41 protein-coding genes, 1 rRNA gene and 1 pseudogene (2 of these 43 running past the window's edge) are annotated in these 115,343 nt (G+C 25.8%); 22 read left to right on the top strand and 21 right to left on the bottom strand.

The window, feature by feature from the left end; genetic code table 11:
* The 8 genes from hisD to crp form a co-directional block, all read left to right on the top strand.
* On the top strand, positions 1–574 hold the final stretch of the coding sequence (hisD, locus tag GFV14_RS02370) for a histidinol dehydrogenase (protein WP_457914078.1). It extends 731 nt beyond the left edge of the window; only the last 574 of its 1,305 coding nucleotides appear in the window; its start codon lies beyond the left edge, outside the window; it ends in the stop codon at positions 572–574.
* Between the two features lie 16 nt (positions 575–590).
* Positions 591–1,661 carry a histidinol-phosphate transaminase gene (gene hisC / locus GFV14_RS02365; RefSeq protein ID WP_457914077.1) on the top strand — a complete coding sequence of 357 codons (1,071 nt, stop codon included), beginning with the start codon at positions 591–593 and terminating at the stop codon, positions 1,659–1,661.
* A 21-nt stretch (positions 1,662–1,682) separates the two neighbouring features.
* Positions 1,683–2,750: a bifunctional histidinol-phosphatase/imidazoleglycerol-phosphate dehydratase HisB gene (gene hisB / locus GFV14_RS02360; protein ID WP_457914076.1), complete on the top strand. Its 1,068-nt coding sequence runs from the start codon at positions 1,683–1,685 to the stop codon at positions 2,748–2,750.
* On the top strand, positions 2,750–3,343 hold the full coding sequence (gene hisH, locus GFV14_RS02355; protein WP_457914075.1) for an imidazole glycerol phosphate synthase subunit HisH: 594 nt from the start codon (positions 2,750–2,752) through the stop codon (positions 3,341–3,343). Before hisB ends, hisH begins: the two co-directional genes overlap by 1 nt.
* A 5-nt stretch (positions 3,344–3,348) precedes the next feature.
* A complete protein-coding gene (gene hisA / locus GFV14_RS02350) occupies positions 3,349–4,086 on the top strand; it encodes a 1-(5-phosphoribosyl)-5-[(5-phosphoribosylamino)methylideneamino]imidazole-4-carboxamide isomerase (protein ID WP_457914074.1) in 738 nt (245 codons plus the stop codon).
* The gene (gene hisF, locus GFV14_RS02345; RefSeq protein WP_457914073.1) at positions 4,068–4,844 is read left to right on the top strand and encodes an imidazole glycerol phosphate synthase subunit HisF; all 777 of its coding nucleotides are present in this window, start codon (positions 4,068–4,070) and stop codon (positions 4,842–4,844) included. Before hisA ends, hisF begins: the two co-directional genes overlap by 19 nt.
* A complete protein-coding gene (hisIE, locus tag GFV14_RS02340; protein ID WP_457914072.1) occupies positions 4,838–5,449 on the top strand; it encodes a bifunctional phosphoribosyl-AMP cyclohydrolase/phosphoribosyl-ATP diphosphatase HisIE in 612 nt (203 codons plus the stop codon). The genes hisF and hisIE overlap by 7 nt, the downstream gene beginning before the upstream one ends.
* A 1,911-nt stretch (positions 5,450–7,360) precedes the next feature.
* Positions 7,361–7,993 (top strand): cAMP-activated global transcriptional regulator CRP, encoded by a 633-nt coding sequence (crp, locus tag GFV14_RS02335; RefSeq protein WP_457914071.1) that lies wholly within the window; start codon positions 7,361–7,363, stop codon positions 7,991–7,993.
* A 1,843-nt stretch (positions 7,994–9,836) separates the two neighbouring features.
* On the opposite strand, the gene GFV14_RS02330 is transcribed toward crp, so the two are convergent.
* Positions 9,837–10,853, bottom strand: a complete 1,017-nt coding sequence (locus tag GFV14_RS02330) for a hydrolase (protein ID WP_457914682.1) — start codon at positions 10,851–10,853, stop codon at positions 9,837–9,839.
* 6,340 nt (positions 10,854–17,193) lie between these two features.
* Positions 17,194–17,721, bottom strand: a complete 528-nt coding sequence (gene fldA, locus GFV14_RS02325; protein WP_457914070.1) for a flavodoxin FldA — start codon at positions 17,719–17,721, stop codon at positions 17,194–17,196.
* 4,436 nt (positions 17,722–22,157) lie between these two features.
* On the opposite strand from fldA, the gene GFV14_RS02320 reads away from it, so the two are divergent.
* On the top strand, positions 22,158–23,366 hold the full coding sequence (locus GFV14_RS02320) for a serine hydrolase (protein ID WP_457914069.1): 1,209 nt from the start codon (positions 22,158–22,160) through the stop codon (positions 23,364–23,366).
* 3,231 nt (positions 23,367–26,597) lie between these two features.
* Here GFV14_RS02320 and smrB read toward each other — a convergent pair.
* The 5 genes from smrB to GFV14_RS02295 all read right to left on the bottom strand — a co-directional run bounded on the left by smrB (position 26,598) and on the right by GFV14_RS02295 (position 36,803).
* Positions 26,598–27,158, bottom strand: a complete 561-nt coding sequence (smrB, locus tag GFV14_RS02315) for an endonuclease SmrB (RefSeq protein ID WP_457914068.1) — start codon at positions 27,156–27,158, stop codon at positions 26,598–26,600.
* A 1,728-nt stretch (positions 27,159–28,886) separates the two neighbouring features.
* Positions 28,887–30,427 (bottom strand): 16S ribosomal RNA (locus GFV14_RS02310).
* Positions 30,428–30,903: 476 nt separating this feature from the next.
* Positions 30,904–31,437: a menaquinone-dependent protoporphyrinogen IX dehydrogenase gene (gene hemG / locus GFV14_RS02305; protein ID WP_457914067.1), complete on the bottom strand. Its 534-nt coding sequence runs from the start codon at positions 31,435–31,437 to the stop codon at positions 30,904–30,906.
* Positions 31,438–31,453: 16 nt separating this feature from the next.
* Positions 31,454–32,905 carry a Trk system potassium transporter TrkH gene (gene trkH / locus GFV14_RS02300; protein WP_457914066.1) on the bottom strand — a complete coding sequence of 484 codons (1,452 nt, stop codon included), beginning with the start codon at positions 32,903–32,905 and terminating at the stop codon, positions 31,454–31,456.
* 2,857 nt (positions 32,906–35,762) lie between these two features.
* A complete protein-coding gene (locus GFV14_RS02295) occupies positions 35,763–36,803 on the bottom strand; it encodes a tRNA/rRNA methyltransferase (protein ID WP_457914065.1) in 1,041 nt (346 codons plus the stop codon).
* A 1,091-nt stretch (positions 36,804–37,894) separates the two neighbouring features.
* Between GFV14_RS02295 and lpcA the strand changes: the two genes are divergently transcribed.
* Both lpcA and queD read left to right on the top strand, forming a co-directional pair.
* Positions 37,895–38,506 (top strand): D-sedoheptulose 7-phosphate isomerase, encoded by a 612-nt coding sequence (lpcA, locus tag GFV14_RS02290; RefSeq protein WP_457914064.1) that lies wholly within the window; start codon positions 37,895–37,897, stop codon positions 38,504–38,506.
* Positions 38,507–46,287: 7,781 nt separating this feature from the next.
* Positions 46,288–46,650, top strand: coding sequence for a 6-carboxytetrahydropterin synthase QueD (gene queD / locus GFV14_RS02285; protein WP_457914063.1), 363 nt, complete (start codon positions 46,288–46,290; stop codon positions 46,648–46,650).
* Between the two features lie 36 nt (positions 46,651–46,686).
* Here the strand turns inward: queD and queE are convergent, their stop codons facing one another.
* The 3 genes from queE to gmhB all read right to left on the bottom strand — a co-directional run bounded on the left by queE (position 46,687) and on the right by gmhB (position 51,970).
* Positions 46,687–47,358 carry a 7-carboxy-7-deazaguanine synthase QueE gene (gene queE, locus GFV14_RS02280; RefSeq protein WP_457914062.1) on the bottom strand — a complete coding sequence of 224 codons (672 nt, stop codon included), beginning with the start codon at positions 47,356–47,358 and terminating at the stop codon, positions 46,687–46,689.
* A 2,071-nt stretch (positions 47,359–49,429) separates the two neighbouring features.
* Positions 49,430–49,789, bottom strand: coding sequence for a dihydroneopterin aldolase (gene folB / locus GFV14_RS02275; RefSeq protein WP_457914061.1), 360 nt, complete (start codon positions 49,787–49,789; stop codon positions 49,430–49,432).
* A 1,602-nt stretch (positions 49,790–51,391) separates the two neighbouring features.
* Positions 51,392–51,970, bottom strand: a complete 579-nt coding sequence (gene gmhB / locus GFV14_RS02270; RefSeq protein ID WP_457914060.1) for a D-glycero-beta-D-manno-heptose 1,7-bisphosphate 7-phosphatase — start codon at positions 51,968–51,970, stop codon at positions 51,392–51,394.
* A gap of 7,684 nt (positions 51,971–59,654) precedes the next feature.
* On the opposite strand from gmhB, the gene bssS reads away from it, so the two are divergent.
* Entirely contained in the window at positions 59,655–59,909 is a 255-nt protein-coding gene (gene bssS, locus GFV14_RS02265; protein ID WP_457914059.1) for a biofilm formation regulator BssS, read from the top strand.
* Between the two features lie 2,114 nt (positions 59,910–62,023).
* On the opposite strand, the gene trhO is transcribed toward bssS, so the two are convergent.
* Positions 62,024–63,082, bottom strand: a complete 1,059-nt coding sequence (gene trhO / locus GFV14_RS02260) for an oxygen-dependent tRNA uridine(34) hydroxylase TrhO (RefSeq protein ID WP_457914058.1) — start codon at positions 63,080–63,082, stop codon at positions 62,024–62,026.
* A gap of 1,850 nt (positions 63,083–64,932) precedes the next feature.
* Between trhO and zwf the strand changes: the two genes are divergently transcribed.
* The 3 genes from zwf (at position 64,933) to GFV14_RS02245 (ending at position 80,075) form a co-directional block, all read left to right on the top strand.
* Positions 64,933–66,408 carry a glucose-6-phosphate dehydrogenase gene (gene zwf / locus GFV14_RS02255; RefSeq protein WP_457914057.1) on the top strand — a complete coding sequence of 492 codons (1,476 nt, stop codon included), beginning with the start codon at positions 64,933–64,935 and terminating at the stop codon, positions 66,406–66,408.
* Positions 66,409–79,153: 12,745 nt separating this feature from the next.
* The gene (gene rluB, locus GFV14_RS02250; protein ID WP_457914056.1) at positions 79,154–79,879 is read left to right on the top strand and encodes a 23S rRNA pseudouridine(2605) synthase RluB; all 726 of its coding nucleotides are present in this window, start codon (positions 79,154–79,156) and stop codon (positions 79,877–79,879) included.
* Entirely contained in the window at positions 79,851–80,075 is a 225-nt protein-coding gene (locus GFV14_RS02245; protein ID WP_457914055.1) for a hypothetical protein, read from the top strand. The genes rluB and GFV14_RS02245 overlap by 29 nt, the downstream gene beginning before the upstream one ends.
* A gap of 1,425 nt (positions 80,076–81,500) precedes the next feature.
* Here GFV14_RS02245 and GFV14_RS02240 read toward each other — a convergent pair.
* On the bottom strand, positions 81,501–82,262 hold the full coding sequence (locus GFV14_RS02240) for a YciK family oxidoreductase (protein WP_457914681.1): 762 nt from the start codon (positions 82,260–82,262) through the stop codon (positions 81,501–81,503).
* Positions 82,263–82,441: 179 nt separating this feature from the next.
* On the opposite strand from GFV14_RS02240, the gene sohB reads away from it, so the two are divergent.
* Entirely contained in the window at positions 82,442–83,458 is a 1,017-nt protein-coding gene (gene sohB / locus GFV14_RS02235) for a protease SohB (RefSeq protein WP_457914054.1), read from the top strand.
* A 647-nt stretch (positions 83,459–84,105) separates the two neighbouring features.
* The gene (gene topA, locus GFV14_RS02230) at positions 84,106–86,700 is read left to right on the top strand and encodes a type I DNA topoisomerase (RefSeq protein ID WP_457914053.1); all 2,595 of its coding nucleotides are present in this window, start codon (positions 84,106–84,108) and stop codon (positions 86,698–86,700) included.
* 4,541 nt (positions 86,701–91,241) lie between these two features.
* On the opposite strand, the gene hemB is transcribed toward topA, so the two are convergent.
* Both hemB and ribA read right to left on the bottom strand, forming a co-directional pair.
* A complete protein-coding gene (hemB, locus tag GFV14_RS02225) occupies positions 91,242–92,228 on the bottom strand; it encodes a porphobilinogen synthase (RefSeq protein WP_457914052.1) in 987 nt (328 codons plus the stop codon).
* Between the two features lie 191 nt (positions 92,229–92,419).
* A complete protein-coding gene (gene ribA / locus GFV14_RS02220) occupies positions 92,420–93,019 on the bottom strand; it encodes a GTP cyclohydrolase II (protein ID WP_457914680.1) in 600 nt (199 codons plus the stop codon).
* A gap of 197 nt (positions 93,020–93,216) precedes the next feature.
* Here ribA and pgpB point away from each other — a divergent pair, with 197 nt between their 5' ends.
* Positions 93,217–93,960 (top strand): phosphatidylglycerophosphatase B, encoded by a 744-nt coding sequence (pgpB, locus tag GFV14_RS02215; RefSeq protein ID WP_457914051.1) that lies wholly within the window; start codon positions 93,217–93,219, stop codon positions 93,958–93,960.
* A gap of 449 nt (positions 93,961–94,409) precedes the next feature.
* A complete protein-coding gene (gene lapB, locus GFV14_RS02210) occupies positions 94,410–95,579 on the top strand; it encodes a lipopolysaccharide assembly protein LapB (RefSeq protein WP_457914050.1) in 1,170 nt (389 codons plus the stop codon).
* A gap of 6,436 nt (positions 95,580–102,015) precedes the next feature.
* Here lapB and nth read toward each other — a convergent pair.
* The 7 genes and pseudogenes from nth to rsxA form a co-directional block, all read right to left on the bottom strand.
* Positions 102,016–102,657 carry an endonuclease III gene (gene nth / locus GFV14_RS02205; protein ID WP_457914049.1) on the bottom strand — a complete coding sequence of 214 codons (642 nt, stop codon included), beginning with the start codon at positions 102,655–102,657 and terminating at the stop codon, positions 102,016–102,018.
* A gap of 44 nt (positions 102,658–102,701) precedes the next feature.
* Positions 102,702–103,361 (bottom strand): electron transport complex subunit RsxE, encoded by a 660-nt coding sequence (gene rsxE, locus GFV14_RS02200; protein WP_457914048.1) that lies wholly within the window; start codon positions 103,359–103,361, stop codon positions 102,702–102,704.
* Positions 103,354–103,881 (bottom strand): electron transport complex subunit RsxG, encoded by a 528-nt coding sequence (gene rsxG / locus GFV14_RS02195; RefSeq protein WP_457914047.1) that lies wholly within the window; start codon positions 103,879–103,881, stop codon positions 103,354–103,356. Before rsxG ends, rsxE begins: the two co-directional genes overlap by 8 nt.
* Positions 103,882–104,008: 127 nt before the next feature.
* Entirely contained in the window at positions 104,009–105,091 is a 1,083-nt protein-coding gene (gene rsxD / locus GFV14_RS02190) for an electron transport complex subunit RsxD (protein WP_457914046.1), read from the bottom strand.
* Positions 105,092–105,183: 92 nt separating this feature from the next.
* Complete coding sequence (gene rsxC, locus GFV14_RS02185) at positions 105,184–106,947, bottom strand: electron transport complex subunit RsxC (protein WP_457914045.1); 1,764 nt, start codon at positions 106,945–106,947, stop codon at positions 105,184–105,186.
* A 119-nt stretch (positions 106,948–107,066) separates the two neighbouring features.
* Positions 107,067–107,570 (bottom strand): annotated as a pseudogene (rsxB, locus tag GFV14_RS02180) (electron transport complex subunit RsxB); the annotation flags it as partial.
* Positions 107,570–108,151 (bottom strand): electron transport complex subunit RsxA, encoded by a 582-nt coding sequence (gene rsxA, locus GFV14_RS02175; protein WP_457914044.1) that lies wholly within the window; start codon positions 108,149–108,151, stop codon positions 107,570–107,572. The pseudogene rsxB and the gene rsxA, both read right to left, overlap by 1 nt.
* 1,709 nt (positions 108,152–109,860) lie before the next feature.
* Between rsxA and guaB the strand changes: the two genes are divergently transcribed.
* From guaB to speG, 3 genes are all read left to right on the top strand, one after another.
* On the top strand, positions 109,861–111,348 hold the full coding sequence (guaB, locus tag GFV14_RS02170; protein WP_457914043.1) for an IMP dehydrogenase: 1,488 nt from the start codon (positions 109,861–109,863) through the stop codon (positions 111,346–111,348).
* A 196-nt stretch (positions 111,349–111,544) separates the two neighbouring features.
* Positions 111,545–113,122: a glutamine-hydrolyzing GMP synthase gene (gene guaA, locus GFV14_RS02165; protein WP_457914042.1), complete on the top strand. Its 1,578-nt coding sequence runs from the start codon at positions 111,545–111,547 to the stop codon at positions 113,120–113,122.
* A 1,963-nt stretch (positions 113,123–115,085) separates the two neighbouring features.
* Positions 115,086–115,343: the start of a spermidine N1-acetyltransferase gene (gene speG / locus GFV14_RS02160; RefSeq protein WP_457914041.1), read on the top strand. 321 nt of this gene lie beyond the right edge of the window; only the first 258 of its 579 coding nucleotides appear in the window; it begins with the start codon at positions 115,086–115,088; the stop codon falls past the right edge of the window.

The following is a 115,343-nucleotide window of genomic DNA, read 5'->3' as shown; positions in this document are numbered from 1 at the left end:
AGCTGATCGCTTAGCAAATCCAGTATTTGTGGCTGCTGATTTATTATCGCAAGCTGAACATGGTTCTGATTCGCAAGTTATTTTACTAACAGATGATCAAGAATTTGCGCAACGAGTAATTAATGAAACAGCTATACAGATCATAGAGTTATCTCGTGCTGATATCGTAAAAAAAGCTCTGCATTCAAGCCGAATAATAATTGCAGAATCTATTAATCAATGTGTGAAAATTAGTAATCGTTATGGTCCTGAACATTTGCTTTTGCAAACACGTGATGCAGATGAGCTCATTGATAATATTACGAATGCTGGCTCTGTTTTTATTGGTGATTGGTCACCAGAGTCAGCTGGGGATTACGCATCTGGCACTAATCATGTATTACCAACTTATGGTTACACTTCAACATATTCAAGTCTTAGTCTGATAGATTTTATGAAGCGCATGACTATCCAGAAACTTTCTAAAGAAGGTTTGCTTGAACTCGCAACAACTATTGAAACATTAGCAGAAGCTGAAAGTTTAACAGCTCACAAAAATGCCGTTACATTACGTGTCACTGAAATAAAAAAATAAATTTAGGAGTGAGCCCATGAGCCAAGCTTTTAATGTTGTTAGTCTTGCACGTAAAAATGTTAAAAAAATGACTCCATATATGTCTGCTCGTCGATTAGGAGGGGAAGGTGATGTTTGGCTTAATGCTAATGAATATCCGATCGCTCCTGAATATCAGTTTAACGAACATAATCTGAATCGTTATCCAGACTGTCAACCAACTAATGTTGTTCTTAATTATGCAGCTTATGCTAAACTATTGCCCGAACAAGTTTTGACGTGCCGTGGTGCTGATGAATCTATTGAGCTACTGATTCGTGCATTTTGTGAGCCTGGTAAAGATGCTATAATGTTTTTCCCACCGACTTATGGTATGTACAGCGTCAGTGCTGAAACCTTTGGTGTTGAACAGAAAAAAATTACACTATTTTCTGATTGGTCTTTAGATGTAAAAGCAATTCGTAAAAATCTATCAAACACTAAACTCATTTATATTTGTAATCCAAACAATCCAACTGGCAATGTTTTTAATACAAAAGATCTTACCGAAATTTTAGAAATGACAACTAATTCTGCGTTAGTTGTTATTGATGAAGCATATATTGAATTTTGTCCTGAATATAGTGTAACTAGCTGGTTGAAAAATTATCCTAATCTTGTTGTATTGAGAACTTTATCTAAAGCATTTGCACTTGCAGGATTGCGCTGTGGCTTTACGTTAGCTTCCACAGATGTTATCGATCTTTTATTAAAGGTGATTGCTCCGTATCCATTATCAACACCTGTTGCAAAAATTGCTTCTCAAGCATTAAATCTGGATGGTATTACAATTATGAAAAGTCGCATTGCTACTATTACTAAGAATCGTACTTTACTATCAAGAGCATTAAGTAAGTTATCTATTATAGAAAAAATTTTTCCAAGTGAAACTAACTATATTTTAGTACGTTTTTTTAATAGCAGAAAAGTATTTACAACTCTTTGGGATCAAGGAATTATTCTTCGTGATCAACATAAGCAAGTGGGGCTAAGTCATTGCTTACGTATTACTATCGGTACTGAAACAGAAAATCTTCGTGTTATTGAAGCTATTAAAGCACTTTGTTAAACCTGAGCATAGGAAACATTCATGAGCCAAAAAATACTTTTTATTGACCGTGATGGTACAGTAATTACTGAGTCACCTAAAGATTTTCAGATTGATAGTTTAAACAAATTATTTTTTGAAAAAGATGTTATTCCAAGCTTATTAGCATTACAAAAAGCTCATTATCATTTAGTTATGGTGACTAATCAAGATGGGTTAGGAACAGAAAGTTTCCCAAAATCTAGTTTTGAACAGCCGCATAATTTCATGATGCAGATATTTAAGTCACAAGGCGTGCACTTTGATAGGGTGTTAATTTGCCCTCATAAACCTTCAGATAACTGCGATTGTCGTAAACCTAAATTAGCACTTGTTCAACATTATCTTAAAGAGGGTCAATTAGACAAAGTTAATAGTTACGTCATTGGTGATCGAGTCACGGACCTTCAATTTGCTGAAAATATGGGTATTAAAGGGTTACACTATAGTTCTGAATTATTAAATTGGAATGCTCTTACTAAAAAATTGATTAAACGTGATCGACATGCACTGGTTGAACGCATTACCAAAGAAACTAATATTCAAGTAGAAGTTTGGTTGGACAGAGAAGGTAATAGTAAAATTAATACCGGAATTGGCTTCTTTGATCATATGCTGGATCAAATTGCGATACATGGTGGGTTATGTTTCCACATCGAAGTTAAAGGAGATTTATTTATTGATGATCATCATTCAGTAGAAGATACAGCCTTAGCACTTGGGAAAGCGTTACAAATCGCTCTTGGCGATAAACGTGGCATTTCGCGTTTTGGATTTGTGCTACCTATGGATGATTGCCAAGCATCTTGCGTATTAGATATTTCGGGTAGACCTTATCTTGAATATAAAGCTGCATTTAAATATCAAACTGTTGGAAATCTCAGTACTGAAATGATTGAGCATTTTTTTAGTTCTTTCTCTTATGCTATGGGTTGCACTCTACACCTTAAAACTAAGGGAAAAAATGATCATCATAAAATAGAAAGTTTATTCAAGGTGTTTGGTCGTACGTTACGTCAAGCTATTAGAGTTGAAGGGGATATGCTCCCAAGTTCAAAAGGAATTTTATAATGAATATAGTAATTCTTGATACGGGTTGTGCAAATTTAGCCTCTGTTGCTTATGCTATAAAACGTTTATGCTATACTCCAGAAATTAGCCGTAACATAAAAACTATTTTGCAAGCAGATAAAGTTTTTTTGCCGGGTGTTGGTACTGCTAGCGCAGCTATGAAAAAACTTCATGAACGTGAACTCGTGTCTTTAATTAAGATATTGAAACAGCCTGTTTTAGGAATATGTTTGGGTATGCAATTAATGGGCAGTTTTAGTGAAGAAGGAAACATACCTGTCCCTTTACTTGGATTAATTGATAGTCCAGTACAAAAAATAGAAACTAAAGGTTTACCTATTCCACATAGTGGATGGAATCAGGTACAATTTCTAGCAGATAATCCTCTATTTAAAGATATTCGTGATGGTACTTATTTTTATTTTGTGCATAGTTACTCAATGCCTATTTCAGTTAATACGATTGCTAAAACACAATATGGTAATGTATTAAGCAGTGCTGTAAATCAAAAAAACTTCTATGGTGTTCAATTTCATCCTGAACGTTCAGGTGCTGCTGGTTCTCGTCTGATTCAGAATTTTTTGGAGATGTAAATAATATGATTATTCCTGCATTAGATTTAATTGATGGTAACGTTGTTCGCTTATATCAAGGGAATTACGCTAAAAAGATAGCTTATGAAAATAATCCTTTAAGTTGTTTGCAACAATATGAACAACAAGGTGCAAAATTATTACATCTTATTGATTTAGCGGGTGCAAAAGATCCAAAAAAACGACAAATTCTCCTACTTGAAAAATTATTATCGAGCGTTTCTATTCCAATTCAAGTCGGTGGAGGCATTCGAACTGAAGAGGACATTAAAACGCTTTTACAATCAAATGCTGCTCGTGTGGTAATCAGTTCTATTGCGATCAAACAACCTGAACTAGTAAAATCTTGGTTTAAGCGTTATGGTAGTGATGTTATTGTGTTAGCGCTAGATGTACATATCAATAAACAAAATATTAAAGAAATTGCAATTAGTGGATGGCAAGAAAATTCTAATTTATCATTGGAGCAAGTTATTGATATGTACCAGCCTTATGGGTTAAAACATGTAGTGTGCACAGATATTTCAAGGGATGCAACTTTATCTGGTGCAAATATTAATTTATATCAAGAAATTAGCCAAAAATACCCTACAATAGAATTTCAAGCATCTGGCGGTATTGGTTCGTTAAATGATATAGTAGCTATTTCTTCCTCTGGAGCTGTAGGAGTTATTGTAGGGCGAGCTTTACTTGAAAGTAAATTTACTGTTGTGGAGGCGGTTAAATGTTGGCAAAACGTATAATACCTTGTTTAGATGTTCGTGATGGGAAAGTGGTAAAAGGCATACAATTTCGCAATCATGAAATTGTTGGTGATATTGTTCCACTCGCTCGACGTTATGCTAAAGAAGGAGCTGATGAGCTGGTTTTTTATGATATTAATGCTTCATCTGATGGTCGTTTAGTTGATAAAAGTTGGGTCTCTAAAGTTGCTGAAGTTATTGATATTCCTTTCTGTGTTGCAGGTGGTATTCAAAGCATTACAGAAGCCGCGCAAATCTTATCATTTGGTGCTGACAAAATATCCATTAACTCACCAGCACTTGTAGATCCAACATTAATTAGCCGTCTTGCAGAGCGTTTTGGTGTGCAATGTATCGTAGTTGGTATCGATAGTTGGTTTGATAAATTAACAAAAAACTATTTGGTTTATCAATTCACCGGTGACGAAAAACGCATCACCCAAACTCAGTGGAAAACTTTAGATTGGGTAAAAGTAGTACAAAAACTAGGTACTGGTGAAATTGTTTTAAATATGATGAATCAAGATGGTGTACGTCAAGGGTATGATTTAGTACAACTAAAAGAAATACGGGAAGTTTGTCAAGTTCCTTTAATCGCTTCTGGTGGTGCTGGTGAACGGGTGCATTTCCTTGATGCATTTACTGAGACCAATGTTGATGGCGCATTAGCAGCTTCTGTATTTCATAAGAAAGTAATCAATATTTATAAATTAAAACAATATCTTGAAAAGAATGGAGTTCAAATTAGAGTATGTTAACAATAGAACAATTTAACCAACTCACATGGCAAAAAGTTAATGAACTTATGCCTGTTATTGTGCAACATGCTACTTCTGGTGATGTGTTGATGCTAGGCTATATGAATCAAGAAGCTTTAAAAGTAACTTTAGAAAGTCGAAAAGTCACTTTTTATTCTAGAACTAAACAACGTTTATGGACAAAAGGAGAGATGTCAGGAAATTTTCTTAATCTTGTTGACATTTATCCTGACTGTGATAATGACACTTTATTAGCATTAGTTCAACCTGTTGGTTTAACTTGTCATAATGGCACAGCAAGCTGTTTTTCTCCGGCTCAAAGTCATTGGGGTTTTTTATTTGAACTTGAAACTTTACTCAAGTCACGTAAAATGGCAGATACTACAAATTCTTATACTGCGCGTCTTTATGCAAGTGGAACTAAACGCATTGCACAAAAAGTCGGTGAAGAAGGTGTTGAGACTGCATTAGCTGCTACTGTTAATGATCGAGAAGAGTTAACTAATGAAGCCGCTGATTTGGTTTATCATTTACTGGTATTATTACAAGATCAACAGTTAGATTTAAGTAAAATTATTCAACGTCTCAAAATTCGTCATCAATAATATTTTAGCTGCTTCTATGATAACAAAAGGCTAAAGATGATAAGTCAGTTGAAATACATATGATCAAACATTATGCTTCAACTGCTCACTTAGCTTAAAAAAATTTGAAGTATAACAACAGGTATAGGCATCTGTATTTTTTATAAGTATAAGATTATATCTATATTCTTAGATGTTTATTTGTTTTAGATTTGATTTGACAAATATCTGCATATACATATTTGTCAGATCAAGTCTGGGTTAATTTTTAAAAATAATCTCTGTGTCTATTTAATAATATCTTTATTAGTATTGATTAGTAGTATAATTTTTGCACATCTGTAAAAGATGATGAAAAATCTTTTTGTAAATCTTACTATTTTATATATCTTCTCAGTGCTAGAAATGTCTACAGTGGTTACATTAGACAAGAAATATTCCAATAGATGGAATAATTATTTTGTTTGTGAGACGTAACGTATGTGTTATTAAAAAGTCTATATACAAAGCTGTGCATGTAGCTATATATTTATAAAGTTAGTTTTGATATAATAATATTCGTAGTAATTTTTTGCTAAAAGACAATGCATACTACTTTGAGTAAACTTTTAAAATAGAAAATTTTTTAGAAAAATTTATTTTTATTAGTAAAAGTGTTAAAATATAGTTAATGATAACTACTGAGTTCTACGTAAAAATAGCTAAAATAGTTAACATAAATTTTTCTTCGTTGTGAATGAAGAAAATATTATGAATATCGATTTCTTGTTTTAAAATACGATCAGGTAAGAACAAGATTTCCGGTATGAAATAATATTATCTTAGTAGATACTTAAGATTAATTTCATGTAACGACAGTGACTATAGCTAATAATATCGCAGATAAAAGAGTACTTAAATATCTTTATCTTGAACAAAGATTACTGTCATTATGGTATAGATTTACTAATTAGTCGATAATTATCGATATATAGCTAAAAATTTATAGATAATCTATATGATATACTAAGTGCCATTATTAGCAGCGCTATAATAACATGAAGTTTATATTTTAAATAATATTAATAATTACTTAGTCGTTAAATATATTTTTCGTTAATTAAAAAAAATTTTAAAACATCTTGAAAAATTATATGACGTATTTTGAATATCGTGTTCAGTTTGTGAATATTATATTCATTATCTAAAGAATTTTAAAAAATATTTAAGATGCTTTATTCTAGAAATTAAAGTAATAATATTGTAATTTTCTACAGCTATTATATAAATTTCATTAAGACTTGCACTTGATCTCTAAAATGACTCTTTCTTTTTACTTCAAAATTTTCATTTGACTCTTTTAAAAGAGTTCTTTAACAGATTTAATTATTTTATATATTTTATTATCGCATGAAAAATAATTTATTTTAAAATCTCGCGTTATTTATAAATAATAAATACAAATTTTCAAAAAATATTTTTATTTGGTTTAGAGAACACAGTTATTATTCTGTAACTATGTTATTTTTTTTTAAAATATATTAGATTGTATGATAGTCTAATATTCAGACTATACCAAAACACTATCTTAATTACGGACACTGATAAATAAAAGTAATATTTTAAATTGTCTTATGTTAGAAACAAATTCTATTTAATCAATGATAATATCAATACTCTAGCTGTCAATTGATTATTATATTATAATGTTTATATTTACTTACTCTGTATCAAAAATCACTTTTTGTTAGATATAAACTAAACTAAAATAAAATAATTAAGTTTATATAGATAAACCATATCAGCTAAAAACAAGGTCCGATTAATGTCTATACAATTTAAAGTACACTTAATGTATAATGCAGATGCATATGCTAAGTTTATAATTTTTATAAATAGACTTGTAATTATCAAAAACCGAAAGATTACACTAATACATAGAGGATAATGCTAATGGTTCTCGGCAAGCCACAAACAGACCCTACTCTTGAATGGTTTTTGTCACACTGCCATATTCATAAATATCCATCTAAAAGTACACTGATTCATCAGGGTGAAAAATCAGAAACTCTTTATTATATAGTTAAAGGCTCTGTAGCTGTCTTCATTAAAGATCAAGAAGGAAAAGAGATAATTCTTTCCTATTTAAATCAGGGTGACTTTATTGGTGAACTGGGGTTGTTTGAAGAGGGGCAAGAGCGTTCAGCGTGGGTTAGAGCAAAAAGTTCCTGCGAAGTTGCTGAGATTTTTTATAAAAAATTCCGTCAACTTATTGAAATTAAATCTGATATTCTTATGCGACTTTCTGCGCAAATGGCTAATCGGTTGCAAATGACATCAGAAAAAGTTGCTAATTTTGCCTTCCTTGATGTGACAGGACGTATTGCACAAACGCTGCTTAATTTAGCAAAACAACCCGATGCAATAACACATCCTGATGGTATGCAAATCAAAATTACTCGCCAAGAAATTGGACAAATCGTTGGTTGTTCACGTGAAACAGTAGGGCGTATTTTAAAAATGTTAGAAGATCAAAAGTTAATTTCCGCACATGGTAAAACTATTGTAGTATATGGCACTCGCTAATCTAATATATTCAATTAAGATTTTTAGTTTTTTCAGGGTTATAATTGGTTTCAATAAATATGTTTTAATTAATAATATAGTTTTTGTATTGGTAATTTAGTCAAACAGTTTTTTATTGACACATAAAATATTTTAATTAAAACCATAACGTCAATTTTTGTAGAATTTTTATGTGTATATTAATTAGTTTAATATATTATCTTATTGTACAAAACAGTCTAGTCAAAGAGTATTGTTTGATATTGAAGATTCTTAATAAGAAATTTTTTCTTTAAAATTTTGAAGAATATTTTTGATATACAATTAATTTTTTAATATTTTTATCGAAATGATTAGAGTTTACAATAATGACATGAGTGAAAGAATATTGAAATGTTTTTAAGTTTTTTTGTTCAAAAGTTAAAATAACTAGCGTCAGTAGGAATTTAATATGTATTAAATCTTTTATGTTTCACTGTTGTATATTAAACAATAAATGAATCATCTAAAATGAATTCTGTTTATGTTTCCGGCGAAATTATAGTTAATGACTATTTAAAATTCTTTTCAACAAATACTATTCGTCACAAGAAAACAATTTTAAAAAAATAAGAAAGGGATTGTTAAGATTGTTATTGGCAGTCGTCAAAATTCTAACACTCTTTTCGTGATGATGGATGCCAGAGAAGTGAAAAATACGGATATGCATTATTAAAAGTTATAATTCTGGATTATGTAGATACGTATATATATTAGATGTAATTTTAGTAAAAATATTTTATTTCATAGATAAACGCGATATCTATTATGGCTTTAAGTCTGTAGAAAAACATCACTTGTATTATTGAGGACTTTATTATAGTAGATAATTTGAATATGATTTCAATATTTTGTATAAGATTTATGATGTGTTTGAAGAAATTTTTAAAATAATGAAATATTATACATACTATATTTTTAATAGAACCTCAAACATTTAGGACTCGAAAATCACGTTGGTTAACTGTAAAAGCAGTATCGGATATAACAGAATTAGAATAGGTATTAACATACTTAAAGCCTTAATTAAGCTTATTAGTATTTATTATCTTATTGTTTAACAGAAATACTGAATAGGCTCTTAATTGTTTTTAAATGCATCATTACAAAAATGCCAAGTGATAAATTTATACGTACTGTTCTATGATAATTATTGAGCAGTACGTTAAATAAGTAATGAGTTTTTTAAATATATAGGAATGCAAAAATACTTTATATATATCTATTTTTTGTTAATTGAAATGTTTTACTTACTAAGTAACAAAGTATTAGTTTGTTAAAATATTTCTCGACTCATATTATTTTTTCCCATCTTTATAATCTTGATAAGATAAACATAATTATTACGTTTAGAAAAATTTTTAATGAACTTGAATAATGACACATTATTATTTTTAGACAAAAAAGCGGATAATTTAAAATTTAATATTTTTATAAATAGTGAGATATATTTATCTCTAATATAATGTCTTTTTTTAGCGGATGAATGAATATACCAGTAATAAAAATGTTAAAAATCTCTAATTGATTGAGGTATATACAAACTAGAAAAGTTAATCACTTCAATTGTTAAATATTTATCAAAATAAAGTACTTTTTATATTTTCTATTTATTGTCATTAAAAAATAACTAGTAAACAAATGTATCAGTGTAATGATTTTTAGATGTAAAATCAAGAGATTCATAAAATTCTAAAGAGAATAATATAGTTTTTTAGTAAAACGAATTAGTATTGTAATTTCTTAACTTTTTCTTAAAAATTTTTATATATTTTATCGTTGATTTTTTAGTTTAAATACACATCTCTATCAAACTTTTAACCTCTTAAGTATCAAGTGTTTTCACAGAATAAGCATGAGTTTTTTTATCTAAATAAGTGGTTAGCCATTCTGGGATACGTTGTTCTAACCACATTACAGGATTTCTAAATGATCCGCTAACAAAGCCGACATGTCCACCATGTTCAGTTATTTGATATTCAATATTCGGAGGTAAATGTGTGACATCAGGTACAACTTCAGGTGTCATAAAAGGATCATCTTTAGCGTGAATAATTAACGTAGGTTTAGTAATGCGAGGTAATCTTGGTAAAGCACTACATTTTTGGTAATAATCTATCGCATTTTCAAAGCCATAAATTCTAGAAGTAATAACATCATCAAATTCACGAATGTGCTTTACTTGTTTGAGTTGTAATAAAGTAAGTGGTAGTGAGCCAGGATATCGTATTAATTTTCGAGTTGCATTTCGCTTTAATTTATTAAGTAAATAACGTTGATAAAATTGTGAAAATCCCTTATCAATACGCATTGAACAAGGTTCAAGCATTAATGGTGCTGATACAATAACTCCAGCATCGATATATGCATCCTTACCACTTTCAGCTAAATAGCAGGCTAACATATTTCCACCAAGAGAATATCCAACAGCAGCGGTTGGATTATTTCCTAATTTTTGTTTTAGCCAATGGAAAAAATAGCGTGCATCACTGGTTTCACCTGAATGATAGATACGTTTTTGGCGATTTGGTTCACCACTGCATCCTCTAAAGTGCATAATTACACCTAGCCACCCATTTTGTTGAGCACTTTTAAGCATACCGTGTGCATAGGGGCTTTGAAAGCCTCCCTCTAACCCGTGAAAAATCACTAAACGTGACTTATCGAAAGCCTGTTCTTTTTCAGGATTTTCACTCCACGCAAGATCAATAAAGTCGCCGTCAGGCAACTCGAGTCGTTGCCAAATAGGTTTTATTGTCGGTGTCCGTCGAAAAATTCTTGGCAATAATGTTTGAAGGTGTGGATTTTTAGCCCAATGAATTGGATAAAAATTTTTTGACATAGCATTATTTAATTTAGTCATGTCTTATATAGCATAGAACATACTGTAATTATTTTGTTAGCCAAGCAAACATATTAAGGTTTATTGACTTTTAAAACTGATTTTTTACAGCAGTTTTAGTAAAAATAGAGTGTTTTTAGCTATATTACCAAGTATAATACTAAATATTATTTGCGTTAGAAATGAAATTATTTGTCTGTTCTTATTTGTATTTATAGTTATTTTTATTGAGATTCTGAAGCAGTATACTTCTTAGTTTGATGAAAATCTCTGATCTTAAATAAGAATGACCGTGATAAAATTCATAAAATCAATAGAAAATTAATCTAGATTTTTATTTTATACCTTTATGTATTCGTTTTGTTCTTTTTTTAATAACAATATTTTTTACGTTTAGTATTGAAAATTTAGGATTTGTTGTAGCATTTCGTTATTATTGAGTATTACTTTGTAAGATTTTCACTTGTGTTCTTATGTTTTATACTTTATATGGTAAAAGCAATAATAATATAAGTAGAAAAATATGTATTGTAGTTAAATAAAACAGATACAGTAATCAATTTTCCATAAAAATAGAATCATATTTCTGTTAAGGAATATAAAATTATAAAAATAGTTTTTGAATGTTTTTAGTTTAAATTATTAATGATCTGGATAAAAGATGTATAAAGTTAAACTGTATTTATGCAATATTAATGTACTTAATTAGTGTGACAAATATTATAAATATTTTCGTGAATTTATATACAGTATTTATTTAGATAATCTAAGGATTTTTGATTAGTTATTTTCTTTATTCTTTTTACATAATTTATTTCTAACTTATTAATAGGATTATTAACATTTTTGTGTGTCGCTTATTTATTTAGAGTTAGTAAAAAAATTTTACTGAATCTAAAGCAGGCATAATTACAAAGGAGATTTTATTTTTATGTAGTATTTATTTCACTATATTCAACATTGTAATCGCATGTTTCTTTTTATTGAATTTAAATAAAATAGTGTATATATATAATATATTTTCAAGCAGTAATAACAAGTGAGATTAAATGAAGACTGTCTAAATTTTAATCATGTTATTACGTTATTTTCACAATTTTACTATGATACTAAATTTTAAAAAAATTAGAAAAGATTATGCTTTTAATGCCTAATCTAGATAAATATTTATTACTAAAGTAGACATTGATCATCATACTAAAATATAGTTTTTAAGAACACTTTTACCATATAAACAATATTTTTTATAAATATTCTTCAATAAAATATATATCAGTGAATATAAATTAAATTAAATAAATTCAAATATAGATATAATCTAACAACTGATTTTATATGTATATATTCAAACTAATTAAAAATTTTCTCGAAAATTGATCTAAATAAATTTTTACAAATGTTCATGAGTAGTAATATGACAGAATCAATTAAAACTTATATTAAAATAGGACTAATTGCCTTGTAGGTTTTTTTATGTAAAAATTTTATATACTGACATATAGAGTTATAGTGTGAACTATTGAATCTGTGTTTTTGATTATAAAGTTTTCCAATAAAGATAACGTTAATCTTTAGTATTGATTAGTCAATATAGGTACATGCAAATAATTTTATAAATACTAAAATATTAAAGCAATTAAGAATGACTCAGTAGTTATTTTTTTCGTACTATCTGAATAATTAATGTAAGAATTGGAAATTAAAGACGTATTTATATGATCATCATAAATTTTTAATTATTATCATCTTTTTTTATAAAAATATACGTTAAACAATTTCTTTCTTGAGGAAAGGGTTGTAAATTGTAAATACTAAGTGTATAGTATTTTATGATCTTATAAATTGCGTATAATACATTATATGTTTATTCATAAGAAGTTAATTGTATGATCGTATCATGTTCTAAAATAATTTTACGTACATTATTGATTATTCTGTAGAATACAAGTTATCAATACGTTTTTATCTAATTTTTATTATTACGATTCATTAGATAAAAAGTAAAGATTTACCACAATGTGTTTTTTATTTTAAAATCTTTTTAAGGAAATCATATTTTAATCAGATATATCGATACTTTTAAGGTTTTAATGTATGAATGATCATAAAAGTGTTTAAATATTTTTATTATTATTAATAGGATTATTAAAAAATACTTTTTAAAATGCCTACTGCATTAGGCTTATCTTTGTGTTTGACGGTTGTAAAGCTATAAAATAGTAATATATTATAAATCTCTTTTGAAAAAAGAGAGAGGAAAATTAGTTGTTAACAACTACTCTCTATTGTGGATAAATATATATTATATTTTATAAGGTGATATATATTGAATAGTGAGCAATAATGCATTAATTTTTTTTAAAATAGTTATAAACTGATCATGCTAATATAAATTTTCTCATTTCTATAAGAAATATAATATTTTTAAAAAAAATCTGAATATATTTTTAAGAAATAAGACGTTATTTAATAGTACTAATTTATGTAGTATTATTTTATTCCGTTTTTGGTTTTAGTTAAGCTTAAGTATAGATAAAACATGAACTATATTGCTGAGTCATGATTAGCTACTTTGGTACATGTATTCAACAATTATACTAATTTTCGAAATAATTTATTGAAAAAATATATCTAGATCTTTCTGATGTTTTCTTACTTTTTTCTCATTAAGAAAAACGTTATTAACTTAGTATTAAAATTGCATAAAGATTTATCTATATTGTTAATGAGTACAGTGATGATAATTCTTGTTGTATTTTTATTGATGACATAATGATAAATAAAATATTTTAAATAAACAAAAGTGATATATGTAAGCACTACATTCACTTCACTTAGTTATCAAGATTTTCTCCAGGTTGTAGTATTACTTTTACTTAGCAGTACAATGCATGATCCCTCATAAAATAGCTATATCAAAATATTTTTTATAACACTAATATAGTGTATTAACAGTAACCGTTTTTAAAAGTATATTATAGTCAATAATTTATAATCATCATAAGAAAAGCTAAACGAAGTAAAATATTCCAGAGTAAAATAACAGTTCGTCGTTAGATAGCAAAATTGTTAAATTAAATTAATTTTAACAATTTTCTGTTGAGTGGCTTTCAGATTTTTCGTAATGACAACTGAAATATCTGAAGGAAATCTGATCTTAATATTTGATTTAAGTATTTAGCTTATTTTTACTTATAGTAATATATGAAATTTATTAATTATTTTTATTTATTGTCTATAATATCTTACAAATAATTTCATTAAGTTAAGTATCAGTAATCTTTTCACATTGTCTTGACGATACAATAACACCACTCTTTAAATACCACACGTTTTAGAACTACTATCACATATTTTAAAAAGAATACTGTAAATAGTATTTATTTAATAAAATTAATGCTATTGATGTCATTTTATCTTAACTTAATGAGCTATTATAAAATTTAATATTGAGTATCATATAACTTATTAGTGTGTAAATTAGCAAGAGCATGATACTTGATACTAACTTGTATTTTTTGTTCTGAATGACTTTCGTTATTAGATGATCGGTATAATATTAAAGGGCAAGATAAATACTAACATATATTCTTATGTTATGCTGGATAGTGAATAAAATATTATTAGCGTTTTATTAAAAATAATTTATTCAAGAAGATTTTTGAGATTTTAACAGCAGAGATAATAATGTTAAAAAGAATATTAATTTTTACTGAAGTATGTAATTTTAGCACAACTAAGAAATTTTTTCGAATATTAATTAGTCCAAAAGATGTTTTTTAAAAATTACAATGTTTATCTAAAATCTCTGATTGAAAGTAACAGAAGTCAAAATATTTCTTTGATATTTCCTTGAATATACATTTCATATAAATATACTCTATGTGATTCGATACGATTATGTTATCGTTATGAACGACAATAATACGAAAAAAAATTTAGAAAAGTTAAAATGATATTTAGATAATTTAGTATGAAATATTACTGTATATATTATAATATATGTTTTTGTTACAGTCACTATATAGAACTTTGCAAAAAATCTTCACAGAATTTAAATAGTTATGTATAATCGTTAAAAATTTTAGCCGCTTAGATTTTTTTCCTATGATTACTAAAAACATTTAGATGTATTGTCACTCTATCGCTAAGTATCAATACTAACTATAACAATATTCAATGCAGTCTTTAATATATTGCCTGAATACTTGTGTGCAGTTATCTAATGAATTAGAATTTATTGTAAAGTAATAATACTTTTAATTAACGGAAATTCTTATCTAAAAATAACATTATTCTAAAATCAATACAATTAATGAATAACTAAGTAATAAAAACATAAGTAAGTTCTATGTATGAAGTATGTCGTAGAGGTATATTAACAGTTCATCTTATTATTGTTTATTATGATCCTGTTAAAATATACAGATCGTTATATGTTTCTAGTATTAAAGTGATTAAAATTATTTATTTAATAATACTGTATGGTTTAATAACACTTTTAGATATATTACTCAGGCTAGATAATAAACAGATGTCGGTCTAAAATTTATCGCAGTCTAATACATATCAGAAAAAATATGTAGTAAGCATAGAAAATTTTTAAGTTATATGAAGATATTGAACCATATCAAGTAAAACAATATGGAATTAAAGTGTAATATATTGATAACAGATACGAAAATGAAAATCTAAGTTCTTGTCCAATTAGTATATATTAATATCTACTCAAAATTAGGTCGATGATATTATTAGTAAGCTCTTTGAATAAGAGTGGTCAAATTGTATTCTTAACTAAAATTTAAATACTGAACTATATCAGTGGTGATTAATTGAGTGTCAGAAAGAGTTTTAACAAATGAGATGTTTACTAGTTTGTTGAACTATAAAATTATATTTTTCCATATTGTCTTAGATTGTTATCGAAGCATATATTTATTAATTATGATCTTACTGATTAACTATGCTAGAATGTGAAATCAGATTAAGCTCCATTAAACACCAATGAATAATTAATTTCTGACTGTTCTATTAAATAAAATTTCAAAATTAGTAAGATATACTTACATGCTGAAATTAATGCATGCTCTTGAAGCTGCTGTATATAGTTTTTAACTGCTCATAAAGCTGATGATGCTAGCATTGTTGTCATTACTTATACTAATAATAGTTTTATTATAATATTTACATTGAATATATTAGATTCTTATAAAAATCTAATGGTAATCTAAATATTGAGCATCAGCTATTTTATGTGTTATTCTATCTTTCATCATTAATAATGATAGGTATATGTTGGCGATAAATTTATTATAGAGAATGTGGACTAATGCTGCTAAATATTTAAAACATATCTTAAGTTACAGGGAGAAATTGTATTAAGATGTCAGTTACCTCTCTAAAAATCTTTCAGATTAATTCATATCTCCACTAAATAAGTGTAAAATTAAACAGCTTATTATTATTGAGCCTATTTTTGACTAAATGTAATATATTTTACATTGAATATGCACAATGTTAAAGTTATATTGATTTTATGATAAAGATTGTAGTAAATTTAATCTTTTCCCACGCAAAAAATAAAAAAATTATAGTCAAAACTTTTTTGATAAATGTGCTATTTTTATAGAAATCTATAAGTAATTTTTGGTATAAATCGTCAAAACTCATTGAGTTTGTTTTTAGAGATTAGTTTTTTGGAGCTATTAATAGTAATTCATGTTATTTTTTAGTCATATGTGTATTAATTTGTACTAGAGTAGCTATTTTAATCATGATCATCACATATAAGCTATGATTAAATAGTTAAACACTCTGGCCGTATTGAAATATTTTCCTAACATGTTTTAATGAATTTATCAGTATATTTAATAATTTTCTATCAGTTAAAAAATTAAATGATTATGATAATTTTATTGAGTAAGATCAAAGACAGATTTTTACTTTGAATCAGTCATTGTGAGTTTAGTATTTGTAATTTTTATTTATTATACGTATTCATATTATATTTCAAATCATAAATTTAACACAAATAAAATATTTTTAAGAGACATTAAATTATTTTTTAGACTAATTTATAATGATAGGCATAGAAATAAAACATAGAGGTTCATTATTTTCTTATTATAAGAGTGACTATAGTGTAAACCTTAAAAGAAGTTTGTTAATATTTTAAGGTTGTTGTTATTAGTATTAAATATATGTTAATTAAAATAAAACGTGAACATATCATAAAAAAGTAAAAGAGTTTCGAACCAAATTCAAATAGTAATTTTTGTGTAACTGTAAGTGACTGTAAAAGTATAATGAATAAATTATTAATGATCTATACGCTTGTTAATTAACTGAGAATATTATTTAGAAGATTTTCTTTTTTCAGTTGTTGTATCCAAGTATTCACTCGTTCTTCTGTTAGTTCTGGCTGGCGATCTTCATCAATAGCGAGTCCGATAAAGTGATCATGATTAGCCATGCTTTTAGATATTTCAAAATAGTAACCGTCAGTAGGCCAATGGCCAATAATTACCGCACCTCTTGGTTCAATAATATCTCGAATAGCACCCATAGCATCACAAAAGTACTCTGCGTAATCTTCTTGATCACCACATCCAAATAAAGCAACAATTTTTCCTAGAAAATTGATCTCTGCGAGGGTTGGGAAAAAATCATCCCAATCACATTGAGCTTCACCATAATACCACGTTGGTATACCCATAATTAAAATATCAAAAGCGTCAATGTCTTTTTTACTACATTTTGCTATATCATGAACTTTAGCATTATCTTTACCTAATTTTTCTTGAATGATTTTCGCAATACGTTCTGTGTTTCCAGTATCACTACCGAAAAAAATACCTATGACTGCCATATAGTTCACGACCTCTTCAAATTTGTAATAGAATATAAAATGTAATGTAACTTAGTTTCTTAATTTTATTTTAATTGTATTAGTTAATTTTATTGATTATTAATAGTTCATCATAAAAAAGTGGTCTGATTTTAAGTTGATCAATCTATTTATTCCTCAGTGAATAAATTCCGTATAACAAAATTAGTTTTTCTTTAAACTAGATATTTTAATATGAAATAGCATATACAATAACATATTTAATATGTAAAATCTTCTTACAGACTTGTTTGATTATTATAGTTTTTTGTCAAGTGAAAATAATTAATAGTTAAATTGATCTAAAACGATCAGTATTTTATTAATGTATTTGTTTTTTTACAAATTTATGCATGCTCCGTATTATTAAAGAAAATATGTATTTATAATTATTGACTTTGATAAATTTGATTTCAATCTTCTGAGAGTCCATTCAAGATTTTTTTACAACACTGAGATAATAAATATTACATCAATAAGTTGAATATGAGTATTGAAATACTTCTCATAGCTTTCTATATTCCAGGGAATGTTCGGCTAATTTATTGTTAGTTTAATAATTTAACACTTCAGGATCAGCGCATCAGTCTAGATGCATTACATTGAGAAACCTAAATAAATACATATAGTATATGATATATATCATGCAGAAATATTTTATTTATATTACTAAATATAATAAGAAAATTCATTCTACTGATTTAGATGGTATTCATTTATTTTACTTTGAAAGTATTATAATATTTAATAAAAAGATTTTATAGTAATAATTAACTCTAAAAATATCAATCTGAAGTATATATCTTTACGTAAAATCAATAAAGTGGTGAATGGTATTTATTTTTTTTAAAACTATATTATAGTTAGTAAATATCTGATAATCATATAAAAATCAATATTTTTATTTTTATATAGTTAATCTGTGATCTGCATTATATTTAGACTCTACATATCCTCTTTAGTTGTTGTAAATTTTTTAATATAAAATTACACAAACTCAACAGTACTGTATATTTTTATGTGTTAATTCACAGCTCTAGACGATTGATCGTATTTTTACCTATATAATAAAGTTAAAATGTATTTATTATTTTTCTTTAATAATTTTAGATATATTTGATGAAAATTTATTTAGTAAAATTTAATTTCTCTTTGAGAATCAAATGAATGTTACAATAATAGTAAATTGTTTAATATAATAATAATTTTTAGTTTTATTATCGCACAAGATGTAGCAACAGATGAATCAGTGACACTAGTTGACAACTCAGTTATTCATATTATTGTTTTACTTGTATGACTTATTTTAATATTGCACATTGAGCATAAACAAGTACATCGTGATTTTAAAAGTACTAAACATTTAACGGTTAATGATAATGCTTTCTTTTGATTTTTATGATCTTTTTCATATTATCATCATATGAATGATATGAAATATAATGATAAAGTTTCTCATAATATCGCATACCTAAACAATAGTATAATAGATTTATAAAAAATTCTTTTATAATAAAGATCTAACACTTAGATAAAGATATAATTTTAATAAAAATGAATCATAGAATTTTATGAAAAATTAAATTTTAGTACGTTGAAGCATGTTTGAGCTAAGTAAAGAAGTTTTAAAATTTTTCTTTAATAAAAATAGCTGACTAGATATTGTAATTCAGAAAAACTAAAATGTTATAAATTTTACTAAATTGTCTTACATTTAATGTATAAGTATATACTGTAATGAGAATGATTGTAATCAGGACTTCTAATAAATTTAAAAAATATTTTATACAATCTGTATAATATATTATGAGTGTAAAATCCGTATGTCTTTCGCATGAAGATATTATGCTTAATGAAATAATACTTACAGGATGTAAACCTCTAATTATATTTTAAAAACGTCTAAGCTATTGTATAAAATCTTGTTTCTGTAGTGATTTCAGGACATATTATAAACATAATACTGTGCTTTTTAAGTTGATATGCTAAAGTAGTATTATAAATGCTTAGCTATAAGGAGTATATTAACTTACTGATGTGTATAACTAGGAAAGAAAGTCATAGAGATTATTGTAGAATAAATAAAAATTTTTGACTTGCAGTAACTTTTATCTGTATATATAAAATACATAAGCAATAAATAAGTGAGAGTAAAAATATAAATTAGTTTTTTATATATCTGTATCGCAATCGTGAGTGTCAAGTTAATTCTATTGAATCTACGGATTGTGAAGTAAAATTGTTAGTCGTTATATTGATTTATATTTAAATAATATGCAAGGTTGTTTATTTATATATAGCCAACATTAAATAGATTGATAATACCTGAATATATTTGTTTTTATTAGATATATAGTACATAAATATATCTAAGTTAGAGATTGATTGAAACCTAAAAATCCAAATTGAAGACAAAATAACATGCAAGGAACAATCGAGTGAGACGGAAAAAATAAGAGAATGTTAATTTAGAAGGTTGATAACTATTATTGTAAAATAATTTAACGATGATGTAAAATTTATATTAATCACTACTCGAAACTAAACTATTAGTATTAAAATTCTAGAAAAATATATTTGATAAAATTTTTAATTATTTTATTGATTTATGTATGATATTATTGATTATTATTAATAATAATTAACTTAGTATCAACAAAAAATACATGAAGTGTGTAAGGTCATCTTATTACTTATAAATTTATAATAAATGACTCAATTTTATTACAGAGCTATGCAAATTTCTAGTCTTTATATTTTGATAAAGATCTGCTATGCATATGAAGCAGAACTTCTATAACGACTTTTAAGATGCTATATTCAATTTAGTGTAGTTGTATTTAAATAAATAATTCAGCACTTATTAAGTGAAATATTGAAATATTTTAAAATAAAATAAATTATTTTAATAAAAGTTAATAATATTTAAATAGATTGATAATCTGAGAGATATCTCCTGAAGCGGAAGCAGACAGTTTTTAGAAAATTGGTATATAACTTAAAACACATTAAATGTAGTTGCGTATTTGTTTAGATATGATATTTAAAGACTCAATATTAACTTTTAATAACAATTAATATAATGTTACTATGTCTAGTTTAATATGAATAGAATTTCTTGTGTTGACAATATATCGTAGATATACAAAAAGATTATATCAAGTAAGAAATCTTACAAATAGAAAGAATTCTTTTTATTATTGTTTTTTATATTTAATATTGATATTGTTATTTATCTAAGAAATTGATTAAATAGCTAAGGACTGAAAACACATAAATAACTTACTTCAAAACATCACAGCAGTACATATTGCTAACATTAATACTCTAAGTGAAAAATGAATTTTCTGAAAGGATAATTATTTGGAAAAATATTTCTGTGAATTTTTTTTACATTATGATAGTCTAATCTAATGTATAGATTTCTGCTAAATAGATTAAAAATAATATAATGCGAAAGTAACTATTAAACTTAACCCAATCGCTAAATTGAGTTATTCTTTCATTAGTGTATTTATATCACTTGTAGGATAATAAATATTAGAGAAAATATTAATCAGAGTTTATACGGCATATTTTAAATTGAATTATTTCATATGTTCTATTGCAATGACATTATCATATAATAGTGAGATGATTTCAAATCAGTTTTGATAAAGTAAATTTTTTAGTTATTGTCAGGCAATAGACATGTTACGAAAAAGTAGATGTGTATAATATATTTTCTATATTTTCATATTGTTAAAAATATTTTTTAATAATATATACACCTTATTACTGTTTTAAGGAAATAGTACCATATATTATTCTTTTAAACTTCAAGAAGAAAAAAATGCAAAAATATCGCTCAATATTCACTTAGAAAAAAATGTAAAAATGTGTTTGCGCAATTTTTACTCATAGTAATCGAACATTAACAGAGTTTTTTTAATTGTTTATGCGAATAGCTTAAAAGCATGTAACTTCTAAAAAGGCAATAAATCTAGATAAATTTGTCTAGAATCTGAGAATACATCAGGGTAGATACTTTAAGGTTGTTCTATATAATTTATTAGAGTCATATTAAGCTATATTATAGAAAAAAAATTTTATCATAACTTTAATTTAAATACAATTAATTATATATATAAAGAATGTATTAATTGATGACGCTATATTAATAAAATTTATTTAATAATATATCGTATATATTCAAAAAAATTATTAAGATAAGGAAATATAATGCACTCCATATTTCATATTTGATATCTCAACATTATATTCTGGAATGTATGTAAATTTATTTTGGAAAATGTTGGAGAATGTAGAAGAACTATAAAAGAGGTGTTTGAACGCTTGTGTGTAGTTTGTTAAAATGATATTTATCGTCTTGTTGCTATGCAATAAAATAATGTTGAATAGGTTCTTATAATACAACTATGAATAATTTTTTCCCATTATACAATAATCGTTATATTTCATTTGGTATAGTACTGCTTTTCACTCTTGTAAATATTGTACATGCAAATGAATCTTTTCCAAATATTTTTCTTTCATCTTCGCCGGAAATTGATACAGAAGCTTATATTTTACTTGATTATCACTCAGGTAAAGTTTTGCTTGAAAAAAACGCAGATCAACGATATGATCCTGCAAGTTTAACAAAAATAATGACTAGTTATGTTATTGGTCAAGCTATCAAGTCTGGTAATATTACTTCTAAAGATATAGTCACTGTTAACGAAGATGCGTGGGCAACAGGTAATCCAGTATTTAAAGGCTCTTCTCTCATGTTTTTAAAGCCCGGTGATCGTGTACTTGTTTCTCAGTTAACGCGTGGGATTAATCTTCAATCAGGAAATGATGCGTGTGTTGCAATGGCAGATTATATTGCTGGCGATCAAGTTAATTTCGTACGCTTGATGAATGATTATGTTAATAAACTTGGATTAAAGAATACTCATTTCAAAAATGTTCATGGTTTAGATGCTTATGGTCAATATAGTTCAGCACGTGATATGGCGTTAATAGCCCAATCTATGATTCGTGATATACCTGATGAGTATGCCATATATAAAGAAAAAGAATTTACGTTTAATAATATTCGTCAGTTTAACCGCAATAAACTGCTTTGGGATAAAAGTTTGTCTGTTGATGGTATAAAAACTGGGTATACTGTTTCTTCTGGATTTAATTTAGTAACATCTGCCACTGAAAATAAAATGCGTCTTATTTCTGTTGTATTGGGTGCAAAAAACATAAAAGTACGTGATTCAGAAACTAAAAAACTCTTAACCTATGGTTTTCGTTATTATGAAACGGTTAAACCATTAAAAGCAGGCGTTGAATTTATCTCTTGTCCTGTTTGGTTTGCCGATAAAAAACATGTTAAGCTCGGGGTTACTGAAGATTTAGTATTGTCTATCCCACGTGGGCGTCTGAAAGATCTGAAAGCTAGTTATAATATTTTGACTAAAGAGCTAAAAGCTCCTCTTATAAAAGGACAGAAAGTTGGTATCATTGACTTACAGTTCGATAATCAGACCCTTCAACTGCCATTAGTAGTACTAAAAGATATTGAAGAAGGTAGTTGTTTTAGTCGTGTTATTGATTATATTAAATTACTATTCTATCGCTGGTGGAGATAGCTTGTAATCGATGATATACTGTATGCATGTAGTATATTTTAAAATATTATAACACGAATATCTATTAGAAAATATTCATTAAACTACTAAAGTTTTCATACTGATATGCTTATTACACACTGATATACTTATGAAATGATAAGAAAAGTATAGTATATTTGTTTAATAAAATTATTGAAATGATTACATATCATAAAATGAAAAAATATTTTCGAGATGCTAAATCTTGAGTCACTAAAGTAATTACTATTTATTTTAATTTTTATTTATTATATGCATATTAAAATTTTTACATCTTCTATATAGAATAGAATTTTATAAAAGGATAAAAAAATCATTATGTAGAATATTAATTATAAAAACGCATTTGTTTCAGTTATTTATATAAATTATATGACTATATTATCTCATTCTTTAACACTCATGTAATCTTTTTTTAGAGAATTAAGATATAATATTCATTTTCAGTATTAACGATATTAAAAAATGACTCTTAAATAACTTAATGTTTTTTTATTCAGCTTTTAAAGATATATTGTATATTAAATAATTAATGTTAATAAATATTAAAGATATTACATGTGAATATTTCAAAAAGTCAATTAATATTATTGGTAATAAGTTTTTTTGATTAAAATTATGAATTTGAAGAGCTATATTTGTTGTATAGTTTGTTTATTAATATTAATATGTATTTGAAATTTTATAATTGTTTTATGCGCATATAAATATACAATATAAAATAATAAAGATGTAAAATGTGTATTCTTAAGTGATATTCTTTGATAAATAAATTATATTACTGTGTTGATTTAAATATATAATGATATTAGAAGATTAGTAGAAGAAATATAATTATCAGACAGTAAATTCAGATAAAAACAGAGTTAAACATTGTATCATTGATCAAATAACGCTGAGTTTTATCAAAACTATTTTTATCGATAAGTAAGGAAGAATGGAAAATATTTAAGAGAGTAAAATTATAATGTATAAATAGTATTCATTTGATTTATGAAAGCAATATTTACCTGCATTTATCTAAATATTAGCATAATAGTACAGAGTATGCATGATCTTCAAGAGGGTATACTCATGTTATTCTTTCTATAAATTTTTTCTATAACTTCTATAATAAATCATATATTAGCACATTCATACAACTTATGTACATTATTAAAAATATTATTTTTGTATTATATAGTGATTACTTCAATTTACTAAAATAATTTATTTTATAGTCTAGATAAATATTTTACCGATTATATTCATACAATCTCTGAAAAGTCTAAAGAATTAAATTTAAAAAACATTATTTATTTTATACAGTATAAAAATCGCGTATTAAATATGCTTACTTCAACATGTTAAAATGCATCATTTAATTGTTAAAAAAGTATTTTTGTGTGTTATTAGTTTTTGAATCCACATGTAAAGTACAATAATTATTATAATTATTTAAAAATTTTAAAAATTGTACTTAAGCGTTTTGACAAAGTTGACGTTTTCAGGAAAATTAGGGTAAAATTAGTAGATAAATAAATCATGCGTTATTGATGCCGTTCTTTTCTAATAATGTTTATTATAAGTGTATATCTAAAATAAATTACTATCATCTTTTTATGAAAAGCATTAGATCACCTTTTTGAAGTTTGATGAAACTAAAGAAATATCTTTCATAATAAACTTTATTTAAAATACTGATGAGTTTTAGCTTTCCGTTTTTATGACTCATATTTAATCTTTAAATTTAATAAGTAAAACTCACATTATTTACTAAGTAATAAACATATTAGTTTGTAGTGTTTACGACTGTTTTGTTAATCATTATGTAGGAGTTAATATCATTAGATATAATATATCTAAGTGATTCTTCGTGTTGTAGTAAGTGAATTTTTTTGATGAATATTGTTTTGAAATAATGATAGTAATTAAATGCAGAGACAGCAGAATAGCATTATATTCGGTGTACGATATTAGTAAGAAGTATTGCATGTCATGATTTTATACAATGAGAAGAGAAATTATTAGATAAAAATTTAAATTTTTTCTTGAGATAATATTAAAAAATAACTTATATTTCAATATATTATCAATGGTAAAATAAAAATTAGTTTTCTAATTCTTTATTCGGTGAACTGTTAGGAATATCAATATGATTTTTAAAAAGCTATAATGAATATTTAAGAAATATACCTCAGCAAACAATAGAAATTATATATTACATTTATTCAGTAATGAAAATTAATATAATAAATAAAATAACCATCTAAACTTTTTACTCTACATAAAAATCATTTTATAAATGATTCATGTGTAATTAAATCATACTCACATATCTCAAAATGGCGTATCAATACTTTAAAGATTTATTCTTAAACGTTAAGTTATTGAAATTCTATCTTCTAATTTGAAGAAGGTTAGTCAATTTGTAAGGATTCGAAATAATATTTTAATACTTATGTTGGATTGTTACTCTGATATTTATTATTTTATATTGCACAGAAAAAATTTTACATAGAGTCTTCATAATATATATTTTCAAGTCTATAAAACTTTAATCTAAAAATGATAAAATATTGTTTATACTGTGTAAAATTTACTACAGAGATTTTACATTTATTTTAAATGTCAAATGGTTTATTTTTAAAAATTAAACAGGTTAAGCTTAACGAATAAAGTATTTTGCTTTTTCTATAGTGAGGTTATTATAGCTTCTGCGTCATGTTATTGTATATTTATCTTTATGATGACTGAATATTTTTTGACTATTTTTGATATCATAAATATTTATAGAAAAATAATTCAATATTGACGAATAATAGTTAAATTAATATGACTAATACATTAGTCATGTATACATTATTTTGAATTAATATGCTGCATTAATCTTAGCGGTCATTTGTAGTACACTGTATATTTTAAAGGGAGTGAAAATAAATATATTAATACATAAGTAATATTATAAAGTTTTCTGTTGCAGATATATGAGATTACAATATTTTCAGGTAATAAAATATTAGTTGTACTATAATGATTAGTTAATTATTATTCTCTGAATTTTAATTAGATAAGATTGTTTTTAATTTTTAATACATTCTTAATTTTATTAGTGAAATGTTATTTTTATAATAATTAATTATTTTAATTAAACGCTAGTTTTTCAAATACTGACAATTAAATAAGTAATCTTTAAAAGATTAGATTTTATTTTAAAGTGTGTGAAACTCTTTAAATTAATAAACTGTTTGAGCGTCTTGCGCTTTCTGATGTTTCAATTAATATTAATAATGAGGCGTTACCACCCCATTCTTTAGGAGCTTGATGAAAAGCAATAATGTCAGGATGTTGAGCTAACCATAGTGGTGTTTGTTGTTTTAAAATATGCTTTCCATGGCCGTGCATCATGCAAGCACAAACAACATCTTCTCTGTTACAAGCAGCAATTAATGCTCCAATTTCTTGTTTAGCTTCCATTTGTGTCAAACCATGTAAATCAAGAAATAATTCAGGAATATAATCACCACGACGTAATTTTCTTAATTCATAAGGATTAGAATTCGCTTTTAAATAACGCATTGGTCCTTCATTTTTTAATTTTGGTTGGTATTCATCTGAAAAATAAAATAACATATCAATTTGTTTTTGTTTTATTTTTTCATTTAATATCGGGGTGTATTTAGTGCGTATAGGTGTGTGTAAGATCTGATCTTGGTGAATTTTTTTTGTTCCACGCACTGCTTGTTTAAAGAGACTAATATCATTTTCTTTTAATTTAAATTTCTTGTTCATTTTTTAATAATCTTTTTATGATAAATTTTATTTATGTTAGTGTAATATATGGTGTGATATGATTATTATCATTTTAAGTATAAGAGACTATAAAAATCTTTTTTTAAATTTTATTCTCTCATCGTTATTATTAAAGTAGTTATATAAGTTTAAAATAGTTTGCTCTATTAGATTTATTTTCTCTTCGAGAAAGTGCATATACACGACTTTAACAGTACATATGTAAAAAGTTTTTTTGTATTTTTTATATACCAAAAACAAGTGAATTTCATGAAATATAATTTCATAATTTTTTATAAAAGCATTGAATATCATTATTTTAGATTTTAGAAAAAACTACATTAATTGGATTCGGTATCTACAAATAATTGTTAATAGTTTGTAAAGTTTTCATTAAAAATTATTATACTATTTTGTCATTATGGACACTGAAAATACAAATACTGAAAAGTGAACAATACAATATGCAGTTTTTGAAAAAAAACTACAATACATCTAAAATTTTCCTCTTCAAATAAACACATATCTAGATAGATATTTAAGGCTTTTGTTATAACATTGTAATTACTATAAGTCATTTTTGGTTTAATAATTTTAAGAATACACAAATATCACTAACATACTCTTCAAATATTTTAGAGGATAACAGAAAGATGCATAAAATTTTTTCGAATGATCTACAATAATTATACTCAATGGAATGTATTGAGATAATAAAACAAAATGCACTTTGTATTGCTAGATTATTTTCATAGTATTGAGTCTTTGAATATCACTTTATTTATATAGTGACGTTTTGTTATGTTTTTATAATGTTTTTGATATTGAATATGAAAACACTACATAGTTTTTTAAAACATGTTGATTTCTTTTTATGTACAATTTGTGTAATTTAATCAATAATAGGTGTAAAGATTTTTTGTTTTAAATACAGTGTGATACGATAAAGATATAGAATAAATTGTCTTATTTTTGTAAGATGAATTATCTGTTCAGTAGTAATAATAATTAATAGTTTTACCAAGAGTTATATATTATTATAAATTATAATATCAGTTTTAATCTATTGTATAAGTAATGAAATGTTTTGATGATGCAGATAGTATGTTTAAAGGATTATAATAACTTCAAGTTAAAATATTAATTATGTTATGATAAATTCTTCATATTATATGATCGAGAATATATGCTAATTAACTTAGGTCTATAATGATTATGTTATCTACCGCTAACTTTAAATAAATTTTTATAAAGTCATTTTTATATATTTTTTGGATTGAGAGAAATTCTATTATAATGAGTGTTAAATTTTTTTATTTTATCTTTTATCAGCTATTAATATTAGTAGTTTATATTAAAACTAATTTTTATAATTTTATAATAATATAAAATGTGTATCTTCTTTTTAGTTAATTTTTATCAGTGTCAATATTATTTTTTTTGAGTCATGTTATTTAATGAGTTTTTTATTTTTAAATAAACCAATATATATAAACATAAATATAATATATTCTTGAAACAACTCTGAAAGTGAAATGTTTTAATTTGATAAAAGTATAAAAACAAAATTATATTATAAAATATAATTTTGTTTTTATAGTAAAAATATGATGTTTTAATAAAAACAAAAGAAAAGATAATGTATATACGTATTTTTATATGTTAAAATGATTTTTGATCGTATATCAGACAATTTGTGTGAGCACTACACAAAACATTTCACAATAGTAAGGAGGTGATCCAACCGCAGATTCCCCTACGGTTACCTTGTTACGACTTCACCCCAGTCATGAATCACAAAGTGGTAAGCGACTTCCCTGAGGTTAGGCTACCTACTTCTTTTGCAACCCACTTCCATGGTGTGACGGGCGGTGTGTACAAGGCCCGGGAACGTATTCACCGTAGCATTCTGATCTACGATTACTAGCGATTCCGACTTCATGGAGTCGAGTTGCAGACTCCAATCTGGACTACGACATACTTTATGAGTTTCGCTTGCTCTTGCGAGGTTGCTTCTCTTTGTATATGCCATTGTAGCACGTGTGTAGCCCTACTCGTAAGGGCCATGATGACTTGACGTCATCCCCACCTTCCTCCGGTTTATCACCGGCAGTCTCCTTTGAGTCCCCGACCGAATCGCTGGCAACAAAGGATAAGGGTTGCGCTCGTTGCGGGACTTAACCCAACATTTCACAACACGAGCTGACGACAGCCATGCAGCACCTGTCTCAGATTGCCCGAAGGCACTAAAGCATTTCTGCTAAATTGTCTGGATGTCAAGAGTAGGTAAGGTTTTTCGCGTTGCATCGAATTAAACCACATGCTCCACCGCTTGTGCGGGCCCCCGTCAATTCATTTGAGTTTTAACCTTGCGGTCGTACTCCCCAGGCGGTCGATTTAACGCGTTAGCTTCGGAAGCTACTCCTCAAGGAAACAACCTCCAAATCGACATCGTTTACAGCGTGGACTACCAGGGTATCTAATCCTGTTTGCTCCCCACGCTTTCGCACTTGAGCGTCAGTCTTTGTCCAGGGGGCCGCCTTCGCCACTGGTATTCCTCCACATCTCTACGCATTTCACCGCTACACATGGAATTCTACCCCCCTCTACAAAACTCTAGTCAACCAGTCTTATATGCTATTCCTGGGTTAAGCCCAGGGCTTTCACATCTAACTTAATCATCCGCCTACATGCGCTTTACGCCCAGTAATTCCGATTAACGCTTGCACCCTCCGTATTACCGCGGCTGCTGGCACGGAGTTAGCCGGTGCTTCTTCTGTCGGAAACGTCAATCGTTGACGATATTAGCATCAACGTTTTCCTCCCGACTGAAAGTACTTTACAACCCTAAGGCCTTCTTCATACACGCGGCATGGCTGCATCAGGCTTTCGCCCATTGTGCAATATTCCCCACTGCTGCCTCCCGTAGGAGTCTGGGCCGTGTCTCAGTCCCAGTGTGGCTGATCATCCTCTCAGACCAGCTAGGGATCGTTGCCTAGGGGAGCCATTACCTCACCTACTAGCTAATCCCATATGGGTTCATCCGATAGCGCAAGGACCGAAGTTCCCCTGCTTTGCTCTTTAGAGATCATGCGGTATTAGCTACCGTTTCCAGTAGTTATCCCCCTCTATCGGGCAGATCCCCATACATTACTCACCCGTCCGCCGCTCGCCAGCAAGAAGCAAGCTTCTTTCTGGTACCGCTCGACTTGCATGTGTTAGGCCTGCCGCCAGCGTTAAATCTGAGCCATGATCAAACTCTTTAATTAAAATTCTCTAAAATACTCAAAACATTTCCTACTGACGTAGGTGATGTTTTTTGTATAAATAAACTATTTGTTAGTTTATTTATATGAATTGACGTATTAGTCAATTTTCTAGACTAAGCAGTTAAATATTTTTGATAGTGTATTGTGAGTGCTCACACAGATTATCTGATAAATTTTTAAAGAGCGTTATGATTTGATTTTTTAAAATCAAATTCTTTATTCTAATACTGTAAATTGAAATAAATTATACTTATCTTTGATAAAGAAAGTCAAGCTTTTTTTTATTTTTTTATGATATTCTCAATTTCTCTTTTATGTTTTTTAGTTTTTGATCATATTATACTTTACATTATTGAGCATCAGTGAATGTAAAGTATATAGAATTAAATAATTCTAGCAAGAATTTTTATATTTTATTTTAATCGAATGAAAAATGTATTGAATTATATAAAATACTATTTTATAAGCAACATATCCTAGAGTTTTTCAAATTTGTTAGTGAATATATTGACTTTTTTCCAATCTGTATATTCTACTGTAGTTTTTAGATCAGTGGGCCCATTAGTTATTTTCATAATAAAACAAATCATTATTTTATCAAACCAATTATAACGTGGATAATACAGTGCTCCTGAAAATACTGTCTTTAATGTTGGTTTCCATGGACTTTTTTTTAAGAATTTTCGTGTATAAGAATTTGTTTCTATTATATTTTCTTCTTTTTTCTCTTTTTTTCTTGCTATGAGATTTACACTAAAGAAAGCAGATTTCATTGCATTTAATTGAGAGTGATGCATTTTTGAAAATCTCAATAATGATTTATTAAAGTGCCCATAACGAATAGAAGCACCAACTAAAATTTTATCATAATTTAATAAGTTTAGATTGTTTTCTGTATTCAAATTTTTAATATCGCATCGGTGTCCTAATTTTTTTAATTGTTCAGAAATTTTTAAAATTATTTTTTTAGTGTGACCATGAGTACTTGAATATAAAAGTAGATAACTCATTCTTAATCCTGTACGTCTAATCTCGCCAGAAGGTTGGGGTGAATAATACTAAGAGTGTAAAAATTTCAAGACGACCAAATAACATTGTTACGACAAGAATCCATTTTCCAGTGTTGTTCATAGATGTAAAATTATCAGAAAAAGTTCCTAAACCAGGGCCTAAATTATTTAAGGTAGTCCCTATAGCAGAAAAAGCAGAAAATTCATCAACACCTGTAGCAATTAATAGCAATAAGCTAATAATAAATACTAGCGCATATGCTGAAAAAAAACCCCAAACAGCTTGAATAATCCGCTCTGGTAATATTCTTTGTCCTAGCTTAATAGCATAAACCGCATTAGGATGGACTAATCTTTTTAATTCACGAGAGCCTTGAAGAAATAATAATAAAATTCGAATAACCTTTAAGCCTCCGCCTGTTGATCCAGCACAACCCCCTACAAAAGCAGTACATAAAAGCAATATAGGTAAAAATAATGGCCAGCCTGAAAAACTGTCTATGGTAAAACCCGCTGTTGTCGCCATTGAAACAACATGAAAAAATGCTTGGTGTAGTGTTTGTTCAAAAGTAATGTATATTGAATAATAAAGCAAAACGAGTATGCATATAAGAATCAATGCTAAGTGAAAACTTATAAAAACCTTAAATTCAGGGTCTCTCCAGTAAATTTTTAAGCTACGACCTGTTAGTAATGCAAAGTGTAAACTAAAGTTGCAACTTGAGATAATTAAAAAAAATGCAATGATGATATCAATCGTTGAGTTGTTAAAATAACCAATACTAGCATTATGAGTTGAAAAACCACCAATAGCTATTGTTGAAAAACTATGTGAAATTGCATCAAATACATCCATTCCAGCGATCCACAAAAGAATAGCACAAAGAATAGTTAATAAGACATAAATAAGCCAGAGTATTTTTGCTGTTTCAGCAATACGTGGACGCATTTTATTATCTTTGAGTGGTCCGGGTATTTCAGCGCGATAAAGCTGCATTCCTCCAACACCCAACAACGGAAGTATAGCAACAGCTAGAACAATAATCCCCATACCACCGAGCCACTGTAACATTTGTCGATAAAATAAAATTGATTTAGGAAGTGTATCTAAGACAGTTAAAGTTGTCGCACCTGTTGTTGTGAGCCCCGAAAATGATTCAAAAAATGCATCCGTAATAGAAAGATTTAATTTTTCAGAAAAAATAAAAGGCAATGCTCCTACACTGCCAAGGACAGTCCAGAATAAAACAACAATTAAAAAACCTTCTTTTGCTTTGAGTTCATGCCTATCATTACGAGTTGGTATCCATAAAAACAAGCCTATTACTAAAGCAGTAAAAAATGTTTGACTAAAAGCTTGTCCAGAACCATCATGGTAAATTAATGCTAAAATTCCGGGAACAACTATAGTAAAAGAAAAGATTATAACGAGCAGGCCGACAATACGGGTTATTGCACGAAAATGCATTCGGCTAATTCCTTGCTAACCATATAGACTATATGTAGGGTTGAGAGGTATGAGCATAGATATTGATTATTAAAGCTTATCCTCTTGGCTCAATGTCATATAATTTGTCATTGATCTTTTATGTATCGGAAGCAGGGATAGTAATATATAAACTATTTTTTTATGATAATCAATGTGCACTATTGTCCATCAACCTATGATGCTATTACTAAATAGTACTAATAAAATTTCATTATATCTTAAATAGAAGATATAATGGATACTTGAATGTATCTTTGATAGCAGTTTATAACTTCTTGAGCGTTATGTTTGTCAACTCTGAACATGCCATTTAGTACTAGATACTTTTCTGCGAAATAGCACATTATAAAAAATGTATGGCTATTAAATGTCTTCTTAAGTTTCTAGGAGTTATAATAAGTTTTTCTGTATTATCTTTTAGCGTTTTATTTCTTTAAAAGAAAATGTTTAGGAATTTTAGAATGTTTTGTAACAATTATCAAAATCATCTACTGCTACTGATAGTAGGCTATTTATTTTTGATAATTTGGATGTACATTTTTATAAACAACCACTGTAGTGGTCTGTTTCTTTAACTCTTAGAGAGATTTTATTCTTTCCGTAAAAAATATGTGAAGGAGAAACAAAATACTGTTTCATCATATTAGTTATAATATCTTACTGCGATTTTTGATTTGATCATAATAAATTATTATGTAATTTTTGATATAAATACTTTTATTCAATGTAAATCACTTATACTTCACTTAGTGAAGTATATTAAATAGATTATTTATATTTTACAAAAATACAAGAAAATAATAATATAAAATATTTTACTATCTATAGTAATTATCATTACTGTTGCTAACATTTACATGCAATGAATATATAGATATTTTTTGCAATTAGATTTTTATATTAATTGTCTGTCAAACCTTTTCAATCATTCATTAAAATTTTGTATAAATTTTTTTCTTTATTCAGAAAAGCATAATATAATATATAGTTTTGACATAGATTTTAGTAATTATCTTAATTATGTGAAGAGAGTATTTTTTAAATAAATTAATGATTTATAGTTTATTTTTACATAAAAATTATTATAACACAACTATTTTATTACATTAATTGATGTCAATTTTTCTTATTTAGGTTGACAGGTGGTATTATAGTATCACTTGTATTTTGTATTATAATATTATTTTGTTATATCTGTTGCACAATTGACGTGCAATTCACTTATATTAATAAAAACCACACAATTTACTTACTGTTTGTCATTTTTATTTAATTTAATGTAAAATTTGTCAAGTTTTATTAAGTGTGATAATTTTTACATAAAGAAAGCTCTCTTATGATGTATACTACATATAAATCATTTATACATTTTATTTAAAATTTTATATAACATAAAATGTATATACACTGCTATTTTTATACTGAATGCATAAAATATATTTTATATTATAATGTTTTATCATGATAACACTAACTTTAGTTGAAGTATTTATATTTTTATTAGAAAATTTTTCTAAAGATTTATTTTTACATACAAAAATTAAAGTGAAAATTTATTTTAATTATTTTAAGGTAATAAACAAGAATAATCTATAAAGATATCAACTACAGTTAAATATATATATATTTTTTTGAGTTTCTTTATGTTTAGCTATATTTTCTATCATTTTAACGACAGTTAGCAAGCGTAATATCTTGTATTATATTAAGATATAGCGTTAATTATGTGTAGTTATTTTCATGATGTTTCCTGCGCATCACACACACTATAGATGAATACTGAGCGTATTTATCGAAATATGTCGTTTGAAATAATAAACTTTTCTATTCAAATTATATGTTGTTTATGATCAATATCTGTTTTTTAATGTTTTTCATTGATGATTCTAAGTATCTCTAGTGCTTTTGGCCAGTACGAATACACATATGTCCCAACTAGATTGTTTTAATCTTTCCTCAATAGTCTAAGTATTTTTATAACTTTTCTCTATCTACAAGTTCTTACGGTAATAGATGCTTTTTTTTGAGAATATATTTAGTAGTAGTGTATTATTAGTATGCTAATTTTAAGCATATATAGAGATACTCACCATATATCGCATATAGAAAAATTTCTTATCATAGTTGTATTTTTGAATACTGATAATGAAAATATAATTAATTGAATACTTTAACTAATATTATTGCTGTTGATTTTGAATATTATTATGTATGAATATTGCATTAATTTTAAGAAAATCTCATGTACTTGTTAAATTATTAGATAACTATAACTGTTTTTTATTAATATTGAAAGTTTACTAATTATATAGTAGTAGCGTATTCATTAAATTGTTCAAAAACAAATTTTTTATGTGAGAATTAAGGAGGAGCACTAAAAGACTAAGTTCATACTAAGCTTTTTTGTTATATTAAATTGCTTGATTATGAATGGTGGAAAGTAAAATATATTGGAATAATTACGGTTTATATATATCTATAAAATGGTAGCAATTAATTGTAATGATTCTCATCATTGAAATTATAACTAATTTATTATTTTATTAGCATATAAAATATACTCAATTATCGAATACATACAAATTACATACCACTTTCAGTTAAAATATTCGGTCATTATTAATAAAAGTTAAGTATAAATATTTTATCACAGTAATATCATGCGCTTTTAAATAAAATAATTTTATTATCCGATATACTGTATTTTGATTGTTATGATTACTATGTTATAGTGAGTAAAGTAAGACAATATCAACATTTACTAAAGTAAAAAACTATATAATAATTTAGTGTGATTTCATTTTTTCTACATATGACTTTATGTATGATAAAGTGGTTACTTAGCTTTATTTTGTTGCCACCACTTAGCTAAGATTATGCCTGTTGCTACAGAGACATTAAGGCTTTCCACCTTTTTTGTCCCACTTATATATATACTTAAGTTACCTTTATTCCAAAGATTATTGCTTACACCGTTATGTTCTTGACCAACAATCAATACCATTTTTTTAGGTAATATTGCTGTAGCAATATCTTGGGTACCTTTATAACTCGATGTTGTTACTATAATATAGCCAGCGTGATGAAATTGATTTAATGTTATATTGAACCCATCAGCATTAATAGCTTTGATATATTCAGAACCACCTTCGGCAGTTCGCATTGCAGCACCAGATTCTAACATTACCGTATCTTGTAAAATAACACCTTCTACGTTAAAGTGTGCACAGCTACGTATGATACCCCCTAAGTTATGAGGATTGGTAATATCTTCTAATGCTAGGACGCAATCTGTAGCTGATGCTTGTTGTAAATATGTTTTTGCATCTATACTATTACGTTTTTTAATTATAAAACATACACCGCCATGGTGCTTAGTCCCTGACACCTTATTCATTTCTTCTAAAGCAACAACATGATAAGCTTTTCGATTTACAGCCATCCATTTTAAAGTATTACTAAAACGTGGCGTCACTGGTTGTAAAAACCAAGCACGCACAATTGCATTAGAACGATTCTTAAATATCGCTTGACAAGAATTTTCTCCGTAAATACGAGTTTCTTCTAAACGTTGTTTACATAATTTTTTTTGGTTAATTTGACTGTTATCTGAACTACTATTATGATTATTAATTAATGTTTTATTATTTTGTTTTAAGATTGTGCGGTAATGAAAAATTTGAAGGAGTGTGTTGTTTTTGTAGTTATTCTGACTGCTATCATGCTCATTTAGATTAGTATCTTTTGTATCATTTAGATTATTATGATACTTATTATCGTATTGACTTTTCCGTTTTTTGTTATTCTGACTTTTATTACGAGTAAACATTACTTTTATTTTATTGTTTTTAGTATTTACAGTATGAAATTTTTTCATTGCTACCTCTATTAAAATATGGTGCAAAGATTATGGAAACTTTTCTTTCTATATTGCTGATTAATAAGAATATTATATTGCTTAATCCTACATTTAATTTCAGATAGTTTAATAATCAGTTAAAGTTTATTGATCGGGCTAAAAAGTTATTTATGTGTTCTAATAGTTACGTGAGTATTTTTTATGTAATAATAAAATCATTAATAGTAATTGCATAAATTTTAGGATTTTACCTAAGCATACGTCATGACGTTTTAACATTGAGTAATATTTTATAGTGAACCTATTTTATATTCAATAATTGAATGCTTAAAAGTTATCTTGAAAAGATCTAATTTATTTCGTGTGTTATTTCAATATATGTGTAAATATATAATTTGTAAATATTTAGCTTATATAGTTAATATGTTTCTAACATGTTAGTTAAATATGTAACGTATTTTCTGTAACATCTAAAAGATATTAAGGTGTTTTATATTTGTAATATTAATTTTGATATAAAATGTTATATGTATTATAGTTTTTAGAACTTTATTCGTATTCTTGATTTTTTTGTATGTATTACAATTATAAAAATTATGTTAGCGTTTCCAACTATTGCTTATGTGGATTTTCTATCTAGATATTATTACATCCTACTCTAGGAGTAGTTTAGTTATATTTCTCATGGTTTTTCTTTACAGTATGTAAATATTTCATAGCATCATATACTATGACATTATTTATGGGTACACGCGACACGTATAGATAGTTTTGACACTATATAGTTGTGCGTAAAATTGTTAATGCACGCTGATTTTTTTAAGGTTTTTCGTTTTCAGCTATTCAGAAACTAGAATTCAAGTTATTTAACTATTTTTAAATAATATTTTTAGTTTACTATTTATTTTGATTACAATACATAAGAGAATTATCTTAAAAACACTCTAAACAAGTCTTGAAAAGTTCATTAAACAATAAAGATCTAAAATCTAATAGATATTTACAATAGAAAAAAATGTACTTTAAATAAAAGTGGAGAACTAAAAATATTATTAATTTAGATGTGATCTATCTCCATACAAAATTTATGACATTTAACAGGAATTTTTATGTATCAAGATTTGATCCGTATTGAATTATTAGAAGCTGTTGATACGTTGGAGAAATTCCTAAATGATGACATCAATCTCGAAGTAACTGAGCAGGCGGCAGTATTACTAGCAGATTCTTTTAAAGCAGGTGGTAAAGTATTATCTTGTGGTAATGGTGGTTCTCATTGTGATGCAATGCACTTTGCTGAAGAATTAACGGGGCGTTATCGTGAAAATCGCCCTGGTTATCCTGCAATTGCTATTTCTGATGTTAGTTATTTGTCTTGTGTTAGTAATGATTTTGGTTATGAATATGTTTTTTCGCGTTTTATTGAATCTTTGGGGAAAGCAGGTGATGTACTTTTTAGTATATCCACATCAGGTAACTCAAGTAATATTATTAAAGCAATTCGTGCGGCACGTAAAATAGGTATGAAAGTGATTACTTTAACCGGTAATGATGGTGGTAAGATGGCGAATAGTTCGGACATTGAAATTCGTGTACCATATTTTGGTTATGCTGATCGTATTCAGGAGATGCATATTAAAGTGATTCATATTTTGATTCAGTTGATTGAAAAAGAGATGGCCAGTACATTTCACAATCTTAAAGAGTCTAATAATCTGTAAATTATTAAATATAAAGTAGTTATTCATTTACTAATATTTATTCTAGTTTTAGAATCTCTGTAGTATCGTGTAGATTAACTTCAGATCATCAAAACTAAGTATAAGCATTTAAAAGCAGGTATTGAAATACTTTAATAGTTTTTTATAGTTTAGGAAACTTCTATTTACAAATAATATGTTATGATGATGTAGTATGTTTAAAAAATATATTATCAGAGATTTCTATCAAAAAATAAACTAAATTTTACTGCGTGAAATTATATTAAGCGTATTCAGTATTTTTAGTAAAAGACTATTAATAGATTGATTCATGTTTGATAAAACTTGCAAATAAAATCAATCATGAAATTAATATGAATATGTAAACTTATATAGCTAGTTTTTTAGTTAGTTTAGCAGGTATATTTCAACAAATTGAGTCAATACTTTAAAAAGCGAAATATAATTTTATACCCTTATTTTGAATAAGGTAATTTTTCAAAGTAATACAAAACCTTTTTTTATTAACATAAGTTACAATTATGTTACCAGCAGTAGTAGGGCGTATTGATTCAAATATGATTTTTTAAATAAAAAATTCTTCACATACCAAGAGCGATGAATCACGAAGTAGCATTAATCTTACTCCTCGAGATATGTCTTATTTTAATAAGATTAAGGAAAATAATTACATTTACAAGATTCTGAGGAAAGTTGTATTTATGTGTATTACAGTGCTGAGCTTTAAGTTCATTCTATTATTTTGTAGTTAGTGCTAAGTTACATAAATTACTATATGTTCTGTTTTAATAGACTATTGCACTTATTGATGTTCTAGTTTTTATGTGGTTTGTGGTACACATTAATGTCCATGACGCAAGAAGCATCCTTAAATACATGTATCTTAGAAATTTATTCAAGTTTAATACTTTAAATCTAAAGTAATGGAGATTAATATTTTAATGCATATCGCGAGAGATTTTAAAGTATTGTTTAAGAACACTAAAAGTTAAATTTATAATGTCGATAATAATTACAAAATAAACGTCTTATACATTAAGCTATGAGCTAAATTCATATCTATTTGTGACCAAGTATACAGTGTTTTAGAAAAGTATTCTCTGTTGTGCGTTAATGATTTGTTGGCTCATGCTATCACTTATTATGTATGTCAGTAATAGTTATCTGAATCTTAACAAGAATATTACATAATGGGATATGAATCTTTTTTTGTGATATATTAGAAGGTATTTTATATTCTTTTTGTGAGAATTGTGATGAATACCAATCTTAATTGGATTAATAAGGATTTTTAATTTAAATAATATTCATCAATATTATTGCTTATATTATTTATTTAGAAAATGGTTACACCGAATATAAAATAATAATCTAAGTAATTTTCATTTCTAGAGCACGGGGGTATGATCGAGTTCAGTCAGAACTTACTAAATAATTAAAGAAGTATAAATATTTAAAAATACGTATGAGTACAAAAACTACACCGTATCTATATGCGCGATTATAATTAAAGTAAATATTATTCTTAAGTTAATTACTGTTTTATTTTATAATAGTATAATTACATATATTAAAAATATGACTCAATGACTCAAATATTATGTTATGTATTTTGGCGGTTTAGATTTTAAAGTATTATTTGTATGCACTTCAACTAAGTAAACAGAAAATTAATAACACTTATTATTTATCGTATCATTAACATATATATGTTATCTGCATCATTATTTTCTTTAATTATTTGAACAATACTATTTATTTATCTTATTTTATACTTGATTTCTTAGATTATGTAAGGTTATAATAAAATCTTATAATTCAATATCCTTTTTAATAACGTTATATTTTGTAATAACACATTCTAATGAAAAATTTTATTGTTCTCAATTGATATATTGAGATACGTTTCTTCATTAAAAAAGTTATAATTTGATATTTCTATCTGATGTACGCTTCTTAAGTATAATTAAATTAAGAAATTATTTAAAAAGTGAAGAAAGATATTTGAATCAATTAGTATGCATTATTAATTTATAATACTTTCTTTCGAATATTTTTAGTTTATGACTATATGAATATATATATAATTAGTCATGATTCTAAAAAATTTTCTTTTTTAGTAAGAATAAGATTTCTTCATATTATAACAAACATGTTTATTCAAATTGATCAGCTTGCTATTATTAGTGGACAAAATTATATAAAGAATTTTTATTATTGTTCTCTAATTTATCTATCACTTCATGTAAGATTAATAATCTGTTAAATCTATATAAGTTCTATGATCATGTTTACATGATATATCAATTTAGTGATAGAGTTGTTAGAATGGAGATGTTTTCTTGCTCATTGTACGCAAGAAGTTATTCACTGTTTTTCTGTGCGACAAAAATGTAATAAAACTCATTAGCTAGCGTGAAAGTAGCATTAAATATCTCTTATATTTTATTTACATGCATTGATATTGTCTATTTAATTTGATGTTACATTTGATAATGTGATGTTATATAAACACTTAATTAAAAATTATTTAAGCGCTTTTTAGTAACCGATACTTAGTGTTTTTATTATAAATATCTAGGATAAATTGAGAATTAACCGGACTGTATAATTACTCTAAACATATTTTTATTTTATAGCTCTTATTGTATAATTTGTATTTATATATTTGATGTTTGTTTTTTATAAACATAATACGCCGTTGGCGTTATAACTATTTTAATACTAATATTTATCTCATTAATTTTTACGCCTATTTTAACAAAGTTACACTCTATTTTAATGGTTTTTAAAAGTTTTGCATAGTGATATATAGATTACTTATAGTTTTTTATTGCAGAGTATCGTATGTTTCAATTATTTTCAGAACATTCAACCAAAATCGTCCATTAAACACTATCTATATATTCAGAATTAATTAATTAAATATTTTCAATTAATACCGAATTATAAGGTTGTCTTATTTTAATAAGATACAAAATATTTTTTAAAAATATTCTGAATAGTATCTATTTTGATATTAATAAACTAAGCATAGTTTATTAACAATATATTTTCTTTTATTATTGAAGTAGATAAATTGAAATGATAAAGTATAGTAATCAGTTGAACAGTTCAATCTGTCACACATGCAATAATAACAATAGTCTCTTGCAATATTAAGGCATATATCACTTTGATATAAAGTTCTACAATAAAAATTAGATGCGGGGCTTCGTAAGACGTCGTTTTTAAAAAACAAGTAGAAGAGTATTAGAGAGCATATACGCAGAATACTACTACAATGCGCGGACGATAATACCAGAAATTGTCGTGATTATTTCATTATCATTTATACGAAGTATGATTTAAGTATTAAAAATTGAAAATACAATTACGTCAATGGTATAAAGGATTAAAATAATTAGAGAAAGTATTGCAACATAGGTGTGATCCATATAATTTCCATAGCAGCGTGTACAAGGGTAGAAATGTACTTAAGGTTTTTAATCAACTTAATGGTTAATGACGTAGCAACACATTACGAATAAAACCACCACTAATAGTACTTTCTGATACTACAATTATGATATTGAATGGATGTATTTTGACGATGAACTTGAAGAGTGCTAGCCATGACGTCTACTTTAATGTCATTGATGTAAAATTCTGGATAATATTATCCATCTATTGAATATAAACAGCGATTTCTAAAAAGTGATTTTTCTGTAAAAATTTTTAATTGAGATTACTAAAGATTTATAACATAAATTAATTAAAGTCATTGAATAATAAATTTAAAAAATTTTAAGGATAACAGATCGAATGATAACTTTTCTTCTAAGTATTTTTAAGTCATTTATAATAGAGGAGAACATATAAGTTATCGTGTAAAATTAATATCGTTACTTCTCATATACAGTCTATATTATTATGTTATTATTAATAAGCCTGCATTTCTTGATACGTAATTTCAATATGATTTTTATGATTTCACAGGTATTTGTATCGTAGTGAATATAATATAACATTGTTTAATTACATTCATGAATATAAATATAATTTATTTTATATTTTTTAAACTTCACTGAGTGTGAAAATCATGTTGATGTATTTAGATACAATAGTAAATGATTAAGTTTTACTTATCATAATTATTTTATAATAATTCTTTTCTTTAAAAATAATATTCATCTAGATTGATATTATTAATTTGTTTTTATAAGAAATAAATAAATATTAAATTTACAAGTGATCAATGTAATTAATAATAGTTATTATTGTTATCATGTGATTACTTACATAATTTTATCGCTAGTTTTAGGTACAAATAATATTGGTTTCACTTTTTTCAAACAGTGCGCATCGGATCGAGATGTGTGATAAGGGATAAAAATAACAAAAAAGAGCTTTTTCTTATGTGATTGATATTTTAAATGTAAATAAATAAATTTTAATTGAAACTTATCATATTAATTTTTATAAAAATATTAAAGATTTAATGTTATTAGGTGAGTAGTATTTAAAAATATTCATTAAGGATCATTTCTTACATATAATATTAAATAAAAATATTTTATAGTATATTTACATTTGAAACATCTTAGGCTATACAATAATGCATACATTAATCTTAGTTTCATTTCTTATTTTATAGTAAATGAATCGCTATTTTCATGAAATATAATAATGGTGTTTAAAGCTATAATTAATGGAAATTAACGATAAATCTATTCAATAAATTATATATAAAATACCGACAAGTCTTAATTAGATTAGAATATTAGAGAATATAAATATTTGTCGATAATAGTATGACCTTCTGCCAAATTGGTCTAAAAAAGTAAAAATTAAAAAAGTAATACCTACGGATTTCTTGAACTAATAAAACCTATTATTACAGGTAAGGCTCTATTTTTTGTTTAATGATTGTTACGTTGCTTACAGGCGTGATAGTATATAAACATAGCACTTCAGTAATCTAACCTATGAGTCTTTAAGATGTATTTGAGTAAGAGTTATTTTTCTTTCCGTATGTATTGTTTTTCAAAATAAAAGTACTAAAACCGAGTGTATTTTTTATGATATATCAATCAAAAGGTTAATAATGATTATTTTATATTTAATATTTTTATCTTAAGTCATTAATTGTTTAAAGTAGTAGAGATGCAAGATTAATGCAAAAATTTAACTATTCAGTGTAGTCTGATTTAACTAATTCTAGATCCTGATTATTTAAACTAAAAGTGTCTTCAGATCCTCGTTTATCTTTAATTGTATAATTTTCTAAAGAAATAAAAAATCACAAAAAGTCTTCAACGAAGTTTGGCATGATACAACTATTGACGATTAGCTCTTACGATAATATTATTCAATAATAAATTGATAAATATAAATTTTTTAATCTTTAATTAAAGAGTAAATGTTTTATGCAGTAATATTTTTTGTAGATATTTATTTGAACATATCTTGAATAGATCGCTGATTAGGTTTTAAAGTAAATTAAATAGTTAGATTTTTTAATACAAGGAATATTTTAGAAGTATTTGCAGCTAAGTTTTAAGTACATATTTGTGATATAATTACTATAAAATTTCATTTGTATCTTTTAGCTTAATAGTATTCAAAGTATTGTTATAAATCAATTTTTTACTCTTAATTTTATTAAGATTTTATTAAGCATCAATCAATTTCTGATCTAGATTTCTTTAATGTTTAGCTTACATGATAATCATTAGAGTGTTATAGCCTACTGTAGCTATCCATAAGTAAAACTGTCATATGTATCTAAAATCTATTAATACAATGATCTGTGAATATTAGTTATGATTTGGCAAATGATAATAGTGTCAAACACTAGTTATTTGCTAAAATATGCTTAGATATAAAGTTGATTTCTGTTGTTTACATAATTTCTTCAATACTTATGTTTTTTGTAGTTTTTATAAATAAGAGTTGTGATAAAGTAAGTTAATATTCTGTCCTCTCTATTATTATTTCTATTTTCAACTAGTTGTATGGTAACGTATCTAATTGTTAGAAAAATTACATTAGTGTTAAGTGTATTTTTGTTACGTTTTAATATACAAACTGATTGAGAAAAACAGTAGGGCTAATTTAACTTATCAATTTTCTACGCAGTACATCTTAATTTTTTTTGGAATCTTCCTTATTTTTATACTCTTGAGTTTTTATTTTTTAATCCTGTACATATAGAATGACAATAAAAATATTTATATGCTAATTCGAGATAATTCTAATTTTTAAATCACTTTTAACTCTTCTAAAGTTTTACGCAATATTTACGTAGAGCATGATCGTAATAGTTGCATAATAGTCGAAGTAACATTTCCTCAAGATATGTGTGTAGATTTTATAGTTATGAAGTTCAGAGATGAATCTTCACTTTATTGCAAAGACTTTTATAAATTTATTTGTTGTTGGCGTGTATATTTTAGATGTACTATAATTTAGTTGTTGTATTAAAAGTTAATATTAAATTTAGAATTATAATTTTTAGTTTTTTAATTTAAATACTTTATTTAATACATGATTTTATTGAACAAGTTATAATTCATCTTGTGTATTGTTTAGTTTTATCAGAAGCATTTTTTATTAAGTGTTAATATTATTATGCTAATATACAAAATAGACAAATAATCATTAAGTTAACAGTATGCATTAGTATACAGCCTGATACATTCAATATGTTAAAACATTGTTTATTTATTCTTACTATTAGAAACGGATAGAATAGTTAATAAAGTTGAGATTTAGTGATATACAATAGCAGAGTTTTTAATTGTTTTATTTTATTTAAGGTATCTTTAAAATTAATGATAATTCAGTATAAACCTATTAATTTTTCAAAAGAAGATGTTCATTTCATTACAAGATTAATTGAAGAAAATTAATGAGTTTACTGACTGAGTGTATGTTAAACACGTGTTAAATAGCGAATAAAAGATCGTTAATGTATTTGAATATATTCGTATAACTAGAAATAATATAAATTTCCGAGATGAGCATAAATATAAAAAATTAATTTAGGAACTTTTACATTTTTAAGGAGTTATTCTATGAAAAACAGAATAAGACATATTTAAGTGGATGCAATAAATTACTATTTGATTCCATGAAAGCTAATTTGTATTTATATAGAAACAGTAATGATTTTTCAATAATGATGGAATATTTTTAAGTTTGTATTATGAGTACTAGCAGGTGCTATCTGTGATATAATTTTAAGCATACAATGATGAACATTAACTATTTTTGATATTATTAAAATATACGCCTAGTGTTATTATTTTATTAAATATCATTTTAATATCTTTTAGTAAACATGTGATAACTTCGGTGAAGTTAATTAAATTGTTAATACAGTTTTGTTAAACGATGTGTGCCTCAATGTTTTAAGCAGAAATCATCGCGATTGTTTGATCCTGACACAAGGAAGTACATACTGATTATATATGATAACGTCTAGGGTTCGTTTAGAATTTTCTAAATATACAGAAAATAAATCAATTTAATTAAATTTATAAAAGTAATGAGCTGTTGTTTTTAAATACAATAATGTTTTATTAATGTAGATAGACGCCGATATTGTAGATATTTTATCAGAATATAACATTGTGAAGTAACGAGATAAGCAAGTATTATAATCACGAATACTAACAGACCTGATGAAATCATTAATAGATTACAGTGTAAATAGTGCATTCTGATATTATCAACTAAGATTGTTAGATTTAAATTATATTAGAAGATGCTATGTTTTAATTTAATAGGAATTAATAATGAAAACAATAATTTATAAAAATTTTCATTTTGAAGCGGCGCATAAGTTACCTTCTGTTCCAGAAGGACATCAATGTGGACGTCTCCATGGCCATTCTTTTATGATTTGTTTAGAATTTATAGGTGAAGTAAATAAAACTACTGGTTGGTTAATGGATTTCTCCGAAATCAAGAGGGCTTTTCAACCAATTTTAAATCAACTCGATCATTGTTATTTAAATGATATTGATGGCCTTGAAAACCCAACAAGTGAAGTTTTAGCAAGCTGGATTTGGTATCAAACTAAACCTCTTTTACCATTATTAAGTGCGGTAACGGTCAAAGAAACGTGTAATACAGGTTGCATCTATAGAGGTGAATGAGAATTATTATTGATATACCGTGTTGGTCACGGTGTATTAAGCGATATTTAAATACTTATGCGTTTGAATAGAAAGTCTCCAGTTTCGCGCAATACAAGTTTCAATACAAAGCTTAGTTGCCGATTTTTTCTGGCTAATAGGTTGTAATGCAATAACGGGTAGTATTTTTTTTGTTCGTTTTTTAAGTAGTATGTCTAGTTCTTCAATATCTCTCTTTCTTGCGACTGGGTGTTTAACTTCGTTAGCTCGATTGATTGATTTAGTTAATACCTGACACCCTCCTTTCATACCGATTTTAGGGGATAGTGTTACCCACGTTTTACTAGAGCATTGAATGGGATAAGTTCCACTGGTTTCGATCTGACAGTAATATCCTTGGGATTCAAATGCACTTGTTAATGGTATTAAATTATAAATACATGGTTCTCCTCCAGTAATTACAATATGTTTTGCCATATAACCTTGTGTTTTTAAAAAATATGTTAGAGTATTTATATCTGATAGGGCCCAAGTGTCCATGTTTAAATTTTTTAATACGACATCATCTAAAGTAGTTTTTTTATTAATGTTTTTCTCCCAAGTGTATTTTGTGTCACACCAACTACATTGAACTGGGCAACCTTGTAATCGAATGAAAATAGCGGGAACACCACTGAAAAAACCTTCCCCTTGCAATGTTTGAAAAATTTCATTAATTGGGTATTTCATAACTCTCTCTAGTATGAGTAGCTTAATTTATATTATATATTTATTATACTTTAAGTTCATCTAGGATATATAAATGACTTTATAAGCGAGCATATCATTATAATAAGCAAGACTTATAATTGAAGATATGAGAAGAATATATATTATAGATATATCTCTGAAACATTGCTCTTTAAAGCATTCTATTCATTTTAAATTGAATGAAATCATACAAAATTATAAAAATCGCAATTATATCCAGTAAGTTCATTTTAGCATACAAGGCTATATAAATATAGTCAAAATATCAACTCAAAAATAGCTTATAGATGTTCGTTTTATGACTGTAATAATTAGTAAATGATACACGGTTCTTTTATAGATTTTAAATTTTAAAATCAAAACTTTTAGCATTGCAGTTTTTATTGTTTATATTATAGTTTATTGAAACGGTTCTTATGTTTATGCATCTTAAAATCTATTGAGATTTTTTAAAATATAATTATTTTATATATTTTCTATAAGTAATGTAAAATTTTAAAAATAATATTAATTGAAAATATATCAATAGATTCAATCTTGATTTTCAGTATATAAAATTCATGTCTTCTTGACGAATTGATATGTATGAGTTATTTTTATATTTATATTTTTTAACATGACTTGTTAATAGCATATCTTCGTTTGTGATTTTCTTACTAAGAATACAGAAAATTTACCGTATTTAACTTTTCAGAAATTACACTTTTTAGAAAAAGAATGTCATCTTACTAGATTAAGGGTGAGAAAATATAGTTAGAAGTCTGCATTAGAAGTATTCGAAACATTAATAATGCTTTGTTTATTATTAATTTATAAATTATTAATAATATAATCATAACTCTATAATAAATTGCAATGTGAGTAAAATAGTATCAAACGACATATTATGAGAGATATTTAAGTTCAGGCAATATGAGGTGTAGAAAAATGCACTAATTGTTTGTAGGTTTTATAAAAAGTTATTTTTATATAAAATATATATTAACGAATATATCATTATTTAGCCTTTGTGTGTTACACACTAGATACGATTGTTGAGATAATAAAAGTTATGAATTTACATATTCATTATGCAGCATAAAAATATTCTATTGTCGACTCTAGAATTAATAGATGGATAAAAATATTAAACTGTAGGATATCTAATTTTAGTTTTGTCTCTTGACTCGATTCATAATTTAGAATATTTAGCTATTTCGATACTTCTGTCAAATCGGTGTTTTTAAAACTTCTTTATATATGTTTTCTGCATTTTTTCTAAATAACATATATTGTTTTTACTTTTTATATTTAAAAAATTTTAAAGATTCAACTGAAATGTTATACTTCATAAGTTAATTATAAAATTTTAATATTTAAGTCAGTTAACTTTCAACTATTTAGGTAGAAAAGTTTGATGACTTGAGATGCTAAAGTATATTAAAACAATGCATTCTTCATGCAGTTTCTGATTATACCGCCTTCCTGAGATTAGTAATTTATTATTACACCTTATTTTTGAAAAATGATATAAAAAATTAATCTTAGAATATCTTACCTAAAATAATGTTTTACATTTTCTTTAGAGTATTTTTTATATTAATATTCTTTGTTTTAGTCTCGTTAAGACACAATCATAGGAAAATCCTAACACTAAAAGTTTGTAATATGTAGTTACTTTTTTATTATGAAAAAAGTTTGGTTCTTATTAATAAATGAAGTAATATTTTAGTAATTTAAATAATAATGAGAATTTACTCAATTGACGTCTTTTATATATATAGTAAATATAGATTATTAATTAGTGATTTTATTATAGAATTGATTAAGTTGTTTTATAGATTAGATAATAAATGTAAACATGAATGTATTATATTATGAGTATGCACAGAAAGCGTGTGTTTGAAGTAGAACTGTCTTAAAATGGTTTGTTCTATTTAAGTTAAATGCATATTAAGATTTTACTAGCCTAAAATCTTGTAAGAGCAACGAGGATGCTGAGAGCGTTTTTAAAATTTATAAATAGGCAATAAATTACCTTTTCTTAATTTGATTTATCAGAATCGGAAAATTAAAAAACCTTCAAATTTCTTTCGATGATTACTCCAACTTGAGAGGCTTGAGTAATAGCTCCTGGTTTAGTAACTTTAATTTTAACCCAGGGACAATTGAAATTCTTTAATAACAATTGAGCTACTTCTTCAGCGACGCGTTCAACTAAATTATATTTAGTGTTACTTACGTGTACAATAAGAGCTTGACTAACTGTCTCATAATCAAGAGAATACATTATATTATCACTCATTGATGCGCGAGTGATATCCCATCCCATCTCAATATCAAACACTAATGTTTGTTTAATTTTTTGTTCCCAGTCATATGTACCAATTGTAGTCGTAATTGACAATTGTTTAATAAATACGATATCCATCAAGTTATTTTCTTGTTAATATGTGGAAGTAAGAATACTGTAAAAATATTTTTTCAAAATAATACAGTTCATAATAAATATATTTTTAATAATAGTTTAAGTTAAATGCAGACAATACGCGTAGGCACGAATTAATTACCATTGCAATGATTTTGAATATAATAAGTTTTCTTCATTTTTTTGATATAGAGAGTCACGTGCAGAGATCGCTGTATTTTGTAAAACTTACAGACTCATATCAAAATTGTTTTACTAAATTTAGTGTAAAAAATATATTGTTCATGAGTGTTGCGTGAACTGTTAACATAGCAAAGAATGTAGTATATTGCAAAATAATTTTTATTTTTTAGTATACCTACCACGTGACATTATCATAATTTTACTGTAATTTTTAGCTATTTTAGTTTTTTATATATATTTAGTTTGTTACTTTTAAGGGAAAAGTAATATTTAGTTTTTGTTCTGGGAAAAGATCTGATCTTTTTAAACTGATGACTAAGGTTTAATAATTTATAGCTTGATTTAACATGTATTTTTTTGTTTATTCAGAGTTATATTCTGAATATTATGTTTTTTAATCTGCATAATATCTCAGAGTAATATTCGGAATTTTGGTATTAAACAAATGTAGTATAAAATAAAAATGAAAAAAATACAAAATAATTTCTTAAAAAATTTAAGAATAAGAAAAAGATTAATATTATAAAAATTAAATAAATAGTCTTTATTCTTTTTTTATAATTTTTATTTAAAATACTCAAAATACTTCGCTGTACTTAATTTTATTATGACATAATTTGTCATGCTAGATAAAGGAATTTCTCTAGAGTTGTGATAAAAAGATTATCAATACAAGAGTAATAATCTAAAAGTAGCATTTCACTCTTTCTTACAATTTTCTATTTTTAGTAATTATGAATACTACATACTATTCATACTCTGAAAATTTTTCAAAATAGTGTGCATGTCTCAAGGAAAATAGTGATTTTAAAAATATTTTGGCTAAAATTTTGGAGAAATACTTTTATCTTTTGAAATTCGCTTCTATAATAACAATTTCATAAAGTGCACTTTAAATACTTATTAAGATATTTTGTCTCATAAAAAATTTTTTATTAGAATTATTCAATTGTATAATAGTTTTATAAGTCACGTTATTACCCCTTACATTGTAATATTATTAATAATTATATAAATTTTTTTATATTTTAAATATTTTTGATAAAGCATTCATCAGTTTAAAATAGTAATGAAATTATTTATATATATCAAAGTATTAAAGTGTTTGTTTTTAAGTGTCTAGATAAGAAGATTTTAATTTCTTAAGAATGTTTTTTAATTTTTCTTATTATTTCATGTTTATTTTATTACGTGATTGTCATATATGAAGTGTATAATTGCTAATTAATCAGAAATTATAATTATGTTCTTTCATATTTTATAAATTTGCTGTTTTTCTGACAAGCTATATCAATAGATATCATTCTCTATTGTAGGAAAATGTTTTTACTACATATTTTATGAACTTTGATGCGAATTTGTAAATGTATTGCATAAAATTCAGAGAATAATAGAAAGTGTTTTTAAAAGATTTCTAATCTTTCATAAAAAAGATTTATTTCTAATGTTACTTATTATCTTCGGTAAGTCTGCAATACTATTAATAATAAAATCGGCACTTTTTATTGCTTGCCATGTAATCAACGCTCCACTTTTTACTAAAATGTTTGTCGCTATATTTGCAGCTCTACCTGCTTGTATATCTGAGAGTTTGTCACCAACCATAATAGAGGATGCCATATCTATATTAAGCAATTGTTGGGCATCTAGAAACATGCTTGATTTTGGTTTTCGACAGTTACAGTGCTGATCGTCAGCCTTATCTTTAGATTTAGGATGATGAGGGCAAAAATAAATGCCATCAAGATAAATACCGCGATAAGCTAATGAGTATTCCATCCATCTTGTTAGTTTCATGAAACTATCTTCTGAATAAATACCACGACCAATACCAGATTGATTTGTCACGATAATTAGCGAGTAGCCCATTTTTTTTAGTTCAATCATAGTCTCATGAGCACCTTTGATAAACTGAAAGTCATTAATTTTATGTACATATCCATGATCAATATTTATTGTTCCGTCTCTATCTAAAAAGACTGCAGGTGTTCCTTTTTGCATTGGTTTTCTCCTTACAAAAATGTTTTAAATATTTTATAAAAGATTAACAATAAAACAAATAAGTATAAATATATTAGTCAAACTTGATTAAAAACTTTCGATTTTTTTTAGCACCCTCGTGTTTGACTATTTTAGAATTTATATATCTAAAAAGAATTTTTATTTATTTAAAATAAATAAATTATCAAATTATTGAGTAGGAATGCTTTACTATAAATTAAGAATCAGGGATTAATATATAATTATTTTATATGTTTTTAGTAAAGCAATATGTTGTGTATTATTGTTGGTGCTGCAGAATTAAATAATTAAATACTAAGTGTTTAATTAAACTATCAATTCCGATTAAATATTGACTGGAAATGTTTGAGAGTTTATATAAAATTTTAAAAATCATTATTTTATCTACTATCTCAAAATAAGAAAAGTCTGTAGTAGTAATATCAGAAAATAGATTTTAAAAAATGAAACTATTATGTCTTAACAAACTGAAATACATACTGAATTTGGTAAATCAATGGATTTAATTTATGTGGGTACTTTTTTGATATACGAAAAACGTTTGCCTAACACAAGTTGAAAATGTAGCTTCGTTATTTACGTACTAAAATATCATAGTATATTAGTTTGTAAAGCTATAAAATAAAGCAATAGTTAAAACATCTAGAATTTTGGCAAGAGGTGTAAAAACGTGACATATCTTTGTCAAAATTTCTCAAAAGTAATCTAAAGTCTCAATATTAATTTTGATAATTATTAATTGTATGAAGGGTGAATAAAATAGATATCGTTACTAAAAAAAAGACTATGATTTTGATAAACAATTGCTAGTAAATAAAATATTATAGTAGAAGCTCGATATTTGTTTTTTTTGGTAAGTATATCAATGATAATTGATCTTATGTATAGATAAGAAACGTTTAGATCTAGTGGTACTGTATCAACATATTTGTTTATATAAATTATGTCTTCTCAGATCATTATTATATAAGAAATACATTTATAAATTATGCATCTTATATATCGAGTCTAATTTTTAGAATAAAAAAATGTAATAAATTTTATATATTTCATGTAATTTCTAAAATTTTTTTATTGAAAATATATTAAATTATTAAATGAAATGTCTTTTAGCATGAACAATAATAGTATTTTAATACTTGTTTTTTATTTTGCAATATTAATCTTTATTTAAAAGAGAAAATTAAAGCGCATATTAGTAAAATGAACTGCTGAAAGTTGTTAAACTCATAGAACAGTATAAAGCTCTTCATTACATTGTTTTGGAAATTATAAATAGTGTAGCTCTATTGCAGATGTATTAAAAAATATCTAAATTTTTGTTCTGTTATTTATTAACCAGTACACTTCTCTAGGAACTTGTCGATAATAAGTATTTTAAAATATTGACAATTAAGTTGGTATTATTAGTTGTGGTTTTTAATTACATACAATTAAGTGAGTTTAGTTTTGATCATTTTAAAAATCTGTTTTTAAGAATTGATAAAATTAACACTAATTATTGATATAATGTATAATTATAAAATAATTAAAAATAAATTGTATTTTATCTCTGAATGCTATTGAGCATTGAATTTATATATTAATTTATTAATATTATGTTTATCTCTAGAGTAGTGCATACATTAAATATTGAAATTCATGCTTGAGTTTTCAAAATATACTTATCCGACGAACTATCTAATATATTATATGTACTGATCTAGACAAATTTTATCATTCCTTTTAAGTGATATTCCCATTATTGAAAGAAAAATCTTTCAAAGGAGAGTATTGTAATTATATTTGAAGGAATGCTTATCTTGATTCATATCTAGGGCGATTCATTTGCTTAATATAACTATTACGATTTTGTATTTTTAGTTGTGTTATAGTATTTGATATTCATTTATGGTTTTGCTTTACTTTATATGGTTTACTATAGATGCGTTATAAAGATATAATTTTGTATATTGTTATGTTATAATTAATGTTTTTCTTTTTGATTTTATGTATAGCTTATTAACATAAATAAATTTATTTGCATTATTTGATTAAGTTTTTCTGATTATTTATCTAAAATATGATTACCTCTATTATTAATATAGTTTCATTTATTGTTTATATGATTGAAAATATCTTACCGGAATACTAACTAATTTAAATAAGTTATCAAAGAAATATAAGAAATTAATACTAGCAGGAAAGTTAAAACAATTCGTTAATAAGTTTTATTCCTTAGGATCAAGTATAAACGTTTAAATGATATTTTCAATACAGTATTAGAAAATAAACTTATCTTCACTATTAACAAACACTGCGTTTATAACTGCTCTTTGTAGTAATGTGTATCATGTAATTTATAAATGGATATCTAATAAAAATTACGTCTCATAAAAGTTTATAAAATAGCAGCACCATTAAGATATTATAAAAAACGTGTTGAGGGATGTGTTTAATTTTATCATATGATAATCTATTGCCGTTGTTAGTACCGCTGTTAAGCGAAATTAGTTTAACTAATTGTAGTAAAAAGACAAATTCTCTTAATAAGATTTCAGTTAATGTTATTATAGGTAAGAGCCAAACTAACTAAAATTGTACACAATGAACTAAAAAAATCCCGTTTAAACGTTTAACCTCTCTCTTGTAACAATTTTTTTATAAAATTATGTGTTTAGTAAAAGCGATATTGTCTAATACTTTTTGCAACATCACACTTTATTTATAACAAAATTAAAGATAGAAATTATAAATTAACTCTTTTTTAATATTATCATATATTTTATTATTATTTACTCTAAATAAATTGTATCAGTTAAAAAGTAGTGTTATGTAGTAAAAATGTGCTATCTAATAATTTCATACACTGAGATTGTCCACTATGTTGTTATAAGAAGTGTGATTAAAATAAAAGTATGAATGTAATTTTTACTATTTTAAATTTTGTGAAATACTAAAAATTTTGAAATGCATTGTATTAATATGTTAAAATTTCTAGATATACTTGATAATAAAATTATTTTAAAAATTATCCATACTATTTAGTAAGTAGTCTATTATCACATTTAACTAATCGTGCAAGATAAATTATTTTTTTGAAGTGAAAGACTTTATTCTATTCAGTTTGTTCTAACTAATCATGATAAAAATATTATAAGAATATTCATTAGTTTCTGTATATATATTTATTAGATGAAGTTGTTAGGAAAAGTGCTTAAGTTTAATAGTAGTACTGTAAAAAGTTAGCGTCTTTTGTTAGTTTTAAAATCATGAAAATATTGTGTTATTTTACAAAATTAATATTTGTTTATTTAAAGCATACTACAAATAGCTTCTAAATTAACACGTTGAAGATGAGTATTAAATGCTTCTCATGATGTTAACCTTGATTAAGATGTTGAGTAAATTTAATATATAAATTATGATCTAGTGTTTATAAGTATGATATTAAAAAATAAAATTTATTGTATTTGTGATCTTAATAATTCCTTTCAGTATATCGTATATGTTGTTCTTAATGTTTTTACTTTTATAAATATCTATCTGCTACAATATTTTTATGTATTTTTTCATTTGTCAAGGCGAGAAAAACTATTTCTGTGCTTGTATATCCGTAACATCGCTTGTTATTACTGATATTTTTTGGGGTAAAACTTTACATGCTGACTACGAGATGTTACTTTATATTTTAAATGCTTGATTTTATATCACAACGTGTTAACATACGCATTTATTTTATAATTTAGAATATTAATAATTACGACAGCAATTTGGCTTGCTCATTAGTACCTGTATATAACTGCACTGATTGTTTTTATAAGTTTCTTCAGGAAGTTTATGCTACTTTTGTTGAGTATTTTAAAATTTATAAGAATACAATATGACATTTTTTCTAAAAAATCACTAGCTATTTTGATATAAATTATTTTGTAAAATATGCAGTTATAAAAACATATATCAAAAAATTTTTCTTTTATATGCATATTGTTAATTATTTAGTAACAAGATTTTATTGATTGATATATTTTAAATTTATCATATAGTTTATTACTTGAGTGACGAGGTGATTTAGAAATATTGTTTAAAACTAAATTATTTTCTTTAAATAAATTATAAAAAGAGTTTGATCAATAATATATAATTAGGAAATAAGTATCTACTTACAACGTTAATACCGAAACATTTATGTTTAATAGAAATCAAGTGCTATAATCGTTATGAGTTTAGAATGATTTTATTTTTATTTGTTAGTATTATTTTAGAAATAATTGTTGTTTTAGTTTCTGATTGGCTAAAGAATAGACAATTTTTTAAAAAATCATATACGGTTTATACAAGTTCTTAATAAATTCACAACACTTTAACTACCTATTTTGGTTTTTAAAGAGTCTATATATTAAAGCCTATGTATTTCTTCTTTAAACATGAAGATGTTTATAAATCTCATGTGTTGAATTAGAAAGCTTATAGAGCAAGTAACATGAGTACTCTATTTACCCCCATCGTCGTTAAGGTGTATTCGATTCATAATGCTTTGGCATTGAGGCATATCATATAGTATTATTATAAATAATACTAATCTTTTACAGATGTTGTATGCAAGTTAACTAGTAAAAGTAATCTTTCTTCGTTTTAAATAATATCTAACTTAATAACTCTTATCTCAGCGTTTATATTCTAATAAACTTTTACTAAATTGAATATCTAATATTCAATCTTAGGAAGTAGATAATTATTTAGATTATAATTATTTATTTTATTAGAGAATTATTTTAATAGATCCAAAAAATTGATACTAAGGTTGAGATTATTTTACGTTAGATCATTATTACATTATAAAAAACAAAGACCGTTATCTTTTTCTCAAATTGAGAAATAGCATATAAAATTGTTTCGATCTCTGTTATCAGAAAGTTAAAAATTGTATTTACTAACCTTGTTATTAATGCCTATTCAATCATTACTAACATAAAGCATTAAGTTAAATATTCGCTCAGAAAAAATCATAGATTTATGAAAGTGATTTTGTTAATATTTATAATAAGATTTTTCATATTCAGTAATATACTAAATTAAATAAAGGCTAAGATTTTGTTGTTGAATATTGTTAGTTGTTTTCTAAATTCTAATTTCAGTTTTTATTTGATGTAATTCAAAATTCTGATATTACTCCGTGTTTTTGAGCTTCAATTATGTTCTAACATCAGCATGTTTCACTCTATTTCTTAAATGATTAGTTTTTCAGTTTGTAAATAGTTATAGTTATAGTTAAGTAAATGATCGTAATACTTACACTATCATAGATGCAATAATTTCAACATTTAAATTATTTATAGAAAATAAAAATAGGATCAATCTTAAACTAATCGATATAATATATTCACATAAAAAATTTTTTTCTGTTTTTATTTAGTTCATTAGAATTTATACTTTTGTTTTCTATCTAAATATACACGTCTTTTTAGTAAAAAGCGTTTAATTTTTTTATGAGAATCCTTATATTTTAAATGCTTACATTTATCCGCTGATTAAGCTTTTGATAGTGAATGTAATTGTATAATTTTTAACATATGTAGATAGTGATAGCATATCAGTATATGTATATATTTCAGAAAATCTGTAGCTTATTTTTTTTGTGGGGTCTATATTTATTGGGATAAATTTAGACTATATTTCAGCCGCTGAATTATAAAAATATTTTTATGACTGCAATATGTATAGAGAAGTATATTTAAATATCTCTTTAAACAGAAATATTAAAAATTTTTATAGATAAGATTTTTCATGGTTTGTAAAGTTAAAGATTTTAGACAAAATGTCTTTTTATATATTCACTAAAACTATGTTGAAATATTTATTATCTTTTGTAGTAAAATATTTATCTTTGTTAATATTGAGTCGCATAAATAAAATTGATATAATTTTTTTAGTATGTTTGTTGTTTACTTTTAAGTATTAAAATCTATTTTAATAGATTTTTTCACTTAATAAAACTTCCATCACATTTTGTTGATTTTCTAGTTGACGGATAGTCAAGCTAAAAGCGTTAGTATCCTAGAATAGGTTTTTGATTTCATTACGAGGTTAATTATATGATATGAATTAAAATTTACTTAATAAATCTATTTCAAGTATATTGAAGAGGATGAGTGGGCATTTATGAATAGATTTGTGTATATTAATATAGCTAAAACTCTAAATTACTGGCTGATTATTAATATAAGAGCGCATTTAGTGAGTTTTTCAGTGATCAAACCAGTCAAATAAAAAATTAATGTAATATTTTAAAGGGTAAGTTTAATATGTACACTGTATTATATAAGGAAGAATTCTTTGTTTTATACAACATAGAATAATAATTTTTAAACAATCTTAACGTTGTTAAGGTTTGATTATTATTAGTATTAGTACTGACTGTATGATAGCTTTAAAAGGAAGAGCGACTACTATTAATTTTTTGAAAAAGATACGCATAATATTATTATATTTTATAAAATATCACAATATCTCTTCTTAAACTATATCATAACCTCATTGTCGCTTAATAAAATATGTTGGTTAATTTAATTCTGATATCACAACAACATTAAAAAAATATTTCAATATATTACATTGTTCTAAATAAAATGTAAACTTTACGGGAGGGTAATATATGTAAAGTGTTGTTTGCATGACTGTATGTTCTTGAATGATAGTTTTTAGCCAAATAGAGCTGCTACTGATTTTTATCAGAATGCTTTGAATGATTATCTTCTAATTTAGAAAGAAAATATATAACAACTATTATTAAAATAGGTGTCAAAAATCTGTTTTCTTAAATTAATACTAATAATTAGAAGCCTAAAGTGATTTTCGTATTTATTAATTTTTGTATTTATTAATTTTTGTAAAAATAAAGAACACATGTCTGTTCATCTCAATATTTGCAATACGGTAATATATTTTTAATATTTCATAATGGGTAGCGGTAGATATGTAAAGTTTATCGATGTATTGAAAATCATTACTAGCTATATTATGAGAAAATTAAATTTTTGGTAGTTGTTTTTTAGTTTATATAGAAATAACTTTTATATGTTAAGAGTATATGATATACTACTATTAATATAGTAGTAAATATTTTTAATTATGCACTAATTAAAATTTTTTAAAATCGCAATATATAATACATTTTATCTTTTCAATATAATTTCCACATGTTCTCGTGTTTAATGTATATTATATTTACTGGAAAATATTACTCAACATGAAAGAACTGGCAAACTTGTTTAAGTGTTTTCTTGTAGTTTGAAGAAAAGTGTTATTATTTTTTAGTCTGAAAATACTCCATTAGCACTTACAGTGCTAATGTATTTTTTTTGTTTATTACATGTGCTAAATTCTATAATTTACTAATAAATAACGGTTATATCATTACTAACAATAAGAACAATACATATTCACTAAATTTATAAACCATGGCAGCTATAGCTTTCTATTTTTTTGGACAATAATTATTTTTTTCATTGACTTTTTTTAAATATTTAATGTTATGAAATGATTTGTTATTGATATATAAACAAATACCTTTCTTTCTTTTCAATTGGCGAAATTCCCTTATACTAATTGTTACTCTTTTGAGTATTTTGCTTTAGTCAGTTATCGATATACATTTATCACAGAGTATGATGAGGAAATTTCTATGAACAGAAAAAATGATGTTATTCAGACTCATTCTGTTGTTGGATGGGATATCAGCACCGTTGATGCCTATGATGCAATGATGTTAAGGTTGCATTATCTCCCAGAAAAAAGTGAAAATAATGAGGATGCTGTTGTTGATAAAACAATGTGGTTAACAACTGATGTGGCTAGACAGCTTATTGATAGTTTACAAGCCGGTATTAATAAGATTGAATCTAATGATTACGCAGAGTACAAGATTCAGACGCATTAGTGACGATAATGGATATTTGATGATTATCAAATATCCATTAACTATACTAGTTATTCATTCTAACATACATAAATATTTAAAATAGTTAACTATAATATTTATAAAATGTTATTTCTATATATTATTTAAATAATACTCATTAATTATTATTAGTAAGTTATCAATTTTTTATTTTACTGATGGCTTTTTATATAAAATTTATTAGTGTAAATATACTAAAAAAATTATTTATTATAAATTATAATATAAAAATATTATCGATTATAAATCAAGCCTATTATTACAAGAATGTAACATAACTATTTAATACTACATAAATAATTCTGATAATAAAATAACATATTATTTTATATATTAATTTATATTCAAAAATTAGATCCTATCTTATTTCTTTAATATAATAAATTTTATATCTAAATAATTTTTTAACAAAAATAAATGATAATAATTTCATAATAAATGTATTTTATAATTAAATTAATTAATTATTTTAGGTTTACAATAATGTTTTATATAATATTTTAGTTAATAAAAATACTTTTTAAAAAATTTTTGTAAAAATAATATTTAATTATTATGATATTATTAATTTTTGTAAAAGATAACATGTATATTTAAAATCATAATAATTTAATGTACGCGAAAATAATTAGATATTTACAGAAATATGGAACGATCTAATTGATTTATATTAGTAAGATGAATATCAATGATATTATATGTAGAACTACATAGAATCTTTACTTTATTTTAATAAATTAAAATACAGAAAATTGTCAAAAGATAGTGAATAAAGATAATTAGAAAATTTAGATTACTCAGAATATAAGTTTTAGTTTGATGTGCAGTGAACCATAAAACTCGAATAATGTTTGATATATACAACATTTACAGAAAAAATATCAAATAAATGTCATTTAGTTATTAAACTTCGTTTAGTGCATACCATCTGTGCATTTACTTAAAGTATCATTTTACCCAATAAAATACCATAGGATGTGCTTTAAAAAAAATGAATATAACAAATTAATTACAGTTTTTTCTTATATAATCACAACGCAATCGATTGCTATTAAGGTTGATAATAAAAAACTTAATGACATTAGACTATTTGAAAGGTTGTTAAATTTTTAGGTTATCGATATGTTAAATATACTGATATTTAGCTGATTCCTAGTATTTTAGCTAAAATGTGTGTGCAGCTACATAACAAAAATAGAGATTATAGTTAAGAAAATGATAACTACTATACTATTTGTGCAATACATGAAATAAACTTTATATAAAATAACTTTTTTATTATTTGTATATAAACAACGGCGCGTGTTAAGTTAATTTTGTTCTTTCTAATCGCTAATTCAGGTAAGAAAATTTTTATTAACTAATATCTCGATGATTTTTACAATTATTAGCTAATTATTAGCTTATTTATAGCTCTATAGGTTACAATACTTTGATATCTTTATATTAAAGTGCAGTATATAAGATATATCTAGATTAGAAATTAATTGTAATTTAACTAGATTAGCTTAAAATGACATGTGTAAAAATTTGATTTATATTAAAGATATTATACGAGATTAAGTCAGAAAATCGAAAGTGAAATATAAACGTTTAAGAATAACTACAATAATGTTAATCTTAGTTATTATTTGATGATCTGTATTTGTTTTACTTAACATAGTAGTTTTGATGTTATGAATAGTATGGTTAAAAACCACTGAACTGTTTGATGAAATAATTTAGAAATTAGTAACATATTTTACTCATATCAGTTTAATGTCGATAAGTATCTTATTGTATAGAAGATTTATTACTTTACTATAAAACTGAGAAATTATATATATTTTGCATTTAGTAAAAAAGTATTTCTGTGAGCTATGATTTTTACAGTATATTAATAAGATTAGCTATATAATAATATTATCTCTATTATTACTTTTCTATCTACTTAAAAGATGATCATAGCTACACAATACTTTAATGTGAATGATGAGCCATTTTGGTATATGGATATTTAAACGTCGTTGAGTTAGACTGTCCTAAAAAATAATTGAGTACGTAGAGAGTTTAACCGTGTATTACTTATTTTATAATGAATGGTTATTTATTAGTTAATTCATTTTATTATTTATTTCAAGTTTAAAGAGAGTTGATAAATGGCGACGTGACTTATTAAACCTTGTATTATGTATCTTAAGTCCTGAACGACGAATGTGTTTTTCTTTTTCAGATAATTGAATTTCTTTAGTACAAGTTACACTACAACAATTTTTATATTTCTTTGCACAAGATAAGCATTGAATGAAAAGTAAATGACAATCATTATTTTTACAGTTAGTGTGAGCATCACATGCTTCACCACATTGATGGCATTGAGCTAGAATATCGTCTGTAATACGTTCACCCATCCGATTATCAAAAACAAAATTTTTTCCTTTAAAATAAATAGGTAAACCTTGTTTTTTTGCTTGGCGTACATATTCAATCACGCCACCTTCTACATGGTAGACATTTTTAAATCCGTTATGCAGCATGTACGCGCTAGCTTTTTCACAACGGATTCCACCAGTACAATACATTATAATTGTTTTGTTCTTCTGTGTTTGTAGCATGTTCACTACCATAGGCAATTGTTCTCTGAACGTATCAGAAGGTATTTCAAGTGCATTTTCAAAATGACCAACTTCGTATTCATAATGATTACGCATATCGATAAGCAAGGTATTCGGATTATGAATCATCTTATTTACTTCATGAGCTTGGAGATATTTTCCTATATTTGAAGCATTAAAGGTTTTATCAATGATCCCATCTGAAACCAGAGACTCACGAACTTTTATGCGTAGCACCCAGAATGATTGACCATTATCATCAATAGCAATATTTAGACGTAAGTGATTTAATTCTGGACGAGTGTTATAAATTACTTGGCGCAATACTTCAACATTTGAATTAGGCACACTAATTTGTGCATTAATACCTTCTTTAGCAATATAAATTCGTCCAAATATATTCAGCGCTTTAAATTTTAAATACCATTCATTCCTTAATATATTGGGGTGTTGAATATTAATATATTTATAAAATGAAATTGTAGTACGTTTTTGGATTATAGCTAACATGTTTTCTTTAAGAATTTTATTAGAAATTCGATTATGCAATACTGGCATAGTATTTCCTTTTCTATATAATTAGTGATATGTATTATATTTAATGACATGCTTATCTAGCGGCATCCCTCAAAAAGCATCAACCAATATTATGATTTAAAATCAATAAAAATGTCACTTATTAATACAGATAAGTTTGCTTGTAATAAAACAAGAGAGTCTTTAGAGGTAAGATTACTTATTGTATAACAATTTTTAGATTAATTTCAAAGTGAATGGAAGTTAGAATATAATTCTTTAGAAAGATTAACTTATTACTTGCTTTTAAAAAAATCTTTAAAAAAAATCTTATTACTGATTCAAAATTATATTTTTAAAACAATAAAATAATTAATATTAGTTTTATAAACTGTAGACCAATATGTAAATGCTTTTAAAGTTTTTAAGATACTTGCGCATTGTGAGAGCTAGCTAAACTGAGTGTAGAGTAAACGATGCAATGTTAATGGATGATGCTAAAAGTGTGCAATGTGTTGATTGTATGATTTAGAAGTATTGCAATTAGTCTACAATAGACATAATGGTGAATATTTTAGCTGCATCTTTTATTATGTGTTAATATATCTTTCATGTATACAAGTTTATTTTTTCTTTAGAAAAGCAGTTATTAAAGCGCTTATTTTGTTAGTGACATTGTACGGGTAATTAGAATAATTAGTCTAGTGACTTTAACTTTTTATTGTAATTTTTATTTAGTGCTAGAAAATGTTTAACCAAATCATTAATACAAATACACTGCAGCTTTGTTTTTAATACTTTGTATTATCGATAATAACGATAATTAATTTAGGTGTAAAATACTATTGATGCGAATTTTTGTAGCTATATTTTAAATGTTGAATCCAGCTAACTGATCACTATTTTTAAAGATTCTTATCCACATTTTAAATATTTACATATGATGTTTTTACTGGGAAATATACTGGTGCAGTATATCTAACTATTACATTATTTGAACAAATAAAATAGCGTAAAATACTTAAATAGATCAAATGTTTATGGTCGTATACGCTTGTATATACTCAGTAAATAAAAATTTAATTTCTTAAAATAATTCTTGATTATTTCACATAAGTACAGGCCTTAGTTATTTTAATAAACTATATAAAATAATTATATCTAAATAATATTTTAAATATATTGTTAACCCGTACTGTCTACTAAAATTAGTACTAAGCAAATCTTAAAAGAAAAATATTTTATAGTAACAATTCTATCTTGCAAGGACCCTTACGCTTAACCAGATTATAGGATAGTGAAATACTACAGTGAATAATATATTTTGGCATGCTGAAAATGATTTGATCAATTTTTTTGATTTATTTTAAAAGTTAAAAACTATATTAGTTTCTTTAAAATATTTATATAACGTAATAATTGATTTCTTCAAAAATAGATTATTTTACTATTAAGAGATTCTGTATTTTGTAGATACGGTTTTAAAAGTAGGATTAACAAAGCTTATATTAGTAGCAATGTGTGCGGGTGAGAACGATAATTATATTCAGATGAATACAAAACTTCAATAATGGTTTATGTTAAATTTTGTAAGATCATAAAAATATGTCATATATTTTAGAGCACTTTACTAAACATGAAAGAATGTAGTAAGATGTTTACAAAATTATGATTTATATGTAATTATTTATGATCAATAGTTTTTTAGTATTTTTAGTTTTTTATAAAAATGAAGATTTTATAGGATTTGTATGAGAAATAAATTTACTGCTTTTAGTATAAAACTGTTTAAGTATTAATAATATTACTGACTATCTTAAAAAGAATTTATAAGCAAAATATTTTGTAGTTTTACAAGACATAATCAATTTCATAAATTAAGGAGAAGGAATATGATAGTACATAATACTGTTCGAGCTTGTGACTTGATTATTTTTGGTACAAAAGGCGATCTCGCACGTCGTAAATTATTTCCATCTCTTTATCAATTAGAGAAAGCAGGCTATATTCATCCAGATACTAGAATTATCGGTGTCGGCCGTGCAGAGTGGAGCCAAAATCATTATATTAATTTCATTGAGGCTTCATTTAGTAAATTTTTAAAAGAAACTCTGCATGCAGAACTTTGGAATAAATTCAGGGAGCGATTAAATTTTTGTAATTTAGATGTTAATAAAACTGAAGATTTTATCCATTTAGGAAAAATGCTTAAACAAGATTGTCACCCCGCTATATATTATTTTGCAATGCCGCCGAGTACATTCGGTGCAGTTTGCCAAGGTCTAGGGCATGCAGGTCTTAATAAGCAGCCAAATCGAGTTGTTATGGAAAAACCATTAGGAACGGATTTAGTTTCTTCACAAGAAATTAACAATGAAGTAGCAAAATATTTTGACGAAAATCAAATTAATCGCATTGATCACTACCTTGGTAAAGAAACTGTTCTTAATTTGTTAGCTCTTCGTTTTGCAAATTCATTGTTTATTAATAATTGGGATAATAGAACAATCGATCATGTTCAAATTACTGTCGCTGAAGCAGTAGGCATTGAAGGACGTTGGGGTTATTTTGATAAAGTTGGTCAAATGCGTGATATGGTACAAAATCATTTATTGCAAATTTTAACAATGATTGCAATGTCACCTCCAGCAGATTTAACGACTGATCATATTCGTGATGAAAAAGTAAAAATATTGCGTTTATTACGTCGTATTGACCATACCAATGTGCATCAAAAAACAGTTCGTGGACAATATATAACTGGTTCTATTCAAGGAAATAGAGTTCCTGGTTATCTAGAAGAAGAAGGTGCGAGCAAACGCAGTACAACAGAAACATTTGTTGCACTACGTGTAGATATTGATGATTGGCGCTGGGCAGGCGTTCCTTTTTATTTACGTACAGGCAAGCGTTTACCTGCAAAATGTTCTGCAGTAGTAGTGTATTTTAAACAACCCGCCTTAAATATTTTTGTTGAAAATTACCAAAAGTTACCGCAAAATAAATTAACTATTCGTTTGCAGCCAGATGAAGGTATTGATATTGAAATTATTAACAAAGCTCCGGGACTGGATCATAAACATCGTTTGCAAACTACTAAATTAGATTTAAGTTTTTCGGAAACTTTCAATCATACTCATTTAGCGGATGCATATGAACGTTTATTACTGGAAACAATGCGAGGAATTCAGGCTTTATTTGTTCGTCGTGATGAAATTGAGGAGGCGTGGAAGTTTGTTGATTCTATCATAGATGCATGGGAAATAAACAATAAATCACCAAAACTATATCAAGCTGGAACTTGGGGACCTCTTGAATCAGTTGCAATGATTACACAAGATCACCGGGAATGGAATGAATTTGAATAATTTTAGTGTTGTGCTATATAAACATTATTTTCTAAAATAATTAGTGCACTCTTTTATGAGTATAAAAAATCACAGTAGATAATTATCAAGGGATATAGCAAGTGTATGAATTACTTCTTTCACTATATTTAATCAACTTATTGATCTTCATTAATCATAAATAGTTTTTCGTACTTTTAATAAAAGTAACCATCATTTTTAGATAAATCATTGATTATTATCATCTACTTTATATGATTTTTAAAAAAGAAATGGTTGCAAAATTGTATTTCTTGAAATGTTAATATTTGATTCATTGATTGTAATGATTCTAATTTATTTAAAGCTGATCTTTGTGATAAATGGTAGTATTTAATCACAGTAGATATTGGTGATTTTATATAAAAGATTAAAAGTATTATTTTATTATACATGATAAAATAATAACATATATCGAAATGTGAGATTAGTTAATAGAATTTAAGCTTAATTATAAGCTCTTGAGTTTTATTTTAGAACATCAATATCCTATAAATAGGTTGGTATTATTTCATAAAATGTTTAAAAATTAGCTTTTCTCAATTTCAAATTATTAATCAAGTAATGTACATATGTAATATTTTAAGTCATTTAGTATATTAGTCAAAGTTATAATCTAGACAACTGAAATCTGTAATTGTTATTTAATTCATATCAGAAAAATACTATTTCTGCTGATTCTGTACATGACGCATGATCATATTAAAATTATCCTATAAGTAAAAACTATTAATATTATGTTTAAAATTATTAACACCTATCATACTTTATTTTCAAATAATAATTGAAGATAGATCAATATTAAATTGAAAAAAGTTTGCAAATTATAAAATAAATATTTATAAATACAGTTTTATATACTTTCTTTCAATTTTTAAAAATTGGTTTCTAGTGGAAAATAAGATTCTATAATATAATCTATGATATTGAAAATGGAAATATGTAATAAGTTTAGAACTATCTCAAAAAGATAATGCTAATTAAATTTTAGTATCTGAAATAGAAAATAGCTAAGTGTTTTGTTTTTTTTGTATTTTTCAATAAGCCCTTCATATCTTAGTTATTTATTATTTCTTTAATTTTTTGATTTCTGAACAAATTTATTATAAAAACACTTTTACTTACAGATTATATATGTAGAGTTTATTTTTGTTACAATTATTACATCCACTTCAATTATGTCGAATAACTTTTACATCCACTGAATTATAAAAAAGATACCTTTCTATTTTATATCGTTATTATTGAGTTAATCATTATATCTCATATCTAATTAATAACAATTATGTTAAAGTTTGTCATCTTAGTTAAAACTTTTCTAGTATTATAAACAGTTTAATAAGTATATTTACTATTTTTTAAGAAACATATTCCCTATTATGATAGGGTTATTCTAAGAATGCCTGTCACTTTTATTTGTTGAATAAATGTACTGATGTGTAGTGTTTGTCTAGCTATTCATACAGATAAAATTAGTTTTTAGTTTAATAATATGAGTGTATGTTCTTTTGATATCTGACGAGATGATATATTCATACATTATAATTTAACTATAATATTTCAATTGTTATATATACATTATTACTATATGTATTTGTATAAATGATATTGGATCGGATGCAATAGATTTTAGTTTTTAGAGTATTCAATACTTGAATCATGAATTGATGTTGAAAATTTGATGTGTATTTTATGTTTGTTTAAAATATCTAAGTGTATTCATATGATTTAACTCAAGGTTGTGATTAGTAATATATAAACATAAGTAATTTCTTGCATCATGATTGATATATTTATAATATATAGTCAAAATTAATATTTTTTAAAATATGTATGCTGTTTTATGTAACAAAAAAGATAATTAACTTTACATTGATAAACTTACAATTAGTATTTTAAATATTTATTATAAAATTTTTATATTTAACAATATTTTTTAATTAACTTAATGTATATTAGACGCTTAAATTTTTGATTATAATATTAAGAGTATTGAATTTATTTTTTAGTATATTGAAAATTGAACACGATATGTGATATATGTTTTTTAAAAATACTGCACTTGTCTAAGCAATATTTAATGAAAAAGTTCTTAATGTATAAAGTGAATTTTATAAAATAAAATCTATTAAAACGATATTTTTGATAAAACCTATGTTAAATGCAATTATATAAATATTGAATTTTACTGAGATAGATAGTGTGTTTAATGCTATAGATTTTTATTTTTATCATAGTTTATGTATGTATTATATCTTTTTTAATGTTTGATAAATTAATATTTACTTGGCTCACTATACTTTCAGTATCAGTTTGAGAAAAATTAGATTTATTTCTCAAGGTGTGTATTTTAAAAAGTTTAAAATATTAATATACATGGTATTGTTTTTTTTGGAAAATTTTTTGGAATCTGTGCTCAGTTTCAACTGATTTTGAAGATATACAGAAGAAAAAACCTAACACGCATTAAAATTTAGAACGTATCTGTTTTCAACTACTTAGTAATCAAGGTTAAATTTTATTAAAATATTACTTGGTTAATTGCATGTTAGATACATAAAGAATTGTATTTAGAAAATTTTAAATAATATCTTAAGATATACGTAGTATATATTAATGTTCAAGAAAGGGAAATGAATCTCAAAATATAAATCTAATATAGTCAGTGAGATGTTACTAGAATCTGAAGCGTTTATAAGGTGAAAGTACTATAGAATACCTTTATTGAACTAGATCATGTTTTTTATTAGATACTGGTCATATGTAAAATAACATTAGTGTTAAATATATTTAATTATTTACGTTTGTCTTGTTATTGATACTTAAAAGTTATGACAGTTAGTAGGACATATATTGATTAAATTATGTATGATATAAAATATTGTTCATAAGTGGTATAATAAATTTGAATAAAATTACCAGCATTGTTATTAATGATAAATCAGTTGAAAAATTTAAATATAAAGAATTATATATAATTATTTACATGGAATATTTAAAATAATTACAGTACTTTATGTTGAAGTATGAAATTTTAAGTAATTATTATAATACTTAACATATAAAATACATGTTCAAATGTTGATTTTGTTTAATATATATAAACAATATATTTTTATTTGAAGGATTAAGAGTAAATTTTTTGAAAAAAAGATCATAACATAATGATTACTGCTATTAACAGTTTGAGTCGAATTACGTGTTATAAATATTAAAAATTTATTAATATCTATTGTAATTATTAATTAAGAAAATTTAATAAGAAAACTTACTATACTGTAAATAATGTGGTAAAGGATATGGTAATGTTCTTGAAAGGAATGCAGATAATATTGCTGACAGTAGTGTATACGTAATATACTCTCCTAGAGGTATTATCATCTGAATCAATCGTAATCGTATAAAAAAATCTAGAAATGATCTAAATAGCATTGATTCTAGTTCTGAGAGTTTTATTTCGCACGGTTGAATGCTATAGAATTGATTTAATAGTACGTGAACTAATGCGTCTTGATATAGTCTGATTCTATAAATTGAGGTATAAACATTATGACTCCACTAAATATAGAAAATAAATGATAATCACAAGTGAAAACACAAACTGTAGTAATACAGTATGAACGATGTATATAACTTGCAATTACTAAGAGGGCATGCGCGATATTATAGATGTTAAATAATAGCATATATTTCACTTTAATTGAAAAGAGTACTGAACATAGAATTTTTTTTAAAGATTAGACTTTGAGTTCAGAAAAAGAGTTTGCGTATTTATAAAATGAAAATTTTTTTATAATGTATGCTATTTTTTTACAATTTATCAATAAAAATTTATTGCAATATTATAAAAAATTATTTTATAATATTTATTATTTGAAATAGAAAGATAATCTTCGTAACTATACATATTCTTATTAAGTGATAATAAGTAAATTCTTTGTGTAGGTAATGTCGTAAAAAGAATATATCAATTAGGTTCTCATAATTGTTGTTGATTAAATAAAATTGTTAGTTTTAGAAATCATTTACTGCAGATGAATAGTAAATTAACAACCATTTTTTATTAATTTTTATATTTACATAAATCAATATAAACACGTTATTTAGAATATTTCATCGTTGTTATAATATATAGTATATACTGAAACTGAATGATAATATATTATATATGTACTAATTTATATATTCACTGATACAATTAGAAATTTGGATTGTCTATAAAAATTTACGATTTACACGTTATTCATTTTTTCAAATGTAATGATTTTATATATGTTCTATTCAAATAAGAAGTAGTGAAATCAATTGGGAAACATTTTAATAGATTAAATGTTTTCAATACTGAAAATATGAATATACCTACAGAACTCGATCTGTATAAAGTATCATCCACTGCGGTATCGTCTTAAAAATTATTTTTACCTAGAACTAGATTAGTAGTACATAATTCAGAAATAATGCCGTGTATATTACTATATTATTATTTTAAATTTTAAATAGATATTTGTTAAAAACAAAGCTAAGATTTTGAGAGAATATTTTTAAAAAAATATAGTTAATAAAGTTATTATTGGTATCTATTAAAACATCCATAAAATTTTATAATCATTTATATAAAGGCGTTAATACATACAGATAAATTTCCTAAAATAGTATGCTGTATATAAAAAATTTCAAGTAATTATAAGATATATTGTGGTAAAATACAATCTTTATAAGCAACATCTTCTCTGTATGATGTTACAATATTGCAAATAAAAACCTCTTACTAGTTTTTAACTTGTAACATAACTTCCATGCATTAATATATCTGATTAGATATCGATTATATGAGTGAAAATTGATAGATCATACCATATCATATATGCAGTGTAATGATTAAAATAGCATAATCTAAAGAATCCTAGACTGTAGGTGTGTTTTTAATTATTAAATTATTTAATGTTAATAGTTGAATTAGAAAATTTTGATTAATATAAAAATCATGAAAAGTACACAAATACTTGTTAGATTTTTGAAATTTAAAGTGTATTATTTTGATTATAAAATATTGCATATTATTTAAACGATATTGAATATTCTGTAGGAATTAGAGAAGATAATACAGTTAATATATAATTTTTAAGCTGGTATTGAATGCAATACCTTGATAAAAAATCAAGATACTATCAAACTATTATTTTTAAACTATCTTTAATAATTAGTTTTAGTTTTTAATTACCGCACGATAATAATAAAGATCGTTTATACGCTATGAGAGGATAAAGATACCTATACGCTGAATTGAAAAATTTATAAAACCATGAATATAATAATCTTATACTAAAAAATACTTTTTTTGTTACTTATTTGTGCATTGTAAATATATTGTAGATCCTTACTACATTAATAGAGGTTTTAGTGATCAAGAAACATTTTAATGTGTATTATTTACATGTCTACTATTAAGATGACAAACTATCTCGATTTTATTTAGATAAAAAATTATTTGAAGAATAGAGGTGTCAAAATAAAGAATTCAAGTATTGTGCTGTTTCTTATTGCTATTATGAACACATTATCGCAGTACTTAACTAAAACAGCTATTCAGTTGATAACTATAATTTAGATTTTCTTTAAATACTAACCTAATATGTTATCATTAAATTCATGAAGAAAATCATTAATTAATATTAATTTTTAAGTAGTTTTTGACGGAAGTTATTTCAATACATTATCAGTGATAAAATCACTTCCTATTATTTTGATCATAGATTTAATAAATATAGTGAAAATGCTGATCATAGATTTAATAAATATAGTGAAAATGCTGTTGATTCTCACTGGCTCAATAACAGTATTAGTTTTAATACTGTTTATTTTTTTAGTGTAGAGCTGAAGTATTGCATATTTATTAAATAATCTAAACAAGTTTTAAAATATATCAAGATACTCCCGCTTTTTATTTATAGCATATAAAAATGAGTTGCATAAATGACTAATGAATTATTGGGATATCTTCGTAATGATTAGGTATACAAAATATTTTGAAGGTATTATCTAAACGATATCATAAATGTTGCAGTACTTATCTTTCTTCCTGCTATGCTAATTTAACTGAGATAACATTAAAGTGAAAATTCAGTAGCATAACTATGATAGCTGTGATTGTGGAGAGATTTATAATTAAGTTTTATATGTGTATCTTGTACCTTTTGATATTGTTTCATCGTCAGAAATATTGTAATAATAAAATAAATTTTTTTAGTTTATTAATATTTATTTTTTAATCTGCATGTATACTATACGTTTATAAAGTCATTATTTCTTAATGAGTCGCAAGGTTTTTATAAAAATTTAAAATTTTTAAAAATATTATTGAAACTCAATTAATATCATCATATCAAAAAATTATAACAGGAAAGATATATAATTAATGTAATTATATAATAATACTTATTTTATATTTTTTCAAACCTAATGCATTATTCTATTTATAAGATGATGAAGTCTAAACTCCAGAATCATTATTAAGAAATTAAATGATCATACGATAAAATTTTTAAAGTTATTTTTATTAGTACTTATTGGCATTTTATGTATTTTCACGTATATAATATAGTATTAATATTTAGCAGTGTATAAGCGAGAGCAGTTTCTAAAATATGCTAAAGTGCTTTCCAGCGAAGATTACTATTTTTATTAATGCGTTTGCTTAGAAAAACTTTAATTTAAAACTTAATTAGTTTTATTAGTGCTAGAATATAGTACATTTTACTTTTTAAATATAGTTTGATTGTGTATCTTGAATGCGGTGACTAGATACAGTTAATGTTTTTAAGTGACTCCAAATAATTTTTAATAAAGAATAATGCTCTTGTAAAAGAAAGATAATTTTCCTTCACATAAAATATCTTAAGTGGGTTAAGTATTGATAGTAAGGTGTCTAGAAGACATTGTTAATTAAATGTATAAAATAGGGATATAATTTATTTATTTTATCAGTTTCTTAATGTAATTTTATTTGTGTAGTCGTCCAGTATAGTGTAGTCAATTACAGACTCAGTATCTATAATGTAAATAGTTAGAATAATAATTATTAAATACTCGATTTATTTTTCGCACGTTATACTGGACGATCATTTTAATACTTACATTAAAACGAGCATTTTTATATAACGATGTGACACTTGATGCCAATTGTCACGTTGTTAATACTTGAAAGTATGATGCAATACATATTCTCCATAAGTATTTTAATATATTAATTTTTCAGTATCGGAACAATTATTATTTAATATTCAATGAATAATAAATTAATTATAATGTTGAAAAATTTATTTTTCATGATTTAATGATTGTTTACATTTTACAATACTAAGGTAAAATATTTTGTGATTTTTAAAAATATTTAATATTGATATTATTATGTATTAAACTGTTAATAAAGAAAAGTATTTCAAAATATCTTTTTAGGTTATGACGTTTCACTTTACATATATAATGTTCAGAAAAAAAGTTATTTCAGGTTGTCTTTCTTTAAAAAGATGCAGTCTGAGCATTTTTCCCATAAGTCAATTTATAAATTTTATATTTTGAATAGTGTGGCGTCTTGATGTATTTACTTCTGTCAATTATTTTTATGCTTATAATCCTAGTTAGGAAACTATTCACGAAACTTATGAGAAACTGAACATGTTAACGCATGATGCATACCTAATATACTGATTACAATTATATCTTCTGGCAACTGAAGAGCTCATTTTTTATTTAATTGAAATCGATATTACAGATTATATAGGTTATGAATATTAATACCAATAGTACGTGATTTGAGTGTTATAATACGGTTTTATTCTTTTCATTATGTACTTAAGTGAACACACTCATATAAAATTTTTGAGAAAGAGCGTCTATAAAAATGTTTTTTATCATGCAGTATGAATAAAATTAATTCATTTTGATAATGTCTTTCTATAACATGCGTGATGTAACAACAGTGCTGATAACTTATTGGAGATTTTATGTTATCTTAAAAATATTTTCATCTGTTAACACTAAAATTATAAATTTATAGAGTATATAAATACTAGGAATTATTTTTAGATTAACATTTTCTTTAATTAGATTTTTTAAAAGTGATCTTTTATACATACAAAATAAAAATAAAACATTAAGCTGATCAAGCTTCATAATCATAACGTTTCAGTTTTATGGCATAAGATTTTCGGTAATTTTTTCTAAAAGATATAATTGTTACATTAGTTATATATACACAGTGATTATTAACAATATCGTATAATACTTTTATGCCATTTTTTCTAATTAAAAGAAAAATTTAATCAAACTTTCTCCTATTGAAAATAATATTGTAGACGTATTTATTGTTTTCTTTTTATTTTTTTATAGTTGTTCATGAGAATTAATATAAAATGAATACGTAATAGACAATTTTTTATCTCATGCACTCTCTTTTAAGTTAGAAGATGAATACGATTTGAAACTAAAATATTCATATTTCTGAGTTAACAGAAAGAGAATGTATTTTAGTTTAAAACATGAATGTTAGTATGGTAAGATACTGCATCAATACACTTTTATTATACATGTTACGTAAACATGTATAATCAGAAATTTTAATATTTTCGTGATAAATGATATGAATATTTTTTTGATAAACACTAAGTCAATGCTACCAATAAACGTATAGAGTTAATTAATATCTCTTCTAATATTTAAAAAATATGCGTGTTTTTAGTTATCTATATACAGGTTTTATTATCATATTTAATGATTATTATGCAGACTGAACTTTTATGCAAGTACTTATTATCAAAATATTTATTTTGTTTGTAATATCCCAAAGTTAGTACTTACAATGTTATTGAACTGATAGTGAGAACAAGTAAAAGCTTGGTGTTTTTTATAAACACTCAGGTTTAACACGTTATCTCGTCAGATTACTTTCTATGTCTTTTATATTAATTAATATACCAACTTTTTATACTGAGTTGATGCCCTCAGAAATAATTGCATTAAACAATAATAACTACTTTGATTGTATTAGAATACATGAATAAAATAATTTATTAAAATAGCTTACATAATATATGTTATATTAACTTAGTTTAAGCGACTATTTAAGTTGTACTATTTTAGATCATAATATTTCTTTTATAATATTTTGATAATATTTCATTTCATGAATGAAAATAAATTTATAGCTAAACTAACAATTAAAAATGTAGTCTGTGTTTTTATATAAAATTATAATTATATTATTTGATTATATAAAAATCTTAAGTATTTTGAGAAGAAGCGTTGAATAATTAGCAATAATAACACATAAAAATTAGGCTTTCTAAGTTTTAGAGTGTTATTTTATCTTTTATTATTAATTATTTACTATAAAGAATTTTGATAGTATTTAAAGTATTTGTGTTATATATTACATAAAATATAAATACTGAAAAGTATTAACAAATATTTTATTAATAATTTATTTGAAAATGTTAGTTGTAAATTTTTCATAATGTTAACTTTTTTAAGTAACGTGATCATCTCAGAGGAAATAACTTTATGTTGTCAAATAATATATTATTCTATCAGAACCACTACTTCACTTGAGTATGTTCAAAAATTTTGTAAGTTCACTCGCTAGTTTTGTATAACTCGTTTAATCTACTCATTTTAAGTAAAGAGATAAAGTGTTATTCCATGACTAGTTTTTATAAAAGTTACTTATACAGTATTTTGTTATATCATTTTAGTATGTTTATTAGCGTTTGGTAATGAATTCTATTACTTTAAATAAATATTAAAGTTTTTGTAAGTTTTTAAGAAATTTAAATATGAGATGTATTACAAATCATAACAGTGAATATTATTTAGATTTATTAGAGTTTATCGGTTAATAGATATGCAGATACAAACAAAATTATTTCAGTTTCATTAATTAATATTAAATCTTTTAATAGCTTGTTTATTAGTCTACATAATAAATTTTACGCACTATTTAGTTCTGGTGAAATTATATCTAACATGTTTCAATCTCTTCAATAAGTTTATGTATTAAATATTTTTTACTTTTCGCGTTTTTATGTTATATATAATTTACTTTTAATAAATTATTCAATAGAAAAGAGTTATAATATTGAATAAAATATGTTACGATTAAATTTTCATATTTTTACTGCTGAAATAGTACGGTAAGGAAAAATTACATGCGTAAACAACATTATACATCTTACTATGCTAGAAGAATTTTTTATTATATAAATAATAGCATTGCATTATTTATATTTTATATTTTATATTTTAATTAAAATACAGTTAAAAAATTTGTATTACAACTGGTGATTAAGAATATACTAGTAGTAGTCTTAATATAATTACACTATTAATATAGTGCGTGTTATTGTTAATAAATACTCTTTTAATATTGTTCAATGATTCTTGTGATGAATTACTAAATAATATTCTACAATAAAGTATTAGTAGGTAATGATTGCTTATTTGAATATTAGATAATAATGTAAATATAATAATGACATTATAAACAATAAGTCTTTTAAATTAAACTTAATAAACTAAGATAAGGTGCGTATTTTAACAAGCATATTTATCTAAATAATCGGTTTTCTGAATTTGAAATGATGATTAAATTATTATCTTGGATATTTCATAGTGTTGTTCTTGCAGAATATTTCTTTATTAAAACTGATAACACATATTTGTTATTTTAGTTAATTATGTCTTTTAACTCACTAATTAGACGCAGTGATATGTAAAATACTATTAAAATTATTAGGCTATCTAAGTGAATTTTACTATTAATATTTATAGAAGTTCAGAAATATAATGACTTGGAATATATTGATATATAATATAAAATCAAAATGTAGAGTCTTTTGATAGTTAACTGAGTAATTTAGATGCTTAAATATTTAGATATGCTATTACGATAGTTTATATTTTTATCTAAAGTTCATTGAAATCTTAATACTTGCAGATAAAGGTGATGATGAAACTGATGCATATTAATATTATGCATATGTAGATTCAGTATAATCTGATAAGTTATTTGAGCAATATTTTGAGAAATTAGATATTATACATAAAGTACCTGAGCAGATACTAACATTCTGAGTGAATAAGCAAATTTTGATTATTAATTAATACTAGATCTCGTTAATTGTTAATTTATTTATAATGTGAGATTATTATAGTTATACTGTTCCGATAGAAAATTATTGCTTGGTAATATTACAAACTGTGATTTTGAGATAAAGCGCAACGTCTTATTCGTTAAAGGTTATATAATGTTGATAACATTATAAAATTATAAAAATATTTCGAAAATACTAAACACTAACGATTATCTATAGTAATTAATAATCTAGCAGATTTTATATTATAAAATAATATAGATCACTATTTAGCAGTGTTAGTAGTTTTTTTCATATATCCTTATGATTGAATTGATAAAATAGTCACTTCAATTATATTTAAAATAGAAATTAATTTACGTTTATAAAAAGATAGATCTAAATTGTGTAATTTATATACTAAAATCTCTTTGGTTAATCAAAAGATTTATTATTTATTTCGCCTGATATTTTACAAAATTAATAATAACAAAATGATTAAAAATGTATTCTTAGTATTATTTAGCAATAATACAATGTTATCTATGTAAACAATACAATACTATTGATAATAGTGTTTAAGATTATTGTTAGTAGCTTGTTCTTCTAATTAAGTATTTATCTTAGGTGGTATAAAAATTTACTTTTGCATATTTAATGATGCATAATTATTGAAATATTATGAAATGAATGAAAAATCCTCATTCACTGTTCATGCCTAGTACTAAAAAATATAGAATAAAACAAACAAAAATACTGTATATGATTTTTTAAGTGCATTTTTATAAAATAATGTTATTGTAGGTGTTGACAAAGAATTTTATGACTTTTAAAGTTTAGAAGTATGTATTAATTAGTTTATTATATCCATTCGAATAATTCATAATCAAATCATAGATTTGATAAGTAATAATATGTTACATTAAGGTGATATGATAGTGTATCTAAGTGATGGATAATATATTTGTTTTTCGATTGAATAAAAATGTATTTCAGCATAGTGAGCTTATTCATTCAATTGATTTAATATATAATGTGAATTTAATATACTATATTTTTCTAGTTATTTAATCATAGATAATATTAATTATATCTTATATTTACTTAATGAGAAATAATAAACTAACTCATTATACTGTTATTTAACATGTAATTTCAGTAAGTTTTGTACTTTTAAATTAGTGATTAATATAAAATGAATGCAAGACTTCCATCTAACTAGATAGAACTAAATGTACTGTAAGTTATTATCAAATGATTAATTTAAAATAGTTCTCCTATTCTAAGAGATGGATTTACTTAACATTATCTTAGAAGATCTTTTAATTTACTTGATTAGTAGAGTCATTTAGTTATTTATTATGGCTAAATTTATGAAAAACTAATAATGGTTATTTATTTTACTTATAAGAATTTTTTAGTTGGAATGATAATAAGTGCTTTAACGATACGTGAGTAATGAGAAAAACTGAAAGATAAATTAATAATAACAAGGGGTTTGTCGCATGTTTATGTATCATATATACATTTTCTAATTTATTAATCTCTTGGTATGTCACAATAAATTATTTATTTCTTTTTAATGTGTATCTGAGAATTATATGAGCGATAAATCGAAACAGACTGAAAAAATACAAAAAATTCTTGCACGTTCAGGATATGGCTCTCGTCGTGAAATTGAAAAATTTTTAAAAGAAGGTCGAATCAGTATTAATGGTAAAAAAACGATGATAGGAGATCGTATTAAAGTTAAATCAGACATTCTAATTCAATTAGGTGGAACATTTTTAGCTATTAAAGAGAAAGATAAAGAAAGTTGTTGTGTAATTGGTTATTATAAAACTGAAGGTGAGTCATGTACTCACTATAATTTAGAAAAATGTCCAACAGTATTTACTCGATTGCCTCAAATTATTAGATCACGTTGGATTGTGATAGGACATCTTGATATTAATACTAGTGGGATTATATTATTTACAACAGATGGTGAACTTGCAAACCGTTTAATGAGAGTCAGCTGTGAAATTGAATGTGAATATGCAGTTCGCGTTTTTGGCAAAACCAATGATACAAAAATTCGCCAAGTAATGATGGGCGAAAAACTAGAAGATGGATTAGTCTCATTTAGTAGAATTTTATATCGTGGTGGCGAAGGTGTCAACAAGTGGTTTCATGTTACGTTAACTAAAGGGAGTTACCGTGACGTGCGTCGTTTATGGGAGTTTGTAGGGGTGCAGGTTAGTCGTCTGATACGAATGAAGTATGCTGATATTGAATTACCCCAAGGTCTTATTTGTAATGATTGGATGGTTGGAGTTAAGTCTTAACAAAATAAACTCTTTAAGAAAGCGTGCCGGGCTTAAAACTCAAACACAATCTACAGGTATGGCTGAATGTGGCCGACGAAGTATTAAATCAAACCAGGCTCCTCTGGTTGTCAAACATCGTTTACCAAGTTCTATCAGGTTCTCGTTTAAAAATAAGTTATTAAAACCTACTTTTAAATGTCGTAGTCGTACTTAAAGTAATAAATATCTTTTACGAGATACAATAAAATTATTTACAAAACTCTATGATCTTATTTAATTTTTTCTAAGTAATAGAGAAATATGAGTAGCATTAATAAGAAAATGCAAGTACGTAGATTTAGAACAAATGACAAACATCATTTAATAAAATTAAGTTATTTTAAATGCTGAAAATATTGATGTATCATTAAATTCTAATTTTTAAAACAAGAAGTGATGATATGTAAATATTTTTAATAGAAAGATTTGTATATAGTGCATTATATGAGCAATTTTATTTAACAATTTTTCTTTTAAGGTGAAAAAATTGTATTTCATTTAGTTTTATGAGAGTGATTCTAGTTTATAATATTGATATTGATTAATCAATATTGCAATAAATAAAATCTTTTTGCATAAAAACTAAAATACAAGCGCTTTAGAACTTAAGATATACAAAGTATTTTATAAGCTATATAATTTATACAGCAGTTGATTGTAGATTATATTCCATAGAAATTTTCTAACAAGGTAGGTGTATATTTTATTATTTGCATTTTTGAAAAGAAAAAAATATTTAAAATGTGAGACACGTTGCGTAAACTAGATGTGCAATAGTCGTTTGACGATATCTGTTATTAGTAATAGTAAAAATGTTAATACTACTTTTATAAGTATTATCGTAGAAGCATAGTGAAACAAATATGTATCTTTTAACCTATCTATGATAGGTATAAAATTTCAGTATAAATAATAGATTAAAATAGACACTTTCAAGTTTACCCGTATCAATATATTTTGATACGGGTGATTATTACGCATAAAAAATCTTGTAATGTTTTTATTGACATCATAGATTGTATTATGCATAAAGCAAATATTTACAAATAATAATTATATAAATAAAAATTTTAGAGAGTATGTATTATAAACCCTTTGTAATCGTTGAGGTAAAAAACGTAAAAACTGTCATGATTTTAATATAATTGAAAGATTTAGAGTGTCAAGTATACATTCAGTTAATTGCAAAAGTATTGTTAATAAAAAAACATGCTATATAAGTTTTATATGATACCGCTCAGAATTATTAATATATATTAGTACGCTAATAATATATTATATAAATCTTAAGACGGTTCATGATGTCCATTGTTTTATTATAGTTATTTTAAATAAAATCTATTGACATGAAATAAAATTCATATAGGTAGTTTAAATTTTTGATTTTTAATCATAACTTACTATCTTCTGTAAATATTTAAAATCAATGTTTTATTAGAGAAGAGCAAATTAGCAAGAATATTAAAACTTCAATTGCTTTCTTTTTTTGTTCTGTCGTTTGTAGAACAAGTAAAGACAATATGGTAATTTTTAATACTATATTCTAACATCTACTTTTAAATTATTTCATGTGTTTAACGCTGAATGTGTAATACAGAGATTACTCTGGATACGCTTTTTTACAATTTGGTTGAGCATCAAAGCTTATTCCAGTTTGATGTACGCTATCATGACTCATAACGTACAAGTAGGTAGGCATGATCTCAGCGGGGGTTTTAAGTTGCATTTGATTTTCTTCTGGAAATGCACTTAATCTCATATTTGTACGCGTACTACCTGGATTAATACAATTCACACGCAGGTTACTATTTTTGTATTCTTCAGCGAGAATTTGCATTAAACCTTCAATTGCGAATTTTGAAGCAGAGTATGCTCCCCATCCAGATCGACCTTTTTTTCCTACACTGGAGCTGGTAAAGATGAGTGAAGCATTAGGGGCTTTAAGTAATAGAGGAATCAAAACCTGAGTTAACATGAAAGCAGCATTAAGGTTCACTTGTATAACATCGTGCCAAAGATTAGCTGGTTGCTCTATAATAGGAGCAATGACACCTAAAAGACCTGCATTATGCAAAACACCATCGAGGTGTAAGTAATTTTCAGAAATTTTGTGGCTAAGAGTTTGATATTGTTTAAGAGATGCTGTTAACAAATTTAACTCATATACTTTAGCATCTTTGCCTGTTAAAGCTTTAATTTCTTTACTTACATTTTCAAGCTTGAGTTTAGTTTTACCTACTAATATTAAAGAGGCACCAAAACGAGAATATGTTAACGCTGCTTCACGACCAATGCCATCCCCAGCTCCAGTAATTAATAGTGTTTTTTTATTTAAAAAATTATTTTTGGCTTGATAGTAGATCATCGTATTTTTCTCTTATATTTTTTTATGTATTGCGATATTATCATATTAATTAACGTTATTAACTGATATAGCTTTGTATATAAATAATGTAATAAAAAATACAGTATTATTTTTGGTTTTTTTATAATAATTGTTAGACTATGTTTATTAAAATTTAATATGAAAAGGATAATCTTGTGGAGGGTTTCTCTCTTTATGGACTATTTTTAGCAAAATTCGTTACAATAGTCTCAGCTATTGTTATTCTTACTATGTTTTTTTTTGGTGTAGGTATGCGTAAACAAAGTAGAAAAAGTGAGCTAAAAATTAAGAATTTAGGTGAAAATTATCGATATCGTCAACGACAAATGCAGCAAGTTAAAATGAATAATTCTGAGCATAAAGCATGGTTAAAATCTTTCAAAAAGCAACAAAAAGTAAAAATGAAAAATGAAAAGTTAGGAATAAAAACGGGACAAGGTAGTTTAAAAAAACCTTGCTTATATGTCTTAGACTTTAAAGGCAGTGTCGATGCGCGTGAAGTGAGCTCTTTAAGAGAAGAAATTACGGCGATACTTGCAGTTGCAGAACAACAAGATGAAGTATTATTACGTCTTGAGAGCTCTGGAGGAATGGTGCATAGCTACGGCTTGGCCGCATCTCAATTAATGCGATTAAAAGAAAAAAATATTCCTTTAATTATTGCTATTGATAAAGTTGCCGCTAGTGGTGGTTATATGATGGCATGCATTGCGACAAAAATTATCGCAGCACCATTTGCGATTATCGGTTCTATCGGTGTTGTGGGACAAATACCGAATATTAATCGGTTATTAAAAAAACACAATATTGATTTAGAATTGCATACTGCTGGTGAATATAAACGTACTTTAACAATACTAGGCGAGAATACTGAGCAATGTCGACAAAAATTTATTGAAAATCTTAATGAAACACATGAATTATTTAAAGAATTTATTCATCAAAATCGTCCATTACTAGATATTGATAAAGTGTCTACGGGAGAATATTGGTATGGCAGTTTAGCCCTGGGTAAAGGTTTAGTAGATAAAATTGGTGTGAGTGATGATGTCATTATTGAATCTATAGATACTAAAGAAATTATTGGTATTTGTTATATACAAAATAAAAAAATGTTAGAACGATTTACAGGCGGTATCTCTAAGTATGTTAATAAGTTACTACTACACTAGTAGTAAACGTAAAATGCAATTTTTTATTTTCTATAATTGTTGTTACTTTTCTTTATAAAAGAAATTTTAATAATTATTAGCGACTCATTATATAAACCAGAATTTTGATGTGAGTATGATGTTGTAATCTAATTTTTTTATTAAACATGTAAAAAAATAATATTTTTTAGATACTCTAAACAAAGGTATTTTACTAACATATTATGATTTTTTAAAAAATTGTTTTTAAAATGCAATATGTTTGAATATTTTCAATCATATAAATCAATAGTTCATGAATGAAATTTTTATTTCTTATGAAGTTAGTGATGTTTGTTTTTCATACGCATTGTATTATAAATTGCGTATTATCTTGAATGATATTCAGCTTTCTCAATATAATTATTATTGTATTTAGCTTCTTATCAAGTAATTTCTGTATTTTATTTATAAAATTTAGTCATCATATAATGATATTAAGTTAGTTAGAATAGATTATATTTGTTTAGAAAAAGCATAATTGTTTTATGATTTTTTATTAAATTTATGATAGATAACATGTAAAATGTCTTATATATATTATTATTACGCTTCAATATAAAGTAATTTTCATTTTTTATATTGTAATTCAGTCATTCTTTATTATAGAACTTTAGGTAAAGGTAAATATGGGTAAAGCTCTTGTTATCGTGGAGTCCCCGGCAAAAGCTAAAACAATTAACAAATATCTTGGTAGTGATTACATTGTTAAAAGTAGCATTGGTCATATTCGTGATCTGCCTAAAAGCGGGTCTGGCTCACAAAAGAAAACAATCTTATCTACCGATAAAACTAAAAAGATTAAAAAAGATCCTCTCACTGCTTTAGTCAAACGTATGGGAATCGATCCGTACCATGATTGGAAAGTAAATTATCAGGTGTTACCAGGTAAAGAAAAAATAGTTTCAGAATTAAAAACTTTAGCAACATATGCAGATCATGTCTATCTTGCTACGGATCTTGATCGTGAAGGAGAAGCTATTGCATGGCATTTGCGTGAAGTTATTGGAGGAGATGATTCACGCTTTAGTCGCGTAGTATTTAATGAAATCACGCAGAATGCCATTACACAAGCATTTGAAAATCCTTCTGAACTAAACATTGATCGAGTGAATGCTCAACAAGCTCGACGTTTTATGGATCGTGTTGTTGGATATTTGATCTCACCGCTATTATGGAAAAAACTAGCACGAGGATTGTCTGCGGGACGTGTCCAATCAGTTGCTGTTCGTCTGATTGTTGAACGCGAACGTGAAATTAAAACTTTTTTACCAGAAGAGTACTGGGAAGTGTATGCAGAGCTTGTTGATGCAACTCTTACTACATTGCGTATGGAAATAACTCACTATAGAGATAAGTCTTTAAAATTAGCCACAAAAGAAGAAACGGACGTGGTGATAAACTTACTTAAGAAAGCTTATTTTCGAGTTATTGATCGTGAAGATAAGGTTATTTCTAGCAAGCCAAGCGCGCCTTTTATTACATCAACACTACAACAAGCAGCTAGTAGCCGACTGAGGTTTAGTGTAAAAAAAACTATGATGATGTCGCAGCGTTTATATGAAGCGGGGTATATTACTTATATGCGTACTGATTCAACGAACTTGAGTCAAGATGCATTAAATATGTTACGTACTTATATTAATAATACATTTGGTGAAAAATATCTACCTAAAAACGTAAATATTTATAGCGATAAAAATCATGCACAAGAAGCTCATGAAGCTATCCGACCATCAAATATTAATGTATTAGCTGATTCATTAAAGGATATAGAATCAGATGCAAAAAGATTATATCAACTGATTTGGAATCAATGTATATCATCTCAAATGACAGCTGCACAATATGATTCTACAACGTTAGTAGTCAAAGCGGGTGATTTTAAACTTAAAGCGAAAGGGTATACATTGCGTTTTGATGGTTGGACTCACATTATACCTTCATTGAATAAGAATGATAAAAATAAATTACTTCCACCAATTCAAGTTGGTTCCGAGTTATGTTTAGTTCATTGTGTGCCGTATCAACATTTTACTAAATCACCTCCTCGTTTTAATGAAGCCTCTTTAGTTAAAGAGTTAGAAAAACGTGGGATTGGTCGTCCCTCAACCTATTCAGCTATTATTTCAACTATACAGGATAGGGGTTATGTTCAAATTAAAAATCGTCGTTTCTATGCTGAAAAAATCGGTGAAATTGTTACAGATAGATTAAAAGAACATTTTCAAGATTTAATGAATTATGATTTTACTGCTCGTATGGAAAATCAACTTGACCATATCGCAAATCATAAAGCAGAATGGAAAGTGGTATTAGATGATTTTTTTTCTGACTTTACTCAAAAATTAAATATTGCAGAAAAAAAGCCTGAAGACGGTGGCATGCGCCACAATCCAATGGTGATCACATCTATTATTTGTCCTAACTGTAAAAACAATATGGGTATCCGTACTGCATCAACAGGGGTGTTTCTTGGTTGTGCTAGCTACACATTATCTCTAAAAGAACGCTGCAAAAAAACAATCAACCTCATTCCAGAAAATGAATTACTAAATATTATAGAGGGTGATTATGCGGAAACTAATGCTTTGCGTGCTAAGCCTCGTTGTACAAAATGTAGTATAGCGATGGATAGTTATTTTCTTGATAATCAACGTAAATTACACATATGTGGGAACAATCCCACTTGTGAAGGTTATGTAATAGAAAAAGGTACATTTTTTATAAAAATTCATAATACTCCTGTCATTTATTGTAATAAATGTAATTCTGAGATGAACTTAAAAATAGGACGTTTTGGCAAGTACATGAGTTGTACTAATGCAGAGTGTAAAAACACACGTAAAATTTCAAAAAGTGGTGAAATTTTTCCGCCAAAAGAAGATCCTGTGCCACTACCAGAACTAGCATATGAAAAATCAAATTCTTATTTTGTATTACGTGATGGTGCAACAGGTCTATTTCTTGCAGCAAACACTTTCCCTAAATCAAAAGAAACACGGGCGCCATTAGTAGAAGAATTACAACGTTTTAAAGATAGGTTACCTGAGAAATTACTTTATCTAGCGGATGCACCCGCCAAAGATCCAGAAGGTAATTCTACATTTGTGCGTTTTAGTCGTAAAACAAAACAGCGATATATTTCTTCTAAAAAAAATGGTAAATTAACTAGTTGGAGTGCATTCTATATCAATGGTGAGTGGAAAAGTAAAAAGAAATAACTTTCATTGTGTAAATCTATAAATAGCGTATATCTTTTAAACTATAGCGAGAATTGTGTTATATGATCAATATATAAATATCAATTAATATATTTCTCCTTAAATTTTTTTCTTTTTCTTTGGTTCTTTAATTGTGATTTATGATTATTTTTAAAACATTCATGAAATTATATATTAATAATACAACTTCTATTTTATTCATCTATTGAGTACTGTTTATATTGTTTAGGAAAACTTTCTACACACGTATTAATTTTACTTTATTTGATATTTATCATTTTAATTTTGTATACTATTTAATATGTTAAGTAATTAATTACAGAATAGTATAAAAATATTTTTAATACATTATTTAACATTATTACAGTAAAAGTCTCTTTAATAACGATATGTATATCTTTAAGTACAATATCTAGTAATCAAATAGATATGATTCTAATTTTAATATAGCATCTCGACTAGAGACAAGATAAAATTGAGTCTATTTTATATTATTTAGATAGCTGAGCATATTGCCTGTATATATAGTAGGGACTATAGTGATGTTAAAATAGATTGTACTAAATTATGAAAATATTATTATCTCTGAAAGAGAATATAGTATTTTAAATAAAATTAGTAAGCTGATACTATCATATTATAAAGATCTTAATGAAGAAATTAGCTATTTAGGAAATGATTTGGTTTTATTCTGTATGTCAAAAATAATTTTGGTACTAGATAATCAGTTATAATTTAACATTACTTCGATAATATTTTAGATAGATCATTTAAGTCTATAATGAATATAAATTATTAGTGTTCTTGTAGTAGTATGTTAAGTAATTTTAAAGATTGGCACTAATAATGTTAATTTAACAAAGTAGGAACACATCTAAAATTTTAGCTTTACAATACAAAGAAATATTTTATTTATAACGTTATTGTTAATACTGATTCAATTAAAATTAATATAGATTATTCACTTTGCCAGTTTTTAAGAAAATATAGTTTACGGCTTTACCTAAAGCACTGTATAGTAATACTAACAGATCAATTTTAGGAGTTATTGATGCCGAGTATCACTTGATAGTGAATAATTGTACAATCTTGATTGTTGTTTACTTGAGTATTTAAATATTATATTTCTCATATAATATTGTATAGTATTATGATAGAATTTATGTTTTGATTATACGATGTTACAGTTTATTTTATTAAAATTTAAATATGTTTGAGTTATATATAGATGCTTTATATTTTTATTGCATAATAGGTATTATGGTATCTATACTATTAGATCTTAATAAATAAAGTTCATGATAAAGCATTTTATGAATTAATTTAAAGATACAGTAAACTACTATATAATATATTGAAATGATAATAGAATAATATTCTAACTGACTACTGAGATACATAAGGCTTAATGTGTATTGTGTAAGTTAGTTTATTTAGAACTTGTTATATTTTTTTTGTAAAAAAATCTGTTTCAACAGTATATTACTTTGTATTAGTTGTATGATAACTTCTATTGTATTCTTTCAGAGTGGATTCATTAGTGAGTGCATCTATCTTGGCTATGTTTAATATAATCATATTTTAGCATATTAATTAGGTGCTAGAGAAAATATATTGATATTTTTTAATTAACTATGTTTGAACATTTCTGGATAATTTAAATTTGTAATAAGAATTTTCATCAGTTTAATGTATGTCATCATTTTATTTAAAATATTTATATATTTAGAATAATGAACAATATATTTAATATAATTATTATATATTAAGCTGATTTTAATAAATATTTTTTAAATATTCCGAGGTTTTTAGATTATTTTAATGCAGTATTTAATCAGAATAATCACAGTGAAGTAAATGTTAAGTATGGGTATAAAATAAATATGAAATATCCTATTATAAATAGGAAGGAATCTTTTATTGAATTTAATAAAAATAATAGGTAAGGTAAGTTCTTTTATTATGCAGCTTTGTTAAATAAAGTTTTTTAGAATTTTCTTATTTTTAACGGAAAATAATTTAATTAACTGAAATGAAATTAATTTATTAAAATCTGATATGGATTTTATCGATGTTTTCTCTTCTATTTAAGTATCACAATATTACCTTCACAGATTACTATACTTGATTTATGATGATATAACTTTTAGTTATTTAAAATTATTAAGAAATTTATCATTATATATTTTTATAGATATTATCGTGATAGTTTAACAGAGAAACAGCTTGTTAAAGTGACATGCGTAAATTCGTTAATGCTTATTAAATATTATACTGTTGTTCTGTTAAAGATGAATGAATGTGCTGATTCTTAATATTGATTAGTGATTATAAATCATAAAATAGATATTGTCATATCATCTCTCTTGTGTTTTGAGTATATTTAGAATATAATTAAACTACTATTTCATAAATGGATAGTTGAGTTACAACTAATTAATACTAGAAAATAGAAATGTTATTTTATCTCCATTTTAGAAATAATTAAATTTTTCTGAGTGGATTTATCTTAAGAATATTTAAGATAATTAGCGAAAGGTTATGCATATGAATTTACTCAGGTTGTTACATTCCGCAACGGAGCACAGTGTAAAGTTTAGAATTCACAGAAAAGTGAATACATCTCATTGTGATAAAATTGTTTTGCGAAAAAATCTGCAGATCACTAAATAAATACTATTAAAAGAATATAATCCAATAACGTAATAGTATGTAGAACTGTTTTTTTAAAAAATTGAAGTGTAACATTCACTAAAATGAATTCTAGTATTATTAATACTTCTTTTCGTAAGTATTAATAGTTATTGATTAAAATATAATTTTAAATAAAATATTATTATTGTTCACTGATGTTATTTTTTTTATTATGCAAAATATACTCGAGTATTAGTATTTTTATGAAATATAATATATGATGACCTTTCCAAGAAACAATATGATTACTTAAATACATCTTACTAAATAAAATAGTATTAATTTAGTTATTTATATTTGATATGTGCGTTTAAATACCTTTAAAGATATTGAAAATTTAATATACATGGATATAATATAAGAATATTTCTATTCTGATTGTTCTGATATTCTCAGTAGTAATGTGCGTATATCTTGTGTTTTATTACATAAATAAAAATTAATATACATATCAACAGTATGTACATTTCAGTAATAACTGATGAGTTATGACATGATATTAAATTCATAATAATTTTATTTAATATTATCAAAAAGTAATAACATTAAATAATGATTAGATCATATCTATTACTAAATTTCTATAGACTGTTCTACGTTAGAATATAATTTATTATTTTATCAGTAGTTAAAATTTTTATGAATCATGCATATTATGTATGAAAACTATTTACCCTACACTAGTTAGTGTCGGATATTTGTAATTATATTATTTTATTTTAATTTTGTATTAAATATTTTTGTTATATCAATCAACTGATTACGTCATTAATTTGTTCCGATTGCATCAGCTGTTTAATAATTAAAACTATATCTTATTTAGCAGTTAATAATTGTATTATTAGAATTATATTCATATAGTTTTAGGAAAGATCATCAGTTTCAGTAAATTTAAAGACAGAATTAGTAGGGTTAGGAGCTATTTCTTGCTCTTATTTATATATTGATTCGTTTACTTTATTCTGTTCTCGTTATAGATTTTATTTAATATTTTTTTATATTATATTAAATAAAATATTTTATTCTAGATAAACATAGATAAAATAATTTTATTTTGCTGAATAGTTAATCTTAGTTTGATATTGATGCATTGAAAGGTACTTTACTACTTCTTCGTATTGGTAAGTTTCTTAATTCAATTAGTTATTGACTAATAGTCTAAGTCAAACATTTTTTTAGATGCAGTTACCACATTTTAAATGTTAGCTTTTAATTGTGAGTAAAAGTTTTTTCTGAATATGAACTGTTCCTATATTTAACTTTTCTAGTGATTTACAATTTTAAGTACGTGCTCTTTATGTATTTCCGTAGTTAACGTTTAATTATTTATACAAACGATAGTTACAACGTAAAACAATAACCGCCAGTTTAATCGGGGTGATTGTCTTACTCAGATATATTAAATATGATCAAATAAAAGTATCGATTGATTAATGTCGCTATGAAATAGTATATTACTAATTACATAGATATTATTCGTAGTCAAGAGCATATCTGATTTCTTTAATAACGTTATTATTCATATAGTAAAATATAAGTTATAAATATTTAGTTTGTGATGATAAAGTAAATTTTTTAGTAAGTTTATATCTGATTAATAATAATCTTTCGCTTTTTTAATAAAGATTTTTACATACACAATAATTAATGTAAAAAGTTTAACATAAAAAAGGTTGAGAATATAATGATGTATCAGATTTTTAGTCTGTATCTATGATACTAAAATCATTTTTAGTATATTGAAATATAATGTATTATATCTTCTAGTATTTAATTCAAGTAAATCTATCTAGTGTATTACAATTCTAGGTCTACAAAAAATTAAACCTATTTTACTGTAGTTCCGATTATCTGAGTGGTAAAATTTTATTTTCTGCAAGCTGCAAGGCAAAATAAGTAAAGATTATATCTGCTCCTGCACGCTTAATAGAGCCTAATGTTTCGAGAATAACAAGTGTTTCATTAATTGCACCAGCCATTGATGCAAATTTTATTTGTGCGTATTCTCCACTTACTTGATAAGCACCAAGTGGTAGTTCTGTTCGCTCACGTAAATCACGAATAATATCGAGATATGTTCCAGCAGGTTTAACCATGATCGCATCAGCGCCTTCATTAATATCAATTAATGATTCATGAATAGCTTCACGACGGTTCATTGGGTTCATCTGATAAGTTTTACGATTACCTATTAAGCAGGATCCTGCAGCATCTCTAAACGGAGCATATAATGCAGATGCAAATTTCGTAGAATAGGACATAATAGCGGTATCAATAAAACCAGCATTATCAAGAGCTTGACGTATAGCAGCAACATGCCCATCCATTGAAGCGGAAGGTGCAATAAAATCGGCGCCAGCACTAGCAGCAGTAACAGCTTGTAAGCCTAGATTATGTATAGTGGTATCGTTATCAATAATGTTATCATACAAAACACCACAGTGTCCGTGAGAAGTATATTCACAAAAACAGGTATCTGACATTACAATAATTTCAGGAACGGTATCTTTACATATACGCAAGATGCGCGCTACAAGCCCATCTTCTTTCCATGTATCACTTCCTATTTCATCAAGATGATGAGAAACACCGAACGTCATAACAGATTTAATACCTGATTTAGCAATACGCTCAATTTCGTATGCTAAGCGTTTTTCTGGAATACGGAAAATACAAGGCATACTTGAAATTTCCTGATAGTCTTTAAGCTCTTCTTCAACAAAAATAGGTAGACAGATATCATTTAATGAAAGATGAGTTTCTTGGAATAATTCACGTAATTTTTCAGTTTTACGTAATCTTCTCATGCGTTGAATGGAATATAAATTATTCACGATATTTCCTAATCAAAAATATGTTTATTGATTACAATCATTATATGAGTAAGTATTATAAATCTATAAGAATAGAATTGCATATATTATATCAGAAATTTTTATATGTTACAATGTTGTTTTAAAGTAAAGAAGGGAAGAGCGAAAGAAGAAGCTCTTCCTTGAGCAGAAAGAACGAAGAATGAGATTAATTATGGATGTTTAAATAGTATATGACCCATTTTTTCGGCTTTAACATCTAAGTAATCTGTGTTACTTGGATTTCGGCCTACGATAAGCGGAACACGTTCAACAACGTCAATACCTGCTTCACGCATAATATCAATTTTTTTAGGATTATTCGTTAGTAGACGAACCCCTCCATTAATACTTAATAATTTATACATGTCAGAACAGACTGTAAAGTCACGTTCATCTGCTTTAAATCCTAATTGAAGATTGGCTTCAACTGTATCCAGACCTTGATCTTGTAGTGCATAAGCATGAATTTTATTTAACAATCCAATGTTACGACCTTCTTGACGATGATAAAGCAGTATACCACGACCTTCGTTACTAATTTGAGAAAGAGCTGCTTCAAGCTGGAAGCCGCAGTCACATCGTAAACTGAATAATGCATCTCCAGTTAAGCATTCTGAATGAATTCGACTGAGAATAGGTTGAGAACCTAAAATATTGCCAAAAATTAATGCGATATGATTATGTCCTGTTGCGATTTCCTCAAAACCTACCATTAAGAACTCGCCGAAAGGGGTCGGTAACTTAGCTTCGGCTACACGTTTTAGCTGTATATTTTCTTTCATTAATTGAAATAACTCTTCTGTAATTAATAGCATTTTTGATATAAATCACTTATCAAGTGTTATTTATCAATGCTATATGACATTAGGTATATTGCAGACATTGATTTTACGTTGTCAGCATTGTATTACTATAGCAGAGTTAATAACTTCTGAATCTAATTAATTGTATTTACCTTGAATGATCAATGACATGGATACCATCAATGAATAAATATATTTACGTTATATCAATTTGTGCTATATTATTAATGTTGCCACCTATTATTTTAATTATTGTTGATTGGAGTTGGGTTCCTTCTCAAGATATTAAGACTATCAAATGGCTTCTTTGGTTAACAGAAACTGCTAGTTTACCTTATAATATCGTCACATTAATATTTTTTTTGAGTATCACATTCTGTATTTTCCAATTAAAACTGAAACAGTGCATGAAATTATTCATAATAGTCATGTGTTGTATTTTTTCAGGACAAGTGATAAAAAGCTTTGTTAAAAATATTGTTAAAGAACCACGCCCTTATGTTGTTTGGCTTCAAACAAAATATGGTATTTCAAGTGCAGATTTTTATGATTTTCAAAAAAAACAGCGCTCAGAGTTGATTCAAATCACTATTCAACAAAATCACCAAATACCTTCATGGCAAAGAAAACATTGGCAAGCTGAAACAGGATATTCTTTTCCATCTGGCCATGTTTTAGTTTCATCTGTTTGGGCACTTTCATGCATAGGACTATTTTGGAATCGTTGTCAATATATATTTTTAATAGTGATATTCATATGGGCTGAAGGAGTTATTATAAGTCGTATGTTATTGGGTATGCATTGGCCTTTAGATGTGATTGTTTCTATTATAATCAGTGCAATTCTTGCGTTTATTGCATGTATATCTTTAAAAGAAGAATTTTATTTTATAAAAAAAGATGGCTAAAGTTTTAAGAATTTTATTATATTTTTTATAATGTAAAACTATAATATAAATTATTTTGTTTGAATTAGCTAACATTCTACTTTATTAGATAGATAATTTATTTTAAAAGAACGGATATGGAAAATATGAAATATTTTTGATTTTATTATTAGCTATAGTTATTTTTATTATTTTAATTAGGATAGGCTTAAGTAATAATTAAGTTTTTACATTTGACTACTTGATTTTAAAAGGTAAATTCTCATTATCTTCGCTATTAGTTTATTTGTTTAGAGCTGGTGCTATCCTAGCATGTTTTTATTACTGCTTGATTGTATTTACTGGCAGTTATGAAATTAAAAGGTCACGTCACAAAATACGATGTTTTAAATTTCAGCTAGGTTTGAGTAAAAATGATCATTTCAAAATCAGCAAATCTCGTGACAACTAAAAGCAAGGAATAATCTTGTATGTTTGAGATATTGTTTCTATTGTTACCTATCGCTGCTGCATACGGTTGGTACATGGGTCGTAGAAGTTTTCAACAAAATAAGAAACAATATACTAATCGTTTATCATGTGATTATGTTACCGGTGTTAATTTTCTTTTATCTACTCAACAAGATAGATCTGTCGATCTTTTTATGGAAATGTTAAAAGAAGATAGTTCTTCTTTTGAAGCTCACTTAACATTAGGAAATTTATTTCGTTCTCGTGGTGAAATTGAAAAAGCTGTTCGTATTCATCAATTATTAGTTGAAAATACATCTCTTTCATTTGAGCAACGTTTATTAGCCACTCAAGAACTTGGAAGAGATTATATGGCTGCGGGTGTTTATGACCGTGCTGAGAAGATATTTCAGAAACTAACTCATGAAATAGATTTTAAACAAAGTGCCTTACAATCGCTTCTGACTATTTTTCAGTTAACAAGCGAGTGGAGTAAGGCTATAGAAACAGCAGGTAAATTGCTAAAATTAGGACATGAAGAAATTCGTGAGAATATTGCTCATTTTTATTGTGAATTAGCAATTAAATACCTTAGTAGTGATGACCTTGATGAGGCATTAACTTTATTAAATAATGCTGAACAGGTAGATAAAAATTGTGCTCGTGTTGCAATTATGAAAGGACGTATTTTTATTGAACAAGCATATTATGAAAAAGCTATTAGTATACTTAAACAAGTGTATAAACAAGATAGCGATTTAGTAATAGAAACTTTACCATTACTTTATGACTGCTATCAATTTATTGGTGATATTGATGCATGGGAATATTATCTGCATCAGTGTGTCGCTGCAAATTCAGGCGCAATAGCTGAACTTTATTTAGCTGATATTATAGTTAACAAGCAAAATCGTGAAGCTGCTGTCAGGTATATTAATGTTCAAATTCAACGCCATCCAACTATGAGGTTATTTTATAGATTAATGGATTATTATTTGCAAGAAGCAGAAGAAGGTCGTGAAAAAGAAAGTTTAATTTTGTTACGTAAAATGGTTGGTGAACAGATTAGAACGAAACCAAATTATCGTTGTTACACGTGTGGTTTTACGTCACACGCTTTATACTGGCATTGCCCTTCGTGTCGTTTATGGGATACGATCAAACCAATTAGAGGACTTGATGGACAATAATAGTATTATTGCTACAATAACTCGATAAGATTTTATGAGTAGAGAATTTCTAAATAAAAATCTTCAGAAGTATAGGTTAACTTTATATGTCATAGTTACTCTAAAATATTCTCATGCTAATGTTACATGAGTTTGTTATTGACGTGAATATTTTTGTTATTGCTATTTGAAAGTCGATCGAAAGTAGGTGAAGATATACTTAATAGAAATAATTTTTAATTTATATAATTATTACGTGGAGATAGACTAAAACCTATTGCTCGATATACAATTTTATGATATCCTTAATACAATAAAAGATGGAGAAGATTTCATAATAGAAAACATGGGAGAATGTATATTAATAATTTCCCTATTTATAAAAGATGTTTTATAATAGAAATTAGATATCAAAAATGTATCACGTTTAGAAAAGCTGTTTTTTAAATTTTATTATGATTGTTAGCAATATAATAAATTTAATGTTGTAAACGTAGTAATTCATCAAACTTAAATTTTACATATTACACATTAAGTATTATGAATTATACTTTAGATCATGTTACTTATTTAATATATGAGAAAAGATTAAAATTATTGTAATATATTAATGTTAAGTTAGATAATTTCTGGCATTTATCTAGTTAATAGTGCAATTAACAATATATTTTTAAAAATATACTGCAATTATATGCTGATTTTCTAATGATGTGTTATTTATGATCATATATAACGATAAACTTATATTTTTCTGATAAGAAATCAATTAGTTAAGTTGTTAAGGATAAGGAATCAGGAGTTTAAATAGTTGTTTAGTTTATAGTACAAACACTAAATATTTTAAGGAGAGAAAATAAAAAAATTAGTGCTTTAAAATAGATAATATTGTGAAAATACATAAAAAAAGATCATGCGTTAAGGTAACAGTATATTTATTTTCACTGATGTTTATCTTAGTAACTATACATTTAAAATACTTGCTGTTAAACATTAAAAAATGTAGTGGTGTAGTAAAACTATCGTGTTAACATATAAGATGATCAGTGAGATATCATTAAAAAATTATTAAAAATAAAAAGGTCCTTTCATTAAACTAGCTAGCAGATAAAATATAAATTAAAAATTTGGAGGACCATAACCCATTACGTTTCTATTTTATTGACTGCATGTAAGATAGAAATAATAAGAATAAAACTAAACAACTGATAATTAATATCATAGGAATTAAATTTTAACACGCTTAAGATAAATGTATTTATAGTAACATTGTTTATAGAGTTATTTGTTCTTTAGAGAGTGTAAAGGTTATTTTAATTTTGATATAATATAACTTAAAAACTATTTTTGTGACTTGTTGGCTCTATTTTATAAAGTTTAAACTGACTGAATGAATTACTAATTAGATTATCAGCTCAATACTATTAATATTGTTGAGTTATTTACTATTTGTGAGATCGTAGTAATTAGGGAACTAATATCAATTCCTGTATGAGCTTTTTACTTGCTGGTGATATTCTTAAACGTATGCGAATGCAAAGAGAAATAATATCAATAACCCCGAAAATAGAATGTGTTAATTTATTCAGTTCATTGAAATTGCTATTAGAATAATTAGTTTCACTGAATTATCAATAATAATAAAAATTAAAATTATTAATAATAAATTTCAAAAGATATATTAATGTAATTCTAAAATAATTATTCATTAAACGAATAAGTAAATATGAGTCTCTATCTCTGAGAAAGTAATAACGCATAATGTTAACACTGAACTAAATCTTTTGAATGACTAAATTGGATCAGTTTATTATGTTTCTATTATTTAAATGTATTGTTATGTTTAATAAATATATTAATACTAATCATTTCTTTTAATAAGTAAAAATATTTAGAATAATTGTTTTTAAGATTAAAACCGTTTAATAGGTAATGAGTTGATTGATACTCAACTATTTAGTACAGTCTGAGTGAATTATATTTGTCACTGGTGTTAAATAAAAAATGATTTAAAAGTATCATTCGGAGTTCAGTTTAATAAAGATAAGCGCTAAATATGCTTGTTTTAATGGATTTTAGAAACATAACATTTTTACATGATTGTAACAGAGAAAACATTCTATTTACTAACAGTGTGAATGGTATTTATCTACATTAAATCGAAATAAGTCAACTATTTGAGTCGTGAGTGCTTTAAATAGTTAACTATTTAATTTTAAGTGTTTGTGATAATAATCACTAGTTAGTTTTCAACATGAGACCGTAATATAATTTATTAGGTAATAAATAAAATTTTTTATTTTTTATATTATTATCGAGCTTTCGTATGTTCATATTAGTTTTTAATTCATGACATAATAATGCTTAGTCAGAATTGGTAATTTTCACATCATCATTTCTTATTTATCTTTTTTGGTTGCAATAGACTTTTAATGTACATATTTTATCAACAATGTCATTAAAAAGTAATTCCAGCCATTGTAATCACAATTAGCACTAGCAAAGTAATCATTATCATTATTACTTTAAAAGTGTATTTAATAAGCAAATGTACTTGATTGATAATTGTGAATAATATTAAAATTAACTTACAATTCATGGCTAATATATATATAAAATTGTATTTATACTATTTTAATTTAATTAATTTAGAATTTTTACTGAATTATATAATTCTTGTAGATAAGGTATTCTAATAGTCAATGATATCTTATGCGTTGTATGATTTATTCCTCATTTATTATTTTATCTATATGGAATAGTTATTTTATATATGTTGATAAGTTTATAATATTATTATAATATATTAATTTACTATAGAAAGATTTTGTATAACATATTTTTATAGTAGCAGTATTAAAAAATTCTAGTTACTGAGATTTTTTAGAGATTATAATGTCTTGATGTGTGTGACATGAGGAATTTACGATAAAATTTTGTATCTTTATAGTAATAGTAAGAGTATTTTATATATCATGATATAAAACACTAGTTTGAATAGATATTATTATTTTTGAAAATATAGCACACATATTAATACAATGTAGAATTGTAATAGTTAAATATTCTGCTAGACTCTACATCTTAAAATGTGTAAGAAGTAGCGATAGTTTTTTATGTTAAATTCTCAATGTTTTACAAACTTTTTTGATTTATGAAATTTGCTTATAGTTCTTATTTGTTTGGAGTGGCAACGCAGTTTTGTTTTAATAAAATTTAATTACTTAACTAAAATTTAATATTGATTTTTTTAATTCTATATTTTCCATTGCAGTAGTAACATTTTACTTAATATATTATTTTCTAAATTAATTATGAAATCTCATGACTTTCAGCGCTTGAGTACAATTAGGAAAATATTGTATTATATTTTCTTGTTAATCTAACTAGCGCAATTTTTAGGTAGAAAGATCGTTTATGTTAATATTGTATATAAGTATCAATTATCATATTTTAATATCTAAATAATTCATAATATTATTGATGCTGTATATCCAGTCTTAATTATATGGAACTGAGATTTAGTGGTATCAACAGCAATTATTTTAATCAGTTTCAGGTTATTGAAAATATTTTTCTACTGTAAAATAGGTAAGAAAAATCTAATTGGTATTTTAAAAAAGATTTTAATCTTATTATGTGGTCGATTATAAAAGATATATTAAGCTTCATTGCATAGATGAATTTAAAATCTTTTTGAGATAAAGATATTAAAGACTATTAATAAATTTTTTTGTTGTCATAAATAGAAAGAAAGTAAATTGTCTATTTAATTATCAATGCAATAATAGGGTCAGATAATTTTTAAAAAATTATGGTAAAAAATCTATAAAACATAAATAAATAATTTTGAACATCAATCAACATAAACATTAGATTCTTTAGATGTGAACTATATTGTAAAAAATAAAACTCCATCTTTAGAGTGTTTCCGCAGTATTACTTAAAAATATCAGTTGAGTATTATTATATTTCCTAGAAACAGTATTATAATATCAATAGAGCTTGATAGCTAAATAAAGTAAAGTAGAGCTTACCATATATTTCATTATAATAATGAAATATTAAAAAATGATGAAGAATCATATTTTGTATTTTAGATACATTATTAATAATATTTGATATTAAAAATTAATTAAGTTTATATATGGGTTTATCTTAATACAAAATTTCTTATATTTAACTGAATTAATCTTGATTGCGAATATTATATAGGTATAATACAGTAATAAATATAATAATATAATATTACTATATACGATATTAATAATTTTTTGTCAAAACTTTTTTTGAATATCTTAAATTAATTTAAGATATTCAAAAAATAGCGAAACGTATATTGATATACTTATAAAAGTTCTACAGTAGTGTGTATCTAATTAGTATAGAATATATTAATAGTTTTTCATTAAAGAAATTTTATAATTCAATAAGTTAAGTGTGAATTTTATTAAGATCTTCTCTTAGAGAAGATCTTCGTTGTATGTTAATAAAAAATTTTGCTTAAAATATTAACTAAATTCAGCTGTAATACAGTTCATATTTTAAATTAGTGAATATTTTCATTTAAGAGTATATAATATTATTTTTGGTAAAAATAATCAATGCTAGCTTGATAAATTCACACATTGTCTTTAAATAACTGTCAGGTTTTCTATATTTTGTAGTGTTTTTTACTAATGTTACGATGTTTAACTGCTTAATAATTAGTAATTTATATATATTTTATTTTATTTTATTTTTTCAATGATGGAGATTGATATATAATAAATAAAATTCACTAATATTAACCTATGTAATTTTTCATTGTATATTAATATTTTCTTTAAGTAAATAAATAATTTTATACTCATTAAAGACTTATAAAATCATTTTTCTATTTTAAATATTATGTGTCATGACGATAATGACATATGATAATTCTTGAATATCTACCATTATTAGTTTTTGGACCTTAGAAATTCTTTTTATCTATGTCACAGTCTTTGTTATGTGTAGTAGTGTTGTTCTTAATACTTTACGTATGAATAATCATGAAAATTGTGTTAGAATTTAAATTAATATTACTAGTGATTACGTGTTAGTTATATTTTTTAATGTTATCCCAATAAAGTGAACTTTATTAATAATAGTTATGATTATAAAGTTTAAAATGATACAAGGTCTCTTGTTTGAGATAACTATAGGAAGTATAGTATCTAATATAAAAAATTTTTCGAATATATAACACTCATAATAATATCATCCATATTAATTTTGTAGGTGTTTAGATTCTAGAAAATGAGTCAGAAAATACGATTTTTTTTAAAATCTTTTTAACTCATTATCTTGAGTTGTTATTTATATTATTTTAATAGGATATATAAAAATAATTCAGTTTAAAAATATTTTATATATACTCAAATAATTATATTAATAAAATATTTAATCATCGATAATAGTAAATAACGAGCTGTGAAGCGATAATAAAGATGTTGTGATTTTTGCAATATCATGATGATGAAGTTTGTATAGAATGTATTTTATTTATAACGGCACAGTCTGTATACAAATATTAAAAATACTAAATCTTAATTTATTTAGCCCACTTATAGTGCAAAGAAAAGCAGTAATCGTTATTATTTCTAGCGAATGAATTATCATATAGCATATTTTAAAAGAATTTTTACTGGTATTAACAATAATATTGTTCAGCTATTTATTCGATTAATTTAATTGTGTTTCTTGTGATTAATGCTAATAGTCTTACAATGATTAGATAATGATCACTAGTCAAATACGGTATTATAAATTCAGTATTATTAACATATAGAGTAATTCTCATGAGCATCTTAATATAAAAGATAATATGAAGTTCATATGACAATATAAGGTGTGTTAATACAAGTAAGCAGTGGGTGTAAAATGTTTAGGTCAATTTATCTAATGAATTTTTTCTTTAATATAGATTATTATATTATTGAATATACAATAAACTATGCAATAATTTATGATAGTCGAGTTAGACTATATTAGTGTTTTCCATAATTTGTTTTATGATGATGCAATATAATTTTACAAGATCGGAGGTAATCGCTACCATTAGTGATGTAATTTTATACAGTCTAGATAAAAGTTTTTTACAGGCATTTAGTATCTTCTAGTTGATGTGTATTATTGTCTCATTATCTTTAGAACATGAGTGAGTCATTTATGTATGTCAACAGTAAAAATTATAGAGTTTTAGGGCTGAGTTTTTAGAAATAACAAACAAATAATGATTATTGTATTTTTTGTGAAAATCTATGAACTGTTGTAATCGAATCATTATTCTCTTTATTTGTTATGTTGTAAGCAATGCATTTTTGAAAAATATATTTACGGTTTATATAGCAGTTTCAATTTAGTTTTAATTACTATATAAGTTACAGTTCTAGAGTAAGAAACACCGCCGATAATATGTTCTAAGATCTATGTGACGTTAATTTTCTAAGTATATTTTATCTTTAAATTTGCAGAGATCTTCAATAATACAAGAGGTACAGCGTGGTTTTCGTGCAATACAAGTATATCGTCCATGTAGAACCAACCAATTATGACAATCAACTTTAAATTTTATAGGAACAAATTTAAGAAGTTTTTTTTCAACTTCAAGCATATTTTTTCCTGGAGCAAAATTCGTGCGATTACATACTCTAAAAACGTGTGTTTCAACAGCAATAGTGGGCCAACCAAAAATAGTATTAAGTATAATATTCGTTGTTTTACGACCCACTCCTGGGAAGGTTTCAAGCGCTTTTCTATTTTCAGGGATTTCACCATGATACTTTTTTATTAAAATATCACAAGTCTTGATAATATTGTTAGATTTAATATTAAATAAACCAATTTTTTTGATATAATTTTTAATTCCATCAACTCCAAGCGCTAATATTGCTTCTGGAGTGTTAGCTATAGAATAAAGTTTTTTTGTTGCTTTATTAACTTGTATATCAGTAGCTTGAGCGGATAACAATACAGATATTAATAATTCAAAAGGAGAATTAAATTCTAATTCTGTCTTTGGGTTTTGGTTGTTATCTTTCAGACGAGTTAATATTTCAATACGTTTTGATTGATTCATGTTTACATTTGTAACCTATAAATAAAATTTTTTAACTTTTTACTTTATTTTTGGTAATTTGTGGTATGTTGTTTGATTTTTTCATCAATTAAGTTTTTGCCAGCTAATATTAAAGCTAGACTGATAAAAGTTCCAGGTGGCATCAGAGCAAGTAAGAAGGGAAAATTAAAGTCGAAAACTTTAATTTTTAGTGATGAAGCCCAAGAACCTAAAAGCAAATCTGCGTCATTAAATAATGTACCATTCCCTGAAATTTCACGAATTGCACCAAGAAAAAATAAAACTAAAGTTATATTAAGTCCAATGACAATGCCATCAATAAAAGAACGTGATATAGAATTTTTTGAAGCATAAGTTTCTGCGCGATCAATAATAGTGCAGTTAGTTATCAGTAATGGGATAAAAATTCCTATTGCTTTATATAATTCGAAAGCATAAACATTGATTAACATTTGTATCGCATTAACGATTGAGGCAATTATGATAATATAAATCGGTATACGGATTTTATGTGGTATCCATCGATGTAACGCAGAAATAGAAATATTAGTAAAAACAATTACTAATGTGATGACAAAACCTAGTCCTAATGCATGTATTGTAGTAGATGAAACAAGAAGGAATGGATAGAGACCAGGTAGTTTGACTAGTACTGAGTCATTTTTCCATAAACTCTGCGCAAAAAATTTTAGTATTTTATACATGATTATTTAACGTTATAGATAGGATAAGTTGATAAATTTTACGATTTTTTTTGATAAAAGTCGCTCCACATTTTGTCGCATTCAGAACAGCTCTTGGCGTGATTGTCACGCCAGTAAATTGATCAAATTCACCGGCATATTTTTTAACTACCCATTTAGGATCATTCTCAGATTCTATTGTTTTACCACTAAAAAATGTAATCCAATTCGAAATACGTGTCTCTATTTTATCGCCAAGTCCTAGTGTTTCAAAGTGTTGTATAACTCTAACATCTAATACAGTGCCTTTAAAGTCTGCACCGACTAGTAGTATAATATTGTGCCTTAAATGACCATTTTTAGCAATTAATTGAATTGCCGAAGCCATAGGTTCGTTGTTTTTTCGAGTAATATATAGGTGATAAGATCGTTTGTTATCAAGTGATTCTTCTGTATTAATGAGATAACACTCTTGACTAAAATCATTATTATAGTAGTGTTTAGGTACTACTTTGTTGAGTAATTTTTTCTGAAAAATCATTGCTTTTTTGTTATTTTACTTTTTGTTAATGTATAAATTGCAGAACTAAATCCTGTAGTAACTGTTATGATAATTGCTAGAATGATACTATAATGATACATCGTTTCGAACATACAGGTTATTTTATTCATAAATTATGCTTGTATTTGCACGGCCGTGTATAATAATCTAAAAGTGGCACTATCATATTAGTTAGTAATACCGCAAAAGCGATACCGTCAGGATAATCACCATAAACACGAATTAACCACACCAAAGTACCAATAAGACTACCATATATCAGACGACCTTTAGGTGTTGTAGATGCAGTGACAGGATCTGTAGCAATAAAAAACGCTCCAAGCATAGTTGAACCTGATAACATTTGTATTAATGGTGTAGAATAATCATGATGATCTAAAAACCCACTCATAGTCGAAAAAAGAGCTAGCACAGTCAGGATGGATGCAGGAATATGCCAGGTAATAATACGGCGATTTAACATAATTAAACCGCCTAATAAATAAGCAAGATTAACCCACTGCCAACCTATTCTTGTTATTTTACCTTGTATAAGAGGTTTCTGTAGAATATTCGAAATTACATCTGTTAGAAAACCTGTTTTAAAGCTTTCTAGAGGTGTAGCTTGGCTCATTCCGTCTATGCCGGTTCGCAATGTATCAATTGTGATTCCTTCTAGTGTAGAGTCTATAAGAATAAGTAACAGGCTATCAAGCCAATTGATATCAAAAGACTGCAGTTCTTTTGGTGGTAACCAACTGGTCATTTGAATAGGAAAAGATATTAAGACTACTACATATCCGATCATTGCAGGATTAAATAGATTTTGACCAAGTCCACCAAAACATTGTTTTGCAATAATGATAGAAAATGTAGTCCCTAGTATTATTATCCACCAAGAGGCTAATGGTGGCACGCTCACACCTAAAAGTAATGCGGTAACAAGGGCTGAATGGTTTTTTAAAACACGAATAATAGATTGTTTTCGTAAATAACATGTAATCGTTTCAGCAATTAATGCAGTTAAAATAGCTAAGATAATTTGATACAGCGTACCAATACTAAAAAAATAAATTTGCACTGCAACACCAGGTATAGCAGCTAACAAAACCCAAAACATTATGATATTAGTGTTTTTTCGTTTTTGTTTAAATAGTATATGAACAATTTTAAAACAAAGATTATTGAGTTTAATGGGTTTAAATGTCATGATCTTTAATTACTTGCTCTATTGTTGATTATTTATATTGATTCTAAGTTTGTTTGGCGTTTATTTAAGTACTGTCCGAAGAAAGTGTTCCGTTATAATGAGTCTTTTTTTACAATGAAAACTTCGTCTTTAGATGAGTGTGATTTTTCTTTATTAATTTGTCGTAATCTTCGTGTTTTTTCTTGAAAATTTTTTTTTGTTTTTGCTCGGGAAATAGCGGCGAAAACAATAGCTTTTCGTAGGTCATCAGAACTTCTTTCATCTACTAATCCAGTAAGTTTTGATATTTTTTTCTTTACCTGTCCAGCGTTGTCTTGTGCTGTATATTTTTCACGTTTAATAATAATTAAACTATTATTAGTTTTAGTATCTGCAAGTATTTCTTCTTCTATATTTGGCGCTTGCATAGACGTTTTTTTATAACGTTCTAAACGAGCTAACTTTTCTCGTTCCACTCGTTCTTGTTTAAATGTAAAACGCAATTTTACTTCTGATTTACGCTCTTCTTCTTGAGAAATTTTGCATATTTCTATTTTTTCTTGTCGATAATATTGCACTAAAGGGATATTGCTTGGGCAAACGTTAGAACAAGCTCCACATTCTATACAGTCGAATAGGTTGTATTTTTGTGCTTTTTTGTGTTCTTTTCCTTTACTATACCAGTACAATTGTTGTGGTAGCAACCCGGAAGAACAAACATCAACACATAAGCCACAACGAATACAAGCTTCCTCAATAAATGTTTTTTCAATATCTTTAGCAGTTTGAATGAGCAAGTAGCTACAACTTTTAACAATAGGTATATTACAATTAGGCAATGTCAATCCCATCAACGGATTACCCATCATCACTGTTTCTTTAGCTGTATATTGAAAACCTGTTTGCTCCAGTAAAGTGAAGATTGGTGCGCCTAATCGAGTCCAAAAATTTCTAGGTGTTTTTATCGATTCACCCATCACAGTCACAACGCGTTCAATTAATGGCTGTCCATTAATTACTGCACGTTTAATGGCTATAATAGTTGCGACGTTTTGTATTAAAACTCCAATCTGAGATAAATAAGCCTCTGAGAATATTTTTTTCCCTATTAAAATTTTAGTTAATGGTTTAGTTTTAACAGAAAGATATTTAGTTGGTACTACGTGCACACTCAAATATTGATCTTGTTTAGTAATCTTTTTTCTTAATGCAAGAATCGCGTTTGGCTTATTATCTTCAATGCTTATTAAGATTTTATTAGGTTTAAGTAAATGTTTTAAAATACGGCAGCCCTCAATTACTTCATCGGCATGTTCTTGTACTAACTGATCATTAGCTGTGATATAAGATTCACATTCTGCTGTATTAACAATCAATGTATGAATTTTATTTTGAGCACTAATTAGTTTAGAAGCAGTAGGGGATCCTAAACCGTCTAGATCTACAATACCTGCTTGTTGAATTTTTTGTAGTATTTGTTGAGATGTTAGTTTGAAAAATCTTGGTTCAGGATATAGTGTACACCAAGTATCTAGTCCATCTGGTTCAATGCAGACGCATAATTCTTTCAAACCAGAAGAATTGGCTGTGCTCATTGCTTTAATTGCTATGATTTTTCCAGATGTTGATGCATGAACAGGAACTGTACATCCAAAACCTTGAGTTAAAGCTTGTCCTTTATAGACATAGTCTCCAATATTGACAATTAATTTACCTTCAGGACCGAGATGTTGCTGCAATGGAATGATGTACTCTTTAGGGGGTGAAGCTATCTGTATAGGGATTTGGCTTGTTGGGATTGTCATTCTTGGTGAATGAATGTTAATAGAAAAATTCCGAGTATTATGTTTCTTTAACCAGTTAAGTAGATTAAACATAAGCTTTACCCATCTACGATAGATTGCGAAAATTGGATTGATATAATCTGAATAAATACAAGAATATTTTGATAGAGATGATGTTAATAAGCCTCTATTTTCCATTTTCAATAGTTGTTTTTTAGAGGGATAAGTTTGATACAATTAGTTGGACAGGCAGTAACACATAGGTTGCATCCTGTGCATAAATCTTTAATAATAGTGTGCATTACCCGAGACGCTCCAATAATGGCATCAATCGGACATTTCTGAACACATTTAGCACAGCCAATGCAGTTATTTTCATCAATCAAGGCAACCTGACGCACAGGATTGGTCGTATTTGCATCTCCAGTAATACGCTGTGGCTCAACGTTTAATAACTCTGCAATTTCTAACATTACTGACTCCCCGCCGGGGATGCATTTATTAATGATCTCTTCGGTATTTACAATAGCTTCTGCGTAGGGGAGACAACCTAGATAATTACATTGACCACATTGATTTTGTGGTAAAATCATATCTAATTTTTCAATAATAGGTTTTTTATCAACTATAAATTGTAAAGAAGAATAGGTTAAAATCAGACCAAATATAAAACCAAAGATGCTTAATATACCAATAGCAATCCATAATGATATCATTAAAATTTCACTAATCCTTTCAAGCCCATGAATGCTAAAGACATCAATCCAGAAGTGAGCAAATTAATTGATAAACCACGAAACAGAACAGGGACATTCGCAATCGCTAAACGTTCACGCATAGCAGTAAATAGCACCATGACAACTGAAAAGCTAATCGCAGCACTAAAGCCATATACTGAAAATTGTAAAAAACTATTTAATTGGTTATTATTCAATAATATTATACCAAGCATACTACAATTGGTAGAAACGAGAGGAAAGAAAATACCAAGAAAGTGATGCACAATCAAACTAGTTTTTCTCACTACTATCTCTGTAAATTGTACCACAAGTGCAATAATTAAAATCAAACTCAACGTGCGAAGATAGAGTAGGTTTAGTGGAATCAAGATTAATTTATCCATTAACCACAAACTCATAGACGAAAATGTTATGACAAATGTAGTAGAAAGACTAATTCCAATAGCTGTTTCGAGTTTTTTTGATACGTCTATAAATTGGTATATCCCGAGGCATTTCACAAGTACAAAATTATTAACTAGTGCTGCCCCTGTAAATAGCAAAACATAATCAGTCATTATCATAACCTGGAATAACGATAAAAAATCAACTGGCTGAAATTAGTTGCACTGGCCATATTATAATCGTATTATGCTCATCGATCTTCTGTGAAAATCATAAGCATCTTATTAGACAGAGCATTTTATATTAGGAGTAAGAGTAATATTTTTCTAATAATATAACAGTGAGAGTTATAATGAAAGTTCACCATTAATATAAGCGAATGTGAAATATTTTCAAACTAAATATAAACTAATCACGAGATAATTAAACATTATCATTATGTAAACTAAAAAAATAAAAAATATTAAGTATAAAAGATGAATAATGAAAGTGCTATTAATCTCATCAAGCAGGAGAAGATATTTGTCTTATAAAATCAAGCTGCTCGTATTGACTTGTTCTAATAATAATTTCATAGAGTTTAATCATATAAATTATTACATGACAGTAACAGTAAGATAAATACTGAATAATCATGCGCAGTTTTATTAAACTAAATTTAATATTGTAATTTCATGAAAATAATTCATATAGTTATATAATTTTCTTTAATAATTTTATATATAGAGAATCAAACAATAGTAATGATTTATATCATAGATGTCAAGGTCAACTTTAAAGGTTTAAATTATTAAAATAATATATTTAATATATCTTTCTCAAAAGTAATAAAATAAACGTCAAGTTGATAACTAATGGGGTACTTTTAAATATCTCTGACAGTCTTTTAAAAGTGTCTATATTTTCAGAAAATACAATTTCTATTTAATAATTTAATACTGAAAGTAGTGTGTTAATAATATAGAATGCATTGTTTTTACTATGTGAGTATGATAATGATATTTGATATAATAGTAAATTATACTATCTAAAATATTTATACATATTAAATAACCTTAAATACCCTTCTCAAAATAATTTTGTGACATATCAATAGACCTTGTGGTAATTTTCACTTTGCTTTAGAAAGACTATATTATTTGAACTAAGATTAACTATGTTTAATAGTTTGTGAAACTTACATAAATGTAAGTTATTACTCGAATAAAGATTGAAAATATAATAATCAGCATTAATAGTTTACGATAACTTAAAATATAAATAATGTCTTATAATTCAATGCTAAAACATAATTATTTTCACACTATAATTTGTATAGAATAATGATTTTTATAAAAATACTCAACTAGATTTTTGCCTAAATCTATATTGGTAATGAATAATGTTATTGTGAGAATTGTCTCTGGTAGGTTCAAATATTATATATACTAATTTAATAATTATATCAAACCTTATTTATAATAAAGTGACAGTTTATTGTCTAAAAATATGTTAAGCTATTTTATAGCTGAAAATATATTAGTGTGATGATCGTGAAATATAATTGAACTAATTTGATTTTTAGTATTTTATGACATGAGATATTGCATATTAGATTACAAGAAGAAAATTTATTATTTTAGCAATAAGTTATATTATTTTATTTATTTTTAAGGTTTTTTAAATATTATCAGAGTCTAATAATAAAATAAGTAATGTCACTTTTTAAGTCAATTCATAAATAAGCTAAAATTTTAAAATAATGACTAAATTATTAATTTTTAAATAGTTAGAATAGTTATTAATATTTTTTAAAAGATAGTGGAGACAACTAATTTTGGTGTGTATATTGCATGGAAATATTTTATACTTTTTAATAAATCTGCCTGGCAGGATATTGTTTATGTTACGCATAAAAAAAGAAGCACTAACTTTCGACGACGTATTGCTCGTTCCTGCATACTCAACCGTACTACCAAGTACGGCTGATTTATCTACTCAATTAACTACAATGATCCGTTTAAATATTCCTATGCTTTCTGCAGCAATGGATACTGTTACTGAATCTGAGCTTGCTATTTCTATTGCTCAAGAAGGTGGTCTTGGTTTTATTCATAAAAATATGTCAATTGAACGTCAAGCTGAAGAAGTGCGCCGCGTAAAAAAATACGAAAGTGGTGTTGTCATTGATCCTGTAACGGTTACTCCAGATACAACTATTCGTGAAATACAAGCTATGTCTAAACGTAATGGTTTTGCAGGTTATCCAGTGGTGGCAGTAGATAATTCTTTAGTTGGGATAATTACTGGGCGTGATATTCGTTTCGTTACTGATCTTGATCAACCTGTTACTGCAGTAATGACACCTAAAGATCGTTTAGTTACGGTAAAAGAAGGTGAATCACATGAAATTGTTTTGCAAAAAATGCATGAAAAACGTGTAGAAAAAGCACTGGTTATTGACAATCATTCTTACTTAATAGGTATGATTACAGTTAAAGATTTTCAGAAAGCAGAGCGTAAACCAAATGCATGTAAAGACAATAAAGGTCGCTTACGTGTAGGTGCTGCTATTGGTTCAGGTTCAGATAATAACGAAAAACGTGTTGACAAGCTAGTGGATGCGGGTATAGATGTATTATTAATTGATTCTTCTCACGGTCACTCAGAGGGTGTTTTACAGTGTATTCGTGACATTCGTAAGAAATACCCTAAGTTACAAATTATTGGTGGTAATATTGCAACAGGAGAAGGCGCTAAAGCATTAGCAGACGTGGGTGTTGGTGCTGTGAAAGTAGGTATTGGCCCAGGATCTATTTGCACAACACGAATTGTTACTGGTGTTGGTATACCACAAATTACTGCTATTGCTGATGCGGTGGAAGCATTAGAAGGTACGGGAATTCCAGTCATAGCGGATGGTGGTATCCGTTTCTCGGGTGATATTGCTAAAGCTATTGCGGCAGGTGCATCTTGCGTTATGGTTGGTTCTATGTTTGCAGGGACGGAAGAATCTCCAGGAGAAACTATTTTATTTCAAGGACGTACATATAAAGCTTACCGAGGTATGGGGTCTCTAGGTGCAATGTCTCAAGGTTCATCAGATCGTTATTTTCAATCTAGCTATACTACTGAAAAATTAGTTCCGGAAGGAATTGAAGGACGAGTTGCATATAAAGGTCGCTTAAAAGATATTATCTATCAACAAATGGGCGGGCTCTCTTCCTGTATGGGGCTTACGGGCTGCAGTACTATTGATAGATTACGCACTAGGGCAGAGTTTGTTCGTATTAGTGGTGCTGGTATTCAAGAAAGTCATGTGCATGACGTAACCATTACTAAAGAGTCTCCGAATTACCGTCTTGGACAAAAAAATATTTATTCAAAATAATTATTTTTATTTAGATATTACACAAAACTATTTTAGAATAATGATCCCTAATATAATTAAGGGCTCTGATAGACGATTATATTATTAGCACACGTTGTTTAATATAAACTATGATTAGTATAATAACTTAGAGTTATTCCATTATCTATTATTAAGATACTATTTGATTATCAACTGCAGTTTTGGAATTTTTTAAATGATAACAAATATCCGTAAGAACCGCATTCTTATTCTTGATTTTGGCTCTCAATATTCACAGCTTATTGCTCGTCGTATTCGTGATCTTGGTATTTATTGTGAACTTTGGTCATGGGATGTTTCAGAACAAGAAATTTATGAATTTAATTCAAATGGTATTATTTTGTCTGGTGGTCCGAAAAGCTCAACAAAACATGATAGTCCACGTGCATCTAATTATGTATTTACTGCTGGTATACCTGTTTTAGGTATTTGTTACGGTATGCAAATTATGGCAATGCAACTTGGTGGGGTAGTTGAAATTTCTAACAAACGTGAATTTGGGCATGCTACAGTTGAAGTTATGGCGTCGTGTGAATTATTCCGTGATATTCAGGATTCATTAAATAACAATGGTATTCCAGTGCTTAATGTTTGGATGAGTCATGGTGACAAAGTGACTGTTATTCCAGCAGACTTTAAAAATATTGCCAGCACAAGCAATTGTTCATTTGCTATTATGGCAAATGAAGAAAAAAAATTTTATGGTGTACAATTTCACCCGGAAGTAACTCATACTTGTCAAGGTATTAATATTCTTAAGCGTTTTGTTCAGGATATTTGTCAGTGTGAATCCTTATGGAATCCAAAGGCTATTATTAATGACACTGTATGTCGTCTGAAAGATCAGATTGGTGATGACCACGTTATTTTAGCCTTTTCTGGTGGTGTTGACTCCTCTGTTACTGCATTATTGTTACATCGTGCAATTGGTAAGCGTTTAATTTGTGTATTTGTCGATAACGGATTACTTCGTTTTAACGAAGCAGATCAAGTTATGGAAATGTTTAGAGGAAAATTTGACCTTAATATTATATATATTAAAGCAGAGGACCGTTTTCTAAGTGCATTAGCTGGTGTGACAGATCCAGAAGCGAAACGTAAAGTTATTGGTCATGTTTTTATTGATGTATTTGATGAAGAAGCATCTAAACAACCTCAAGTTAATTGGCTAGCACAAGGTACTATCTATCCAGATATTATTGAATCCTCTTCTTCTGTGACAGGTAAATCTCATATTATTAAATCTCATCATAACGTTGGTGGATTACCTAATAATATGAAATTAGGTTTAGTGGAGCCATTAAAAAAGTTATTCAAAGATGAAGTGCGTAAAATTGGTCTTGAGTTAGGTTTGTCATATAATATGATTTACCGCCATCCGTTTCCAGGTCCAGGATTAGGTGTTCGTATTTTAGGTGAAGTTAAAAAAGAATATACTGATCTTCTTCGTCACGCAGATTCGATCTTTATTGAAGAATTGTACAAAGCAGATTTATATAATAAAGTTAGTCAAGCATTTACTTTATTCCTGCCAATACGTTCAGTTGGTGTTATGGGCGATAGTCGTAAATATAATTGGGTTGTATCTCTTCGAGCTGTTGAAACTATCGACTTTATGACAGCGAGTTGGGCGCATTTGCCATATGATTTCTTAGGCCGTGTTTCAAATCGAATTATTAATGAAATAAATGGTATTTCACGTGTAGTGTATGATATTAGCAGTAAACCACCAGCAACAATAGAGTGGGAATAATTTAATATTTAGCATTAGCTAATTTTAAATAGTATAATAATCATATAAGTTTATATAAACTACCCTTTATATCTGTATTGTTGAGTTCTGATGAGTAGTTTTAAAGAAAGATTGTATGCAAGGATTAGAATAAATATTATGAATACCTATATGTTATAAATACTCTTTTATCTTATATGATAATTTTCATTTTTATTGCTGTAGTAATATTTACAAAATATTGCTTTTAAATATATTATATTCTATTTCAGTGAGCACTTTATAAAAACCAACTTAACTATCATTAGTTATCTAGACTTGCTTCTATCCTAGTCTGTCTTTTACTTAACAATATTATAATAATTAATAATATATGCTAGTTATATATTTTATTTTCGTTAACAAGCATATTTTATATTAATTTTTAGATCAACGATTATTTTTCATTTTTAATTATACGAATATGCTCTTCAGTAAGAGAAGAAACATTAATGAAGATTCTCAGATATTTTATAATAGATGTATTGAGTAATATTTGACTGATCATTTTAAAATGAGCTTTAGAATAAAATTACAATCTTTTCAATATTACTAGATATTGTATTTGAGTGTTGTTAACTGAAAAATAATTTTATAATTTATGTTCACTAAATATTACATTATTTATATCACTTAAGATTAGTTCAAGAAGTTATTATCAAATTTGAATATTAAGAATAGAGAGGATTATTATATCTTACATTCATAAAAAATATGATGATAGATATAAATCCGCACTTTTAATGTATATAATATTTTTTAAATGATGACTAGATCTTGATAGAAAATAGGAAATATCATAGATTTTCTTAAGAAATTAAATAACTAAAATAAACCAGCATTGTAGTTTTATTAAAATAATATTTATTAAAATAAACTTTTATTTTTTATTCAACAAAGATATTGATATTAAAAATTAATATTAATTTTTATTTTATCGAGTAGTTTTAGAGATTATATAATGTTAATTTTAATGGATAATAGTTATAACAAAGAGACCAACTTGATAAGTTGAACAATTATATGAGAGAACCTTTTGCATTTTTTGTTTTTGATAAGATTTTTAGGTCATTTAACATATCAGTTGATAACCTAATATTTAGAAAATGACATAGAATGTATTAAATTTATGAATATTATATGCTAAATAATTACGCTTAGTATATGTAAATATATACTCGAAAATATTTCATTAATTATTATTTCTATCTGATAAAATATTTTTCTTCATACAGATCTTGTAATCTAAAACCATTAAGAAGATTTTTATAGTTGACATAAATTCTCGTTAATAACATTATATTTTTTATAAACCTTTGAGTATATACTACAATATCTTATTTCATTTTAGAATTTTGTATTTGTACTATCAATTTTTCACGAGAGATATTTGTGTATTCTTAAAGACGGTTACATATTTGTGATAACGATAATTGTGATTTATTTTATTTGCTTCTGACAAAATATTTAGATAATTATATTTGCAATACTTTCTCGAGCAGGATTACCTCTGTTTCAGATAATTTTTATTTTTAAAGTTTTAGATAAGAATATACAGTACTTTTTTTAGGAAAATATTAAGTCAACCAGTTTTTCACTAAATAGTTATTGATTATCTACAGCGGTAGTATATAAAATACTTTATACATATTAATTACTCATAAAGTAATATAGTGTTAATTCTCTGTTAAAAAAATAGGGATTTAATTTGTTAAACAACACTTTAACTGATCTCACTACTATAGTTTTTTAATTTTGATAATATACACAAACAATTATGTTTAAAAAGATTTTACTAAGTTTCTTAGATAAACTTTATATTTTATATCATAATGTAATGATGAAATTAGTAATATTATTATCTAATGATTAAATAAGCTATATTCATTCATTTGATTTCTCATTCATAATAGATAGTTGCTTAATTTAAAACGCAGAGGTTTTTATGATAACCGGGAAAGCTAATCCATTTAGGTTGCGTCCACTTGAACGTGAAGATTTAACGTTTATTCATCAACTTGATAATAATGCTAGCATCATGCGTTACTGGTTTGAAGAGCCTTATGAGGCTTTTGTTGAATTAGTTGATCTTTATGATAAACATATTCATGATCAGTCTGAACGTCGTTTTATTATTGAAAGTGAGAATAAAAAAGTTGGGTTAGTTGAATTAGTTGAAATTGATTATATTCATCGTCGTTCT

Source organism: Candidatus Hartigia pinicola, from assembly GCA_020541205.1.
Classification (GTDB): Bacteria; Pseudomonadota; Gammaproteobacteria; order Enterobacterales; family Enterobacteriaceae; genus Hartigia; species Hartigia pinicola.
This window is presented reverse-complemented; position numbering and strand designations above follow the sequence as displayed.

Coding starts and splice junctions, on each gene's coding strand:
- hisC (WP_457914077.1), top strand. CDS start 591: ATGAGCCAAGCTTTTAATGTTGTTAGTCTTGCACGTAAAAATGTTAAA.
- hisB (WP_457914076.1), top strand. CDS start 1,683: ATGAGCCAAAAAATACTTTTTATTGACCGTGATGGTACAGTAATTACT.
- hisH (WP_457914075.1), top strand. CDS start 2,750: ATGAATATAGTAATTCTTGATACGGGTTGTGCAAATTTAGCCTCTGTT.
- hisA (WP_457914074.1), top strand. CDS start 3,349: ATGATTATTCCTGCATTAGATTTAATTGATGGTAACGTTGTTCGCTTA.
- hisF (WP_457914073.1), top strand. CDS start 4,068: ATGTTGGCAAAACGTATAATACCTTGTTTAGATGTTCGTGATGGGAAA.
- hisIE (WP_457914072.1), top strand. CDS start 4,838: ATGTTAACAATAGAACAATTTAACCAACTCACATGGCAAAAAGTTAAT.
- crp (WP_457914071.1), top strand. CDS start 7,361: ATGGTTCTCGGCAAGCCACAAACAGACCCTACTCTTGAATGGTTTTTG.
- GFV14_RS02330 (WP_457914682.1), bottom strand. CDS start 10,853: ATGTCAAAAAATTTTTATCCAATTCATTGGGCTAAAAATCCACACCTT.
- fldA (WP_457914070.1), bottom strand. CDS start 17,721: ATGGCAGTCATAGGTATTTTTTTCGGTAGTGATACTGGAAACACAGAA.
- GFV14_RS02320 (WP_457914069.1), top strand. CDS start 22,158: ATGAATAATTTTTTCCCATTATACAATAATCGTTATATTTCATTTGGT.
- smrB (WP_457914068.1), bottom strand. CDS start 27,158: ATGAACAAGAAATTTAAATTAAAAGAAAATGATATTAGTCTCTTTAAA.
- hemG (WP_457914067.1), bottom strand. CDS start 31,437: ATGAGTTATCTACTTTTATATTCAAGTACTCATGGTCACACTAAAAAA.
- trkH (WP_457914066.1), bottom strand. CDS start 32,905: ATGCATTTTCGTGCAATAACCCGTATTGTCGGCCTGCTCGTTATAATC.
- GFV14_RS02295 (WP_457914065.1), bottom strand. CDS start 36,803: ATGAAAAAATTTCATACTGTAAATACTAAAAACAATAAAATAAAAGTA.
- lpcA (WP_457914064.1), top strand. CDS start 37,895: ATGTATCAAGATTTGATCCGTATTGAATTATTAGAAGCTGTTGATACG.
- queD (WP_457914063.1), top strand. CDS start 46,288: ATGAAAACAATAATTTATAAAAATTTTCATTTTGAAGCGGCGCATAAG.
- queE (WP_457914062.1), bottom strand. CDS start 47,358: ATGAAATACCCAATTAATGAAATTTTTCAAACATTGCAAGGGGAAGGT.
- folB (WP_457914061.1), bottom strand. CDS start 49,789: ATGGATATCGTATTTATTAAACAATTGTCAATTACGACTACAATTGGT.
- gmhB (WP_457914060.1), bottom strand. CDS start 51,970: ATGCAAAAAGGAACACCTGCAGTCTTTTTAGATAGAGACGGAACAATA.
- bssS (WP_457914059.1), top strand. CDS start 59,655: ATGAACAGAAAAAATGATGTTATTCAGACTCATTCTGTTGTTGGATGG.
- trhO (WP_457914058.1), bottom strand. CDS start 63,082: ATGCCAGTATTGCATAATCGAATTTCTAATAAAATTCTTAAAGAAAAC.
- zwf (WP_457914057.1), top strand. CDS start 64,933: ATGATAGTACATAATACTGTTCGAGCTTGTGACTTGATTATTTTTGGT.
- rluB (WP_457914056.1), top strand. CDS start 79,154: ATGAGCGATAAATCGAAACAGACTGAAAAAATACAAAAAATTCTTGCA.
- GFV14_RS02245 (WP_457914055.1), top strand. CDS start 79,851: ATGATTGGATGGTTGGAGTTAAGTCTTAACAAAATAAACTCTTTAAGA.
- topA (WP_457914053.1), top strand. CDS start 84,106: ATGGGTAAAGCTCTTGTTATCGTGGAGTCCCCGGCAAAAGCTAAAACA.
- pgpB (WP_457914051.1), top strand. CDS start 93,217: ATGACATGGATACCATCAATGAATAAATATATTTACGTTATATCAATT.
- lapB (WP_457914050.1), top strand. CDS start 94,410: ATGTTTGAGATATTGTTTCTATTGTTACCTATCGCTGCTGCATACGGT.
- nth (WP_457914049.1), bottom strand. CDS start 102,657: ATGAATCAATCAAAACGTATTGAAATATTAACTCGTCTGAAAGATAAC.
- rsxE (WP_457914048.1), bottom strand. CDS start 103,361: ATGTATAAAATACTAAAATTTTTTGCGCAGAGTTTATGGAAAAATGAC.
- rsxG (WP_457914047.1), bottom strand. CDS start 103,881: ATGATTTTTCAGAAAAAATTACTCAACAAAGTAGTACCTAAACACTAC.
- rsxD (WP_457914046.1), bottom strand. CDS start 105,091: ATGACATTTAAACCCATTAAACTCAATAATCTTTGTTTTAAAATTGTT.
- rsxC (WP_457914045.1), bottom strand. CDS start 106,947: ATGTTTAATCTACTTAACTGGTTAAAGAAACATAATACTCGGAATTTT.
- rsxA (WP_457914044.1), bottom strand. CDS start 108,151: ATGACTGATTATGTTTTGCTATTTACAGGGGCAGCACTAGTTAATAAT.
- guaB (WP_457914043.1), top strand. CDS start 109,861: ATGTTACGCATAAAAAAAGAAGCACTAACTTTCGACGACGTATTGCTC.
- guaA (WP_457914042.1), top strand. CDS start 111,545: ATGATAACAAATATCCGTAAGAACCGCATTCTTATTCTTGATTTTGGC.